This is a genomic window from Roseateles paludis (genome assembly GCF_039872745.1).
Taxonomy (GTDB): Bacteria; Pseudomonadota; Gammaproteobacteria; order Burkholderiales; family Burkholderiaceae_C; genus Pelomonas; species Pelomonas paludis.
In genome coordinates, this window is the sequence record NZ_JBDPZD010000005.1 from 1 (window position 1) to 114,841 (window position 114,841).

At 67.4% G+C, this 114,841-nt stretch carries 92 protein-coding genes, 4 tRNA genes and 1 pseudogene (1 of these 97 cut by a window edge); 74 read left to right on the forward strand and 23 right to left on the reverse strand.

The annotated features are described in order from the left end of the window. Positions 1-209: 209 nt before the first annotated feature. The 4 genes from ettA to ABDJ85_RS15625 all read left to right on the forward strand — a co-directional run bounded on the left by ettA (position 210) and on the right by ABDJ85_RS15625 (position 4,574). Positions 210-1,874: an energy-dependent translational throttle protein EttA gene (ettA, locus tag ABDJ85_RS15610; RefSeq protein ID WP_347705724.1), complete on the forward strand. Its 1,665-nt coding sequence runs from the start codon at positions 210-212 to the stop codon at positions 1,872-1,874. Positions 1,875-1,969: 95 nt separating this feature from the next. Beyond that, entirely contained in the window at positions 1,970-2,485 is a 516-nt protein-coding gene (locus tag ABDJ85_RS15615) for a Spy/CpxP family protein refolding chaperone (protein WP_347705725.1), read from the forward strand. Between the two features lie 27 nt (positions 2,486-2,512). Next, positions 2,513-3,223, forward strand: a complete 711-nt coding sequence (locus tag ABDJ85_RS15620; protein ID WP_347705726.1) for a response regulator — start codon at positions 2,513-2,515, stop codon at positions 3,221-3,223. Positions 3,224-3,230: 7 nt separating this feature from the next. Continuing rightward, entirely contained in the window at positions 3,231-4,574 is a 1,344-nt protein-coding gene (locus ABDJ85_RS15625) for a HAMP domain-containing sensor histidine kinase (RefSeq protein WP_347705727.1), read from the forward strand. On the opposite strand, the gene ABDJ85_RS15630 is transcribed toward ABDJ85_RS15625, so the two are convergent. Both ABDJ85_RS15630 and ABDJ85_RS15635 read right to left on the reverse strand, forming a co-directional pair. Next, positions 4,549-5,892 carry an MATE family efflux transporter gene (locus ABDJ85_RS15630; RefSeq protein ID WP_347705728.1) on the reverse strand — a complete coding sequence of 448 codons (1,344 nt, stop codon included), beginning with the start codon at positions 5,890-5,892 and terminating at the stop codon, positions 4,549-4,551. The genes ABDJ85_RS15625 and ABDJ85_RS15630 overlap by 26 nt on opposite strands. Positions 5,893-5,897: 5 nt before the next feature. Beyond that, the gene (locus ABDJ85_RS15635; RefSeq protein ID WP_347705729.1) at positions 5,898-6,296 is read right to left on the reverse strand and encodes a DUF3717 domain-containing protein; all 399 of its coding nucleotides are present in this window, start codon (positions 6,294-6,296) and stop codon (positions 5,898-5,900) included. 85 nt (positions 6,297-6,381) lie between these two features. Here ABDJ85_RS15635 and purN point away from each other — a divergent pair, with 85 nt between their 5' ends. Further along, entirely contained in the window at positions 6,382-7,011 is a 630-nt protein-coding gene (gene purN, locus ABDJ85_RS15640) for a phosphoribosylglycinamide formyltransferase (protein WP_347705730.1), read from the forward strand. Positions 7,012-7,014: 3 nt separating this feature from the next. On the opposite strand, the gene ABDJ85_RS15645 is transcribed toward purN, so the two are convergent. Then, entirely contained in the window at positions 7,015-7,647 is a 633-nt protein-coding gene (locus tag ABDJ85_RS15645) for a DUF1345 domain-containing protein (RefSeq protein ID WP_347705731.1), read from the reverse strand. A gap of 37 nt (positions 7,648-7,684) precedes the next feature. On the opposite strand from ABDJ85_RS15645, the gene ABDJ85_RS15650 reads away from it, so the two are divergent. The 3 genes from ABDJ85_RS15650 to ABDJ85_RS15660 all read left to right on the forward strand — a co-directional run bounded on the left by ABDJ85_RS15650 (position 7,685) and on the right by ABDJ85_RS15660 (position 10,911). Continuing rightward, a complete protein-coding gene (locus tag ABDJ85_RS15650) occupies positions 7,685-8,929 on the forward strand; it encodes an RsmB/NOP family class I SAM-dependent RNA methyltransferase (RefSeq protein ID WP_347705732.1) in 1,245 nt (414 codons plus the stop codon). A gap of 120 nt (positions 8,930-9,049) precedes the next feature. Then, complete coding sequence (locus ABDJ85_RS15655) at positions 9,050-10,264, forward strand: DesA family fatty acid desaturase (RefSeq protein ID WP_347705733.1); 1,215 nt, start codon at positions 9,050-9,052, stop codon at positions 10,262-10,264. A 125-nt stretch (positions 10,265-10,389) separates the two neighbouring features. Continuing rightward, positions 10,390-10,911, forward strand: coding sequence for a DUF3016 domain-containing protein (locus tag ABDJ85_RS15660; protein WP_347705734.1), 522 nt, complete (start codon positions 10,390-10,392; stop codon positions 10,909-10,911). A gap of 87 nt (positions 10,912-10,998) precedes the next feature. Here ABDJ85_RS15660 and rpmG read toward each other — a convergent pair whose 3' ends face one another. The 3 genes from rpmG to trxB form a co-directional block, all read right to left on the reverse strand. Then, positions 10,999-11,169 carry a 50S ribosomal protein L33 gene (gene rpmG / locus ABDJ85_RS15665; protein ID WP_233390042.1) on the reverse strand — a complete coding sequence of 57 codons (171 nt, stop codon included), beginning with the start codon at positions 11,167-11,169 and terminating at the stop codon, positions 10,999-11,001. A gap of 29 nt (positions 11,170-11,198) precedes the next feature. Then, positions 11,199-11,432 carry a 50S ribosomal protein L28 gene (gene rpmB / locus ABDJ85_RS15670; protein WP_347705735.1) on the reverse strand — a complete coding sequence of 78 codons (234 nt, stop codon included), beginning with the start codon at positions 11,430-11,432 and terminating at the stop codon, positions 11,199-11,201. A 173-nt stretch (positions 11,433-11,605) separates the two neighbouring features. Continuing rightward, the gene (trxB, locus tag ABDJ85_RS15675) at positions 11,606-12,565 is read right to left on the reverse strand and encodes a thioredoxin-disulfide reductase (RefSeq protein WP_347705736.1); all 960 of its coding nucleotides are present in this window, start codon (positions 12,563-12,565) and stop codon (positions 11,606-11,608) included. Positions 12,566-12,718: 153 nt separating this feature from the next. On the opposite strand from trxB, the gene ABDJ85_RS15680 reads away from it, so the two are divergent. The 9 genes from ABDJ85_RS15680 to ABDJ85_RS15720 all read left to right on the forward strand — a co-directional run bounded on the left by ABDJ85_RS15680 (position 12,719) and on the right by ABDJ85_RS15720 (position 23,201). Continuing rightward, the gene (locus ABDJ85_RS15680; protein WP_347705737.1) at positions 12,719-13,387 is read left to right on the forward strand and encodes a Crp/Fnr family transcriptional regulator; all 669 of its coding nucleotides are present in this window, start codon (positions 12,719-12,721) and stop codon (positions 13,385-13,387) included. Positions 13,388-13,541: 154 nt separating this feature from the next. After that, complete coding sequence (locus ABDJ85_RS15685) at positions 13,542-15,788, forward strand: DNA translocase FtsK (RefSeq protein WP_347705959.1); 2,247 nt, start codon at positions 13,542-13,544, stop codon at positions 15,786-15,788. Then, positions 15,781-16,401 (forward strand): outer membrane lipoprotein periplasmic chaperone LolA, encoded by a 621-nt coding sequence (gene lolA / locus ABDJ85_RS15690; RefSeq protein ID WP_347705738.1) that lies wholly within the window; start codon positions 15,781-15,783, stop codon positions 16,399-16,401. The genes ABDJ85_RS15685 and lolA overlap by 8 nt, the downstream gene beginning before the upstream one ends. A 12-nt stretch (positions 16,402-16,413) precedes the next feature. Then, positions 16,414-18,120, forward strand: a complete 1,707-nt coding sequence (locus ABDJ85_RS15695; protein ID WP_347705739.1) for a cation:proton antiporter domain-containing protein — start codon at positions 16,414-16,416, stop codon at positions 18,118-18,120. Between the two features lie 22 nt (positions 18,121-18,142). Continuing rightward, positions 18,143-19,501 carry a replication-associated recombination protein A gene (locus ABDJ85_RS15700; RefSeq protein ID WP_347705740.1) on the forward strand — a complete coding sequence of 453 codons (1,359 nt, stop codon included), beginning with the start codon at positions 18,143-18,145 and terminating at the stop codon, positions 19,499-19,501. Positions 19,502-19,665: 164 nt separating this feature from the next. Continuing rightward, complete coding sequence (locus ABDJ85_RS15705; protein WP_347705741.1) at positions 19,666-20,589, forward strand: branched-chain amino acid ABC transporter permease; 924 nt, start codon at positions 19,666-19,668, stop codon at positions 20,587-20,589. A 10-nt stretch (positions 20,590-20,599) separates the two neighbouring features. Then, positions 20,600-21,682: a branched-chain amino acid ABC transporter permease gene (locus ABDJ85_RS15710; RefSeq protein ID WP_347705742.1), complete on the forward strand. Its 1,083-nt coding sequence runs from the start codon at positions 20,600-20,602 to the stop codon at positions 21,680-21,682. Positions 21,683-21,693: 11 nt separating this feature from the next. Continuing rightward, positions 21,694-22,473 (forward strand): ABC transporter ATP-binding protein, encoded by a 780-nt coding sequence (locus ABDJ85_RS15715; protein WP_347705743.1) that lies wholly within the window; start codon positions 21,694-21,696, stop codon positions 22,471-22,473. Positions 22,474-22,487: 14 nt separating this feature from the next. Then, positions 22,488-23,201, forward strand: a complete 714-nt coding sequence (locus ABDJ85_RS15720) for an ABC transporter ATP-binding protein (RefSeq protein ID WP_347705744.1) — start codon at positions 22,488-22,490, stop codon at positions 23,199-23,201. Here ABDJ85_RS15720 and ABDJ85_RS15725 read toward each other — a convergent pair. Both ABDJ85_RS15725 and ABDJ85_RS15730 read right to left on the reverse strand, forming a co-directional pair. Then, positions 23,186-23,935: a 2OG-Fe dioxygenase family protein gene (locus ABDJ85_RS15725; protein WP_347705745.1), complete on the reverse strand. Its 750-nt coding sequence runs from the start codon at positions 23,933-23,935 to the stop codon at positions 23,186-23,188. The genes ABDJ85_RS15720 and ABDJ85_RS15725 overlap by 16 nt on opposite strands. Next, positions 23,935-24,960 (reverse strand): CDP-6-deoxy-delta-3,4-glucoseen reductase, encoded by a 1,026-nt coding sequence (locus ABDJ85_RS15730; protein WP_347705746.1) that lies wholly within the window; start codon positions 24,958-24,960, stop codon positions 23,935-23,937. Before ABDJ85_RS15730 ends, ABDJ85_RS15725 begins: the two co-directional genes overlap by 1 nt. A gap of 77 nt (positions 24,961-25,037) precedes the next feature. Between ABDJ85_RS15730 and ABDJ85_RS15735 the strand changes: the two genes are divergently transcribed. Continuing rightward, positions 25,038-25,886 (forward strand): SDR family oxidoreductase, encoded by an 849-nt coding sequence (locus ABDJ85_RS15735; protein WP_347705747.1) that lies wholly within the window; start codon positions 25,038-25,040, stop codon positions 25,884-25,886. On the opposite strand, the gene ABDJ85_RS15740 is transcribed toward ABDJ85_RS15735, so the two are convergent. Together ABDJ85_RS15740 and ABDJ85_RS15745 are read right to left on the reverse strand one after the other, a co-directional pair. Next, positions 25,883-26,458: a rhomboid family intramembrane serine protease gene (locus ABDJ85_RS15740; protein WP_347705748.1), complete on the reverse strand. Its 576-nt coding sequence runs from the start codon at positions 26,456-26,458 to the stop codon at positions 25,883-25,885. The genes ABDJ85_RS15735 and ABDJ85_RS15740 overlap by 4 nt on opposite strands. Before the next feature lie 92 nt (positions 26,459-26,550). Next, positions 26,551-26,635: transfer RNA gene (locus tag ABDJ85_RS15745), tRNA-Leu, on the reverse strand. Positions 26,636-26,720: 85 nt separating this feature from the next. On the opposite strand from ABDJ85_RS15745, the gene cysM reads away from it, so the two are divergent. From cysM to ABDJ85_RS15760, 3 genes are read left to right on the forward strand one after another with little or no spacing between them, the layout of a single operon-like run. Further along, entirely contained in the window at positions 26,721-27,629 is a 909-nt protein-coding gene (gene cysM, locus ABDJ85_RS15750) for a cysteine synthase CysM (RefSeq protein ID WP_347705749.1), read from the forward strand. Continuing rightward, positions 27,626-28,162 carry an NUDIX domain-containing protein gene (locus tag ABDJ85_RS15755; RefSeq protein ID WP_347705750.1) on the forward strand — a complete coding sequence of 179 codons (537 nt, stop codon included), beginning with the start codon at positions 27,626-27,628 and terminating at the stop codon, positions 28,160-28,162. The genes cysM and ABDJ85_RS15755 overlap by 4 nt, the downstream gene beginning before the upstream one ends. Before the next feature lie 37 nt (positions 28,163-28,199). Then, positions 28,200-28,427: a sulfurtransferase TusA family protein gene (locus ABDJ85_RS15760; protein WP_347705751.1), complete on the forward strand. Its 228-nt coding sequence runs from the start codon at positions 28,200-28,202 to the stop codon at positions 28,425-28,427. Between the two features lie 111 nt (positions 28,428-28,538). On the opposite strand, the gene galU is transcribed toward ABDJ85_RS15760, so the two are convergent. Further along, the gene (gene galU / locus ABDJ85_RS15765; RefSeq protein WP_347705752.1) at positions 28,539-29,414 is read right to left on the reverse strand and encodes a UTP--glucose-1-phosphate uridylyltransferase GalU; all 876 of its coding nucleotides are present in this window, start codon (positions 29,412-29,414) and stop codon (positions 28,539-28,541) included. Between the two features lie 76 nt (positions 29,415-29,490). On the opposite strand from galU, the gene ABDJ85_RS15770 reads away from it, so the two are divergent. Then, on the forward strand, positions 29,491-30,408 hold the full coding sequence (locus ABDJ85_RS15770) for an NAD(P)-dependent oxidoreductase (protein WP_347705753.1): 918 nt from the start codon (positions 29,491-29,493) through the stop codon (positions 30,406-30,408). On the opposite strand, the gene ABDJ85_RS15775 is transcribed toward ABDJ85_RS15770, so the two are convergent. The 4 genes from ABDJ85_RS15775 to ABDJ85_RS15790 all read right to left on the reverse strand — a co-directional run bounded on the left by ABDJ85_RS15775 (position 30,359) and on the right by ABDJ85_RS15790 (position 36,787). Further along, on the reverse strand, positions 30,359-33,157 hold the full coding sequence (locus tag ABDJ85_RS15775; protein WP_347705754.1) for a valine--tRNA ligase: 2,799 nt from the start codon (positions 33,155-33,157) through the stop codon (positions 30,359-30,361). The genes ABDJ85_RS15770 and ABDJ85_RS15775 overlap by 50 nt on opposite strands. A gap of 74 nt (positions 33,158-33,231) precedes the next feature. After that, entirely contained in the window at positions 33,232-34,041 is an 810-nt protein-coding gene (locus tag ABDJ85_RS15780; protein WP_347705755.1) for a PEP-CTERM sorting domain-containing protein, read from the reverse strand. Positions 34,042-34,399: 358 nt separating this feature from the next. Then, positions 34,400-35,377: a GMP reductase gene (locus tag ABDJ85_RS15785; RefSeq protein WP_347705756.1), complete on the reverse strand. Its 978-nt coding sequence runs from the start codon at positions 35,375-35,377 to the stop codon at positions 34,400-34,402. A 39-nt stretch (positions 35,378-35,416) separates the two neighbouring features. Next, positions 35,417-36,787: a DUF3422 family protein gene (locus tag ABDJ85_RS15790; RefSeq protein ID WP_347705757.1), complete on the reverse strand. Its 1,371-nt coding sequence runs from the start codon at positions 36,785-36,787 to the stop codon at positions 35,417-35,419. Positions 36,788-36,848: 61 nt separating this feature from the next. Here ABDJ85_RS15790 and ABDJ85_RS15795 point away from each other — a divergent pair, with 61 nt between their 5' ends. Then, positions 36,849-37,982: a beta-ketoacyl-ACP synthase III gene (locus ABDJ85_RS15795; protein WP_347705758.1), complete on the forward strand. Its 1,134-nt coding sequence runs from the start codon at positions 36,849-36,851 to the stop codon at positions 37,980-37,982. Positions 37,983-38,004: 22 nt separating this feature from the next. On the opposite strand, the gene ABDJ85_RS15800 is transcribed toward ABDJ85_RS15795, so the two are convergent. Continuing rightward, positions 38,005-39,543, reverse strand: a complete 1,539-nt coding sequence (locus tag ABDJ85_RS15800; RefSeq protein ID WP_347705759.1) for a methyl-accepting chemotaxis protein — start codon at positions 39,541-39,543, stop codon at positions 38,005-38,007. Positions 39,544-39,719: 176 nt separating this feature from the next. Here ABDJ85_RS15800 and sbcB point away from each other — a divergent pair, with 176 nt between their 5' ends. Then, a complete protein-coding gene (gene sbcB / locus ABDJ85_RS15805; protein ID WP_347705760.1) occupies positions 39,720-41,153 on the forward strand; it encodes an exodeoxyribonuclease I in 1,434 nt (477 codons plus the stop codon). A gap of 7 nt (positions 41,154-41,160) precedes the next feature. Here sbcB and fabI read toward each other — a convergent pair whose 3' ends face one another. Then, a complete protein-coding gene (fabI, locus tag ABDJ85_RS15810) occupies positions 41,161-41,943 on the reverse strand; it encodes an enoyl-ACP reductase FabI (protein WP_347705761.1) in 783 nt (260 codons plus the stop codon). A 225-nt stretch (positions 41,944-42,168) separates the two neighbouring features. Between fabI and rimP the strand changes: the two are divergent. The 14 genes and pseudogenes from rimP to truD all read left to right on the forward strand — a co-directional run. After that, positions 42,169-42,660 (forward strand): annotated as a pseudogene (gene rimP / locus ABDJ85_RS15815) (ribosome maturation factor RimP); the annotation flags it as partial. Between the two features lie 128 nt (positions 42,661-42,788). Then, the gene (nusA, locus tag ABDJ85_RS15820) at positions 42,789-44,267 is read left to right on the forward strand and encodes a transcription termination factor NusA (RefSeq protein ID WP_347705763.1); all 1,479 of its coding nucleotides are present in this window, start codon (positions 42,789-42,791) and stop codon (positions 44,265-44,267) included. Positions 44,268-44,326: 59 nt separating this feature from the next. Continuing rightward, positions 44,327-47,323 (forward strand): translation initiation factor IF-2, encoded by a 2,997-nt coding sequence (gene infB, locus ABDJ85_RS15825; protein WP_347705764.1) that lies wholly within the window; start codon positions 44,327-44,329, stop codon positions 47,321-47,323. Positions 47,324-47,395: 72 nt separating this feature from the next. Next, positions 47,396-47,776, forward strand: a complete 381-nt coding sequence (gene rbfA / locus ABDJ85_RS15830) for a 30S ribosome-binding factor RbfA (RefSeq protein ID WP_347705765.1) — start codon at positions 47,396-47,398, stop codon at positions 47,774-47,776. After that, positions 47,769-48,761, forward strand: coding sequence for a tRNA pseudouridine(55) synthase TruB (truB, locus tag ABDJ85_RS15835; RefSeq protein ID WP_347705766.1), 993 nt, complete (start codon positions 47,769-47,771; stop codon positions 48,759-48,761). Before rbfA ends, truB begins: the two co-directional genes overlap by 8 nt. 14 nt (positions 48,762-48,775) lie before the next feature. Further along, complete coding sequence (gene typA, locus ABDJ85_RS15840) at positions 48,776-50,611, forward strand: translational GTPase TypA (protein WP_347705767.1); 1,836 nt, start codon at positions 48,776-48,778, stop codon at positions 50,609-50,611. A gap of 87 nt (positions 50,612-50,698) precedes the next feature. Next, positions 50,699-51,586 (forward strand): DMT family transporter, encoded by an 888-nt coding sequence (locus ABDJ85_RS15845; protein ID WP_347705768.1) that lies wholly within the window; start codon positions 50,699-50,701, stop codon positions 51,584-51,586. A gap of 11 nt (positions 51,587-51,597) precedes the next feature. Next, entirely contained in the window at positions 51,598-52,713 is a 1,116-nt protein-coding gene (locus tag ABDJ85_RS15850; RefSeq protein WP_347705769.1) for an enoyl-CoA hydratase/isomerase family protein, read from the forward strand. Between the two features lie 101 nt (positions 52,714-52,814). Next, a complete protein-coding gene (locus ABDJ85_RS15855) occupies positions 52,815-53,828 on the forward strand; it encodes a hypothetical protein (protein WP_347705770.1) in 1,014 nt (337 codons plus the stop codon). A 63-nt stretch (positions 53,829-53,891) separates the two neighbouring features. Then, complete coding sequence (dusA, locus tag ABDJ85_RS15860; protein WP_347705960.1) at positions 53,892-54,848, forward strand: tRNA dihydrouridine(20/20a) synthase DusA; 957 nt, start codon at positions 53,892-53,894, stop codon at positions 54,846-54,848. A gap of 11 nt (positions 54,849-54,859) precedes the next feature. Then, entirely contained in the window at positions 54,860-55,441 is a 582-nt protein-coding gene (locus ABDJ85_RS15865; RefSeq protein ID WP_347705771.1) for a methylated-DNA--[protein]-cysteine S-methyltransferase, read from the forward strand. A 14-nt stretch (positions 55,442-55,455) separates the two neighbouring features. Then, a complete protein-coding gene (locus ABDJ85_RS15870) occupies positions 55,456-56,697 on the forward strand; it encodes a DEAD/DEAH box helicase (RefSeq protein WP_347705772.1) in 1,242 nt (413 codons plus the stop codon). Then, positions 56,687-57,154, forward strand: a complete 468-nt coding sequence (locus ABDJ85_RS15875) for a CYTH domain-containing protein (RefSeq protein WP_347705773.1) — start codon at positions 56,687-56,689, stop codon at positions 57,152-57,154. The genes ABDJ85_RS15870 and ABDJ85_RS15875 overlap by 11 nt, the downstream gene beginning before the upstream one ends. 10 nt (positions 57,155-57,164) lie before the next feature. Further along, a complete protein-coding gene (truD, locus tag ABDJ85_RS15880; RefSeq protein ID WP_347705774.1) occupies positions 57,165-58,172 on the forward strand; it encodes a tRNA pseudouridine(13) synthase TruD in 1,008 nt (335 codons plus the stop codon). Positions 58,173-58,187: 15 nt separating this feature from the next. Here the strand turns inward: truD and ABDJ85_RS15885 are convergent, their stop codons facing one another. After that, positions 58,188-59,204 (reverse strand): recombination-associated protein RdgC, encoded by a 1,017-nt coding sequence (locus tag ABDJ85_RS15885; protein ID WP_347705775.1) that lies wholly within the window; start codon positions 59,202-59,204, stop codon positions 58,188-58,190. A 22-nt stretch (positions 59,205-59,226) separates the two neighbouring features. Next, positions 59,227-59,883, reverse strand: coding sequence for a DsbA family oxidoreductase (locus ABDJ85_RS15890; RefSeq protein ID WP_347705776.1), 657 nt, complete (start codon positions 59,881-59,883; stop codon positions 59,227-59,229). A gap of 206 nt (positions 59,884-60,089) precedes the next feature. Between ABDJ85_RS15890 and ABDJ85_RS15895 the strand changes: the two genes are divergently transcribed. Then, a complete protein-coding gene (locus ABDJ85_RS15895; protein WP_347705777.1) occupies positions 60,090-60,680 on the forward strand; it encodes an OmpA family protein in 591 nt (196 codons plus the stop codon). Here the strand turns inward: ABDJ85_RS15895 and ABDJ85_RS15900 are convergent. Next, complete coding sequence (locus tag ABDJ85_RS15900; protein WP_347705778.1) at positions 60,677-61,474, reverse strand: glycosyltransferase family 2 protein; 798 nt, start codon at positions 61,472-61,474, stop codon at positions 60,677-60,679. The two genes, ABDJ85_RS15895 and ABDJ85_RS15900, sit on opposite strands and share 4 nt — an antisense overlap. A gap of 131 nt (positions 61,475-61,605) precedes the next feature. Between ABDJ85_RS15900 and ABDJ85_RS15905 the strand changes: the two genes are divergently transcribed. The 3 genes from ABDJ85_RS15905 to ABDJ85_RS15915 are packed head-to-tail and all read left to right on the forward strand — an operon-like array spanning position 61,606 to position 63,848. Continuing rightward, complete coding sequence (locus ABDJ85_RS15905) at positions 61,606-62,328, forward strand: glycosyltransferase family 32 protein (protein ID WP_347705779.1); 723 nt, start codon at positions 61,606-61,608, stop codon at positions 62,326-62,328. A 7-nt stretch (positions 62,329-62,335) separates the two neighbouring features. Then, positions 62,336-63,067 carry a class I SAM-dependent methyltransferase gene (locus tag ABDJ85_RS15910; RefSeq protein ID WP_347705780.1) on the forward strand — a complete coding sequence of 244 codons (732 nt, stop codon included), beginning with the start codon at positions 62,336-62,338 and terminating at the stop codon, positions 63,065-63,067. Positions 63,068-63,074: 7 nt separating this feature from the next. Beyond that, positions 63,075-63,848: an FkbM family methyltransferase gene (locus ABDJ85_RS15915; RefSeq protein WP_347705781.1), complete on the forward strand. Its 774-nt coding sequence runs from the start codon at positions 63,075-63,077 to the stop codon at positions 63,846-63,848. A gap of 171 nt (positions 63,849-64,019) precedes the next feature. Here the strand turns inward: ABDJ85_RS15915 and ABDJ85_RS15920 are convergent, their stop codons facing one another. Next, a complete protein-coding gene (locus ABDJ85_RS15920; protein WP_347705782.1) occupies positions 64,020-78,974 on the reverse strand; it encodes a beta strand repeat-containing protein in 14,955 nt (4,984 codons plus the stop codon). A 473-nt stretch (positions 78,975-79,447) separates the two neighbouring features. Further along, positions 79,448-80,101, reverse strand: coding sequence for a GntR family transcriptional regulator (locus ABDJ85_RS15925; RefSeq protein ID WP_347705783.1), 654 nt, complete (start codon positions 80,099-80,101; stop codon positions 79,448-79,450). A 413-nt stretch (positions 80,102-80,514) separates the two neighbouring features. On the opposite strand from ABDJ85_RS15925, the gene ABDJ85_RS15930 reads away from it, so the two are divergent. From ABDJ85_RS15930 to ABDJ85_RS16085, 32 genes are all read left to right on the forward strand, one after another. Further along, positions 80,515-82,998 carry a chemotaxis protein CheW gene (locus tag ABDJ85_RS15930; protein ID WP_347705784.1) on the forward strand — a complete coding sequence of 828 codons (2,484 nt, stop codon included), beginning with the start codon at positions 80,515-80,517 and terminating at the stop codon, positions 82,996-82,998. 508 nt (positions 82,999-83,506) lie between these two features. Then, the gene (gene scpA / locus ABDJ85_RS15935) at positions 83,507-85,711 is read left to right on the forward strand and encodes a methylmalonyl-CoA mutase (RefSeq protein ID WP_347705785.1); all 2,205 of its coding nucleotides are present in this window, start codon (positions 83,507-83,509) and stop codon (positions 85,709-85,711) included. Continuing rightward, the gene (locus tag ABDJ85_RS15940) at positions 85,711-86,169 is read left to right on the forward strand and encodes a GNAT family N-acetyltransferase (RefSeq protein WP_347705786.1); all 459 of its coding nucleotides are present in this window, start codon (positions 85,711-85,713) and stop codon (positions 86,167-86,169) included. Before scpA ends, ABDJ85_RS15940 begins: the two co-directional genes overlap by 1 nt. Continuing rightward, positions 86,166-87,149 (forward strand): methylmalonyl Co-A mutase-associated GTPase MeaB, encoded by a 984-nt coding sequence (gene meaB / locus ABDJ85_RS15945; protein WP_347705787.1) that lies wholly within the window; start codon positions 86,166-86,168, stop codon positions 87,147-87,149. Before ABDJ85_RS15940 ends, meaB begins: the two co-directional genes overlap by 4 nt. Further along, positions 87,146-87,547 carry a VOC family protein gene (locus ABDJ85_RS15950; protein WP_347705788.1) on the forward strand — a complete coding sequence of 134 codons (402 nt, stop codon included), beginning with the start codon at positions 87,146-87,148 and terminating at the stop codon, positions 87,545-87,547. Before meaB ends, ABDJ85_RS15950 begins: the two co-directional genes overlap by 4 nt. After that, a complete protein-coding gene (locus ABDJ85_RS15955; protein ID WP_347705789.1) occupies positions 87,540-89,072 on the forward strand; it encodes an acyl-CoA carboxylase subunit beta in 1,533 nt (510 codons plus the stop codon). Before ABDJ85_RS15950 ends, ABDJ85_RS15955 begins: the two co-directional genes overlap by 8 nt. A gap of 5 nt (positions 89,073-89,077) precedes the next feature. Continuing rightward, complete coding sequence (locus ABDJ85_RS15960; RefSeq protein WP_347705790.1) at positions 89,078-89,368, forward strand: helix-hairpin-helix domain-containing protein; 291 nt, start codon at positions 89,078-89,080, stop codon at positions 89,366-89,368. Between the two features lie 20 nt (positions 89,369-89,388). After that, complete coding sequence (locus ABDJ85_RS15965; protein ID WP_347705791.1) at positions 89,389-89,520, forward strand: hypothetical protein; 132 nt, start codon at positions 89,389-89,391, stop codon at positions 89,518-89,520. After that, entirely contained in the window at positions 89,513-91,600 is a 2,088-nt protein-coding gene (locus ABDJ85_RS15970) for an acetyl-CoA carboxylase biotin carboxylase subunit (protein WP_347705792.1), read from the forward strand. Before ABDJ85_RS15965 ends, ABDJ85_RS15970 begins: the two co-directional genes overlap by 8 nt. After that, entirely contained in the window at positions 91,593-92,801 is a 1,209-nt protein-coding gene (locus ABDJ85_RS15975; protein ID WP_347705793.1) for an FAD-dependent oxidoreductase, read from the forward strand. The genes ABDJ85_RS15970 and ABDJ85_RS15975 overlap by 8 nt, the downstream gene beginning before the upstream one ends. Then, on the forward strand, positions 92,798-93,268 hold the full coding sequence (locus tag ABDJ85_RS15980; protein WP_347705794.1) for a VOC family protein: 471 nt from the start codon (positions 92,798-92,800) through the stop codon (positions 93,266-93,268). The genes ABDJ85_RS15975 and ABDJ85_RS15980 overlap by 4 nt, the downstream gene beginning before the upstream one ends. An 8-nt stretch (positions 93,269-93,276) precedes the next feature. Then, positions 93,277-94,617 carry a phospholipase C/P1 nuclease family protein gene (locus ABDJ85_RS15985; protein ID WP_347705795.1) on the forward strand — a complete coding sequence of 447 codons (1,341 nt, stop codon included), beginning with the start codon at positions 93,277-93,279 and terminating at the stop codon, positions 94,615-94,617. A 134-nt stretch (positions 94,618-94,751) separates the two neighbouring features. Beyond that, on the forward strand, positions 94,752-95,645 hold the full coding sequence (locus ABDJ85_RS15990; RefSeq protein ID WP_347705796.1) for a LysR substrate-binding domain-containing protein: 894 nt from the start codon (positions 94,752-94,754) through the stop codon (positions 95,643-95,645). Next, on the forward strand, positions 95,642-97,060 hold the full coding sequence (gene leuC, locus ABDJ85_RS15995; protein ID WP_347705797.1) for a 3-isopropylmalate dehydratase large subunit: 1,419 nt from the start codon (positions 95,642-95,644) through the stop codon (positions 97,058-97,060). Before ABDJ85_RS15990 ends, leuC begins: the two co-directional genes overlap by 4 nt. Beyond that, positions 97,060-97,707 carry a 3-isopropylmalate dehydratase small subunit gene (gene leuD, locus ABDJ85_RS16000; RefSeq protein WP_347705798.1) on the forward strand — a complete coding sequence of 216 codons (648 nt, stop codon included), beginning with the start codon at positions 97,060-97,062 and terminating at the stop codon, positions 97,705-97,707. The genes leuC and leuD overlap by 1 nt, the downstream gene beginning before the upstream one ends. A 5-nt stretch (positions 97,708-97,712) precedes the next feature. Further along, the gene (locus tag ABDJ85_RS16005; RefSeq protein WP_347705799.1) at positions 97,713-98,798 is read left to right on the forward strand and encodes an acyltransferase family protein; all 1,086 of its coding nucleotides are present in this window, start codon (positions 97,713-97,715) and stop codon (positions 98,796-98,798) included. A gap of 43 nt (positions 98,799-98,841) precedes the next feature. Further along, positions 98,842-99,933, forward strand: coding sequence for a 3-isopropylmalate dehydrogenase (gene leuB, locus ABDJ85_RS16010; protein ID WP_347705800.1), 1,092 nt, complete (start codon positions 98,842-98,844; stop codon positions 99,931-99,933). A gap of 97 nt (positions 99,934-100,030) precedes the next feature. After that, complete coding sequence (gene asd, locus ABDJ85_RS16015) at positions 100,031-101,143, forward strand: aspartate-semialdehyde dehydrogenase (protein WP_347705801.1); 1,113 nt, start codon at positions 100,031-100,033, stop codon at positions 101,141-101,143. A gap of 247 nt (positions 101,144-101,390) precedes the next feature. Beyond that, positions 101,391-103,892, forward strand: coding sequence for a FimV/HubP family polar landmark protein (locus ABDJ85_RS16020; RefSeq protein WP_347705802.1), 2,502 nt, complete (start codon positions 101,391-101,393; stop codon positions 103,890-103,892). A 57-nt stretch (positions 103,893-103,949) separates the two neighbouring features. After that, complete coding sequence (gene truA, locus ABDJ85_RS16025) at positions 103,950-104,738, forward strand: tRNA pseudouridine(38-40) synthase TruA (RefSeq protein ID WP_347705803.1); 789 nt, start codon at positions 103,950-103,952, stop codon at positions 104,736-104,738. Further along, positions 104,735-105,397 carry a phosphoribosylanthranilate isomerase gene (locus ABDJ85_RS16030; RefSeq protein WP_347705804.1) on the forward strand — a complete coding sequence of 221 codons (663 nt, stop codon included), beginning with the start codon at positions 104,735-104,737 and terminating at the stop codon, positions 105,395-105,397. The genes truA and ABDJ85_RS16030 overlap by 4 nt, the downstream gene beginning before the upstream one ends. Positions 105,398-105,399: 2 nt before the next feature. Beyond that, positions 105,400-106,659: a tryptophan synthase subunit beta gene (gene trpB / locus ABDJ85_RS16035; RefSeq protein ID WP_347705805.1), complete on the forward strand. Its 1,260-nt coding sequence runs from the start codon at positions 105,400-105,402 to the stop codon at positions 106,657-106,659. Then, positions 106,659-107,453, forward strand: a complete 795-nt coding sequence (gene trpA / locus ABDJ85_RS16040) for a tryptophan synthase subunit alpha (RefSeq protein WP_347705806.1) — start codon at positions 106,659-106,661, stop codon at positions 107,451-107,453. The genes trpB and trpA overlap by 1 nt, the downstream gene beginning before the upstream one ends. Positions 107,454-107,463: 10 nt before the next feature. Further along, positions 107,464-108,336, forward strand: a complete 873-nt coding sequence (gene accD / locus ABDJ85_RS16045) for an acetyl-CoA carboxylase, carboxyltransferase subunit beta (protein WP_347705807.1) — start codon at positions 107,464-107,466, stop codon at positions 108,334-108,336. A 55-nt stretch (positions 108,337-108,391) separates the two neighbouring features. Beyond that, complete coding sequence (folC, locus tag ABDJ85_RS16050; protein WP_347705808.1) at positions 108,392-109,744, forward strand: bifunctional tetrahydrofolate synthase/dihydrofolate synthase; 1,353 nt, start codon at positions 108,392-108,394, stop codon at positions 109,742-109,744. A gap of 9 nt (positions 109,745-109,753) precedes the next feature. Beyond that, positions 109,754-110,533, forward strand: a complete 780-nt coding sequence (locus ABDJ85_RS16055; RefSeq protein ID WP_347705809.1) for an SPOR domain-containing protein — start codon at positions 109,754-109,756, stop codon at positions 110,531-110,533. Continuing rightward, the gene (locus tag ABDJ85_RS16060) at positions 110,533-111,078 is read left to right on the forward strand and encodes a CvpA family protein (RefSeq protein ID WP_347705810.1); all 546 of its coding nucleotides are present in this window, start codon (positions 110,533-110,535) and stop codon (positions 111,076-111,078) included. Before ABDJ85_RS16055 ends, ABDJ85_RS16060 begins: the two co-directional genes overlap by 1 nt. 6 nt (positions 111,079-111,084) lie before the next feature. After that, positions 111,085-112,596 (forward strand): amidophosphoribosyltransferase, encoded by a 1,512-nt coding sequence (gene purF / locus ABDJ85_RS16065; protein ID WP_347705811.1) that lies wholly within the window; start codon positions 111,085-111,087, stop codon positions 112,594-112,596. 30 nt (positions 112,597-112,626) lie between these two features. Continuing rightward, a complete protein-coding gene (gene gltX / locus ABDJ85_RS16070; RefSeq protein ID WP_347705812.1) occupies positions 112,627-114,033 on the forward strand; it encodes a glutamate--tRNA ligase in 1,407 nt (468 codons plus the stop codon). Positions 114,034-114,110: 77 nt separating this feature from the next. Next, positions 114,111-114,186, forward strand: a tRNA-Ala gene (locus ABDJ85_RS16075). Between the two features lie 64 nt (positions 114,187-114,250). Further along, a tRNA-Glu gene (locus ABDJ85_RS16080) sits at positions 114,251-114,326 on the forward strand. A gap of 84 nt (positions 114,327-114,410) precedes the next feature. Continuing rightward, positions 114,411-114,487, forward strand: a tRNA-Asp gene (locus tag ABDJ85_RS16085). Positions 114,488-114,685: 198 nt separating this feature from the next. Here the strand turns inward: ABDJ85_RS16085 and ABDJ85_RS16090 are convergent. Next, on the reverse strand, positions 114,686-114,841 hold the 3' portion of the coding sequence (locus ABDJ85_RS16090; protein WP_347705813.1) for a hypothetical protein. Its footprint extends 105 nt past the window's final position; only the last 156 of its 261 coding nucleotides appear in the window; the start codon falls outside the window, past its right edge; its stop codon occupies positions 114,686-114,688.

Here is a 114,841-nt window from a genome sequence, read left to right on the forward strand (position 1 = left end):
GAATTGCCGGACGATTCGGCGTTGCCGACTCGTTGTGGGCGCCCATCCCACGCCTCGTCGGCGCCTTGCCTCGCCCAGCAATTCTCCCCGGCGCGCTCCCGTCCCAAAGCCCGACAGCCTCCCAGACAGCTTGGGCGACAATCCGGGCATCTGCAGGCCCCGGGATCGCTTCCGGGGCCTGCGTCAGTTTGAGCCCTCCAGGAAAGCCCATGGCCCAGTACGTTTTTTCGATGAATCGGGTGAACAAGACCGTTCCCCCGAAGCGCCACATCCTCAAGGACATCTCGCTCTCGTTCTTCCCGGGCGCCAAGATCGGCGTGCTGGGCCTGAACGGCTCGGGCAAGTCCACGCTGCTGAAGATCATGGCCGGTGTCGACAAGGAGATCGACGGCGAAGCCATCCCGATGCCGGGCATCAAGATCGGCTACCTGGAGCAGGAGCCCAAGCTGGACCCGGACCAGACCGTGCGCGAGGCCGTGGAAGAAGGCATTGGCGGCGTGCTGGCCGCCAAGAAGCGCCTCGATGAGGTCTATGCCGCCTACGCCGAGCCGGATGCTGACTTTGACAAGCTGGCTGCCGAGCAGGGCGAGCTGGAAGCCATCATTGCCGCCGCTGGCTCCGAGAACACCGACCTGCAGCTGGAGCTGGCCGCCGACGCGCTGAACCTGCCCCCGTGGGACGCGCAGATCGGCGTGCTCTCCGGCGGTGAGAAGCGCCGCGTGGCCCTGTGCCGCCTGCTGCTCTCCAAGCCCGACATGCTGCTGCTTGACGAACCCACCAACCACTTGGACGCTGAGAGCGTGGAGTGGCTGGAGCAGTTCCTGCAGCGCTTCCCCGGCACCGTGGTGGCCATCACCCACGATCGCTACTTCCTGGACAACGCGGCCGAGTGGATTCTTGAACTCGACCGCGGCCACGGCATCCCCTGGAAGGGCAACTACTCCGACTGGCTGGACCAGAAGGAACGCCGCCTGGAGCAGGAGCAAAAGAGCGAAGACGCCCGCGCCAAGGCCATGAAGGAAGAGCTGAAGTGGGTGCGCTCCAACGCCAAGGGCCGTCAGGCCAAGAGCAAGGCGCGCCTGGCCCGCTTTGAAGAGCTGAGCGACGTCGAATACCAGCAGCGCAACGAGACCAACGAGATCTTCATCCCCGTGGCCGAGCGTCTGGGCAATGAAGTCATCGAGTTCGAGAACGTCTCCAAGAGCTTTGGCGACCGCGTGCTGATCGACAACCTCAGCTTCAAGGTCCCGGCCGGCGCCATCGTCGGCATCATCGGCCCCAACGGCGCCGGTAAGTCGACGTTGTTCCGCATGATCCAGGGCGTCGAGCAGCCCGATTCAGGCACGGTCAAGATCGGCAAGACCGCCAAGCTGGCCTTCGTGGACCAGAGCCGCGCCAGCCTCGCGGCCGAAAAGACGGTCTGGGAAGACGTGTCCGGCGGCCTCGACAACATCGTCGTCGGCAAGTTCGTGATGCCGAGCCGGGCTTACCTGGGCCGCTTCAACTTCAAGGGCAATGACCAGCAAAAGCTGGTGGGCGCCCTCTCCGGCGGCGAGCGCGGCCGCCTGCATCTGGCCAAGACCCTGGCCCAGGGCGGCAATGTGCTGATGCTGGACGAACCGTCCAACGACCTCGACGTCGAAACCCTGCGCGCGCTTGAAGAAGCCTTGCTGGAGTTTGCCGGCTCGGCCATGGTCATCAGCCATGACCGCTGGTTCCTGGACCGCATCTGCACCCACATCCTGGCCTGCGAGGGTGACTCGCAGTGGTTCTTCTTCGACGGCAACTTCCATGAGTACGAGGCCGACAAGAAGAAGCGCCTGGGCGAGGAAGGCGCACGCCCGAAGCGCATGCGCTTCAAGCCCATCAAGTAAACGCGGGTTCACCAATCTTTACCGGCGGCCGGCGAATCGCTCACACTGGGGCGCGACCATCTCCTCACCCCAAACTCGTTTGATGGAGTGAAGCAATGACAACGTCCCGTACGCGTGCTTTCTTCCGTGCCGGCTCGCTGGCACTGGTGCTGGCCACCGCTGCCCTGGGTGCCCAGGCCCAAGGCCATGGCCCCGGCCCTGAGCGCATGGGCGGCCCTATGGGTGGCGCAATGGGCGGCCCCGGCATGGGTATGGGCATGATGGGCCACGGCTTCGGCGAGCACATGCTCGACGTCGTCAACGCCACCGATGCCCAGCGCAGCCAGATCGACGCCATCTTCAAGGCCGCCCGCGCGGACCTGAAGGCCCAGCACGATGCCAATGCCGCGCTGCACACGCAGATGCGCGACCTCTTCACCGCCACCGTGGTGGACGCCGCCGCCATCGAGGCCGTGCGTGCCAAGCTCTCGCTGGCGCATGACGCCGTCAGCAAGCGCATGACGCAAGCTGCTGTGGACGCCGCCCGCGTGCTGACGCCCGAGCAGCGCGCCAAGCTGGCCGACCTGGCCAAGAAGCGCGCTGCCCGCATGGCCAAGCGCACCCCGGGTTGATTGGCCAACAGCGAAAGGGCCCCGCACTTGCCAGCACGCCTGCTCCTCGTTGACGACGACACCCGCCTCACCAACATGGTGGGCGACTACCTGCACGCCGCCGGCTTCGAGGTCAGTGCGGCGGCCTCACTGGCTGCCGCCCGCAGTGCGCTGGCCGGTGGCCGCTTCGAGCTGCTGGTGCTCGACCTGATGCTGCCCGACGGCGACGGGCTCGACTTCTGCCGCCAGTTGCGGGGCGACCCGCGCTGGCGCCACCAGCCCATCCTGATGCTCTCCGCTCGCGGCGAGCCCATGGACCGCATCCTTGGCCTGGAGCTCGGCGCCGACGACTACCTGGCCAAGCCCTTCGAGGCCCGCGAGCTGCTGGCGCGCGTCAAGGCCCTGCTGCGCCGTGCCGACCCCAAGCTCGATGGCGACGAGGTGCTGCGCTTTGGCCGGCTGGAGATCGACCTGGCCGCGCGCTGCGCTCGGCTCGACGGCGCGCTGTGCGACCTGACCAGCCACCAGTTCGACCTGCTCGTCGTGCTGGCCCGCAGCCCCGGGCGCGTGCTCTCGCGCGACCAGATCATGGACGCCCTCAAGGGCCACCCGCTGGAGGCGTTTGACCGCTCCATCGACGTGCACATCTCGCGCATCCGTGCGCTGATCGAGGACGACCCCAAGAACCCCCGTCGCGTGCTGACCGTGCGCGGCGCTGGCTACGTGTTCGCCAAAAAGCAGGACGCCGACGGCGAATGAGCGCGGCATGAAGTCGCTCTACCTGCGCATCTACCTGACCCTCGTGGTCCTGCTGCTGGCCTTTGCCTTTGGCTCGGCCTGGCTGTTCCAGCGCCACATGGAGCAGGAGCGCGGCAACATCGAAACCGCGGCGGGCGAGCGCATGACGGCCATGGCCGAGCTGCTCAAGCTGGCGCTGCCCCCGGCCACGGCGCCCGAGGACGAGCAGGCCGAGGCCTTCAAGGACTGGGGCCAGCGGCTGCGCATGCCGGTGGCGCTGCGTGACGCGAGCGGCCGGCGCATCGCCATCACCCAGGCCTTTGAGCGCCGCAGCGACGACGCTGGTGTGATCGTGGTGACCGCCACCTTGGGCGATGGCCGCGTGATGGAAATGGTGCGGGGCCCGCGCCCGCCGCCCGGTGGCCGGCCCGGCGTCCGCCCTGACGATGCGCCGCCCTGGGTGCCCCTGTGGCTGAGCCGGCCCGGTGCTGGCTTTGGCGGCGGCGGTGGGGCGCTTGCTGCGGTGCTGGTGCTGCTGTTTGTGGGCGTGGCGCTGGGCGCCTTCCCCGTGGTGCGGCGGCTCACGCGCCGACTCGAAACCCTGAAGCGCGGCGTCGAGCAGTTTGGTGCCGGGCAGTTGGGCCACCGGGTCGACGAGTCCGGCAAGGACGAAGTGGCCGCCCTGGCCGGCAGCTTCAACCGCGCGGCCGCGCGCATCGAGGGCCTGGTGCGCTCCAACCAAAGCCTGCTGGCCAACGCCAGCCACGAGCTGCGCTCACCGCTGGCGCGCCTGAAGATGGCTTTTGAGATGCTGCAGGACGCGCCCGAGGCGGGCCGTGAGCGTCTGGTCCGCGAGATCCACACCGATGTGGCCGAGCTGGACGCCCTGGTCGAGGAAGTGCTGCTGGCCAGCCGCCTGGATGCCGGCAGCGAGCTGGGCTCGGCCGCCAAGATGGACCTGCTGGGCCTGCTGGCCGAGGAGGCCGCGCGCGCCGAAGTGCCGTTTGAGCCGGCTGCTGGCCTCGCCGATGCCGCCGTGCAAGGCCAAGAGCGCCTGGTGCGCCGCGCGGTGCGCAATCTGCTGGAGAACGCCCGCCGCTACGGAGGCCCCGAGGCCACGCTGGCCCTGCGTCGCACGGGCTCGCAGTGGGAGATCCTGGTGTCTGACCGTGGCCCCGGCGTGCCGGTGGACATGCGCTCGCGCATCTTCGAGCCATTCTTCCGCCTGCCCGGCCATGCCGAGGTGGCGGGCGGCGTGGGCCTGGGGCTCAGCCTGGTCAAACAGATCGCCGAGCGGCATGGCGGCAGCGTGCGCTGCGAAGACCGCGAGGGCGGCGGCAGCGTCTTTACGCTTCGCTTGCCGAGCGCCTGAAGACGTAGACGCACAGCGCCAGCAGCGCCGCGCCGGCCGCCATCAGGCCCGCCGTGGCGGCCTGCCAAAAGCCCACCGCGCCGGCCCCGACTGGCCCGAAGGCCAGCCAGTAGCCACCGCCGATCCCGAGGCCCCACAGCGCCAGCACGTAGATGACCATCGGCAGCGTGGCCACGTGATAGGCCCGCAGCACATAGGCCGCCACGGTCTGCAGCGCATCGCCCAGGTGGAAGAACCACACCCACAGCAGCAGCGGCACGGCGGCGGCGGCCGCTGCTTGGTCACGCGTGTAGAGCGCCACGATGGGCTGGCGCAGCAGCGCCGCCAGCGCGCCCACCACGCCGGCCACCAGCGTGGCCAGCACCAGGGCGTGGCGGCCCACGCGGCGTGCGGCCTCGGGCTCGCCGGCGCCCAGATGCTGGGCCACCAGGGTGCCCGCCGCCGTGGCCTGGGCCAGCGCCAGCATGAACATCATGGCCACCAGGTTGACAGCAATCTGATGCCCGGCCACGGCGGTGTCCCCCAGCCGCGCGATGAAGAAGGCCATGAAGGTGAAGCCCGTCACCTCGACGAGGATGGAGCCACCCATCGGCAGGCCCAGCTTGACGAGCGCACGCAGCGCCTTCAGCTCGGGCCGGCTGCGGTGCAGCGGCGCGATGGCAAAGGGCAGGTAGGCCGCGTCGCGGCGCAGCAGCACGATGGCGGCCACGGACTGCACCGTCATTGCCGCCGCCGTGGCCCAGCCGCAGCCCGCCACCCCCAGGGCCGGCACGGGGCCGGCGCCAAACACCAGCACGGCATTGAGCGGCACCTTGAGCGCCAGGCCCAGCACCTGCAGCGACATCACCGCCTTGGGCCGGCTCACCGACTGAGCAAAGCCCCGGAAGGCGGTGAACAGCAGGGCAAAGGGCAGCGCAAAGGCTTCGGGCCGCGTGTAGTCGCGCACCTTGGCGGCCTGGGTGGCATTCAGTTCAGCGAGCCAGATGAAGGGCTCGGGCCACCACAGCAGCAGGCAGCCGGGTACGCACAGCAGCAAGCCCAGCCACTGCGCCTGCACATAGCTGTGGCCGGCGGCCGTGTGCTCGCCCGCGCCAAAGTGTCGGCCGGCCAGCGGCGCCACCGCCAGCACAACGCCCATCAGCCCGACAAAGACCGTGACATAGGCCGCCGAGCCCACGGCCAGCGCCGCCAGGTCCTGGGCGCTGACCTGGCCCAGCATCAGCGTGTCCACGGTGCTGAACAGCATCACGGCGATCTGGCCCACGAACACCGGCCAGGCCAGCGGCACCAGGCGCCGCACGTCGTCTGCGAAGCGCATACCGGTCAGCCGCGCTCGGCATAGCGGTTGAACCGCCAGGCCGAGGCCTCCAAGCTGATGCGGCGCCAGACGGCGCGCTTCTCAAAGGGGTCCAGCGCCGGCCAGTGCTGTACCTCGTCGAAGCTGCGGCCGCAGCCTTTGCACAGCGGGTCGCCCTGGGCGGTGGAGCAGATGGCGATGCAGGGCGAGTCCGGCGTGGTGGCGTACCAGGCCAGCCAGGCGTCCAGGGCGGCCGAGGGCAAGGCGCCGGGGTCGACGCTGCTGAGGCGCTCGAAGACCATGCGGCCATAGACCTCGGCCAGCGCCTGCAGGGGCGCGTCCAGCGCGTCACCCGGCTGGGCGGTGCTGCGGTCGCGCCACCAGTTGATGGCGGCTTCGAGGTCGAGGATGTGGAGCTGCGGCATGGGTGGGCCGGGGTGCGCGCCAGGCCCGGCCTTGTGCGCCGGGGCGGGCATCGAAAAGGGGTCGGATTGTTACACTGCGCGCCCCATGAAAAAGCTCGTCATCCTCATCTCCGGCAGGGGCTCCAACATGGAGGCTATCGTCAAGGCCTGCCGAGCCGAGGGCTGGCCGGCCGAGGTTGCCGCCGTGCTCAGCAACCGGCCCGATGCGGCGGGGCTGAAGTTCGCGGCCGAGCATGGTGTGCCCACCGGCGTGGTGGACCACAAGGCCTACCCCAGCCGCGAGGCCTTCGACGCCGCCCTGCAGGCCGCCATCGACGCCTTTGCGCCCGACCTGGTGGTGCTGGCGGGCTTCATGCGTATCCTCACGCCGGGCTTCACCGCGCACTATGCAGGGCGGCTGCTCAATATCCACCCCTCGCTGCTGCCGGCCTTCCCGGGGCTGCACACGCATGAGCGCGCCATCGATGCGGGTTGCCATGCGTCTGGGGCCACCGTGCATTTCGTGACCGCAGAGCTGGACCACGGGCCCATGGTGGCGCAGGCGGTGGTGCCCATCCTGCCGGGCGACGATGCCGACGCCGTGGCCGCGCGGGTGCTGAAGCTTGAGCACCGCATGTATCCGCAGGCCGTGCGCTGGTTCGTGGAAGGCCAGCTCAGCATCGACGGCAGCCGCGTGTGTGTGGCCAGCGGCGCGTCTCAGCTCTTCACGGCCTGATCGTCACGGCTTGACCATCCCGGCCAGGATGTTGATCAGCAGCGCCAGCACGCTGGTGTTGAAGACAAAGGCCACCACGGCGTGCAGCAGCACCAGGCGCCGCATCGGCCGGCTGCTGACGGTGACGTCCGAGGTCTGCGAGGTGGTGGCCAGGGTCACCGCGAAGTAGAGAAAGTCGCTGAAGTCGGGTGGCTGACCGTCGGCGCCCGGGAACTCCAGGCCATGTGGGCCGTGCGGGCCACGGTGGTAGAGGCTGGCGTAGCTGACGGCAAACTCCAAGGGCAGCAGCAGCCAGGAGCCAATGACGGTGCCGATGGTCAGTGCGATGCCGAGCTCGGCCGCCTGACGCAGCTCCAGCGTGATGGCGCCGACGCTGCAGGCCGCTCCAAGGATTGCGACGAGCAGGATCACGCCGCCGCCTTCGGCCTGCTCGCGGGCGCGCTGCTGCACGGCAGCGCCATCGGCGCGCAGCAGGTAGGGCAGCATCAGCGCGATGTAGGCCCACACGCCTACGTTCCAGCCCAGCAGGCCGCGCACCGACCAAGGCGTCGGCTGCGGCCAGGCCAGCGCCACCACACCCAGCGCGAGCGCGATCAGCAGGCGAGGGCGGTGGCGAAGATGGCGGAGCAGTTGCATAGGGCGCATCCAGGGTGTGCCCTCGATAATGCCAGCTATGCATCCCAACGCCCTGCTGGAGCTGGTGGCCGAACTGGTCGCCAACGTCCTCAAGCTCGACGCGCCGGCCGACGCCACCGTCTCGGCCTTCTTCCGCCAACACCGCAACCTGGGCCCTCGCGAGCGTGCCAGCCTGGCCGAGACCGTCTACGCGGTGCTGCGCGAGCGCCTGCTGTGGCAGCACCTGGCGCAGTCAGGGGCCGGGCCCTTGCCACGCCGGCTGGCTATCCTGGCCTGGCGGGGCAGCGAGAGCTTTCTGCGCAGCGCCTTGTCGCCGGGCGAGACGGCCTGGCTTGATGCGTCCCGCGCCATCGACCGCAGCACCCTTGCCCCCAAGCTGCGCCACAACCTGCCCGACTGGCTGGCCACGCCGCTGCTGGCGCGCTTGGGCGAGGAAGAGTTCTGGCGTCTGGCGGCAGCGCTCAACGAGGCCGCGCCGCTGGACCTGCGCGTCAACACCCTGAAGGCCAAGCGCGAGGCCGTGCAGGCCGATCTGGCGGCCGCCGGCATCAAGGCCGAGCCCACGCCCTACTCGCCCTGGGGCCTGCGGGTGGATGGCAAGCCGGCGCTCAACAAGCTGGAGGTGTTCACCTCCGGTGCGGTCGAGGTGCAGGACGAGGGCAGCCAGTTGCTCGTGCAACTGCTGGCGCCCAAGCGTGGCGAGATGGTGGCCGACTTCTGCGCCGGCGCGGGCGGCAAGACCCTGGCCATTGGCGCCGCCATGCGCAACACGGGGCGGCTGTATGCGTTTGACGTGTCCGGCCACCGGCTTGACGCCCTCAAGCCGCGTCTGGCCCGCAGCGGCCTGTCCAACGTCTATCCGGCCCAGATCGCCCATGAGCGTGACGAGCGCATCAAGCGCCTGTCCGGCAAGCTCGACCGGGTGCTGGTGGATGCGCCATGCTCTGGCCTCGGGACCCTGCGCCGCAACCCTGACCTGAAATGGCGCCAGTCGCCCGAGTCGGTGGCCGAGCTGCAAGCCAAGCAGCGCGCCATCCTGGCCAGCGCAGCGCGCCTGGTGAAGCCGGGCGGGCGCCTGGTCTACGCGACCTGCAGCTTGCTCGACGCCGAGAACGAGGTGATTGCCCACGAGTTCAGTGCCGCGAACCCGAGCTTCACGCCGATGCCGGCTGAGAGCCTGATCGAGCCGGCGATGCTCTGCGAGGGCGGCTTCCTGCGCCTGTGGCCGCACCGGCACCAGATGGACGGGTTTTTCGCGGCCGTCTGGCAGCGCCAGGATTGACTTGGGGCAAATCCCGCCAGGAATCCTCGGCAAGGCTGCGTGCGGGGGCGATAGCTTAGGGGGTCGCCTTTACAATCGCCCGACATTCAATGGGGCCTTCCTGGGCCCGATCAGGACCGCATGAACGAGTTCTTCAACGCCCTTCTGGACTGGCTGGAATCCGGCCTGCTGCACGCCACCGGCTGGCAGTTGGTCGTTTACACGCTGGTGGTGACGCACATCACCATCGCTGGCGTGACCATCTTCTTGCACCGTTGCCAGGCGCACCGTGCGCTGGACCTGGGCCCCATCCCTTCGCATTTCTTCCGCTTCTGGCTGTGGATGACCACGGGCATGGTGACCAAGCAGTGGGTGGCCATCCACCGCAAGCACCACGCCAAGTGCGAGACCGAAGAAGACCCGCACAGCCCGCAGACGCGGGGCCTGAAGAAGGTGGTGGCTGAGGGCGCTGAGCTCTACCGCTTTGAAGCCAAGAACCAGGAGACCCTGGCCAAGTACGGCCACGGCACCCCGGACGACTGGATGGAGCGCAATGTTTACAGCGGTCGCCGTTCCGTCTGGGGCGTGTCGCTGATGTTGATCATCAACGTGCTGCTGTTCGGCGCCATCGGCGCCACGATCTGGGCCATCCAGATGGTCTGGATCCCGTTCTGGGCGGCCGGCATCATCAATGGCGTGGGCCACTACTGGGGCTATCGCAACTTTGAAGCGCCGGATGCCTCGACCAATCTCGTGCCCTGGACGCTGATCATTGGCGGCGAAGAGCTGCACAACAACCACCACACCTACCCGACCTCGGCCAAGTTCTCGGTCAAGCCCTACGAGTTCGACATCGGCTGGCTCTACATCCGCATCCTGAGTGCGCTGGGCTGGGCCAAGGTCCGCAAGACGCCGCCCAAGCTGGCGCTGGGCGAGATCAAGCCCGCCGACGCGAAGACGCTGGAGGCCTTGATTGCCAACCGCTACGAGGTGATGGCTGCCTATGCCCGTGACCTGAAGGCGGCTTGTGGTGCTGAACTGGCCCGCATCAAGGCCGAAGGCGGCAAGCACAGCGCGCGCTGGGGCCAGTTCAAGCTGGCCCAGCACTGGCTGCACCGCGACGCCGAGAAGATCCCCGCCACCGCGCAGGCCAGCATTGAGGTGGCTCGCGCTGCCAGCCCCAATCTCGACAAGCTGATCAGCATGCGCGAAGAGCTGCGCCAGTTCTGGACGCGCACCAATGTGTCGGCCGAGCAATTGGTGGCCGACCTGCAAGCCTGGTGCCGCCGGGCCGAGGAGAGCGGCGTCAGCGAACTGCGCGCCTTCTCGATGCGCCTGCGCATGGCGCACGCCTGACATCGAAATTGGCCGCGCTGTTTTGCGGCCGAGTAAAGACTGCGGCTCGCTCATGGCGAGCCGTTTTCTTTTGGCGGGCAGACTCCTAGACTCAGCCCTGCCAACAACCCTTTGAGGAGGTTCTCATGGCTCGCAAACTGACCCGTGTCGGAGTGCTTGGCGCCGTCAGTGCCGCGTTGATGCTGGCAATGGCGGGGCCCGCCGCAGCGGCGGAGGTGAAGGTCAATTTCCTGGATGTCGAGCACTACTCGGACATCAAGGACAACGACGGCTTCCCGCGCCCCGAAGTGCTCAAAGATCTGGAAGCGCATCTCGTCAAGCTGGCGCAGAGCCATCTGCCCGGGCGTGATGTGTTGATCGAAGTGACCGACGTGGACTTGGCCGGCTTCGTCGAGCCCTTCGGCCGCGACGGGCGCTGGATCCGGGTGATGCGCACGGTGACGCCGCCCGCGCTCGAGTTGCGCTACGAGGTTCGCGAGGCGGGCAAGGTGGTGCGCAGCGGCTCTGCCAAGCTGCGCGACCTCGACTACCAGAACGGCCTCAGCCGCTATTTCGGCACTGAGCCGCTGCGCTACGAGTTCCAGATGCTGGACCGCTGGTTCGACGAGGAATTCGGCGCCACGCCCGGCAAGTCGCGCACCAAATAACCGTCGCCCCATGAAAAAACCCGCCGGGCGCAGCGCGCGACGGCGGGTTTTTGCTGTGGGAGCGCGGTAGCCAGGGCTACCCAGCGATCACTTCAGCTTCACTTCCTTGTAGAGCACGTGCTTGCGTGCCTTGGGGTCGAACTTCATGAATTCCAGCTTTTCGGGCGTGGTCTTCTTGTTCTTGTTCGTGGTGTAGAAGTGGCCGGTGCCCGCAGAGGACTCCAGCTTGATTTTTTCGCGGCCGCCTTTGGATGCCATGGTGCTTCTCCTTGAGTCTTATGCGGGGATCAGAGCTCGCCCTTGGCGCGCAGATCGGCGACGACTTGCTCGATGCCGACCTTGTCGATCAAACGCAGAGCGGCGTTGCTGATGCGCAGGCGGATGAAGCGGTTTTCGCTCTCCAGCCAGAAGCGGCGGTACTGCAGATTGGGCAGGAAACGACGCTTGGTTTTGTTGTTGGCGTGGGAGACATTGTTCCCAACCATGGGCTTCTTGCCCGTGACTTGACAGACGCGTGCCATGACGCTTCTCCGGTTTGACGACTGACCAGTTGATCGCCCTGCTTGATTCCTTTGAATTCAGGGGCGGCAACCCATTGACCGCATATGCCTGCTAGCGCGCTGTCAGTAACAGCAGCGGCGGTCTATCCGGCAGGCAAGCCCGCGAGTATAGCGGGAAACCCCGCCTCTGCCCATCAGGCTTCAGCTTGCTCCAGGAAGCGCTGGGCATCAAGGGCCGCCATGCAGCCCGTGCCGGCGCTGGTGATGGCCTGGCGATAGACGTGGTCCTGCACGTCGCCGGCCGCGAAGACGCCGGGGACGCTGGTCATGGTGGCGAAGCCTTCCAGGCCGCTGCGGGTGACGATGTAGCCGTCCTTCAGGGTCAGGTGGCCTTGGAAGATCTCGGTATTGGGCGAGTGGCCGATGGCGATGAAGCAGCCGTGGAGCAGCACATCGGTGGTGACGCCAGTCTGGGTGTGCTTGACGCGCACGCCGGTCACGCCCGAGGCGTCGCCCAGCACTTCGTCAAGCTGGTGCCACAGGTGCAGCACGACCTTGCCCTCGGCAGCCTTCGCCATCAGCTTGTCGATCAGGATGGGCTCGGCGCGGAACTTGTCGCGGCGATGGATCACGTGCACGCGCTTGGCGATGTTGGACAGGTAGAGCGCCTCCTCAACGGCCGTGTTGCCCCCACCCACCACGCAGACTTCCTGGTCGCGGTAGAAGAAGCCGTCGCAGGTGGCGCAGGCACTGACGCCGCGCCCCATGAAGGCCGATTCGGAGTCCAGCCCCAGGTACTTGGCCGAGGCGCCGGTGGCGATGATCAGTGCGTCACAGGTGTAGGTGCCCGAGTCGCCCTTGAGCGTGAATGGCCGCTTGGAGAAATCGACCGCATTGATGTGGTCGAACACGATCTGGGTGTTGAAGCGCTCGGCATGCTCCAGGAAGCGCTGCATCAGCTCCGGGCCTTGCACGCCCATCACGTCGGCCGGCCAGTTGTCGACTTCGGTGGTGGTCATCAGCTGGCCGCCCTGGGCCATCCCGGTGATCAAGGTGGGCTTGAGGTTGGCGCGGGCGGCGTAGATGGCGGCCGTGTAGCCGGCAGGGCCAGAGCCAAGAATGATCAAACCATGATGCTGGGTGGGGGAGGTCATGCTGGATGTCTCAAAGTGGCGGGCGTGGGGATCTTGCAAAAACCCGGCCAATACCCTATGGGCGGTGCGCTCAAGCTGGGCACAATAGCGCCGCATTCTAGGCAGCGACCCTTGGGGTTCGCCCGTAGCAGACAAGAAACCTGGAGAGATCGCATGGCGATGATTTCGAATCTGGACCTGATCCGTCGCGTCCCGTTGTTTTCGATGTTGACGACCGACCAGGCCCAGTCGATTGCAGATAGTGTTGTCAAGCGCCGTTTCAAGCGCGGTGAGCTGGTGGTCGAGCAAGGCACCAAGTCCAACGCGCTCTTCATCCTGCTCAATGGCCGGGCCCGCGTCCTGACGGCTGACAGCCGGGGCCGTGAGGTCATCCTCGCCGTACTGCAGTCGGGCGACTACGTCGGTGAGATGAGCCTGATCGACAACGAACCCCACTCGGCCACCGTGCGCGCCGAGGTGCAGACCGACATGCTGGTGCTGGGGCGCGCCGAGTTTGCCCGCTGCCTGCCCGAGAGCAGCAGCCTGGCCTACGGCATCCTGCGCGGCCTGGTGCTGCGCCTGCGCAATGCCGACCGCCAGATCGAATCCCTGGCTCTGCTCGACGTCTATGGCCGTGTGGCGCGTGCGCTGCTGGACATGGCCGAGGACGAAAAGGGCATCAAGCTGATCCGCGGCAAGGTCTCGCGCCAGGACATGGCCAAGGTCGTGGGCGCCTCGCGCGAGATGGTCAGCCGCGTGATGAAGGACCTCGAAGAGCGCGGCGTCATCGAGACGCTGGAAAACGGCTCGGTCGTCATCAAGGAACGACTGGGCCACAACTGATTCAGGACACCGAGGCCTCGGTGAGAATCGGGGCATGAGTTTTCCAGGATCCTTGATCGGCGGCGACGGCGATGCGCCGGCCCTGCAGCGTGATGCGGGTGCCCGGCGTGGTACCCGCCGTGCGGCCCAGGCCGCCGAGCCGGCCCCCAAGCAGATGTTGCGTGCCCCGCTGTGGTTGGGGCTGTGGGCCTTGGTCTGGCTGGCCGTCGTCGTGGCCTTGACCTCGCACAGCCTGCGCGACGCGGCTTTCACCGTCAGCGGCGACGGGGCGCCCACCGCAAACCGGCTCGGGGCCTTTGGGGCCTGGCTGTCGGACGGCCTGCTCTTCAGCTTTGGCTTCTCGGCCTGGTGGCTGCCGCTGGTGGGCCTGCGGGCCTGGCTGTCGCGGCTGGCGCAATTGCTGCGGGGCGAGTCGGCCAGCGCTGGCGGCGCCTGGCGCGTCGGCCTTGGTCTGCTGGTTCTCATCGTGGCCAGCAGCGCGCTGGAGTGGAGCCGGCTCTATGCCGTGGAAGCGCGTCTGCCCGGCCATGCCGGCGGCGTGCTGGGCTACACCCTCGGGCCGCTGGGCATGAAGTGGCTGGGCTTTGCGGGCTCGGGTGTGCTCTGGATCGTCCTGCTGCTGGCGGGCCTGGCCCTGGCCTTCCGCTTCAGCTGGGGGCATGTTGCCGAGCGCCTGGGTGAGCGCGTCGAAGGCCTGCGCGAGCGACGCCAGGAGCGCCGCGAAATGCGTGCCGACCAGCGCGCGGGCGAGCAGGCGGCGCTGGAGCGCGAGCAGGTGGTCGAGGTGGAGCGCCAGATCGAGCGCGAGGCCGAGATCGAGCACGCGCCGCTGGTGATCGAGCCGCCGGTCATCGAGGTGCCGCAGTCCACCCGCGTGGCCAAGGAGCGCCAGGCCACGTTGTTTGTCGAGGCGGGCGACGCCAAGCTGCCGCAGGTGGACCTGCTCGATGCCGCGCCAGGCCGGCAAGAGACGGTGACGCCCGAGTCGCTGGAAATGACCAGCCGGCTGATCGAGAAAAAGCTGCGCGACTTCGGCGTCGAGGTGCACGTCGTCGCGGCCTATCCGGGCCCCGTGATCACCCGCTACGAGATCGAGCCGGCCACCGGCGTCAAAGGCTCGCAGATCGTCAACCTGGCCAAGGACCTGGCGCGCAGTTTGAGCCTTGTCTCCATCCGCGTGGTCGAGACCATCCCCGGCAAGAACTTCATGGCGCTGGAGCTGCCCAATGCGCGGCGCCAGACCATCCGCCTGTCCGAGATCCTGGGCTCCCAGGTCTATGCCGATGCGGCCTCGATGCTGACCATGGGCCTGGGCAAGGACATCGTCGGCAGCCCCGTGGTGGCCGACCTGGCCAAGATGCCGCACTGCCTGGTGGCCGGCACCACCGGCTCGGGCAAGTCGGTCGGCATCAACGCCATGATCCTCAGCCTGCTCTACAAGGCCGAGGCGCGCGATGTGCGGCTGATCCTCATCGACCCCAAGATGCTGGAAATGAGCGTCTACGAGGGCATCCCGCATCTGCTCGCTCCCGTCGTGACCGACATGAAGCAGGCCGCCAACGCGCTCAACTGGTGTGTGGGCGAGATGGAGCGGCGCTACAAGCTCATGTCCAAGATGGGCGTGCGCAACCTGGCCGGCTTCAACAAGAAGATCGACGAAGCCAAGGCCGCCGGCAACAGCATCGCCAACCCCTTCAGCCTCACGCCCGAGGCGCCGGAGCCGCTGGAGCGCCTCCCCTTCGTCGTCGTCGTCATCGACGAGCTGGCCGACCTGATGATGGTCGTGGGCAAGAAGATTGAAGAGCTGATCGCGCGCCTGGCGCAAAAGGCCCGGGCTGCCGGCATCCACCTGATCCTGGCCACGCAGCGCCCCAGCGTCGACGTGATCACCGGCCTCATCAAGGCCAATATCCCGACGCGCCTGTCCTTCCAGGTCAGCAGCAAGATCGACTCCCGCACCATCCTCGACCAGATGGGCGCCGAGTCCCTGCTGGGCATGGGCGACATGCTCTACATGCCCTCGGGCACCGGTCTGCCGGTGCGTGTGCACGGCGCCTTTGTGTCCGATGACGAAGTGCACCGCGTGGTCGAGTACCTGAAGAGCCAGGGCGAGCCCAATTACATCGAAGGCATCCTCGAAGGCGGCGTGCTGGACGGCGAGGGCGGCGATGCCTTGATGCCCGGCAGTGGGGGCGATGGCGAAGGCGATGCGCTCTACGACCAGGCCGTGGCCATCGTTCTGCAGCACCGCAAGGCGTCCATCTCGCTGGTGCAGCGCCATCTGCGCATCGGCTACAACCGCGCGGCGCGGCTGCTGGAGCAGATGGAGAACTCTGGCCTCGTGGGCAGCCTGCAGGCCAATGGCAGCCGTGAACTGATCGTGCCCAAGCGAGATGAATGAGATCTTGAAACCCCTGGCCCTGGGCGCTGCGATGGTGGTGTCTGGCCTGGCGCATGCCGACGCCGTGGAGGCCCTGCGCGACTTTGCCAAGGACGTGCGCAGCGGCCGGGCCGAGTTCACCCAGACCGTCACCGCCCCCGATGGCAAGCGCAAGAAGACCTCGTCCGGCAGCTTTGAGTTCCAGCGCCCCAACCAGTTCCGCTTCGTCTACAGCAAGCCCTTTGAGCAGTTGATCGTGGGCGATGGCAAAAAGGTCTGGATGTACGACCCCGACCTGCAGCAAGCCAGCAGCCGCAAGCTGGATCAGGCGCTGGGTGCCTCACCCGCTGCCCTGCTGGCGGGGACCAACATCGAGCGAGACTTTGAGCTCAAGCCCCAGCCCGATTCGCAAGGCATGAGCTGGGTGCAAGCCGTGCCGCGCCAGCCGGACGCCGTGGTGCAGAGCCTGCGCATCGGCTTCAAGGGGCGCGAGCTGGCCGCCATCGAGCTGCAGGATGGCTTTGGCCAACGCTCTCTGATCCAGTTCAGCGCCCTGGTGCCCAATGCCAGCGTGGCGCCCGAACGCTTCCGCTTTGTCGCGCCGCCCGGCACCGACGTCATCGACTCACCCTGAGGATCCGCCCCTATGCCCCACGACATCTCCCTGATTGCGACCTTGGCGGCCGGTTTCGGGTTGGCGATGGTGCTGGGCTACGGAGCAGCGCGTTTGCGCCTGCCGCCCTTGGTGGGCTATCTGCTGGCGGGCGTGGCCATCGGGCCGTTCACGCCCGGCTTTGTGGGCGACCTGTCCTTGGCCGGCCAATTGGCCGAGGTGGGCGTGATGCTGCTGATGTTCGGCGTCGGCCTGCATTTTTCGATGGCTGACCTGATGGCCGTCAAGCGCATTGCCGTGCCGGGCGCCGTGGTGCAGATCGGGGTGGCCACGCTGCTTGGCTTTGCGCTCGCCCAGGCCTGGGGCTGGAGCGTGGGCGGGGCGTTGGTGTTCGGCCTGGCGCTGTCGGTGGCCAGCACGGTGGTGCTGCTGCGGGCGCTGGAGGACCGGGGCCAGTTGGCCACGCCGAATGGCTCGATCGCCGTGGGCTGGCTGGTTGTCGAGGACCTGGTCATGGTCCTGGTGCTCGTGCTGCTGCCGCCGCTGGCCGGGCTGCTGGACCCTGCCAGCCATGCCGCCTCGGCCGGGGCCTCCAGCGGCTTGCTGCTGGCCGTGGGCCTGACGTTGGCCAAGGTGGGCGCTTTCATCGCCAGCATGCTGCTGGTGGGCCGCTGGCTGTTCCCGCGCGTGCTCTATGCGGTGGCGCGCACCGGCTCGCGCGAGCTGTTCACGCTGTGCGTGATTGCGGTGGCCATCAGCGTGGCGGTGGGCGCGGCCAAGCTCTTCGACGTGTCGTTCGCGCTCGGTGCCTTCTTCGCCGGGATGATGATGCGCGAGTCGCAGTACAGCCACCGTGCGGCCGACGAATCGTTGCCGCTGCGGGACGCGTTTGCGGTGCTGTTCTTTGTCTCGGTGGGCATGCTGTTCGACCCGCATGTGCTGGTGCAGGAGCCGCTGCGCGTGGCGGCGGTGGTGGCGGTGATCCTGGTGGGCAAGACGCTGGCGGCCGTGGGCCTGGTGCTGCTGCTGCGCTACCCGCTCAGCACCGCGCTGACCGTGGGTGTCAGCCTGGCGCAGATTGGCGAGTTCAGCTTCATCCTGGCTAGCCTGGGCGTCGGGCTCAAGCTGCTGCCGGCTGAAGGGCAAAGCCTGATCCTGGCTGGCGCCTTGATCTCCATCGCCCTCAACACCGCGCTCTTTGCGCTGCTGGAGCCGCTGCACCGCTGGCTGCTCGCCCGCTCCGCTTGGGCGCGGCGCATGGAGGAGCGTGACGACCCCCTGGCCGTGCTGCCCATGGACACCACGGCGCAGCATCTGAAAGACCAGGTGGTGCTGGTGGGACACGGCCGTGTTGGCACACACGTGCTGCGCAGCTTGCGCGCCGCCGGCCGGCCCGTCGTGGTGGCTGAGCAGTTGCGTGAGGCCGTCGAGGCGCTGCGGGCGCAAGGCCAGGCGGCCGTGCTGGGTGACGCCAGCGACCCCGCCGTGCTGGTGCAAGCCCACATCGCGCAAGCGGCGTTGCTGATCGTGGCGGGCGGCGACAGTCTTCAAGCCCGCCGCATGGTCGAGACCGCCCGCACGCTCAACCCGGGCATCCGCGTGCTGCTGCGCGCCGCCAGCGAGGACGAGGCCGCGCTGCTGCGGCAAGACGGCCTGGGCGAGGTCTTCGTGCCCGAGCAGAGCCTGGCTGACCAGCTCAGCGCCGCCGCACTGGCGGGCAACGCCACCCACTCGGCCTGAGCACCGCACCGACAATGCGCACATGAGCGCCGAGTCCGCATCGCTGTTCCCTGACCTGCTGGCCGCCGCTGCCGGACCCGCCGCTGAACCTGCGGCCAGGGCCGCCGACGCCGACACGCAGCGCCCCTTGGCCGAGCGCCTGCGCCCGCGCCAACTGGACGAGGTCATCGGCCAGCGCCATCTGCTCGGCCCCGGCATGCCGCTGCGGGTGGCCTTTGAGGCCGGGCGGCTGCAGTCCATGATCCTCTGGGGCCCGCCGGGCGTGGGCAAGACCACGTTGGCCCGCCTGGTGGCGGGCGCCTTTGACGCGCAGTTCATCGCCATCTCGGCCGTGCTGGGCGGCGTCAAGGAGATCCGCGAGGCCGTTGAGCGCGCACAGCTAGCCGCAACCCAAGGGCGCCGCACCGTGGTCTTCGTGGACGAGGTGCACCGCTTCAACAAGAGCCAGCAGGACGCCTTCCTGCCGCACGTCGAGGCGGGGCTGTTCACCTTCATCGGCGCCACGACTGAGAACCCAAGCTTCGAGGTCAACTCGGCCTTGCTCTCGCGCGCCCAGGTGCAGGTGCTCAAGAGCCTGGAGGCGGCCGACCTGCAGCAGCTCATCGAGCGCGGCTGCCAGCTGCTGGGTGTGGCGCCGCCCACCGCCGCCGCCGCTGAGCGCCTGACCGGCTATGCCGATGGCGACGCCCGCCGCCTGCTCAATGCGCTGGAGAGCGCCGTCAACCTGGCCCAGGGCGGGCCCATCGACGAGGCGCTGCTGGAGCGCGCGCTGGGCGAGCAGCTGCGCCGCTACGACAAGGGCGGCGAGCAGTTCTACGACGTCATCTCCGCGCTGCACAAGTCCATCCGCGGCAGCGATCCCGACGCGGCGCTTTATTGGCTGGTCCGCATGCTGGATGGTGGCGTGGATGCCCGCTACATCTCGCGCCGCCTGATCCGCATGGCCAGCGAGGACATCGGCCTGGCCGACCCGCGCGCGCTGCGCATGACGCTCGACGCCGCCGAGGCCTTCGAGCGCCTGGGCAGCCCCGAGGGCGAGCTGGCCCTGGCCCAGGCGGCGGTCTTCCTGGCCGTCGCGCCCAAGTCCAATGCCGTCTACAAGGCCCTCGGTGCCGTCAAGGCCCTGGTGGCCCAGGACGGCACCCGCGCGGTGCCCATGCACCTGCGCAATGCACCTACGCGCCTCATGAAGGACCTGGGCTACGGCGAGGCCTACCGCTACGCGCACGACGAACCCGGCGCCTTTGCGGCCGGCGCCACCTATTTGCCCGAGGGCGTCGAGGGCGCACCCTGGTACGAGCCCGTGCCGCGCGGGCTGGAGATACGCATCGGCGAGAAGCTGGCCGAGCTGCGTCGGCTGAATGAGGCGGCCGGCGACTGAGCCGCGCCAGCACCTACGGGGCGCCCTGGCGATGCGGGATTCCACGCACCAAGGCCTGGCAGACCCGGCTCCTAGAATTTCCTTCGGGCCTGCCTGCTAGGGCAGGCATTTTTGTTGCTGGATAGCGATGCATGGCCGCCCCTGGTGGCCGAGGAGTGAGTCGGATGGAGACCTTCTTCCAGCAAGTCATCAATGGCCTGGTGCTGGGCAGCATGTATGCCCTGGTGGCCCTGGGCTACACCATGGTCTACGGGATCATCAACCTCATCAATTTCGCCCATGGCGAGATCCTGATGGTGGGTGCGCTGACTGCCTGGACCGTGATCACCGCGCTGCAGGGCTCGGGCTTGCCGGGCTGGGTGCTGATGCTGATCGGCCTGGTGTGCGCGGTGCTGGTGTGCTGCGTGCTCAACTTCGTGGTCGAGAAGGTGGCCTACCGGCCGCTGCGCAATGCGCCGCGCCTGGCGCCGCTGATCACGGCCATGGGCATGTCCCTGCTGCTGCAGGTGCTGGCCATGATCATCTGGAAGCCCAACCCCAAGCCCTTCCCGCGCCTGCTGCCGTCCGACCCCATCAGCCTGGGCGGGCCGGTCATCACGGTCACGCAGTGCCTGATTCTCGGGCTCACGGTCGTGATCCTGGCCAGCTTGGTTTACCTCGTCAGCGCCACGCGCCTGGGCCGGGCCATGCGCGCCACGGCTGAGAACCCGCGCGTGGCTGGCCTGATGGGCGTGAAGCCCGACTTCATCATCTCCACCACCTTCGTCATCGGCGCCGCACTGGCCGCCGTGGCCGGGCTGATGTGGGCGGCCAACTACGGCATTGCCCAGCATTCCATGGGCTTCCTGCCCGGGCTCAAGGCCTTCACGGCGGCCGTGCTGGGGGGCATTGGCAACCTGGCCGGTGCGGTGCTGGGTGGCGTGCTGCTCGGCTTGCTGGAGTCCATCGGCGCTGGCTACCTGGGCGAGCTGACGGGCGGCGTGCTGGGCAGCCATTACGTGGACATCTTTGCCTTTGTCGCCTTGATCCTGGTGCTCACGCTGCGGCCCTCGGGCCTGCTGGGCGAGCGCGTGGCAGACCGAGCCTGAGGGAGCTGCGATGACCATCAAGAAGACGCCTGCCTTCATCGCCGCCGCCGTGGCCCTGGTGGCGCTGCCCCTGCTGGCCCAGCAACTGGGCAATGGCCCGGTGCGCATCATGGACCTGGCCCTGCTCTACGTGATGCTGGCCCTGGGCCTCAACATCGTGGTGGGCTACGCCGGGCTGCTGGACCTGGGCTATGTGGCCTTCTACGCCGTGGGCTCCTACATGTTCGCGCTGCTCGCCAGCCCGCACCTGGCTGAGAACTTCGCCTGGATGCACAGCGTCTTCCCGAACGGCCTGCACATGCCGATCTGGCTGGTGATCCCGCTCGGGGCCGGGTTGGCGGCCTTCTTTGGTGTGCTGCTCGGGGCGCCCACGCTCAAGCTGCGCGGCGACTACCTGGCCATCGTGACCCTGGGCTTTGGCGAAATCATCCGTGTGTTCCTGAACAACATGGAGCAGCCGCTCAACATCACCAATGGCCCGCGCGGCATTGGCCAGATCGACAGCCTGCAAGTGCTCGGCATCAACCTCGGCCGGCCGCTGGACGTGCTGGGCTTCCGCGTCTCGTCGGTGACGCTGTACTACTACCTCTTCTTGGCGCTGGTGGTGCTGTTCGTCGTCATCTGCCACCGGCTGGAGAAGTCGCGCATCGGCCGGGCCTGGATGGCCATCCGCGAGGACGAGATCGCCGCCAAGGCCATGGGCATCAACACCCGCAACCTCAAGCTGCTGGCCTTCGGCATGGGGGCCACCTTCGGCGGCGTGGCGGGCGTGCTGTTTGCCAGCTTCCAGGGCTTCGTCTCGCCCGAGTCCTACAGCCTGCAGGAGAGCGTGATGATCGTAGCCATGGTGGTGCTGGGCGGCCTCGGGCACCTGCCGGGCGTCATCCTCGGCGCCCTGATGCTGGCGGCCTTGCCCGAGGTGCTGCGCTATGTGGCGGGCGACATCCAGAGCATGACCGGCGGGCGCATTGATGCGTCCATCCTGCGGCAGCTGCTGATCGCGCTGGCCATGATCATCATCATGCTGGTGCGGCCGCGCGGGCTGTGGCCCTCGCCCGAGCATGGCAAGGCGGCTCCGGCCGCCGTGAAGTGAGGGCCGCCGCGATGACATCCCAGATCGTTCTCAAGGTCAGCGGTGCCAGCAAGCGCTTTGGCGGCGTGCAGGCGCTGTCCGAGGTGGGGCTCAGCATCGAGCGCGGCCAGGTCTATGGCCTGATCGGGCCCAATGGCGCGGGAAAGACCACCTTCTTCAACGTCATCACCGGGCTCTACACGCCCGATGGCGGCAGCTTCGAGCTCGGGGGCCAGGCCTACCGGCCCGAGGCCGTGCACCAGGTGGCACGGGCCGGCATTGCGCGCACCTTCCAGAACATCCGCCTCTTTGCCGAGATGACGGCGCTGGAGAACGTGATGGTGGGCCGGCATGTGCGCACGCAGGCCGGCCTGCTGGGGGCGGTGCTGCGCACCAAGGCCTGCCGGGCCGAGGAGGCCGCCATTGCCGCCCGCGCGCAGGAGCTGCTCGACTACGTGGGCATCGGCCGCTATGCCGAGTTCAAGGCACGCACGCTCAGCTATGGCGACCAGCGCCGCCTGGAGATCGCCCGCGCACTGGCCACCGACCCGCAGCTGATCGCCCTGGACGAGCCCGCCGCCGGCATGAACGCGAGCGAGAAGGTCGTGCTGCGCGAGCTGATCGACCGCATCCGCAAGGACGGCCGCACCATCCTCCTGATCGAGCACGACGTGAAGCTGGTGATGGGCCTGTGTGACCGCGTGACCGTGCTCGACTACGGCAAGCAGATTGCCGAGGGCACGCCTTATGACGTGCAGCGCAACGAAAAAGTGATCGAGGCCTATCTGGGCGCCGGTCACAAGAATCACTGAGCAGGACGGACGACATGGCAACAACCCTGCTCAAGGTCAGCGGCCTCAAGGTGGCCTACGGCGGCATCCAGGCCGTCAAGGGCGTGAGCTTCGAGGTGCGCGAGGGCGAGCTGGTCTCGCTGATCGGTGCCAACGGCGCCGGCAAGACCACCACGCTCAAGGCCATCACCGGCCTGCAGCCGCCGGCCGATGGCGACATCGAGTACCTCGGCCAGTCCATCAAGGGCCGCGGTGCCTGGGACCTGGCGCGGCTGGGCCTGGTGATGGTGCCCGAGGGGCGCGGCACCTTCACGCGCATGACCATCGTCGAGAACCTGCTGATGGGCGCCTACACCCGCAAGGACGGCGAGGTGCAGGCTGACATGGACAAGGTCTTCGGTCTCTTCCCCCGCCTCAAGGAGCGCGCCACGCAGCTGGCCGGCACCATGAGCGGCGGTGAGCAGCAAATGCTGGCCATGGGCCGCGCGCTGATGGCCCGGCCCAAGGTGCTGCTGCTGGATGAGCCGTCCATGGGCCTGTCGCCCATCATGGTGGACAAGATCTTTGAGGTGGTGGCCGACATCCACAAGCAGGGCGTGACCGTGCTGCTCGTCGAGCAGAACGCCAGCCGCGCGCTGCAACTGGCCAACCGCGGCTACGTGATGGAGTCCGGCGAGGTCACGATGGACGGCGAGGGTCAGGCCCTCTTGAACGACCCGCGCGTGCGGGCCGCTTACCTGGGCGAGTAGGCCAACGCGTCCTGGAAGCCGCCGCGCCTGAGCGTCACCACCAAGGTGTCGCGCCAGGCGGGCTCACCCGCTTGCAGCGGCTGGATGGGCGTGGTCTCGTGGATCACGCGGGCGTCGTCCAGCAGCACCACGGTCCAGGGCAAGGTCAGCGTGAAGCGCTGGCCTTGCGGCCCTGCTGCCTCGAACACGCGCGACTCGCCGCCCTTGACGCCGCGCCGCTCGACGAGGAACACAGCCACCAGGTCCACGCCGTCGCGGTGGGCGCCTTCGGGCGTCGGGCGGCCAATGCCTTCGCTCGCGTCGATGCGGAACTGATGCGCCTCGATGAACCAGGGCCGCTCGCCATGCAGTTGGCTCGTCACGCGGGCCAGGCCGAGCAGCAGGCGGCGCCACACGTCGGTGGCCGTGATCTCGGGCAGCAGGGGCACGAACCAGCGCTCGATGCCGCCGTGCAGGGCGTTGTAGTCCACCGGCTGCCAGTGCGCGCGGTGCGGGGCCTGGGTCAGCTGATCGCCTTCAGCCACAAAGCTGCCGTGGCGCCGGAAGCGGTAGCGCCCGCCGTCGCGCAGATAGCCGTCCGGGGCCAGCGAGCCCCAGCTGGGCTGCAGCGCGGCCAGTTCGCTGGCCTGGCAGCCCAAGGCCACGCTAAGGTCATCGGGATGCAACACGGCGTGGCCGCTGCTGCGCAGTGAGTCAGCCAGCGTGGCGGCGGGGGTCCAGGGCGGCTCAAACATCAAGCGGCGTGTTTGTCGGCTTCCGACGTGAACGCGTCGGCAAAGAACTCGTCCTCCGGCAAGCCACAGCGTTCGACGAAGTCTCGCCGTGCCGCGTCCACCATCAGCGGCGCACCGCAAGCGTAGACCTGATGGCCCGAGAGGTCGGGCAGGTCGGCCATCACCGCCTGGTGGACGAAGCCAGTACGGCCGGCCCAGCCCGCATCGGCCTCGGACAGCACGGGCACAAAGCGCAGTAGCGGCCATTCCTTGGCCACCTGCTCGGCCCAACTGCTCAGGTACAGGTCCTTGGCCTTGCGACCACCCCAGTACAGCACCATGGGGCGCTGGCTGCCGGTGTGGCGGGCGTGTTCGATCAAGGCCTTGATCGGCGCAAAGCCGGTGCCGCTGGCCAGGAGCACGATGGGTTTGGCTGAGTCCTCGCGCAGGAAGAAGCTGCCGAAGGGGCCTTCCATGCGCAGGATGTCCTTCTCCTTCATGGCGGAGAACACATGGTCAGTGAACTTGCCGCCCGGCATGTGGCGGATGTGCAGTTCGATCTGGCCGGTCAGGCTGTGGGGGGCGTTGGCCATCGAATAGCTGCGCCGCGCGCCATCGCGCAGGATGAACTCGACGTACTGTCCGGCGCGGAACTGGAAGTTGATGTTGGCCGCCAGCTGCATGCGCAGCAGGGCCACATCGTCGGCCGGGCGCTCGATGCTGATCACGCGTGTGGGCAGCTTGACGATGGGGAACTCGCCCGCACCCGGCACGCTGCGGGCCTCGACCTGGCAATCGGTCTCGGGGCGGGCGCAGCAGGTGAGGATGAAGCCGGCGGCTTCTTCTTCGGCCGACAGCGCCTTGGCCTGGTGGTTGCCGAGGCTGACGCGGCCTTCCAGCAGCTTGCTTTTGCAGGAGCCGCAGGCGCCGTCCTTGCAGCCATAGGGCAGGCCCACACCTTGGCGGATGGCGGCGGAAAGCAGGGTTTCGTCGGCCTCGACGCTGAACTGGCGGCCGGCGGGTTGGACGGTGATCTGGTAGCTCATGTCACGGGACAAATGGAGATGGCCCAGCAGCCTCCAACAGGGCCGTAGACTGCCTCGCATTGTCCTCCATGCTCTCCATGCCCCTGCGCCTTCTCATCATTGGTTGCGGCGATGTCGGCCTGCGTGTGCTGCGTCTCTTGGCAGGGCGCTGCCAGGTCTACGCGCTGACCTCGTCACCCGAGCGTTGCGAGGCACTGCGCGCTGCCGGCGCCACGCCGCTGCTCGGCAATCTCGACGATCCGGCGTCCCTGCGCCGTCTGGCGGGCCTCGCCGACGCCGTGCTCCATCTCGCACCACCGCAAGGTCACGGCCAGCAGGACACGCGCACCCGGCAGCTGCTGCGCAGCCTGGCGCGCTCGGCGCCGCAGCGCCTGGTCTACGTCAGCACCACTGGCGTGTATGGCGATGCGGGCGGGGCGCGTTTTGATGAGACCCGTCCGGTGGCGCCCGCCACCGACCGGGCGCGGCGGCGGGTGGACGCCGAGCAGCAACTGCGCCGGTTCGGCCGCGAGACTGGCGCCCGTGTTTCCGTCCTGCGTGCCCCCGGCATCTATGCGGCAGACCGCCCGGGCGGCGACCCGCGCGAGCGCGTCCGTGCCGGCAAGCCGGTGCTGGTCGCCAGTGAGGACGTCTGCACCAACCACATCCACGCCGACGACTTGGCCCGCGCCTGCCTGCGGGCCCTCTTTGCCGGCTGGAGCCAGCGGGTCTGGCATGTCTGCGACGACAGCGAGCTGTTGATGGGCGACTACTTTGACCACGTCGCCGACCAGGCGGGCCTGCCGCGGCCACGGCGTATCACCCGGGTCGAGGCCGCGCGGGAGCTGACGCCCTTGAGCCTGAGTTTCTGGAGCGAATCACGCCGGCTGGACAACCGCCGCGTCAAGCGCGAGCTGCGCCTGCGGCTACGCCACCCGCTGCCTTAACGCCGCGCCGAGCGCCAGTGGCGGATCAGCAGCCAGGCGCCCAGCATGCCCCCGAGGTGGGCGAAGTGGGCCACGCTGCTGCGTGTCTCAAGGCCCAGCAGCAGTTCAATGCCGCCGAAGATGGCCACGAAGTACTTGGCCTTCATGGGGATGGGCGGGATCAGCGGCACGATGATGCGGTTCGGGAACAGCATCCCGAAGGACAGCAGCAGACCGAACAGGGCACCCGAGGCCCCCACCGTCGGTGCCTGCGAGTGCATCAGGTAGGTGACGAGCAGTTGCACGCCGGCCGCGGTCAAGGTGCTGGCGATGAGGATCTGGATGTAGCGCTTGGTGCCCCACACACGCTCCAGCTCGCTGCCAAACATCCACAGCCCCAGCATGTTCATCAGCAGGTGGGTGAAGCTGCCGTGCAGGAAGGCGTATGTGAGCAACTGCCAGGGCAGAAACAGCCCGGTCTGCAGCGGCCACAGCGCGAACCAGGGCTCCAGCCAGGGCAGCAGCTCGAACAGGCAGAACAGCCCCACGCAACTGAGCAGGAAGGCCTTGGTGACGGGAGGAAGCGAGGGCATGGGCGGCCGCAGTGTAAGCCAGCGATTTGTGCCGCATGAGTGTCGCCAGCCCCGGTTTGCGCGGGGGGCAGACACTGAGGTTTGAAGACGGTTGGTGCCCGAGGCCGGACTCGAACCGGCACACCTTTCGGCGGCGGATTTTGAGTCCGCTGCGTCTACCGATTCCGCCACTCGGGCCCGTCTTCGGTGTCACTCGCCATCACGGCGAGAAGGCGCGCATTATGCAGCAGGGTGAATCGGGCGGCTGCCACAATCCGCCCCCATGACTGCACGCCCCGCCTACCTGACCCTGGAAGACGCCATCGGGCGCACGCCGCTTGTCCGCTTGCAGCGGGTGTTGGGGCCCGATGCGCGCGGCAATGTGCTGCTGGCCAAGCTGGAGGGCAACAACCCCGCTGGGTCGGTCAAGGACCGTCCGGCCATCAGCATGATCCGGCGGGCCGAGGAGCGTGGCGAGATCAAGCCGGGCGACACCCTGATCGAGGCCACCTCGGGCAACACCGGCATTGCACTGGCCATGGCTGCCGCCATGCGCGGCTACCGCATGGTCTTGATCATGCCGGAGGACCTCTCCATCGAGCGTGCGCAGACCATGAAGGCTTTCGGCGCCGAGCTGATCCTGACGCCCAAGACCGGCGGCATGGAGTACGCACGCGACCTGGCCGAGCAGATGGCGCACGACGGCAAGGGCCGTGTGCTCGACCAGTTCGCCAACCCCGACAACCCGCGCGTCCACTACGAAACCACCGGCCCCGAGATCTGGCAGGACACAGCCGGGCAGATCACGCACTTCGTCAGCGCGATGGGCACCACGGGCACCATCACCGGCACCTCGCGCTTCCTGAAGGAGCAGAACCCGGCGGTCCGCATCGTCGGCGCGCAGCCGCAGGAGGGTTCGCGCATCCCCGGCATCCGCAAATGGCCCGAGGCCTATTTGCCCAAGATCTATGACCCGAGCCACGTGGACGAGATGGTCTACGTGAGCCAGGGCGATGCCGAGGACATGGCCCGGCGGCTGGCGCGTGAGGAAGGTTTGTTCTGCGGCATTTCGGCGGCCGGCGCCTGCTGGGTGGCGCTGCAGCTGGCCCGCCAACTCACGAACGCTACCTTGGTCTTCATCGTCTGCGACCGGGGCGACCGCTACCTCTCGACCGGGGTCTTCCCCGCATGAGCGCCTTTCGGTTCTGCCCGCAATGCCGGGCCGAGCTGGCGCCGCGCGCGGCGACGGAGGACGGTGGTGAGCGGGTGCGCCTGCGCTGCCCCAACTGCGACTTCACGCACTGGAACAACCCGACGCCGGTGCTGGCGGCCGTCATCGAATGCACAGACCGCGAGGGCCGGGTGCTGCTGGCCCGCAACAGCGCCTGGCCTGGCCGCTTCTTTGGCCTGGTGACGGGCTTCCTGGAGGCCGGCGAGTCGCCCGAAGAAGGCATCCGCCGCGAGATTGCCGAAGAGACGCAGCTGCAGGTGGATGCGCTCAGCCTGCTCGGCGTCTGGGACTTCAAGCGCCTCAACCAGATCATCATTGCCTATGCGGCGCAAGCGCATGGCGAGATTCAGCTCTCCCCCGAGCTGGCCGAGGTCAAGCTGCTGTTGCCGACTGAGGTGAAATGCTGGCCTCAAGGCACGGGCCAGGCCATGGCCACCTGGTTGCGCCAGCGCGGCATCGAGCCGCAGTGGCTCGACCTTGCTTCCACCGATTGACCGAATGACCGAACAAACGACGGACGGACGCACCACCATGGAAGTGCATCGCGAACTCGACACCCGGGGCCTCAACTGCCCGCTGCCCATCCTCAAGGCCAAGAAGGCGCTGTCAGAGATGGCCAGCGGCGAGCTGCTGCGCGTCGTGGCCACCGACCCCGGCTCCACGCGTGACTTTCAGGCCTTCTGCCGCCAGACGGGCCATGAACTCCTCGACCAGACGCATCTGGACGAGGAATACATCCACGTCCTCAAGCGACGCTGAAATCGGCCCACCCCCTACGCGCTACGCGCGCCCCCTCAAGGGGGCACTACCAGTGGCCCGGCGGAGCCGGTTCCACGGTAGTCGCTGGGTAGTCGCCAGTGCGGTGTCGAGTCAGAGATCGAGGGTCTTGAGGAAGTCGCGGAAGCCTGGGCCTAGTTGGGGGTGGGCGAGGGCCAGCTCGACATTGGCCTGCAGGAAGCCTTCCTTGCTGCCGCAGTCGTAGCGCTTGCCCTCGTAGCGGTAGGCAAACACCTTTTCCCGGCGCAGCAGGCCGGCAATGCCGTCGGTGAGCTGGATCTCGCCGCCCACGCCGCGTGGCTGGTTGGCGATTTCGTGGAAGACGCCGGGCGTCAGGATGTAGCGGCCCGCCACGCCCAGGCGAGACGGGGCCACTTCTGGCGCCGGCTTCTCAACGATGCGGGTCACGTCCACCAGGTGGTCATTGACCGGCGTGCCAGCCACGATGCCGTAGCGGCGCGTGTGCTCGGCGGGCACTTCCTGCACGGCCAGGATGGAGGCCCGCCATTCGCCGTATTGCTCGACCATCTGCTTGAGGATGGGCTTCTCACCCACCATCAAGTCATCGGCCAGCAGCACGGCAAAGGGGTGGTTGCCGACGAGGCGTTGGCCGCACAGCACGGCATGGCCGAGGCCCAGGGCCTGGGCCTGGCGCACATAGATGCATTCCATGTCGTCGGGCTTGACGCTGCGCACGACCTCCAGCAACTCCTGCTTGTTGGACTGCTCGAGCGCGACCTCGAGCTCGAAGGTCATGTCGAAGTGGTCCTCGATCGGGCGCTTGTGACGGCCGGTGACGAAGATCATTTCGCGTACGCCGGCCGCATAGGCCTCCTCGACGGCGTACTGGATCAAAGGCTTGTCGACAACGGGCAGCATTTCCTTGGGCTGCGCCTTGGTAGCCGGCAAAAAGCGGGTGCCAAGACCTGCTACTGGGAAGATCGCTTTGGTGACGCTGGAGATGGGCATGAATACACTCTTCGAAGCTTGAGTCCGCGGCGATTGTTGCATCGCGGTATGACGGAGAGCCCGATTGACGGTACTGATGTTGGAAGCGCTCGACGCCGAAGTTGTGCAGTGGTTGGCAGAACGGCACGACGCGCGCTTCGCCCCTGAACTGGTTGCTGACCCACTGGCGCTGCGTGCGGCGGTGGCGGGTGCGCGCGCGCTGATCGCGCCGCCCGACCTGCCTATTGACGCCCGGTTGCTGGAATCGGCCGACGATCTCTGCATCGTGGCGCGCCTGCAGGGCGACATGGTCAATGTGGACCAGGACCTGTGCCGCGCCCGAGGTGTCGAGGTGGCGCGGGTGGTGTGGTCGAGCGCCAACGCCGAGGCCGAGTTTGCCGTTGGCGCGCTGCTGGACATGTTCCGAAACCCGTCCGACGGCGGGCCCAAGCTGGGCCGCGAGCTCGGCTGCGCGACGGTCGGGCTGATCGGCATGACACCCGTGGCCCAGGTGCTGGCACCGCTGCTGGCGAGCTTTGGCACGCGGGTGATGGGCTATGACCCTTCGCTGCACGCCAGTGACGACGAGTGGTCGCGCTGGGGCGTGGAGCCGCTCAGCCTGATGGACCTGCTGCAGACTGTGGATGCCGTGGTGGTGCTGCTACCCAGCTACGAGCGCTTTCGTGGCGTGCTGAGCGCGCGGGTGCTGTCGCACACACGCATGGACCAGGTCTGGGTCGCTCTCAGCCCCTCGATGCTGTTTGACGAGCTGGCGCTGACCGACGCCTTGAATCGCGGCGCCATCCGCAGCATCTGGTTCGATGCCTTGGATCCGTCCTGGCTGGAAGCAGGGCGCCCGCTGGCGCGCCGCCGTGGCGTGCGCGTCACCGAGCGCCTGGCCAACCAGACCCGCGAGGCCGCCACGCGGGCAGCCTGGGCGATTGCCCGACGGGTGGACGAAGTCCTCAGCCGAGACGTGCCCGCTGTTCGCGCAGCCGGACAACGGTCGCGCTGAAGTCGGCCACGCGGGCCCGTTCCTGCTCAACCACGGCCGCCGGGGCGCGGGCCACAAAGCTTTCGTTGCCCAGCTTGGCATTGGCCTTGACGATCTCGCCTTCCAGGCGGGTGATCTCCTTGTCGAGGCGTGCACGTTCGGCTTCGACGTCGATCTCCACCTTGAGCGCCAGCTTGGCTGCGCCTTGCACCAGCACGGGCGAGCTGGCGCTTTGCTTGGCGAACTCGGCTTCGTCCTCGATCAGCTCGACGCTTGAGAGCTTGGCCAGCACCTTGAGCACCGGCGCCGCCTCGCGCAGGAAGCTCAGGTCACCGCCCACCAGCAGGGGCACGCGCTCGGCCGGGCTGAGGCTCATCTCGCTGCGCAGGCTGCGCGTCACGCCCACCACCTCTTTGAGGCGCGCCATCCAGGCGTCGCTGGCAGGGTCGATGCGCTCGGGCTGTGCCTGAGGGTAGGGCGCGCCGGCCAGGAACTCGCTCGTCTTGCGCGCGGCCACGGTGGCGACGGTCTGCCACAGCTCTTCTGTGATGAAGGGGGCGATGGGGTGCAGCAGGCGCAGGGTGGTCTCCAGCACGCGGATCAGGGTGCGGCGCGTGGCGCGCTGCTGGGCTTCGTTGCCCGTCTGGATCTGGACCTTGGCGATCTCCAGGTACCAATCGCAGTACTCGTCCCAGACGAAGCTGTAGAGGCTGTTGGCGACGTTGTCGAGCCGGTACTCGGCAAAGCCCTGGGCCACGGCGGCTTCCACGCGCTGCAACTCGGACACGATCCAGCGGTCGGCCTGGCTGAACTCGTTGTAGCCCTTGGGGCAGTGGCCGCCTTCATGGGCGAAGCCGCAGTCCTGGCCCTCGGTGTTCATCAAGACGAAGCGCGTGGCGTTCCAGAGCTTGTTGCAGAAGTTGCGGTAGCCCTCGCAGCGCTTGGTGTCGAAGTTGACGTTCCGGCCCAAGCTCGCATAGCTGGCCATGGTGAAGCGCAGTGCATCGGCGCCGTAGGCCGGCATGCCTTCGGGGAACTCCTTCTTCACCCGCGCAGCCACCTTGGGCGCGGTCTCGGGCTTGCGCAGGCCGGTGGTGGACTTCTGCGTGAGCAGCTCCAGGTCGCAGCCCTGGATCAGGTCCACGGGGTCGAGCACATTGCCTTCGCTCTTGCTCATCTTCTGGCCCTGCGAGTCGCGCACCAGGCCGTGGATGTAGACATGCTTGAACGGCACCTGCCCCGTGAAGTGCTTGGTCATCATGATCATCCGGGCGACCCAGAAGAAGATGATGTCGTAGCCGGTGACCAGCACCGAGGACGGCAGGAAGAGGTCCTGCTCCAGGGTCTTCTCGGGCCAGCCTAGGGTGGAGAAGGGCACCAGGGCCGACGAGTACCAGGTGTCCAGCACATCGGGGTCGCGGCTGAGGGTCTTGCCTGGGGCCTTGGCCTGCGCTTCGGCCTCGTTGCGCGCCACGTAGACCTTGCCGTCCTCGTCGTACCAGGCCGGGATCTGGTGGCCCCACCACAGCTGGCGCGAGATGCACCAGTCCTGCAGGTTGTTCATCCAGTGGTTGTAGGTGTTGACCCACTGGTCGGGGAAGAACTTGACGTCGCCCGAGGCCACGGCCTCGATGGCGCCGTCGGCAATGCTCTTGCCCTGAGCACCCGGCTTGGTCATGGCCACGAACCACTGGTCGGTCAGCATGGGCTCGATCACCTGGCCCGTGCGCTCGCAGCGCGGCACCATCAGCTTGTGCTTCTTGACCTCGACCAGAAGGCCCTGGGCGTCCAGGTCGGCCACGATCTTCTTGCGGGCGACAAAGCGGTCCAGGCCACGGTAGGCCTCGGGCGCGTTGTCATTGATGCGGGCTTGCAGGTCCAGCACCGAGATCATCGCCAGGCCATGACGCTGGCCGACGGCGTAGTCATTGGTGTCGTGCGCGGGCGTGACCTTGACGACGCCGGTGCCGAATTCCTTGTCCACATAGCTGTCGGCGATCACCGGGATCTGGCGATCCGTCAGCGGCAGTTGCACCAGCTTGCCGATCAAGCCGGCATAGCGCTCGTCCTCAGGGTGGACCATCACGGCCACGTCGCCCAGCATGGTCTCAGGCCGCGTGGTGGCCACGACGACCGAGCCCGAACCATCCACCAGCGGGTAGCGGATGTGCCAGAGCGAGCCGTCTTCCTCTTCGCTGCTCACTTCAAGGTCTGACACGGCGGACTGCAGCACCGGGTCCCAGCTCACCAGGCGCTTGCCGCGGTAGATCAGGCCTTCTTCATAGAGCCGCACAAAGGTCTCGACCACCACGGTGGACAGCTTCTCGTCCATGGTGAAGTACTCGTGCGCCCATGACACTGAGTCACCCAGGCGGCGCATCTGGCTGGTGATGGTGTTGCCCGACTGCTGCTTCCACTCCCACACCCGCGCTACAAAGTTCTTGCGCCCCAGGTCATGCCGGCTCTGCCCGGCGGCCTGCAACTGGCGCTCCACCACGATCTGCGTGGCAATGCCCGCGTGGTCGGTGCCGGGCACCCACAGGGTGTTGTGCCCCAGCATGCGGTGGTAACGCGTCAGCGAGTCCATCACCGTCTGGTTGAAGGCATGGCCCATGTGCAGCGTGCCCGTCACATTGGGCGGCGGCAGCTGGATGCTGAACGAGGGCTTGCTGGCGTCGAGCGTCGGGGCGTAGAGGCTACTCTCCTCCCACGTCGGGCCCCAATGGGCTTCCAGGGCGGCGGGCTCAAAAGACTTGGCGAGTTCGGTCATGGTGGGGTGTGAAAGGCAACGGGGCGACTCCTTGCGGAATCGCCCCGTGCTTGGGCGGCAATGCCCGGATTTTGCTATAGCGAGCGCGCAGTTCTGCGGCGGTGGCAGCCGAGAGCGATCACGCCGATGCCAAGACTGAATAGCAGTGCCGACGCGGGTTCAGGGACAACCTGCACGCCGGTGGCGTAGCTGGTTGCCGTGACTTCCAGAAGGATGCGTTTGGCGGAAAGCGAATAGTTTGTGTAGGTCGTGCCGAAGCTCCACGCCGTCGTCGAATCGTGTTTGCCGTTGAAATAGTCTTCGCTCGCAACGACGGTGTTCCCAAGGGACCAGTCTAGTGGAATCAGGGTGAGACTGACCGAGCCGCCAAGACTCTCTGCCGCGTCTTCGATATCAAGGGTCGCTTTCAGACTGTCCGCCCATACTGATACCGACGAATCCGGGGCGAGGTCGAACTCAATTCGGCCAATCAGCATCGACTCCACCCTGGCATGGGCTGAGGTTGAGTGCGCAGACACAGAGCCTGACCAGCCAGCTTGGGTGAGGTCAAAAGCGTGGCCCGCCCACGATTGAGCTGTCGCAACTGCCCCTGCTGTCACGACTGAGATTGGCCCGATGGACGCCTCAAACGTCGGGATTGAGTTGAACGTCTCACCCAGGGGGACGTAGCCGCTTCGTGGGACGTCAGAGTATCGAGAAACCGCGAATGTTTCAGCCCGTCCAAAAACCAAGCTGGCGGTAATGTCCTCATGGGTAAACGTGGTCGACGCCTTGACATGCACGTTCCCGAAACTCGCCGTTGCTGTGCCAGCAAAGGCCAGTGAGCCTTGAATGGCCGTCGCCGCAATGATGGGCAGCGCGAATCGCCTCGCCAATGATTTCATCCATCTCTCCCATTTGTATTCGTTCCGAAGCGACGCGGATGCTAATTGCGGTGGAACGGGCTTCGTCACCCCCAAGAACGCATCCCCCCCGCATTGAGGGGGAGCATCAATGCCGAAGCAACCGAAAGGCGACGAGCAAAGACTGGTGGCGTTACGAGCCGTGGCGCAATCGCTGTTGTCGTAGTGGGGCTTCGGTGCATCGCCCGTTTGCCGCTCACCGACTGCAGGACGTTGCTTGCCAACGGGTTACCTGTGTGCCGGAACTCATTGCTGCGCTGCGCGCAGGCGATCTTCGATCACATGAACAAACGTTCTCCGGTACCTTTGGCTTTGCCGAATCGCCGTGCCCCCTCAGCCCCTACATAAAGAGATGTTCGCCAGCGTTCTCTCCGCCAAGAATCACGTAGTTCACCTTCTTCAAGTCGGCCAACTGCGTGCCACCGGCATAGGAGATGGAACTCTGCAAGTCCTCCTCCATCTCCCGCAGCGTGTCTGACAGCCGCCCCTTGATGGGCTCCAGGATGCGCTTGCCCTCGACGTGGCGGTACTCGCCCTTGTTGAAGTCGCTGGCGGAGCCGTAGTACTCCTTGTAGCGCTTGCCGTCGACCTCGACCGATTGGCCGGGCGATTCCTCGTGGCCGGCGAAGAGGGAGCCGATCATCACCATGCTGGCGCCGAAGCGCATGCTCTTGGCGATGTCGCCGTGGTGGCGGATGCCGCCGTCGGCCACGATGGGCTTGGTGGCGACGCGGGCGCACCACTTGAGCGCCGAGAGCTGCCAGCCGCCCGTGCCAAAGCCGGTCTTGAGCCGGGTGATGCAGACCTTGCCGGGGCCGACGCCGACCTTGGTGGCGTCGGCGCCCCAGTTCTCCAGGTCGATCACGGCCTCGGGGGTGCCGACGTTGCCGGCGATGACGAAGGTGCTGGGCAGTTGCTCCTTGATGTGGGCAATCATGCGTTGCACGCTCTCGGCATGGCCGTGGGCGATGTCGATGGTCAGGTAGTCGGCGCCAACGCCTTCGGCGGCCAGGCGGGAGACGAGCTCATGGTCGGCCGGCTTGACGCCCACGCTCAGCGACACCAGCAGGCCTTTGTCTCGCATGGCGCGGGCGTAGGCCAGGCTGTCGAGGTCGAAGCGGTGCATCACGTAGAAGTAGCCCTCGCGCGCCAGCAGCTCGGTGATGGACTCGTCCACCACGGTCTTCATATTGGCGGGCACCACGGGCAGGCGGAAGCGGTGGGGGCCGAACTGGACCGAGGTGTCGCATTGCGCGCGGCTCTCGACGCGGCATTTGCGCGGCAGCAGCAGGATGTTGTCGTAGTCAAAGATTTCCATGGCGCGAGGAAGGCAAACAGCTAGAAGGACTGTGGGTGACTATGCCGCAGGCCCATGCCCGAAGAAGCGGCGATGAATACGGCGAGTTGTCCACCAAACGCCGGCCAGCACCAGCGGGATGGCGATGCCGGCGCTGAGCTCGGGGCTCAGCGGCCACCAGCCCTGCAGCTTGAGCGCCTTGAACACGTAGAGCAGCAGGCTGACCACGTAATAGGTGATGGCGGCGATGGAGAGCCCCTCCACCGTGGCCTGCATGCGCAACTGGGTGCTCTGGCCTTCGGAGAGCTGGGTCAGCAGCGCCTGGCTGCGCAGGTCGGTGGCGATGTCGACGCGGGTGCGGAGCAAGGCGCTGGCGCGTTCGATGCGGCGGGACAGGTCGGTCAGTCGCTGGGCCGTGAGTGCCACGGTGGCCATTGCGGGTGACAGCCGGCGCTGCATGAATTCGCCCAGGGTCTGCGCGGCGCCCGACTTGCCCTCGTGCAGCTCGGCGATGCGGTTCTGGACGAGGGCGTGGTAGGCCTCGGTGGCGTTGAAGCGATATTGGTGCTCGGCGGTCAGGTGCTCGACCCGGGCGGCCAGCGCGATGAGCTCGTCCAGCAAGGCGTCGGCCGAGGTGTCACGCTGGTGCAGGCGCTCGGTGATGCTGGCCAGGCCCGCTTCCACGCGGCCCAGCAGGGGGCCCAGCGCCTTGGCCACGGGCAGGGCGCGCAGGGCCATCAGGCGGTAGGTCTCGATTTCCAGCAAGCGCTGCGCGATGCGGCCGGCGCGGGTCTCGGAGGTGGCGTGTTCGGCGATGACGACCATGTGCTCCCAGCCGGTGGGGCGCAGCTGGAAGTCCGTCACCACGACGGAGTGCCCCTGACCCTGCACGGCCCCCATCACCGAAGCCACGATGGGGCTGTCGTCGAACCAGGTGCGCGCGTCGGCCACCACCTTGCCCGGCGAGCCCAGGTGCTGCTCCAGCAGCACCAGCTTGAGGGCGGCAAAGGTGCGCCCCGGCACGTCGCGCAGCCAGTCTGCCGTCACGGCTGGGGGCAGGGCGTCGAGGCTCTCGGGCGTGGCGTCCAGACCCTCGGGCAGGGCCTGCACGACCGAGTAGCGGGTGAACTCCGTGTGGCGCTCCCACTTGACCGAAAAGCCCTCGAAGTTGAGCCGCAGGAAATTGGCCCCCAGGGCCTCGGGGGGCAGCGCCTCCTGGCCGGGCAGGCGGCACAGGTGGGCGTGCTCGTCGGCGCGGGCAACGCCCTCGTTGAGCACGGCCACATAGTGGACGACGACGGGCAGCTTCAGGCTGGCCGAGGGCCGGGCGTGGACCTCGTTGTGCAGGGTCTGGCGCAGCGGGTCGTCGGGAGGGAGTAGGGAATCCTGGCGCATGGAAAACACGGGGGCAGCTTCGAATACGGCCGACATGGTGCCTCGATAAACTGAAAACTCATGCCAGGCGCGGCCCTTGTGGGGCTTGAAAGGATGTATGCAAGCTTCATTCCCAGGTGTGGTGATCAGCGGCTCCGGCTTGTTCCGGCCGGCCGACGTCATCACCAATGACGAGTTGGTGACGGCCTTCAACGCGTATGCAGACCGCCAGAACGCGCTGCACGCGGACGCGATTGCGGCCGGCACGCACCAGGCGCTGACGCATTCCAGCGTCGAGTTCATCGAGAAAGCCTCGGGCATCCGCCAGCGCTTCGTGCTGGAGAAATCCGGCGTGCTGGATCCGACCCGGATGTACCCGCGCTTTGAACCCCGGGGTGATGATCAGCTCTCGCTGATGGCCGAGATTGCCGTCGATGCCGCCCGGCAGGCGCTGGCCGACGCCGGCGTGGCGGGCGAGCAGGTGGACGCGGTTATCTGTGCCTCGGCCAATATGCAGCGGGCCTACCCGGCCATGGCCATCGAGATCCAGCAGGCCCTGGGCGCACGTGGCTTTGGTTTCGACATGAATGTGGCCTGCTCGTCGGCCACCTTCGCCATCGAGCAGGCGACCAATGCCTTGCGCTGCGGCACGGCGCGCTGCGTGGTGGTGGTCAACCCCGAGATCACCTCGGCCCACCTGGAGTGGCGCGACCGGGACTGCCATTTCATCTTTGGCGACGTGTGCACCGCGCTCGTGCTGCAGCGGGCTGACGACGTGCCGGCCGGCCGCGGCTTCGAGGTGCTGGGCACGCAGTTGGTGACCCAGTTCAGCAACAACATCCGCAACAACTTCGGCTTCATGAACCGCGCCGAAGACCGCGACCCGGCGGACCGGGACCTGACTTTCTACCAAGAGGGCCGCAAGGTCTTCAAGGAAGTGGTGCCCATGGCAGCGGCCCACATCGAGGCGCACCTGGCGGCGCTCGGCCAGGCACCGGCCCAGGTGCGGCGCTTCTGGCTGCACCAGGCCAACCAGGGCATGAATCAGCTCGTGATCAAGAAACTGGTCGGGGCCGATGCCGGCAGCGACGTGGCGCCGCTGATCCTTGACCGCTACGCCAACACAGCCTCGGCGGGCTCGGTGATCGCTTTCCACGAGCACCGCAGCGACCTGCAGGCCGGCGACCTGGGTGTGATCTGCTCGTTTGGCGCCGGCTATTCGATCGGCAGCGTGGTGGTGCGCAAGCGCTGAGGCCCTCGGGCGGCCCTCAGGCTCAAAGGCGGAAGCGGGCCACCAGCTCGGTCAGCCGCTTCGCCTGGTGCTTGAGGCTCTCGGCTGCCGCCGCGTTCTCCTCCACCAGCGCAGCGTTTTGCTGGGTCATGCGGTCCAGGCTGGACACGGCCGAGCTGATCTGCCCGATGCCATTGCTTTGCTCCTGGCTTGCGGCGTTGATCTCGCTGATCAGCTCGCTGACGCGCTCGACCTCGGTGACGATGCCCGACACCGTGTTGCCGGCGTCCGTCACCTGGGCGGAGCCGGCCTCCACCTTGCCCATGCTGTCGCCGATCAGGGCCTTGATCTCGCGTGCGGCGTCGGCGCTGCGCTGTGCCAGCGCACGCACCTCGCTGGCCACCACCGCGAAGCCGCGCCCTTGCTCGCCGGCCCGGGCTGCCTCCACCGCAGCATTCAGCGCCAGGATGTTGGTCTGGAAGGCAATGCTGTCGATGACACCGATGATGCTGGCGATCTTGCTGGCGCTGGTCGAGATCTCGCCCATGGTGCCCACCACGCGCGCCACGGCCTCGCCACCGCGCGCCGCCACATGGGCCGCATGCTGCGCCAGGTCGGCCGCGCGCCCGGCGGTGTCGGCATTGCCCCGCACATTGGCCGTCATCTCTTCCAGCGCCGAGCTGGTCTGCTCCAGGCTGCTGGCCTGCTCTTCGGTGCGCTGACTCAGGTGAAGGCCGCCGCCGGCAATCTCGGTTGACCCCTGGGCGATGGAGTCTGCGCTGGCGCGCACCTCGCTGACGATGCCCGACAACTCCTCGCTCATGCGCTGCAGCGACTGCAGCAGCTTGGCCGTTTCGTCGCTGCCGCGGGTGTCGAGGCTCAGCGTCAGGTCGCCGTCGGCCACGGTCTCGGCAGCCTGCATGGCCGCCGCCAGCGGGCGGGTGATGCTGCGCCCCACCCAGAAATTGATGCTCAGCAGCAGGCTTGCGCCCAGCACGGCTGCGGCTACCAGGGTCAGTCGCGCACGCTCGGCGCGGGCGTCGCTTTGCTGCTGCGTTTGCTTTTCATGGCGCTCGATCAGGTCACTGAGGGCCGCCATGTCCTCTTCCAAGGTCTTGAAGTCCTTGACGAAGCCTGGCAGCCGGGCCTCGGCGGCGGGGCGGTCGCTCCTGGCCAGGTTCACCACCTCGTTGGCGCTGGCGATATAGGCATTCAATTTCACCTGCGTCTGGCGCACGCCTTCGGTGACCTCGGTGCTCAGCTGTGCCGCACGCAGAGACTCCATGTGCTGCTGGAACTCGGCCGAGTGCTCCTGTATCTCCTTGCGCATGGCCTCGACCTCGTCGGCCTGGCCCTTGCTGGCCGCGTAAAGGGCGCCCATCACATCGCTGCGCAGGGTGTCGTGCATCATGTCCGCTTCCATCTGGTGCCGCAGGGCAGAGCTGGCTTGGGACTGCTGCTCCGACGACTGCGTCATCTGCGACAGCGCGAAATACCCCACCGCGCTGACCGCCACCACCAGTGCCAGCCCCAGCAGGCTGAGCCCCAGCAGCCGCCGCCGGACATCCCACCCGGCGATCACGGCAGGCCCCCGTCACGGCAGGCGGTCGCGCCAGAGCTTGCAAGCGCATACGGTGCACGCCTCATCGTCGTCCTCCAGAGCAGGCGGTTAGGGCAACCATAGCGGCCCCGCGTCCATCTGCCAAGCCAGCGGCCCCCAAGCCGGTGGCGGCCGGGCCGGTGATATCGTGGCCGACCATGCGGGACATGAGCTTCTTCTGGCACGACTACGAAACCTTCGGCCGTGTGCCGCGTCGGGACCGTCCCGCCCAGTTCGCCGGCCTACGCACCGACGCGGACCTGAACCCGATCGGCGAGCCGGTGATGCTGTTCTGCCAGCCCGCGCCCGACTTCCTGCCTGACCCCGAGGCTTGTTTGCTCACCGGCATCCTGCCGCAGCACTGCCTGGCCCAGGGCGTGCCGGAGCATGAATTCGCCGCGCGCATCGAGGCTGAGCTGGCTGCACCGGGCACCGTGGGGGTGGGCTACAACTCCATCCGCTTTGACGACGAGGTCACGCGCTTCCTGTTCTGGCGCAACCTCATCGACCCCTATGCCCGCGAGTGGCAGAACGACTGCGGCCGCTGGGATTTGCTCGACGTCATGCGTTGCGCCTTTGCGCTGCGCCCTGATGGTCTGGAGTGGCCCACGCACGAGGATGGCCGCCCGAGCTTCAAGCTGGAGCACCTCACCGCCGCCAACGGCCTGATGCACGAGGACGCCCACGACGCCCTGGCCGACGTGCGCGCCACGGTCGATCTGGCCCGCAAGCTGAAAAGCGCCCAGCCCAAGCTGTGGGAGTTCTGCCTGCGTCTGCGCAAGAAGGAGGCGGTGTGGGCCGAGATCGGCGTGGGTCGGCCCTTCCTGCACGTGTCTGGCATGTACCCGGCCGAGCGCGGCGGGCTGGCCCTGGTCTGGCCGCTGGCGCCGCACCCCACCAACAAGAACGAGCTGATCGTCTGGGACTGCGCGGCGGATCCGGCCGCGCTGCTGGACCTGAAGGCGGCCGACATCCGCCAGCGCATGTTCACGCGTCAGGAGGATCTGCCCGAAGGCGTCTCACGGCTGCCCATCAAGACCATCCACGTCAACAAGTCGCCCATCGTGCTGGGCAAGTTGCCCAGCCCCGAGATCACCGAGCGCTGGGGGCTGGACCGTGCCCAGGGGCTGCGCCATGCCGAGTTGCTGGCGCAGAAAGGGCGGCTGCTCGACGGGCTGTGGCCCGAGGTGTTCGAGCGCGAGCCCTTGCCGCCGCAGGACGTCGATGAGGACCTCTACGGCGGCTTTGTCGGCAACGACGACCGCCGGGGCCTGCAGCGCGTGCGTGCGCTGTCGCCGCAGGAACTGGCCGACCGCGCCGCCCAGGGCAAGCTGGCCTTCCAGGACGAGCGGCTGGACGAGATCGTGTTCCGCTACCGGGCGCGCAACTTCCCCGGCACGCTCTCAAGCACCGAGCGGGCGCGCTGGCAGGCGCATTGCACGGCACGGCTGCACGACGGTGTCGGCGGCGCGCAGACCTTGACGGCCTATATGGACAAGCTAGACCAGCTTGGCGAGGCTGCCGACGACCGGGGGCAGGAGATCCTCGGTGCGCTCTACGACTACGCGGAGCAGATCGCGCCCGAGGCTTGAGGCACGTTTACGGCGCGTCGGCCAGCGCGGTGTGGCTGAAGCCGCCGTCCACATAGACGATTTCGGCGCTGACACCACTGGCCAGGTCCGACAGTAGGAAGGCGGCCGTGTTGCCGACGTCCTCGATCGTCACGTTGCGGCGGATGGGCGCCTGGTTGGCGAACTGGGACAGCAGCTTGCCGAAGTCCTTGATGCCCGAGGCCGCCAGGGTCTTGATCGGGCCGGCCGAGATGCCGTTGACCCGCACGCCCTTGTCGCCCAGCGCCACCGCCAGGTAGCGCACGCTGGCTTCCAGGCTGGCCTTGGCCAGGCCCATGGTGTTGTAGTTGGGCACTGTGCGCAGGGCGCCCAGGTAGGACAGGGTCAGCAGCGAGGCGCCCTGGCGCAGGCGCGGCGCTGCCAGCTTGGCCATGGCCGGGAAGCTGTAGGCCGAGATGTCGTGCGCGATGCGGAAGTTCTCGCGCGTCATCCCATCCAGGAAGTTGCCGGCGATGGCGTCGCGCGGCGCAAAGCCGATGGAGTGGACAAAACCGTCGAACTCCGGCCACACCTCGCCCAGTTGGCCGAACAAGGCTTCGAGCTGCTCGTCGGTGGTCACGTCGCAGTCGAACACCAGCTTGGAGCCGAACTCGGCTGCAAACTCGGAGATCCGATCCTTGAAGCGTTCGCCCTGGTAGCTGAAGGCCAGCTCAGCGCCCTCGCGGTGGCAAGCCTGGGCGATGCCGTAGGCGATAGAGCGGTTGGACAGCAGGCCAGTGATCAGCAGCCGCTTGCCGGCGAGAAAGCCCATCGAAGTCTCCTTGGGAAATCAGTGGGCGGCGATTCTGTCATGCCAAGCGACAAACGCTGGCGCGACCTTGCCGGCATGGCACTTGCATAGTACAATCCGAGCTTCGCTGGACGCCGGGTTTCCCTTGCAAACCTTGGTGGGCGCAGTGAAACGTTGCGATTTGAAGCGATGGGCGGAATCTTCCAGCCCATTTTTTTTGCTTGAACTTTTTTAGACCTGCCCTGGATGACCTGGTCAACCGCCGTTGAAACCACTGTGACCGGCCTCGGTTACGAGCTCGTGGACTGCGAACGCAGCGCGGGTGGTTTGCTGCGCGTCACGATCGACAAATTGCCTGAACAAGCCCTGGCGGGCGAGCTGATCACGGTAGACGACTGCGAGCGCGTCACGCGCCAATTGCAGTACGTGCTTGAGGTCGAGGCCTACGAGTATGCGCGCCTGGAGGTGTCGTCGCCGGGTTTGGACCGTCCGCTGCGAAATGGCGGGCATTACGCACGTTTTGTCGGCCAAACCATTGATGTGACGCTGAAGGCGCCCTTCCAGGGACGCAAGCGCTATCGCGGCGTGCTGGTGCAGCAGCCTGGCGTCGAGAGCGACCAGGCCTGGCGCCTGGAGTTCGACGACCAGGGGCTCGATTTCACGCTCGACGAAGTGCGTGACGCCAAGCTGGTGCCGGTCATCAGTTTCCAGGGTCGGGGCGGCGCGCCGGCCCCCGACCGCAAGCCGGGCCAGCGTGGCCCGATCAAGCCCGCAGGTGCTGCTGCGGCCAAGAAGAAATCCAAGGCTTCGACTTCCAACGCGAAGTCGAAGCAAAGCCTCGAGAAGACTGACGGAGATCCTGACCAATGAACCGCGAAATGTTGATGCTGGTGGATGCCATCTCGCGCGAAAAGAGCGTGGAGCGCGACGTCGTGTTCGGCGCGGTGGAAGCGGCACTGGCCTCCGCTACCAAGAAGTTCTACGGCGGCGAAGCCGACATTCGCGTCAGCGTGGATCGTGAGTCCGGCGACTACGAGACCTTCCGCCGCTGGCATGTGGTGCCCAACGAGGCCGGCCTGCAGAACCCCGACTCCGAAATCCTGCTTTTCGAAGCCCAGGAGCAGATTGCCGACATCGAGGTCGATGACCACATCGAGGAACCTGTCGAGTCCGTGCCCATCGGCCGCATCGGCGCCCAGGCTGCCAAGCAGGTCATCCTGCAGAAGATCCGTGATGCCGAGCGCGAGCAACTGCTCAACGACTTCATGTCGCGCGGCGAGCGCATCATGGTGGGCACCGTCAAACGCCTCGACAAGGGCGACATCATTGTGGAGTCGGGCCGCGTTGAAGGCCGCCTGCGCCGCAACGAGATGATCGCCAAGGAAAACCTGCGCAGCGGTGACCGCGTGCGCGCCGTGATCCTGGGCGTGGACCCGACCCAGCGCGGCCCGCAGATCATGCTGTCGCGCTCCAGCCCCGAGTTCATGAAGGAACTCTTCGCCCAGGAAGTGCCCGAGATCGAGCAAGGCCTGCTGGAGATCAAGAGCTGCGCCCGGGACTCCGGCAGCCGCGCCAAGATCGCCGTGCTGAGCCACGATCGCCGCGTCGACCCCATCGGCACCTGCGTCGGTGTGCGCGGTGCGCGTGTCAATGCCGTCACCACCGAACTGGCCGGTGAGCGCGTCGACATCGTGCTCTGGAGCGAAGACCCGGCCCAGTTCGTGATCGGCGCGCTGGCGCCTGCCAATGTGCAGTCCATCGTGGTTGACGAGGAGCGCCACGCCATGGACGTGGTGGTGGACGAGGAAAACCTCGCCATCGCCATTGGCCGCGGCGGCCAGAACGTGCGGCTCGCGTCCGAGCTGACCGGCTGGCGCATCAACATCATGTCGGCGGAAGAATCGGCCGCCAAGCAGGAGCAGGAAACCGTTGGCACCCGCACGCTCTTCATCGAGAAGCTCGATGTGGACGCCGAAGTGGCTGACATCCTGATCGCCGAAGGCTTCACCAGCCTCGAAGAGGTGGCCTATGTCCCGATGCAGGAAATGCTCGAGATCGAGGCCTTCGACGAAGAGACCGTCACCGAGCTGCGCACCCGCGCCAAGGACGCGCTGCTGACGCTGGAAATCGCCCGCGAAGAGAAGGTCGAGGAAGTCTCCCAGGACCTGCGTGACCTCGAAGGCGTGACGCCGGAGCTGATCGCCAAGCTGGCGGACGGCGGCATCCACACCCGTGACGACCTGGCTGACCTCGCGGTTGACGAGCTCGTCGAGATCGCCGCCATGGACGAGTCGGCCGCCAAGGCTCTCATCATGAAGGCGCGCGAACACTGGTTCAACGCTTGATCCAGACGAGCCCCGCAAGCCACACGCCGCCGCACCGACGCATAAACAAGGATTCCACAATGGCTGTGACAACCGTCGCCCAATTCGCTGCCGAGCTGAACAAGCCGGTCAGCACGCTGCTGGAGCAGCTGCAAGCCGCGGGCGTCAAGAAGTCCTCCGTCGACGACGCGCTCAGCGAGGTCGACAAGGAGCGCTTGCTCGATCACCTGCGCAGTGCCCACGGCACCGCCGGCACCGAGCGCAAGAAGATCACCCTGGTCAAGAAGTCGACGACCGAGATCAAGCAGGCCGATGCCTCCGGCAAGGCACGCACCATCCAGGTTGAGGTTCGCAAAAAGCGCACCTTCGTCAAGCGTGACGATGCGCCGGCCGTGGAAGAGGTTGCCGCCGGCCCCGACGAGGCCGAACTGCGCCGCCAGGAAGAGGAAGCTCAAGCCCAAGCCGCTGCACTGCGCGCCCAGGAAGAAGAGCTGGCCGCCAAGGTGCGTGCTCGTGAAGACGCCGAGCGCGCCGCCCGCGAAGCGGCCGAGGCCGCCGCCAAGGCTGCGGCTGAAGCGGCCGCCCAGGCAGCTGCCGAGGCCGCTGCTGCATCCGCTGCCGAGCCGGCTGAAACCCAGCCCAGTGCTGACGACGCCGCGCAAACGCGCAGCCGCGCCGCTGCTGCCGCAGCCGCAGAAGCCGCTGCACTTAACAAGGCCTCCTCGCGCCGCAAGACCGCAGCTGCTGCTGCGGACGAGCCGGCGGCAGCGCCCGCGCCGGTGGCTGAGCCCGAGGCTGCAGCGGCGCCCGCCGCCGTGGCGCCCGTGCCTGTTGAGCCGCCCAAGCCGCAACTGCGCGTGGTCAAGGCCGTGGACGCTGCGGCCGAGGAAAAGCAAAAGGCTGCCGACCTGGTGCGCCGCCGCAAGGCCGCCGAGGACGAGGCCGCCCGCATCCGCGCCATGATGAACGCGCCCAAGAAGGTGCTCGTCGCGGCCAAGAAGGAAGAACCCAAGCCGGCCGAGGCCGCACCGGGCATCAAGGGCACCATCCACAAGAAGGCGGGCGCTCCGGCCCCCGCTGGTGCTGCGGGTGCCGGCAAGCCCGGCGACAAGAAGTCCGTCAAGTCGGAAAAGCTGTCGTCCAGCTGGGCCGACGATGCCGCCAAGAAGCGCGGCCTCAAGACCATCGGTGCCGGCCCGGGCGCCGGCCGTCCGGGTGGCGGAGCCAACTGGCGCGCCCCCGCACGCGGCGGCCGCGGTGGCCGTGGCGGCCGCGAGGATGGCCAGTCCAACTTCACGCCGCCGGCCGAGCAGCAGATCATCGAAGTCCATGTGCCCGAGACCATCTCGGTCGCTGACCTCGCGCACAAGATGTCGGTCAAGGCCGCAGAGGTCATCAAGAAGCTGATGCAGCTGGGCCAGATGGTCACCATCAACCAGCAGCTGGACCAGGAAACGGCCATGATCGTGGTCGAGGAAATGGGCCACAAGGCCACGCCGGCCAAGTTGGACGACCCCGATGCCTTCCTCGAAGAAGAGGGCACGGCGGCCGAGCAGCAGCACGAGGCACTGCCGCGTGCACCGGTCGTCACCGTCATGGGTCACGTCGACCACGGCAAGACCTCGCTGCTGGACTACATCCGCCGCAGCCGCGTGGCCGCAGGCGAAGCCGGCGGCATCACCCAGCACATCGGCGCCTACCACGTGGACACCCCGCGCGGCATGGTCACCTTCCTCGACACCCCGGGTCACGAGGCCTTCACGGCCATGCGTGCACGCGGTGCCAAGGCCACCGACATCGTCATCCTCGTCTGCGCCGCTGACGACGGTGTGATGCCGCAAACCAAGGAAGCCATCCACCACGCCAAGGCGGCGGGCGTGCCCATCGTGGTCGCCATGACCAAGATCGACAAGCCCGAAGCCAATGTGGACCGCGTCAAGAGCGAGCTGGTCGCTGAAGAGGTCGTGCCTGAAGACTTCGGTGGTGATTCGCCCTTCGTCGGCGTGTCGTCCAAGACCGGCCAGGGTGTGGACGAACTGCTGGAGCAAGTGCTGCTGCAGGCCGAAGTGCTGGAGCTGACGTCGCCGGTCGCCTCGCTGGCCAAGGGCCTCGTGATCGAAGCCCAGCTCGACAAGGGCCGCGGCCCCGTGGCCACCGTGCTGGTGCAGTCGGGCACGCTCAAGCGTGGTGACGTGGTGCTGGCCGGTTCCACCTACGGCCGCGTGCGCGCCATGCTGGACGAGAACGGCAAGCCCACCACCGAGGCTGGCCCGTCCATCCCGGTTGAGATCCAGGGCCTCTCGGACGTGCCGCTGGCTGGCGACGAATTCATGGTGCTGGCCGACGAGCGCCGTGCCCGTGAGGTTGCCACCTTCCGTCAAGGCAAGTACCGCGACGTCAAGCTGGCCAAGCAGCAGGCCGCCAAGCTGGAGAACATGTTCGACAACATGGGCGAAGGCCAGGCGCAGACCCTGCCGCTCATCATCAAGGCCGACGTGCAAGGCTCGCAGGAAGCGCTCGCCGCCTCGCTTCTCAAGCTCAGCAATGCCGAGGTCAAGGTGCAGATCGTCCACGCGGCGGTCGGTGGCATCAGTGAGAGCGACGTCAACCTGGCGCTGGCCTCCAAGGCCGTCATCATCGGCTTCAATGTGCGGGCCGATGCTGGTGCGCGCAAGCTGGCCGAAGGCAATGCCGTGGACCTGCGCTACTACAACATCATCTACGACGCCGTGGACGATGTGACCAAGGCCATGTCCGGCATGCTGGCGCCCGAGCAGCGCGAAGAGGCACTCGGCACCGCCGAGATCCGCCTGGTCTTCGTGGCTTCCAAGATCGGCACGGTCGCCGGCTCGATGGTCACCTCGGGCTTGGTGCGCCGCAACGCGCGCTTCCGCCTGCTGCGCGACAACATCGTCATCTACACCGGCGAGGTCGAATCCGTCCGCCGCGAGAAGGACGACGTGCGCGAGGTCAAGGAAGGCTTCGAGTGCGGTATCAAGCTCAAGAACGTCACCGACATCGCCGAGGGCGATCAGCTCGAGTTCTTCGAAATCAAGGAAGTCGCGCGCACGCTCTGACGCCGCCCACCCTCAACACAACCCCGCCCTCATCAAGAGGGGGCGGGGTTTGTTCTTTGAGACCCACGCCCCATGAGACACAAGCGCTCCACCCCCAACCGCAGCTTCCGCGTGGCCGACCAGATCCAGCGTGATCTGGCCGAGCTGATCCGCGAGCTCAAGGACCCGCGCATTGGCATGGTCACGCTCTCCAGCGTGGAGGTGACGCCCGACTACGCGCACGCCAAGGTGTTCTTCTCGGTGCTGGTGGGCGACACCGCCGCCACGCAGACGGCGCTGAACGAAGCGGCCGGCTTCCTGCGCAATGGCCTCTTCAAGCGGCTGCAGATCCACACCGTGCCCAGCCTGCACTTCCAGTTCGACCGCACCACCGAGCGGGCGGCCGAAATGAGCAGCCTCATCAGCCAGGCCAATGCCAGCCGCGCGCTGGACGCCGAGGAGCCCAATGACTGAGGTGCTGGCACCCGCCACGCCGCCCGTCGCCTTGACGCGCAGCGGTCGCCCGCGCATCCAGCGCCGGGCGCTGCATGGCGTGCTGCTGCTGGACAAGCCGCTGGGCCTGTCCAGCAACGACGCGCTGCAAAAGGCCAAGTGGCTGCTGCGCGCCGAAAAGGCCGGCCACACCGGCACGCTCGACCCGCTCGCCACCGGCCTGCTGCCGCTGTGCTTTGGGGCGGCCACCAAGTTCAGCCAGCTCAGCCTGGAAGCTGACAAGCGCTACCTCGCCACCCTGGCGCTGGGCGTGCGCACCAGCACCGGCGATGCTGAAGGCGAGGTGCTGGAGCGCCGCGACGCCGATGGCATCAGCCGTGAGCAGATCGCCGCCGCCTGCCAGGCCTTCACCGGCGAGATCGAGCAGGTTCCGCCCATGCACTCGGCCCTCAAGCACGAGGGCAAGGCGCTGTACGAATACGCCCGCCAGGGTGTCGAGATCGAACGCCAGCCGCGCCGCGTGACGATTCACGAGATCGCCATCGTCGAGATGCATGCTGGCACCGTGACGCTGGACGTTCGCTGCAGCAAAGGCACCTACATCCGCACCCTGGCCGAAGACATCGGCACGCGGCTGGGTTGCGGTGCCTCGCTCGCGGCCTTGCGCCGCACCGGCAGTGGCGCCTTGAGCCTGCAAGGCGCCATCACCCTGGCGCAGATCGAGGCCTTGCCCGATGCGGCGCGCGCCGGCCTGCTGCAGTCGCCCGACTGCCTGCTGGCCAGCGCCCCCGAGCTGCGCCTGAGCGCCTTGGACGCCGCACGCTTTCTGTCCGGCCAGCGCCGCCGTGTCTCTGCACCGGACGCTGCCAGCGTGCGCGTCTATGGCCCCGAGCCCCGCGCCTTCCTGGGCAGCGCCCACATCACCGCCGGCGAGCTGATCGCCGACCGCCTGCTCACGCCGCCCGAAGTGGCAGCCCTGCTGGCTACCCCCGAATCTGAATCCTGACGAGAAGTTCTCCCATGAGCACCCCGATCCGCAACATCGCCATCATTGCCCACGTTGACCATGGCAAGACCACCATGGTTGACCAACTGCTCCGCCAGAGCGGCACCTTCGCCGACCATGAAAAGGTCGTCGACACCGTGATGGACAGCAATGCCATCGAGCGCGAGCGCGGCATCACCATCCTGGCCAAGAACTGCGCCGTCTCCTGGGGCGGCACCCACATCAACATCGTCGACACCCCCGGGCACGCGGACTTCGGTGGCGAGGTGGAGCGCGCGCTCTCGATGGTCGACGGCGTGGTGCTGCTGATCGATGCGCAAGAAGGCCCGATGCCCCAGACCCGCTTCGTCACCAAGAAGGCCCTGGCCCTCGGCCTGCGCCCCATCGTGGTGGTGAACAAGGTGGACAAGCCCGGTGCCAAGTGCGATGCCGTCGTCAATGCCGCCTTTGACCTCTTTGACAAGCTCGGCGCCACCGACGAGCAGCTCGACTTCCCCGTCGTCTATGCCTCCGGCATCAATGGCTGGACCTCGCTGACCGAGGGCGCGCCGGGCGAGCAGTGGGGCCCCGACATGTCGGCCCTGTTCGAGACCATCCTCAAGCACGTCCCGGCTCAGTCCGGCGACCCGGCCGCGCCGCTGCAACTGCAGATCTCGGCGCTCGATTTCTCCACCTTCGTCGGCCGCATTGGCGTGGGCCGCATCAGCCAGGGCACCATCAAGCCGGGCATGCAGGTCACCGTCATGGAAGGCCCGGACGGCAAGTCCGTCAATGGCCGCATCAACCAGGTGCTGACCTTCCACGGCCTGGACCGCGTGCAGGTCACTGAAGCCGGCCCCGGCAACATCGTGCTGATCAACGGCATCGAGGACATCGGCATCGGCGTGACCGTGACCGACCCGGCCAACCCCCAGCCGCTGCCCATGCTCAAGGTGGACGAGCCCACGCTGACCATGAACTTCTGCGTCAACACCAGCCCGCTGGCCGGCCGCGAAGGCAAGTACGTCACCAGCCGCCAGATCTGGGACCGCCTGCAAAAGGAACTGCAGCACAACGTGGCCCTGCGCGTCTCCGAGACCGGCGAGGACGGCGTCTTCGAGGTCTGCGGCCGGGGCGAACTGCACCTGACCATCCTGCTGGAAAACATGCGCCGTGAGGGCTACGAGCTGGCTGTCTCCAAGCCGCGCGTGATGTTCAAGGACATCGACGGCGTCAAGAGCGAGCCCATGGAGCTGGTGACCGCTGACGTCGAAGAAATCCACCAAGGCGGCGTGATGCAGGCGCTGGGCCTGCGCAAGGGCGACTTGATCAACATGGAACCCGATGGCCACGGCCGCGTGCGCCTGGAGTACCGCATCCCGGCGCGTGGCCTGATCGGCTTTGCCAATGAGTTCATGAACCTGACGCGTGGCTCGGGCCTGATCTCCTCCATCTTCGACGGCTACGAAGCCCACAAGGGCGAGATCGGCGGCCGCAAGAACGGCGTGTTGATTTCCATGGACGCGGGCGAAATCTTCACCTACGCGCTGGGCAAGCTCGACGACCGTGGCCGCATGTTCGTCAAGCCCAATGACCCCGTCTACGAAGGCATGATCGTCGGCATCCACAGCCGCGACAACGACCTCGTCGTCAACGCCACGCGCACCAAGCAGCTGACCAACTTCCGTGTGTCGGGCAAGGAAGACGCCATCAAGATCACGCCCCCCATCGAGCTGACGCTCGAGTACGGCGTGGACTTCATCGACGACGATGAACTCGTCGAGATCACGCCCAAGAGCGTGCGGGTGCGCAAGCGCCACCTGAGCGAGAACGACCGCAAGCGCGCTGCGCGCGAGAACTCGGGCAGCTGATTCCTGCTGGCTCATGAGCCCCGCTCGGCCGCCCGAAGGGGCTCATTCCCGCACGGCGGGACAGTGCGAAGCACGAAGGGTGCACCCGTGACCCATCGCGCAGCGGTTGGGCTGATGCTGCTCGTCACGCTGCTCTGGAGCAGCGCGGGCGTCGTCAGCCGGCAGTTGCAGCAGGCGCAGGGCTTTGAGGTGACCTTCTGGCGCAGTGCCTTCACGGCGCTGGCGCTGGTGCCGCTGCTGCTGTGGCTGCGCGGGCGCGCGCTGCTGGTGGCCTTGCGTACTGGCGGTTGGCCGCTCTGGGCCTCGGGCGTGTTCTGGGCGCTGCAGTTCAGCGCCTTCATGCTGGCCTTGACGATGACGACCGTGGCCAATGTGCTGGTCACCATGTCGCTCGGCCCCTTGCTCACGGCGCTGTTTGCGCGCAGCTTCCTGCACCAGAGGCTGGCCGCTCGCACTTGGTTCGCCATCCTGCTGGCCAGCGTTGGCATTGGCTGGATGTTTGCGCAGCAGGCGCAGCTGGGGCAGGGCTGGCAAGGCATGCTGGTGGCGCTCTTGGTGCCGCTGGGCGCGGCCGCCAACTGGTGTTTGCTGCAGGCCGTGGCCGCGCGTAGCCACGGGCAGCCCGGCACGGACATGCTGCCCGCCGTGCTGCTGGGCGCCTTGATCAGCGCCGTGTGCCTGCTGCCGCTGGCCTGGCCCCTGCGCGCCAACGCACAGGACCTGGCCTGGCTCAGCAGCCTGGGCCTCTTTCAGCTCGCCGTGCCCTGCCTGCTGGTGGTGCACCTGATGCGCGTGCTGCCCGCCCACGAGGTGGCGCTGCTCGGGCAGATGGAGACCCTGCTCGGCGTGCTGTGGGCTTGGGCTTTTGCCGGCGAAACTCCGGGCCCTGCAGCGCTGGGCGGCGCGGCGCTTGTGCTGCTCGCCCTGGCGCTGAATGAACTGCTGGCCCCCCGCACGCCGCCCCTTCAAGCCTGAAGCCCTTCGCCATGAACGACCTGATCCCGCCCCTCAGCTCGCAAGGCCAGATCCTGGCCCACGTCAACGGCTGCCTCGGCGTCATCACCCTGAACCGGCCCGAGGCGCTCAATGCCCTGAGCCTGGCCATGGTGCGCGACATGACCGTGCTGCTGCGCCACTGGGCCAGCGACCCGCGCGTGCAGGCCGTGGTGATGCTGGGCGCGCCGCGCCCGGGCAAGGGCCCGGTGTTCTGCGCCGGGGGTGACATCCGCTTCATGCACGGCGCCGTGCTGCGCGGCGACCCCGATCTCGACGCCTTCTTCACCGAGGAATACCGCCTCGACCACCTGATCCACAGCTACGCCAAGCCCACGCTCGCGCTGATGGAAGGCTTTGTGATGGGCGGCGGCATGGGCATCAGCCAAGGCGCCAAGCTGCGCGTGCTGACCGAGCACTCGCGCCTGGCCATGCCCGAGACGCGCATCGGCCTCTTCCCCGACGTCGGGGCGGGCTGGTTCCTCGGCCAATGCCCCGGCCATATCGGCGAGTGGCTGGCCCTCACTGGCACCGCCATCGCCTGCGACGACGCCATCGAGTGGGGCCTGGGCGATGTCTACGTGCAAAGCCAGCACATGCCCGGCCTCATCGAGGCCCTGTGCCACGGCGCCCAGCCCAGCGCCGAGCACGTGGTGGCCACCGTGATGGAGCGGGCCGACCTGGCCCCCCCGTCCAACCCGGACACCGCGCTCGAGCGCATCGACCGCCACTTTGGCCAGCCCAGCGTGGCGGCCATCCTGGACTCGCTGCAAAGCGACCCCAACGACTGGGCCCAGGCTACGCTCCAGCAGCTGCGGACCCTGTGCCCCACGCTGCTTTCTGTCAGCCTGGCGCGCCTGCGCCGTGCGCGGGGCCTGACCCTGGCCCAGCAGCTGCGCGCCGAGCGCGACACCATGCACCACTGCTTCCACGCCCGCCCGCCCGAGCGCTGCGACGCCGTTGAGGGCATCCGCGCCCTGGCCATCGACAAGGACCACCAACCCCGCTGGCAGCCCGCCCGCCTGGCCGAGGTGGACAGCGCCGAGGTCGAGGCCTTCCTCACCAGCCCCTGGGCGCCGGACGCCCACCCCCTGGCCGACCTGGGCTGATCACCGCCGATCCCTGACTCACGGGGCGCTGCTGTTGCCCTGTCCGGGCGCCGCCCGTTTTCGCGTTGGTGTGTTCACCACCCCACCGAAAGCGCCCCGCCATGCCACCCCTGCGCCCTGCGTCACTCGCCCTTGCGCTCCTGCTGACCCTGCTCGCCAGCCCCGCCCAGGCTGGCCGCGCGCAGGCCGGCGCCAACATCGGCACCTGGTCCACCTGGAACCTCGACGCCGCCCGCGCTGAAGGCCAAAGCTGGCGTGACGGCGCCCCGCTCGGCAGCGTGCTCAGCGTTGGCACCCCGCTGGATGACGTGGCCCACGGCAGCCTGCGGGTTGATGACGGCGCCCACAGCGCCGCCATCACGCTCGATGCCAGCGGCCTGCTCCAGCCGCTGCCGGGTGCCGCCGCCCAGCCCTTTGGTGGTCGCATCGCGGTGCAGAGCGACCTGGACGCCGGCCGGCTCACGCTCCAGTCCAGCAGCCAGCGCGCGGCCTATGCCGCCGGCCTCGGCACGCGCGAGGCCTATGGGTCCAACTACGGCTGGGCCGAGCTGTTTGAGACCTTCGAAGTCGTCTACGCCATTGACCGTGCCGAGCCCATCAACGTCCAGCTCCAGATGCGCGTGAACGGCACGGTGCTGGCCGACGGCAGCGACAGCGGCCGCGTCGGCGGTGCCCAGGCCTACCTGCACCTGGCCGGTGTCGATACCGGCGAGTCCCACCTCTACCTCGACCCCGTCTGGCGCAGCGAGACCTCGGTGGCCGGTGAGACCCTCAGCTTCAGCGGCGCCCTGCAGCCCGGCGGCTGCAGCGTCGCCCGGGGCCTGTGCAGCGGCTTCATCAGCCTCTACGCCGCGCTGGATGTGCGCTCCCGGCAGCCGAGCGACGGCGTCATCAGCGCCCAAAACGGCGGCACCCTGGACCTGGACTTCGCCGGCCAGCTCGGCCTCAGCGTCAGCCCCGGCGTCACCTTGCTGCGGATGCAGGGCGATGCCGTGCTGCCCGCCGTCGCCTGGGCCAACGTGGCGGCCGTGCCCGAGCCGGCGTCTGCCGCGCTGTGGGCGCTGGGCCTGGTGTTGATCCCGGCCTACCGCACAGCGCGCCGCAGGGCTCCATAAGACAATCGCGGGGTGAGCCTCAGCCCCCCGACGTTTTCCCCCTGGCGCCTGTCCGTCGCGCCCATGATGGACTGGACCGACCGGCATTGCCGCTACTTCCACCGCCTCATCACCCGCCACGCGCTGCTCTACACCGAGATGGTGACGACCGGCGCCTTGATCCATGGCGACCAGCCGCGCCACCTCGACTTCAACTCCGAGGAGCACCCAGTGGCGCTGCAACTGGGCGGCAGCGAGCCCGAGGACTTGGCCACCTGCGCGCGTCTGGCCGAGCGCTGGGGCTATGACGAGGTCAACCTCAACTGCGGCTGCCCCAGCGAGCGCGTGCAGCGCGGCGCCTTTGGGGCCTGCCTGATGGCCGAGCCGCAGCTGGTGGCCGATTGCGTCAAGGCCATGCGCGACGCCACGCGCCTGCCCGTCACCGTCAAGCACCGCATTGGCATCGACAAGATCGAGCGCTACGAGTTTGTGCGCGACTTTGTCGGCACCGTGGCCGCAGCGGGCTGCGAGGTCTTCATCGTCCACGCTCGCAATGCCTGGCTGCAGGGCCTCAGCCCCAAGGAGAACCGCGAGATCCCGCCGCTGCGCTACGAGCTGGTGGCCCAGCTCAAGCGCGACTTCCCGCAGCTCACCATCGCCCTCAATGGCGGCATCAAGACGCCCGATCAGATCGCCGAGCAACTGGCCCTAGTGGACGGCGTGATGGTCGGCCGCGAGGCCTATCACGAGCCCTGGTCCATGGCGCAGTGGGACTCGCGCTTCTTCGGCGCGCCCGACCCGGCCACGTCGCGCGAGCAGGTCGAGGACGCCTGGCTGGCTTACCTGGACCGGCTGCATGCGGCGGGCACGCCCTGGTCCCACGCCATGCGCCACGCGCTGGGCCTCTGGAATGGCACGCCCGGCAGCCGCCGCTGGCGCCAGATCTGGAGCGACCATCGCTTGAAGACCCTGGCCCCGCGCGAGGTGGCCCGCCAGGCCACCGAGGCCCGGCTCGGCGCCGTGGTGCGCCAGGCGGCCTGAGACGCTGCGCCGTGGCACTTGCCTTTGCCTTGTTCCCCACCGCGCTGGGGCACTGCGCCTTGGCGTGGCAAGGGCAGGGCGAGGCGGGGGTGCGCGCCTGCCTGCTGCCCGGCATTGACGAGGCGGCGTTGCGCGCCACCATCGCCCGCCGTTTCGCAGGGGCTGAAGAAGCCGCTATGCCTTCAACCATCTCAGACGCCGCCGCCCGCATCACCCGCCTGCTCGCCGGTGAGGCCACCGACCACCGCGAGCTGCTGGCCGTGCCGCTCGACCCCGCCGGCTGGGCCCAGCTCGGCGCCTTCGAGCGCGAGGTGCTGGCGCTGACCCGCGAGATCCCCATCGGCCAGACGCGCACCTACGGCGAGTTGGCGAGAGCACTCGGCCAGCCCGGAGCCGCCCGCGCCGTGGGGGCGGCTGAATCGCGCAACCCCTTTGCACCCATCGTCCCTTGCCACCGCGTGATGGGCGAGGGCGGTGCCGCCACCGGCTTCTCAGCTCCCGGTGGCATCGAGACCAAACGCCGCCTGCTGCTCATCGAGGCGCGCGCCGCCGGCCAGCTTGCGGGTGACCAACAGCCCCTCTTCGAGTCCTGAGAGCCTGACCCTCCATGCCATTCGCCTCCCTGGGCCTCACCCCCGCGCTCGTGCGCACCGCGCGCGACGAGGGCTATGACGCCCCCACCGCTGTGCAAGCCGCCGCGCTGCCGCCCATCCTGGCCGGCCGCGACGTGCTCGCCCTGGCCCAGACCGGCTCCGGCAAGACGGCCGCCTTCGCGCTGCCGCTGCTGCAACTGCTGGTGCAAGGCACGGCCCGGCGCGACCCTCGTGTGCTGGTATTGGCGCCCACGCGCGAGCTGGCAGCGCAAACGGCCGAGCTGTTTCGCAACCTCGCCGCCCGCCTGCTGGACCGCCCGCGGTGCGCGCTGGCCTTTGGCGGCGTCTCCATCAACCCGCAGCTGATGGCCCTGCGCGGCGGCTGCGATGTGATGGTGGCCACCCCCGGCCGCCTGCTCGACCTGCTGGACCACAACGGCCTGACGCTTGCGGGCGTCGAATGCCTGGTGCTGGACGAAGCCGACAGGCTGCTGAACCAAGGCTTTGCGGACGAGCTGCAGCGTGTGCTGACCCTGCTGCCCAAGCGTCACCAAACCCTGCTGTTCTCGGCCACTTGCCCGCCCGCCGTGCAAGCCCTGGCCGAGCAACTGCTGCACGAGCCCGTGCGCATCACCATCGAGGAAGCGCCGCCCCAGATCACCCAGCGCGCCCTGCAGCTCGACCGCGCCCAGCGCCTGCCCGCCCTGCGCCAGTTGCTCACCGACGAGGCCTGGCCGCGCACGCTGGTGTTTGTGGCCAGCCGCTACACCGCCGAGCTGGTGGCCGAGAAGCTGCACGCCCACGGCTTCAAGGCCGCCGCGCTGCATGGCGAGCTGAGCCAGGGTGCGCGCCGCGAGGTGCTGGAGGCGCTCAAAAGCGGCACCGTCGCCGTGCTCGTCGCCACCGACGTGGCCGCGCGCGGCCTGCACATCGAGGCGCTCGACGCCGTCATCAACTACGAGCTGCCGCGCTCCGCCGCCGACTACACCCACCGCATCGGCCGCACTGGCCGGGCGGGGGCCAGCGGCGTGGCCATCAGCTTCATCTGCGCCGACAGCCCCGAGAACGCCGAGAGCCACTTCCGCCTCATCGAAAAGCGCCAAGGCCAGCGCGTGCCGCGCGAGCAATTGGCCGGCTTCGAGCCCCAGGCCGTGGCCACCGAGGCGCAGGCCACCGGCGGCGTCAAGAGCACCACCCGCAAGAGCAAGAAAGACAAGCTGCGTGAAGCCGCAGCACGGAGCAGAGATGGGCATTGAGATCGAACGCAAATTCCTGGTCCAGAGCGAGGCCTGGCGCGCCGCCACCACCAGCCGCCAACGCCTGACCCAGGGCTACCTCTGCCGCGAGCCCAGCCGCGTGGTGCGCGTGCGCGTGGCCGGCGAGCAAGGCTTTCTCACCATCAAGGGCGCCCCTCAAGGGCTAGCGCGCCTGGAGTTTGAGTACCCCATCCCCGTCGCCGAGGCCCACCAGCTCCTGCAACTCGCCGACGGCCCCGTCATCGACAAATGGCGTCACCTCTGCCCAGCGGGTGGGGGCCTGGTCTGGGAGATCGACGAGTTCCTCGGCGACAACGCCGGCCTCATCGTGGCCGAGATCGAACTGCAGGATGAGGCGCAGGCGTTTGACCGGCCGGAGTGGCTGGGGGCCGAGGTGACGGAGGACAAGCGCTACCTCAATGCCAACCTCGCTGTGCAGCCGTTCAAGACTTGGTAGTCCGCCCTCAATGACCATCTACACCACGCTACCGACCTGGCCCAACGCCTACCCGCTCACCGGTGCCAGCGCCACCCTGAAGCTCCTCAACGAAGACTTCCAGGTGACCGAGCTGCCCTTGCAACTCCCCTCGGGCGAGGGCGAGCACATCTGGCTCGACGTTGAGAAGAACGGCGCCAACACGGCCTTTGTGGCCCAGCAGTTGGCCGAGGCTGCAGGCGTGCAGGAGCGAGACGTGGGCTATGCCGGCCTCAAGGACCGCTACGCCATCACGCGGCAGTGGTTCAGCATTTATTTGCCCAAGGGAGAGACGCCGGACCTGACCCAGCTTCAGCACCCGGAGTTCAAGGTGCTGAGCCAGACTCGCCACGTGAAGAAGCTGCGCCCGGGGGACTTGCAGGGCAACCACTTCCGCATCGTGTTGCGTGAAGTGGAGGGTGACCGTGCGGCCATCGAGGCCAATCTGCAAGCCGTGGCGTCACGCGGTGTGCCCAACTACTTTGGCGCGCAGCGCTTTGGGCATGACGGCGGCAATGTGGAGCAGGGCCGCGCGATGCTGGCGCGCGAGATTCGGGTGCGCAACCCGAAGAAGAAGGGCATCTATCTGTCGGCGGTGCGCTCGTTTGTCTTCAACGAGGTGCTGGCGCTACGCATCCAGCAAGGCTTGTGGGGCCAGACCCTGCCCGGCGACGTGATGGACGAGGCCGGCCTGCCCACGGGGCCGCTCTGGGGGCGAGGCCGGGTGAGCAGCAGCGACCAAGCGCAGGCGCTTGAGAACGGCGTGGCCGCGCAGCATGCCGCCTTGTGCGACGGCATGGAGCATGCCGGGCTGGACCAGGAGCGCCGCTCACTGGTGGCGCGCCCGGTGGACATGGCCTGGGAATGGCCGCAGGCCGATCAACTGGTGATCACGTTCGCCCTGCCAGCGGGCAACTACGCGACGTCGGTGCTGAACGAGATCCTGCGCACCGCCGAGCCTGAGCGGCACACCGACGCTGAGCCGGCGGCTGCCGAGTGACCGTGACTTAGCTTCTTACCAGGGCGCTTCGCCCTCGACCGCTTCGGCAGCCGGCGCCAGCGCAGGCGCTGGAGCAGCGGCTGCCGCCTCCCCAAACGCCTGCTCCCCACCCAGCCCGTCGATCAAGGCCGGGATCATCTTGGACAGCAGGCCGGTGGCCAGCGCGGCGTCGGCATCAAAGGCGTCGTCACCCTCACCAGCGGTTTGGCCTTCCAGCGCGAGGTCGAGGAAGTTGATCTTCTTGATCGCCATCGTGTCGGTCAGCGTGAAGCCCACGCGCTCGCGCCAGGAGAGGGCCAGGCGCGTCGGCAGCTTGCCGGCGGTGAGGTGCTGGCGCACCTCGTCGGTGTCGAGCGGGTGGCGGGCGTAGCGGACGACGGGCTTCTCGTCGTCGTGGCCCTTGAGCTCGCACTCGCGTTCGATCTGGAAACCCTCGGGCGCCGTGCCGTCCGCCAGCCAGGCGGCCATGCAGGCAGCGGGGCTCTCGGCGGTGTTGATCAGGCTCAGGGGCAGGTCGCTGCTGGCGCGCACGAGCATGGTGGTGACCTCGTCGGCACGGCCAGCCGAGCCCGCGTCCACCATCAGCAGGCGCTGGGTTGGGTCGATCCACACCCGGGTGGCCGAGCGCTTGGTGAAGGCCTGGGGCAGCAGGTCCAGCAGGGCCTGGTCCTTGAGGTCGCGGCGCAGCTTCTTGCCCGGCTTGCGGCCGGTCTCGGCCTCGACGCGCTGGGCCAGGGTGTCCACGTGGTCGTTGACCACCGAGCTGGGCAGCAGGCGCTGCTCGCGCGCGAGCTTGAGCAGCCATTGGCCGCCGACGATTTCAATCAGGGCGCCGTGCTCATCGCCGCGCGGCGGGGCCCAGCCAAAGGCCAGGGCCTGGGTGGGCGAGCAGGGGGCAAACAGGTCGTTGGCGAGGGCGTCTTCCAACTGCTGGGCATCAGGCTGCCAGGCCTCGCCGATGCGAAAGACGATCAGGTTCTTGAACAAACTCAGCTCCACAAACACGCAGCCCGCCGAAGGGCGGGCTGGCACGGGGCCGATTGTCTCAGGCCGCTCAGCTTGGTCGCGCGGCCAACTGCCGCAAGACCTGCTCAAAGGTCTCCACCGGCTGACCACCCTGCACCAGGTGCTGCTGCTCAAACACGATAGCCGGCACGGAGTTGATGCCCTGCGCCTGGATCTGCCGCTCGGCCGCCGCAACCTCGTCGCCAAACTGGCCGCTCTCCAGCACCTCGGCCGTCGCGGCGGCGTCCAGGCCGCAGGCGGTGGCCACCTCCAGCAGCACGCTGCGGCTAGAGACATCGCGGCCCTCGCTGAAGTAGGCGTGCAGCAGGGCGGTCTTGAGGCGCTGCTGGCTGCCGTCTTCCTTCAGGCCCGCCCAGTGCAGCAGCCGGTGCGCGTCGCGCGTGTTGACGATGCGAGTGCGGGCCGGCGAGAAGGCAAAGCCCAGCGCCGCGCCACGCTGACGCAGCATCTCGTGCACTTGATCGAACTGCGCGGGGCCACCGCCGTACTTGCGCTGCAGGTGCTCGCGCAGGTCCTCGCCCTCAGGGCCCATCTGCGGGTTCAGCTCGAAGGGGTGGAAGTGCAGGTCCAGTTGCACCTCAGGCACCCGCTCGGCGGCGGCCAGCAGACTGTGCAGGCCCACGGCGCACCAGGGGCAGACGATGTCGGACACAAAGTCGACGCGGAGGGTGTGAGGTGTAGTCATGCGTGGATTGTCCAGCCCCTAATTTCTCTTGCGGCGATAGCGTGCGAAGTCGTAAATCTTGCGACCAGGTCGTGACAGGACAGCGCTGATCGAAACGTCTTGCAGCAAAGGGCTTGTGGTGCTTCCTAGAGTCAACCATGCCACGGCATGACGTGGCCCCCTCAACTTCGGAAGCTCACATGCTCAGACTGACAAGCTTGACCCTGATGATTGCCACGCTGACCCTGGCGGGTTGTGCGACTCAAGACTACGTGCGCGAACAGATCGTGCCGGTGCAAACGCAGGTGGGGGAGCTGAGAGACCGCACGGCGGGGAACGAGAGCGGGCTCAAGGCCCTGGACGGCCGCGTCAAGACCAGCGAAGAACGCATCGCCGCCTTGCAACAAGAAGCGCTGGCCCGCGCGCAAGCGGCCGCCAAGGCCACGCCCGCGCCCGTGCCGACCTTTGCGATGAGCACGCTGCTGAGTGATGACCGCGTCAAGTTCCGCAACGGCCACGCCGAGCTGAGTGCCCAGGCCGTCGGCGAGCTTGACCAACTCATCGCCAAACTCAAGACCGACAACCAGCCCGTCTTCCTGGAGATCCAGGGTCACACCGACGCGAACGGGCCGGAGGACTTCAACCAACGCTTGGGCCTGCAGCGCGCCGAAGCGGTGCGGCTCTACCTGGCCCGAGCCGGTGTGCCCCTGGCGCGCATGGCCACCATTTCCTACGGGGAAAGCGCCCCGATGGCCGACAACCGCAGCGCCGATGGGCGCAGCCAGAACCGGCGGGTGCAGCTCGTCGTGATGCGCTAGAACCACTCCCCCGGCAACGCCAGCCCCACGCTCTTCATCAGCCCGGCCCGGGCGGCTTGCAGCTCGGGCGTGGGGGCGGGCCAGCGGCGGTAGGCGTGCAGGAAGTCGAGGATGACGGTGGAGTTGTTGGAGGCTTCTTGTTGGCCGCGGCGTTGGCCGGGGTTGACGTAGTCCTTGTGCATCACGGCGGCGCCGCCAGGGATGTGGCGGGGCAGGGCGCGGCTGCAGACGCCGAGCAGGAAGTCCCAGTCTTCTTGCGATGCCATGTGGGCGTCGAACGTGAGCCCCTGCAGCAGGCTGCGGCGGTAGGCCAGGCAGTGCAGGGGGATGAAGTTCTTGACCCACAGCAGGTTCACGTCGTTGGCGCCCAGGGGCGAGACCTGACGGCTGAGCTCGGGCATGCCGGGCTGTTGGCGGTCTTCGGTGACGACGGTGACGTCGGTGAACAGCACCTGGCTGCCCGGCTGCTGGCAGTGGGGCAGCAATGTAGCGAGGTGGTCGGGGCCCAGGGTGTCGTCGTCGTCCAGGAAGATGACCCACTCGCCGCGCGCGGTGGCCAGGCCGAGGTTGCGGCTGGCAGCGGGGCCGTTGCGGCCGGTGCGCTTGATGAAGGTGTCGTTGGGGCCGAGGTCGCGCGCGATGACGGCGGCGGTGTCCACGTCCAGCGCGTCGGCCACGACCACGAGTTCCAGGTCTTGCACGGTTTGCGCGCGCACGGAGGCGAGGGCGCGTGCCAGCGTCAGCGGCCGCAGGTGGCTGGCCATCACGATGGAGAAGAACGGTGCTGCAGCCATGGCGGGACGTGGGTAGGGACTTTGAGCGGAGGATGCTACCGAGTCAGCAGTGGGCTTCGCGCCAGAACTAGCCGGCCAGCCGCAGGGAATTCCTGCAATCCAGCCCGCAACCCGGCGCCTAGGATGCCCGGATGAATCCAGTGGACGATCTACGCGCGTTTGACGGCCTACGCACCGGGGTGATCTTCTGCGCCTGGACGGGCATGAACCCGATGTCGGCCCAGCGTGTGCAGGCGCTGCTGTCCATCCAGCTGCAAACGGGCTGCCCGGTGATGCTGCTGACGGCGGCCAATATCCCGCACTGGCAGCACCCTGAGCACCCTTTCCACCCGGCCTTCCCTTTGCTGAGCGCCACGCACCAGGCGGACTACCTGCGCGTCTACCTGATGCACCACTACGGCGGCGGCTACACCGACATCAAGCACACCCACCGGGCCTGGGCGCCGTTCTTTGCGCGGCTGCGGGCGGCGCCGGGGCACGATGCCCTGGGCTACACCGAGATCGGCCCGCATGGCGTGGCCCCGCTGCCCCCACCGGTGGGCGATTTGCTGCGCCAGCACTACGACAAGCTCATCGGCCTATGCGCCTTCATCTGCCGGCGCTATTCGCCCTTCACCCAGGCCTGGATGGAGCGCACGCACGCCGTGCTGGACGACAAGCTGGAGCAGCTGCGCCAGCACCCGGCCCGCCACCCGCAAGACCGCCACGGCGCGCTCTTTGAGGACGGCAGCCACAGCCCCTACCCACTGGCCTGGACCGAGCTGCTGGGCAATGTCTTCCATCCGCTCGTGCTGCAACTGGCTGACCGCGTGCTGCACGACGAGATCGCCCCGCAATTCACCAACTACCGCTAGGACCGCCATGCTGCTCACCTCCATGCCCCGGCTCGATCTCGTCAAGCTGCTGCCCAAGGGCGGCGAGGCGGCCGAGATCGGGGTGGCCGAAGGCGTCTTTGCCCGGCACATCCTGCGCACCGTGGCGCCAGAGCGCTACCACCTGATCGACCCCTGGGAGCACCAGGCCCGCGAGGACTACAAGACCGACGCCTACGGCAATGTCGGGGCCGACGAGCAGGAGAGCCGCTTCAAGGCGGTGTCTGCCGCCTTTGCGGCCGAGGTGCAGTCGGGCCAAGTGGCCCTGCACCGCGCCTACAGCAGCGATGCCGCGCCCTTGATCGACGACGGCTCGCTGGACTGGGTCTACCTCGACGGCCTGCACAGCGAGGCCGGCGTGGCCGCCGACCTGCGCGACTACGCGCCTAAGGTCAAGCAAGACGGTTTCCTGCTCGGGCACGACTACACCAACCACGGCCCGGCCCAGCAGTCAGGCTTTGGCGTGGTGGAGGCCGTCAATGCCTTTTGCGCCCGCGAGGGCTGGCACTTCCTGGTGCTGACGATGGAGAACTTCCCGACCTATGTGCTGGTGCGGGACCCGGCCGCGCCGGCCGCGCAGATCCTGCTCGCCAGCGTGCTCTACCACTCGGCGGGCGCCGTGGAGCTGAGCGGCTACCCGCGCGGCTTTGGCTACCAGCACAAGGCCATCGTGGTGGGGGACAAGACCCTGTCCTACCCCACCTTCACGGCCCAAGTCTGAGGACACCATGCGCCACCTCCCCGACGTCGAACTCGTCCAGACCCCCGAGGGCCTGCGCTACCTGCTGCTGCAGGGCCCGGACACGCACGGCGTGTCGCAGAGCCTGCGTGCCCGTGGCGTCTATGAGCCCAATCTGCAAGTGCTGGCGGGTGCGCTGCTGCAGGCCAACCCGGTGGCTGAGGGCGTGGTGCTGGACATCGGCGCCAACCTCGGCAGCTTCATGGTGCCCATGGCCAAGCGCTTTGCCAGCCTGCAGTTCCATTGCTTCGAGGTGCAGCCGCCCATCTACTACCAGCTCTGCGCCAATGTGATGCTGAACCGGCTGGGCAATGTCACCGCCCACCCCTTTGGCCTGGGGCGTGCCGAGACCGAGATCGAGGTGACCCTGCCGGTCTACTCGGAGGAGATCAACATCGGCTCCTTCAGCCTCAGTGCCGACATGCGGCGCGAGGTGCGGGGGGGCGAGTTCAAGGGCGACCAAGTCAAGGTCAAGATCGTCAACCTGGACTCGCTCTTCATCGAGCGGGTGCGCCTGGTCAAGATCGACGTCGAGGGCCTGGAGCTGGAGGTGCTGCAAGGCGCTGCCGGCACGCTCTTGCGCAGTGGCTTCCCGCCCATCATCTACGAGGCCTGGGCCTTTGACTGGTACGCCGAGCAAAAGCGCGCGCTGGAGGCCTTCCTGATCGGCCTCGGTTACCGGCTGATGAACTTTGACGGCAGCGAGAACTTCATTGCCCAGCACCCGGGCTTTGGCAATGTGATCGGGCTGACCGCCGAGTAAGCCCAAAAGGCTTCAAGCCTCCAACGGCCGCCTGCTTGCGCAGGGCGGCCGTTTTGCTTTGCGTGGCGGCGTGCGCGGCCCCAAGAAGAAAAGCCCACTGGCGTGAGCCAGCGGGCTTTCCGGGGAGCCGGCTCCGCCGAGCCGGGAAAACTTGCCTTGCGGTCCGGGGCTTTAGATCCCGCCGCCCAGGGCGTTGCGGCGTTGCTCTTCTTCTTCCTGCAGCTTGCGATCCAGGGCTGCCAGATGCACGTCGGGCATGTGGTGGACTGGCGGCGCCTTGCTGAGGTCAAGGTGCTCGTGGCCTGGCATCTGCGTGTGGGCGTCGGCCAGCAGGTCGCCAAGCTTCGGCGGCGGGGCCTCGTGCTCGGACTTCTGCGGCTGCACGTCCTTGGCAAACCAGACGTCGGCCATCTGATGCTGCTTGCCGTCGGTCGTCGTGAAGCTCGACACCAGGCCCACCAGGTTGCCGTTGTCGATAGCCCCGGACTTGGCCGCATGCAGGTCGAGCGAGGCGACGCCCGCTTCGTCGAGCGACTTCAGCTCGCCGGCGTCGGTCTTGCCGTCGTGGTTGGCGTCCACCCAGACCTTGAGCTCCTTCCAGTTCGTGTCGTTGGCGTCCAGCTTGCCGTCGAGGTTGGTGTCCTCGCCCAGCATGGCCTGGTAGCCGTCGGCCGCATGCTTGCCGTTGGCCAAGATGGTGCCCATGCCGAACAGCTCGCTGCCGTTGTTGATGATGCCGTCGTGGTTGCGGTCCATGACGAGCAGGCCGTCATTGCCGCCCACCCAGCCGACCTTGTGGGTCTGGCCGGCGCCGATCAGGTCGAAGTTCACGCCCTGGCTGGCGGCCACGGTGTTCACGCCACCGCCGTCGAGGTCCAGCATGATCGGCGTGGCCGCGAAGAAGGCGTTCAGCTGGGCTGAACTCATCTCCGAGATCGCCGCCGTGTGCAGCGCGTTGAGCTGATCCATGGTCATGGCCGCGATGTCCTGGGTGGACAGGCTGTGCACCTGCACCGAGGTGATGGCGTGGATCTGGTCCGTCGTCATCGAGGCAGCCTGGGCCGTGGTCATCGCGCCGATCTGGGTCTCCTTCAAGGCGCCGATCTGTGCGGTGGTCAGGGCGTTCCACTGCTCGGTACCCAGCGAGGTGATGGCCGCCGTGGTCAGGGCGCGCAGGTCGTCCGTCTCCAGGCTGCGGGCCTGGTCGGACGTGAAGGCCGAGACCTGGGCGGTGGACATCACGCCGAACTGGCTGCTGGTGAAGGCATTGAGCTGGCCGGTCGAGAGGTCCTGCAGCTGCGTCGCCGTCAGCACCGAGACCTTGGCCGCGAGGCCGGCGATCTGCGTGCTGCTCAGGGCTTCGAGCTGTGCGTCGGTCAGGGACTGCAGCGAGCTGTTGGTCATCGCACGCAGGTCGTCGGACTCGATCGCACGGATCTGATCGGTGTTCAGCGCGATGACTTCAGCCGAGGTCAGCGCCGCCACCTGGGCCGAGCTGAGCGCCACCATGTCGGCGGTCTCCAAGCCCTTCAACTGGTCGGTCGAGAAGGCCTGGATCTGGCTGGTCGTCAGCGAGGCCACCTCGGCGGTTGTCAGGGCCTTGACCTGGTCGGAGTTGAAGCCTGCCATCGCCACCGTGGTGATGGCCCGCAGGTCGGCCGTTTCCAGCGCGCTCATCTGGGCCGTGGTCAGCGCACCCACCTGGTCGGAGGCCAGGGTGGCGAACTGGGCGGTGCCAAGCGCGTTGAGGTTGGCCGTGCTCAGGTTGTTGAGCTGCTCGGTCGTCAGCACCTGGACCTGGGCGGTCGTGAAGCGCGACAGCTCGTCGGTCGTCAGGGCATTCAGGTTGGCCGTGGTCAGGCTCTTGACCTGGTCGGTCGTGAGCGCGGCCACCTGGCTGCTGGACAGCGACTGCAGCTGGTTGGAGGTCAGCGCGTTGAGCTGGTCCGTACCCAGGGCACGCAGGGCAGCCGTGGTGATGGCCTTGATGTCGCCCGTTTCGAGAGCACGGAGTTGATCCGTGTTCAGCGAGCTGAGCTGGTCAGACTTGAGGGCCGCGACCTGGCTGCTCGTCAGGGCCACCACGCCGGCCGTGGAGAGGCCGTCGAGCTGGTCAGACGAGATCGCCTGGACTTGGGCGGTGGTCAGTGCGCCGACTTCGTCCGTGCTCAGGGCCTTGACGTGGTCGGAGTTCAGACCCGCCAGGGCACTGGAGCTGAGAGCGCGCAGATCGGCCGTTTCCAGCTTGCTCACCTGCGCCGTGGTCAGGGCGCCGGCCTGGTCAGAGGTCAGTGCCGCAAACTGGGCGGTGCCGAGCGCGTTGAGGTTGGCCGTGGTCAGGTTGTTGATCTGCTCCGTCGTCAGCACCTGGACCTGGGCGGTCGAGAACTTGCTCAGTTCGTCGGTCGTCAGGGCGTTCAGGTTGGCCGTGGTCAGGCTCTTGACCTGGTCGGTCGTCAGCGCGGTGACCTGGGCACTCGTCAGCGATTGCAGCTGGTTGGAGGTCAGCGCGTTCAGCTGGTCGGTACCCAAGGCGCGCAGTGCGGCCGTGGACATGGCCTTGATGTCGCCGGTCTCGATGGCACGGAGTTGGTCCGTGTTCAGCGAGGTGACCTGCTCAGACTTCATCGCGGCAACCTGGCTGCTCGTCAGCGCCACCACGCCGGCCGTGGAGAGGCCGTCGAGCTGGTCAGACGAGATCGCCTGGACTTGCGCCGTCGTCAGGGCGCCCACCTCGTCGGTGGACAGGGCCTTGACGTGGTCGGAGTTGAGACCGGCCAGGGCACCGGTGGTCAGCGAGCGCAGGTCGGCCGTTTCCAGCTTGCTGAACTGAGCGGTCGTCAACGCGCCCACCTGGTCGGAGGCCAGCGCGGCGAACTGCGCGGTCCCGAGGGCATTGAGGTTGCCCGTGGTCAGGTTGTTGATCTGCTCGGTCGTCAGCGCCTGGACCTGGGCGGTCGTCAGCTTGCTGATCTGGTCGGTCGTCAGCGCGTTCAGGTTGGACGTGCTCAGTGCCGCCATCTGCGGGGCGCTGGACAGCGCGGCAATCTGGCCACTGGTCAGCGACTGCAGCTGGTTGGACGTCAGGCTGTTGAGCTGGTCGGTGCCCAGGGCACGCAGCGCGGCGGTCGAGAGCGACTTGATGTCGCCGGTCTCGATGGCGCGCAGCTGGTCGCTGTTGAGCGAGGTCAACTGGTCGGACTTCAGTGCCGCCACCTGGCTGCTCGTCAGCGCCACCACGCCGGCCGTCGTCAGGCCGTCGAGCTGGTCGGACGACAAGGCTTGGACCTGGGCGGTGGTCAGCGCACCAACCTCGTCCGTGGACAGGGCCTTGACGTGATCCGAGTTCAGGCCCGCCAGGGCGCCGGTGGTCAGCGAGCGCAGGTCGGCCGTTTCCAGCTTGTTCAACTGGGCGGTCGTCAGCGCTGCTGCCTGGTCGGAGGTGAGCGAGGCGAACTGGGCGGTCCCGAGCGCGTTCAGGTTGGCCGTGGTCAGGTTGTTGATCTGCTCGGTGGTCAGCACCTTGACCTGGGCCGAGCTGAACTTGCTCAGTTCATCTGTCGTCAGCGCGTTCAGGTTGGCCGTGGTCAGCGCAGCCACCTGGTCGGTGGTCAGGGCCGTGATCTGGCCGCTGGTCAGCGATTGCAGCTGGTTGGACGTGAGGCTGTTGAGCTGGTCAGTGCCCAGGGCGCGCAGTGCGGTGGTCGAGAGGGCCTTGATGTCGCCGGTCTCGATGGCACGCAGCTGGTCGCTGTTGAGCGAGGTGACCTGCTCGGACTTCATCACCGCCACCTGGCTGCTCGTCAGGGCCACCACGCCGGCCGTGGAGAGGCCGTCGAGCTGGTCAGAGCTGATGGCCGCCACCTGGGCCGTGGTCAGGGCACCCACCTCGTCGGTGGACAGGGCCTTGACGTGGTCGGAGTTGAGGCCGGCCAGGGCACCGGTGGTGATGGCACGCAGGTCAGCCGTTTCCAGCTTGTTCAGCTGGGCGGTCGTCAGGGCTGCCGCCTGGTCAGAGTTCAGTGCGGCGAACTGCGCGGTACCCAGGGCGTTCAGGTTGCCGGTGGTCAGGTTGTGCACCTGGTCGGTCGTCAGGGCCTGGACTTGGGCGGTCGTCAGCTTGCTGATCTGGTCGGTGGTCAGCACGTTCAGGTTGGCCGTCGTCAGCGCACTGACTTGCGGCGCACTGGTCAGTGCGGAGATCTGGCCACTGGTCAGCGATTGCAGCTGGTTGGACGTCAGCGCATTGACCTGGTCGGTGTCGAGTGCACGCAGGGCCACCGTCGTCAGCGACTTGATGTCGCCGGTCTCGATGGCACGGAGTTGGTCCGTGTTCAGCGAGGTGACCTGGTCGGACTTGAGCGCGGCGACTTGGGCTGAGGTCAGGGCGACGACGCCGGCCGTGGTCAGACCATCAAGTTGGTCAGACGAGATCGCCTGGACTTGCGCCGTCGTCAGGGCGCCCACCTCGTCGGTGGACAGGGCCTTGATGTGGTCGGAGTTCAGGCCAGCCAGGGCACCGGTGGTCAGCGAGCGCAGGTCGGCCGTTTCCAGCTTGTTCAGCTGGGCGGTCGTCAGCGCCGCCACCTGGTCAGAGGTGAGCGAGGCGAACTGGGCGGTTCCGAGCGCGTTCAGGTTGGCCGTCGTCAGGTTGTGGATCTGATCGGTCGTCAGCACCTTGACCTGGGCCGAGCTGAACTTGCTCAGCTCATCCGTGGTCAGCGCGTTCAGGTTGGCCGTGGTCAGGCCTTGCACCTGGTCGGTGGTCAGGGCCGTGATCTGGCCGCTGGTCAGCGATTGCAGCTGGTTGGACGTGAGGCTGTTGAGCTGGTCGGTGCCCAGGGCGCGCAGCGCGGTCGTCGAGAGCGACTTGATGTCGCCGGTCTCGATGGCACGCAGCTGGTCGCTGGTCAGCGAGGTGACCTGGTCAGACTTCAGGGCTGCAACTTGCGCCGAGGTCAGGGCCACCACACCAGCCGTTGTCAGGCCGTCGAGCTGGTCGGAGTTGATGGCCTGGACTTGCGCCGTGGTCAGGGCACCGACCTCGTCGGTCGTGAGCGCCTTGACGTGGTCGGAGTTGAGGCCGGCCAGCGCGGTGGTGGTGATGGACCGCAGGTCAGCGGTTTCGAGCTTGCCGAGCTGGGCGGTCGTCAGAGCGCCCACCTGGTCGGAGTTCAGCGCCGCGAACTGGGCCGTGCCCAAGGCGTTCAGGTTGCCGGTGGTCAGGTTGTGCACCTGGTCGGTCGTCAGGGCCTGGACTTGGGCGGTCGTCAGCTTGCTGATCTGGTCGGTGGTCAGCACGTTCAGGTTGCTGGTCGTCAGTGCGCTCACTTGCGGCGCGCTGGTCAGCGACGCGATCTGGCTGCTGGACAGCGACTGCAGCTGGTTGGACGTCAGCGCATTGACCTGGTCGGTGTCGAGTGCACGCAGGGCCACCGTCGTGAGCGACTTGATGTCGCCGGTCTCGATGGCACGGAGTTGGTCCGTGTTCAGCGAGGTGACCTGGTCGGACTTGAGCGCGGCGACTTGAGCCGAGGTCAGGGCGACGACACCGGCCGTGGTCAGACCATCAAGCTGGTCAGACGAGATCGCCTGGACTTGCGCCGTCGTCAGTGCGCCCACCTCGTCGGTGGACAGGGCCTTGATGTGGTCGGAGTTCAGGCCGGCCAGGGCGCCGGTGGTCAGCGAGCGCAGGTCGGCCGTTTCCAGCTTGCTCAGCTGGGCGGTCGTCAGCGCCGCCACCTGGTCGGAGGTGAGCGAGGCGAACTGGGCCGTGCCGAGCGCGTTCAGGTTGGCCGTGGTCAGGTTGTGGATCTGATCGGTCGTCAGCGCCTTGACCTGGGTCGAGGTGAACTTGCTCAGCTCGTCCGTCGTCAGGGCATTGAGGTTGGCCGTCGTCAGACCTTGGATCTGGTCCGTCGTCAGCGAGGTCACCTGGCCGCTGGACAGGGACTGCAGCTGGTTGGACGTGAGGCTGTTCAGCTGGTCAGTGCTCAGCGCACGCAGGGCGGTCGTGGAGATGGACTTGATGTCACCCGTCTCGATGGCACGCAGTTGGTCACTGGTCAGCGAGGTGAGCTGGTCGGACTTGAGCACGCCGACTTGGGCCGTGCCCAGGGCCACGACGCCGGCCGTCGTCAGGCCGTCGAGCTGGTCGGAGCTGATGGCGGCCACTTGGGCGGTGGTCAGCGCACCGACTTCATCGGTGGACAGGGCCTTGATGTGGTCGGAGTTCAGGCCAGCCAGGGCGCCGGTGGTCAGCGAGCGCAGGTCGGCCGTCTCCAGCTTGCTCAGCTGGGCGGTCGTCAGCGCCGCCACCTGGTCGGAGGTGAGCGAGGCGAACTGGGCCGTGCCGAGCGCGTTCAGGTTGGCCGTGGTCAGGTTGTGGATCTGATCGGTCGTCAGCGCCTTGACCTGGGTCGAGGTGAACTTGCTCAGCTCGTCCGTCGTCAGGGCATTGAGGTTGGCCGTGGTCAGACCTTGGATCTGATCCGTGGTCAGCGAGGTCACCTGGCCGCTGGACAGGGACTGCAGCTGGTTGGATGTGAGGCTGTTCAGCTGATCGGTGCTCAGGGCACGCAGCGCGGTCGTGGAGATGGACTTGATATCGCCCGTCTCGATGGCACGCAACTGGTCGCTGGTCAGCGAGGTGAGCTGGTCGGACTTGAGCACACCAACCTGCGCTGTGCCCAGGGCCACGACGCCGGCCGTGGTCAGGCCGTCGAGTTGGTCGGAGCTGATGGCGGCCACTTGGGCGGTGGTCAGCGCGCCGACCTCATCGGTGCTGAGGGCCTTGACGTGGTCGGAGTTGAGGCCGGCCAAGGCACCTGTGGTGATGGCGCGCAGGTCGGCCGTCTCCAGCTTGCTGGCTTGGGCCGTGGTCAGGGCGCCGATCTGGTCGGAGTTCAGCGCCGCGAACTGGGCGGTACCCAGGGCGTTCAGGTTGCCCGTGGTCAGGTTGTTGATCTGCTCGGTCGTCAGGGCCTTGACCTGGGCGGTCGTGAACTTGCTGAGCTGGTCGGTGGTCAGCACGTTCAGGTTGCCGGTAGACAGAGCGCTGACTTGCGGCGCGCTGGTCAGCGACGAGATCTGGGCACTGGTCAGCGACTGCAGCTGGTTGGAGGTGAGGGCGTTGACCTGGTCGGTGTCGAGTGCACGCAGGGCCACCGTCGTCAGCGACTTGATGTCACCGGTCTCGATGGCACGGAGTTGGTCCGTGTTCAGCGAGGTGACCTGGTCAGACTTCATCGCCGCGACCTGGGCCGAGGTCAGGGCCACCACGCCAGCGGTGGTCAAACCATCGAGCTGGTCGGAGCTGATCGCCTGGACCTGGGTCGTCGTCAGGGCACCGACTTCATCGGTCGTCAGGGCCTTGATGTGGTCGGAGTTGAGGCCAGCCAAGGCGCCGGTGGTGATGGCGCGCAGGTCGGCCGTCTCCAGCTTGCTCAGCTGGGCGGTGGTGAGTGCCGCGACCTGGTCGGACGTGAGCGCCGCGAATTGGGCCGTGCCCAGGGCATTCAGGTTCGCGGTGGTGAGGTTGTTGATCTGCTCGGTCGTCAGGGCCTTGACTTGGGTCGAGGTGAACTTGCTCAGCTCGTCCGTCGTCAGGGCATTGAGGTTGGCCGTCGTCAGACCTTGGATCTGATCCGTCGTCAGCGAGGTGACTTGGCCACTGCTCAGCGATTGCAGTTGGTTGGAGGTCAGGCTGTTCAGCTGATCGGTGCTCAGGGCACGCAGGGCGGTCGTGGAGATGGACTTGATGTCGCCCGTCTCGATGGCACGCAACTGGTCGCTGGTCAGCGAGGTGAGCTGATCGGACTTGAGCACACCGACCTGGGCCGTGCCCAGGGCCACGACGCCGGCCGTCGTCAGGCCGTCGAGCTGGTCAGAGCTGATGGCGGCCACTTGGGCGGTGGTCAGCGCGCCGACCTCATCGGTGCTGAGGGCCTTGACGTGGTCGGAGTTGAGGCCGGCCAAGGCACCTGTGGTGATGGCGCGCAGGTCGGCCGTCTCCAGCTTGCTGGCTTGGGCCGTGGTCAACGCTGCGATCTGGTCAGAGTTCAGTGCCGCGAATTGGGCGGTACCGAGCGCGTTCAGGTTGCCCGTGGTCAGGTTGTTGATCTGCTCGGTGGTCAGTGCCTTGACCTGGGCAGTCGTGAACTTGCTGAGCTGGTCGGTGGTCAGCACGTTCAGGTTGCCCGTGGTCAGGGCGCTCACCTGCGGCGCACTGGTCAGCGACGAGATCTGGCTGCTGGTCAGCGACTGCAGCTGGTTGGACGTCAGCGCGTTGACCTGGTCGGTATCCAAGGCACGCAGCGCCACTGTCGTCATCGACTTGATGTCGCCGGTCTCGATGGCACGGAGTTGGTCCGTGTTCAGCGAAGTGACCTGGTCGGACTTCAGTGCAGCCACCTGGGCGGTGGTCAGGGCCACGACACCGGCCGTGGTCAGGCCGTCGAGCTGGTCGGAGTTGATGGCCTGGACCTGCGAGGTCGTCAGGGCACCGACTTCATCGGTCGTCAGGGCCTTGATGTGGTCGGAGTTCAGGCCAGCCAGGGCGCCCGTCGTGATGGCGCGCAGGTCGGCCGTCTCCAGCTTGCTCAGCTGGGCGGTGGTCAGCGCCGCGATCTGGTCGGACGTCATGGCCGCGAACTGGGCGGTGCCGAGCGCGTTGAGGTTGGCCGTCGTCAGGTTGTGGATCTGGTCGGTCGTCAGCGCCTTGACTTGGGCTGAGGTGAACTTGCTCAGCTCATCGGTGGTCAGCGCATTCAGGTTGGCCGTCGTCAGGCCCTGGATCTGATCCGTGGTCAGCGAGGTCACCTGGCCGCTGGACAGCGACTGCAACTGGTTGGAGGTCAGGCTGTTGAGCTGGTCGGTGCCCAGGGCACGCAGCGCGGTCGTCGAGATGGCCTTGATATCGCCGGTCTCGATGGCGCGCAGCTGGTCGCTGGTCAGCGAGGTGAGCTGGTCAGACTTGAGCACGCCGACCTGGGCGGTGGTCAGGGCCACCACGCCGGCGGTCGTCAGGCCGTCGAGCTGGTCGGAGTTGATGGCGGCCACCTGGGCGGTGGTCAGCGAGCCGACCTCATCGGTCGAGAGCGCCTTCACATGGTCGGAATTCAGGCCGGCCAGGGCGCCGGTGGTGATCGACCGCAGGTCGGCCGTCTCCAGCTTGCTGGCTTGCGCGGTGGTCAGGGCTGCGATCTGGTCGGAGTTCAGCGCCGCGAATTGGGCGGTACCGAGCGCGTTCAGGTTGCCCGTGGTCAGGTTGTTGATCTGCTCGGTCGTCAGCGCCTTGACCTGGGCGGTCGTGAACTTGCTGAGCTGGTCGGTGGTCAGCACGTTCAGGTTGCCCGTGGTCAGCGCGGCCACTTGCGGCGCGCTGGTCATGGACGAGATCTGGGCGCTGGTCAGCGACTGCAACTGGTTGGACGTCAGCGCGTTGACCTGGTCGGTGTCGAGCGCACGCAGGGCGGTCGTCGTCATCGACTTGATGTCGCCGGTCTCGATGGCGCGCAGCTGGTCGGTGTTCAGGGACACGACCTGGTCGGACTTCAGTGCAGCCACCTGGGCGGTGGTCAGGGCGACGACGCCGGCGGTGCTCAGGCCGTCGAGCTGGTCGGAGTTGATGGCCTGGACTTGCGCGGTCGTCAGGGCACCGACTTCATCGGTCGTCAGGGCCTTGACGTGGTCGGAGTTGAGACCGGCCAGGGCGCCGGTGGTGATGGCGCGCAGGTCGGCCGTCTCCAGCTTGCTCAGCTGGGCGGTCGTCAGCGCCGCAATCTGGTCGGACGTCATCGCCGCGAACTGGGCCGTGCCCAGGGCGTTGAGGTTGGCCGTCGTCAGGTTGTGGATCTGCTCGGTCGTCAGCGCCTTGACCTGGGTCGAGGTGAACTTGCTCAGTTCGTCCGTCGTCAGGGCGTTGAGGTTGGCGGTGGTCAGACCCTGGATCTGGTCAGTCGTCAGCGAGGTGATCTGGCCGCTGCTCAGCGATTGCAGCTGGTTGGAGGTCAGGCTGTTGAGCTGATCCGTGGCCAGGGCACGCAGGGCGGTGGTCGTGATCGACTTGATGTCGCCGGTCTCGATGGCGCGCAGCTGATCGCTGGTCAGCGAGGTGAGCTGGTCGGACTTGAGCACGCCGACCTGGGCGGTGGTCAGGGCCACGACGCCGGCGGTGGTCAGGCCGTCGAGCTGGTCGGACGAGATCGCCTGGACTTGCGCCGTGGTCAGGGCGCCGACTTCATCGGTGCTGAGCGCCTTGACGTGGTCGGAGTTGAGGCCAGCCAGGGCGCCGGTGGTGATGGAGCGCAGGTCGGCGGTTTCGAGCTTGCTGACCTGGGCGGTCGTCAGGGCCGCGGTCTGGTCAGAGGTCAGCGACGCGAACTGGGCGGTGCCCAGCGCGTTGAGGTTGGCCGTGGTGAGGTTGTTGATCTGCTCGGTGGTCAGCGCCTTGACCTGGGTCGAGGTGAACTTGCTCAGTTCATCGGTGGTCAGGGCGTTGAGGTTGGCCGTGGTCAGACCCTGGATCTGGTCCGTGGTCAGCGCGGTGATCTGGCCGCTGGTCAGGGACTGGAGCTGGTTGGACGTGAGGCTGTTGAGCTGATCGGTCGCCAGGGCGCGCAGAGCGGTGGTCGTGATCGACTTGATGTCGCCGGTCTCGATGGCACGCAGCTGGTCGCTGGTCAGCGAGGTCAGTTGATCGGACTTGAGCACACCCACTTGGGCCGAGCTCAGGGCCACGACGCCGGCGGTGGAGAGACCGTCGAGCTGGTCGGAGCTGATGGCCTGGACTTGTGCGGTGGTCAGCGCGCCGACTTCATCGGTCGAGAGCGCCTTGACGTGGTCGGAGTTCAGGCCAGCCAGGGCGCCGGTGGTGATCGAGCGCAGGTCGGCGGTTTCGAGCTTGCTGACCTGGGCGGTCGTCAGGGCGGCGGCCTGGTCGGAGTTCAGGGCCGCGAACTGGGCGGTGCCCAGCGCATTGAGGTTGCCGGTGCTGAGGTTGTTGATCTGCTCGGTCGTCAGCGCCTGGACCTGGGCCGTCGTCAGGCGGGCCATCTGGTCGGTGGTCAGGGCGTTGAGGTTGGCCGTGGTCAGGCCGCTGGCTTGCGGCACGCTGGTCAGCGACGCGATCTGGCCGCTGGTCAGCGACTGCAGCTGGGTGGACTTGAGGCTGTTGAGCTGGTCGCTGTCGAGGGCGCGCAACGCGGTGGTCGACACGGCCTTGATGTCGCCGGTCTCGATGGCGCGCAGTTGGTCGCTGTTCAGCGAGACCAGTTGGTCAGACTTGAGGGCCGCAACCTGCGTGGAGGTCAGGGCCACCACGCCGGCGGTGGAGAGGCCGTCGAGCTGGTCGGAGTTGATCGCGGCCACCTGGGCGGTGGTCAGGGCGCCGACCTCGTCGGTGGACAGGGCCTTGACGTGGTCGGAGTTGAGGCCAGCCAGGGCGCCGGTCGTGATGGCACGCAGGTCGGCCGTCTCCAGCTTGCTCAGCTGAGCGGTGGTCAGCGCCGCAACCTGGTCGGACGTGAGCGATGCGAACTGGGCAGTGCCCAGGGCGTTGAGGTTGGCCGTGGTGAGGTTGTTGATCTGCTCGGTCGTCAGCGCCTTGACCTGGGTCGAGGTGAACTTGCTCAGTTCATCGGTGGTCAGGGCGTTGAGGTTGGCCGTGGTCAGGCCCTGGATCTGGTCCGTGGTCAGCGAGGTGACTTGACCGCTGCTCAGCGATTGCAGCTGGTTGGAGGTCAGGCTGTTGAGCTGGTCGGTGGCCAGGGCGCGCAGGGCTGCGGTCGAGAGCGACTTGATGTCGCCGGTCTCGATGGCGCGCAGCTGGTCGCTGGTCAGCGAGGTCAGTTGGTCGGACTTGAGGGCCGCAACCTGCGTGGAGGTCAGGGCCACGACGCCGGCGGTGGACAGGCCGTCGAGCTGGTCGGAACTGATGGCCTGGACTTGCGCGGTGGTCAGCGCGCCGACTTCATCGGTGCTGAGGGCCTTGACGTGGTCGGAGTTGAGGCCAGCCAGCGCGCCGGTGGTGATGGAGCGCAGGTCGGCCGTTTCCAGCTTGCTGACCTGGGCGGTCGTCAAGGCGGCGGTCTGATCGGACGTCAACGATGCGAACTGGGCGGTGCCCAGCGCATTGAGGTTGGCGGTGGTGAGGTTGTTGAGCTGTTCGGTCGTCAGCGCCTTGACCTGGGTCGAGGTGAACTTGCTCAGTTCATCGGTGGTCAGGGCGTTGAGGTTGGCCGTGGTGAGGCTCTGCACCTGGTCCGTCGTCAGGGCCGTGATCTGGCCGCTGCTCAGCGACTGGAGCTGGTTGGAGGTCAGGTTGTTGAGCTGGTCGGTGGCCATGCCGCGCAGCGCGGCCGTGGACAGGCTCTTGACGTCGCCGGTCTCAATGGCACGCAGCTGGTCGCTGTTCAGCGACAGGATCTGGTCAGACTTGAGGGCCGCAACCTGCGTGGAGGTCAGGGCGACCACACCGGCTGTGGAGAGGCCATCAAGCTGGTCGGAGTTCAGCGCCTGGATCTGGGCAGTGGTCAGGGCGCCGACCTCATCAGTGGACAGGGCCTTGACGTGATCGGAGTTGAGGCCAGCGAGCGCCGCCGTGGTGATGGAGCGCAGGTCGGCGCTCTCCAGCTTGCTGAGCTGTGCGGTCGTGAGGGCGCCCACTTGGTCAGACGTCAACGACGCGAACTGGGCGGTGCCCAGGGCGTTGAGGTTGGCCGTGGTGAGGTTGTTGATCTGCTCGGTCGTCAGCGCCTTGACCTGGCCGGAGCTGAATTTGCTCAGCTCATCCGTGGTCAGTGCATTGAGGTTGGCCGTGGTCAGGCCCTTCACCTGGTCGGTCGAGAGCGCGGCGATCTGACCGCTGGTCAGCGACTGCAGCTGGGTGGACTTGAGGTTGTTGAGCTGGTCGGTGTCGAGGGCGCGCAGCGCGGTGGTGGACAGGGACTTGATGTCGCCGGTCTCGATGGCGCGCAACTGGTCGCTGTTGAGTGACAGCACCTGGTCGGACTTGAGCGCACCCACCTGGCTGCTGGTCAGCGCGACGACGCCGGCGGTGGTCAGGCCGTCGAGCTGGTCAGAGTTGATGGCTTGAACTTGCGCCGTGGTCAGGGCGCCGACCTCGTCGGTCGAGAGCGACTTGACATGGTCGGAGTTGAGGCCGGCCAGGGCGCCGGTGGTGATGGAGCGCAGGTCGGCCGTCTCCAGCTTGCTGAGCTGGGCGGTGGTCAGCGCGGCAACCTGGTCAGATGTGAGGGCCGCGAACTGGGCAGTGCCCAGGGCATTGAGGCTGGCGGTGGTGAGGTTGTTGATCTGCTCGGTGGTCAGCGCCTTGACCTGTGCGGACGAGAAGCGGCCCAGGGCATCGGAACCCATGGCGTTCAGGTTGGCCGTGGTCAGGCTCTGGACCTGGTCGGTCGAGAGCGCGGTGATCTGGCCGCTGGTCAGCGACTGCAGCTGGGTGGACTTGAGGCTGTTGAGCTGGTCGGAGTCCAGGGCACGCAGGGCGGTGGTGGACAGGGCCTTGATGTCGCCGGTCTCAATGGCGCGCAGCTGGTCGCTGTTGAGCGACAGCACCTGGTCGGACTTGAGGGCAGCGACCTGGGCGGTGCCCAGGGCCACCACGTTGGCGGTGGTCAGGCCGTCGAGCTGGTCGGAGTTGAGGACCTGGACCTGCGCTGTGGAAAGCGCGCCGACTTCGTCGCTGGACAGCGCCTTGATGTGGTCGGAGTTCAGGCCCGCCAGGGCGCCGGTGGTGATGGCGCGCAGGTCGGCGGTTTCAAGCTTGCCGACCTGGGCGGTCGTCAAGGCGCCCAGCTGGTCGGACGAAAGGGCCGCGAACTGGGCGGTGCCCAGCGCATTGAGGCTGGCGGTGGTGAGGTTGTTGAGCTGCTCGGTGGTCAGCGCCTTGACCTGGCCGGAGGAGAAGCGGCCGAGCTGGTCGCTGGTCATGGCGTTGAGGTTGGCCGTGGTCAGGCTCTGGACCTGGTCGGTCGAGAGCGCGGCGACCTGGCTGCTGGTCAGCGACTGCAGCTGGGTGGACTTGAGGCTGTTGAGCTGGTCGGTGTCCAGCGCGCGCAGGGCGGTGGTGGACAAGGCCTTGATGTCGCCGGTCTCGATGGCGCGCAGCTGATCGCTGTTGAGCGACACGACCTGGTCGGACTTGAGGGCTGCCACTTGGGCGGTGCCCAGGGCCACCACGTTGGCGGTGGTCAGGCCGTCGAGCTGGTCGGAGTTCAGGACCTGGACCTGGCCGGTCGAGAGGGCGCCCACCTCGTCGGTGGACAGGGCCTTGATGTGGTCGGAGTTCAGGCCCGCCATCGCGCCCGTGGTGATGGAGCGCAGGTCAGCGGTTTCCAGCTTGCCCACCTGGGCGGTGGTCAGGGCGCCGACCTGGTCGGACCCCAGCGCCGCGAACTGGGCGGTGCCGAGGGCGTTGAGGTTGGACGTGGAGAGGTTGTTGATCTGCTCGGTGGTCAGCGCCTTGACCTGGCCAGAGGAGAAGCGGCCGAGCTGGTCGCTCGTCAGCGCATTGAGGTTGGCGGTGGTCAGGCTCTGGACTTGGTCGGTCGAGAGCGCGCTGACCTGGCTGCTGGTCAGCGACTGCAGCTGGGTGGACTTGAGGGCATTGAGCTGGTCGGTGCCCAGCGCGCGCAGCGCTGTGGTGGACAGGGCCTTGAGGTCGGCGGTTTCAATGGCGCGCAATTGGTCGCTGTTGAGCGACACGACCTGGTCGGACTTCATCGCGCCCACTTGGGCCGACGACAACGCAACAAGGCCTGACGTGGTCAGGCCTTGGAGTTCGTCAGTGGTCAGGACGGAGACCTGGCCGGTGGAGAGTGCCGCCAGCTGGTCCGTCTTGAGGTTGCCTAGCTGGTCTGAGTTCAACGCTCGGATCGCCAGCGTGGAGACGGATCGCAAGTCCTCCGTCTGGAAGGCGCGGAGCTGTGCGGTGCTGAGCGCCGCAAAGCCGTCTGACGCGATGACCGCCGCCTGGGCGGTGGTCAGCGCAACCAGTTGGTCGGTGCTGAGAGCGGCCCAGTCCTCCGTCGTCCAATCTCGAATCGTTGTGGTGGACAGCGTCGGGATCTTGGAGACGGGGATCAGCGTGACGATGGTTGACATGGTCTGCTCACTCTCTGCATGTTCCTGACTTCAAATTCGATGCGTTGTCAGTCAGGTTGCTACCGGGTTGGACCCGGCAGCTTCTTGTTGTCGTGTGTCGTTTTAGGTGCCCTTGATCGCCGCAATTGCGGGGTTCAAAGAGCCCTTTCACGCCACCCTGGGTAAAGAAGAGGCATAGCGGTCCCCCTCCGAAAAGGACGGAGTCCACCTGTACTCTTCAATGGTCATTCGGTTATCGGGCACCTGCGTTTTGACTTGAGGCCTAATCCGTGAACTGTTGACGGATTGATGCCCGCCAGCCGGTCCAAGGGCGTCCCTCCGCCCACCACGAGCCCTGTAGGGCCAATGGAAAACGGATGAAGCCTTGCGCTTTGATGCTAGGGGTGGGGGTTGCCGCGAAGTGGGCCGAAAAGCGGCGCTTTCCCTGGCTCTTTCAGGCCAGGAGATGTCCGCTTGGCGAGCTCAGACCGAGCTCAGGCTTCTGTGCTGGCCAGGCTGTTGGCGAAGTGCTGTGCCACCAGAGCGCGGCAGCCAGCCGCGTCACGCGCCAGCAAGGCCTGCACGATCGCACGGTGCTCTTGCAGCGACTCCTGGATGCGACCCCTGCGGAACAGCGAGTGGTGGCGGTTGAGCTTCATCACGCGGCGCAGTTCCAGCACCATCTGCTGCCGCCAGCGGTTGTTCTCGATCTCGAGCACGCGCCAGTGGAAGCGCTCGTTGGCGTCGAAGAAGGCTTCGTGGTCGGCCTCGGCGGCTTCCAGCGCGCGGTGCAGGGCTTCCAACTCGGCGAGTTCGGCGGCACTGGCGCGTTCGGCCACCCGGGCGGTGGCGTCGCTTTCCAGCAAGGCCAGCAGTTCATAGGCCTCGATCACGTCCCGCCGGTTCATCTCGGTCACGTAGGCGCCGCGCCGCAGCTTCATGGTCACCAGGCCCTCGGCGGCCAGCACCTTGATGGCCTCGCGCATGGGCGTGCGGCTGATGCCCCAGTCGCCGCAAAGCTTGAGCTCATCGATCCAGCTGCCGGGCTCCAACTGGCGCGCAAAGATCAACTGGCGCAGGCGCTCAGCCACCTCCTGGTAGAGCGCGCGGGGGGCTAGCGGGCTGTCGTCGGGGGCCGAGGCGGGCATGGGTTGAGCGGGCGAGGGGCTTTGAAAATTCATAATTATTCTCGCACGAGCGAGGTTTCAGGCGGGCATGCCCGGGTGCTCGTTGGTGTCGCACTTGATGTGCCCGTTGATGTGCTCATTCATGGGGCAGGCCGTTCGTGAACAAATGCCGGCTGCGGGCCCAAGCCGAGGCAACGACCGCCGGCCACTGCACCGCCGTGAGGCCCGGTGCCCGCGTGAAGCCGCCTGAGGCACTCCAGTCGTGACAAGCCGCACAGCGGCGGGGATGGAATGCATCGTGCTTGTGCATTGGGGTTTCAGGCCTCGCGCGCCGGTCGCAGCCACAGGGCTGCCGACCGGTTCATGCCGACGATGTTTTCACCGCCCACGCGCGCGAGGTCCAGGCGTGGGCGGCTTTGTTGTGAAAGTGACGGATGGCCCTCGTAGATGACCTCTTGCCCCATATGCGCCGCGTGCTGGCGGTGGACCGGGACCTGCATGACCTGAGCCTGCTGTGGCAGATGATCGAGGCAAGCAGTGCCATCGCCTGCCCCGAGCAGGCCGACACCATCCTGCCCACGCTGAGCCAGACGCGCGAGAACTTCACCGGCCTGCAGACGCGCTTGGTGCAGCAACTGGCCGAGGAGCACATTGCCGAGGTGGGCGACGAGCTGGCCTCCATCGCACAGTGCACGATCGACATCCTGGTGCGCAACCTGTTCGAGCGTACGGCGGACGTGGGCTTCCTGGCCACCGACGACGTGCTGCGTGCCTTTTGCGAGGCGGACCCGGCCCGCCAGGCCGCGCTGATGCCGGCCCTGCGCCAGCACCTCTACGAGTACCGCGAGAAGTACACCGTCTACGACGACATCGTGCTGCTGGCGCCGGGTGGCCAGGTGCTGGCACGCCTGGTGGCCGACGACGGCCTGGCCAGCTCGGCCGATGCCATCGTGGCGCAGGCGCTGAAGACGGCTGGCTATGTCGAGCGCTACGCCGCCAGCGACCTGGCGCCCGCGCAGCGCGCCGCCCTGCTGTATGCCCACCGCATCTGCAATGACGACGGCCAGGCCGTGGGGGTGCTGGTGCTGCGTTTCCGCTGCGAGGACGAGCTGCAGCGCATCTTCCAGAGCGTGTCAGACCAGCGCACCCACCTGGCCATCTCGCTGATGGACGTCCAGCAGCGCGTGATCATCAGCAGCGACGAGGCGCACCTGCCGCTGGGCGCGCGGCTGGAGTGCGGCGAGCCTGGCAAGGTGGCGGTAACGGTGTTTGGCGGGCGCGAGTACCTGTCCGTCACCTGCTCGACGCGCGGCTACCAGGGCTATGGCGGGCCGGGCTGGAGCGCGCAGGCCATGGTGTCCCTGCTGACCGCCTTTCGCGGTGGGCACGAAAGCGGCGGCACGCGCGACAACGTCGCGCTGGACAACGCCCACCTGCAGCGCATCCAGTCGGACGTCGACGCCATCAACCGCAACCTGCGCCGCGTGGTCTGGAACGGCCGGCTCACCGCTGGCGCGCGGGCGGGCAGCCAGGCCCAGCTCAAGGCGGTGCTGGCCCAGGTCAACATTGCCGGCGCGCGCACCCGTGACCGCGTGGCCATGGCGATTGGCGACCTCTACAGCACGGCCCTGGCGCGCGCCTCGCATCAGGCCCGCGAGCTGGCGCGCCTGGCGGCCGACATCATGGACCGCAACCTGTACGAGCGCGCCAACGACTGCCGCTGGTGGGCCCTGTCGCCGGTGCTGCAGCGCACGCTGGCCGAACCCGCCACCCCGGCGGCCGACGAAGCGCTGGCCGGCGTGCTGCGGCATATCAATGGGCTCTACACGGTCTACAGCCGCCTCGTCGCCTTTGATGCCGAAGGCCGGGTGCGCGCCGTGTCTGCCGAGAGCAGCGGCGCGCCGCTCACCGGCACGACGGTGGACGCCGCCCTGTGCCAGCTGGCCCTGGGCCTGCCGGACTCGCAGCGCTATGGCGTGCTGCCCTTTGGGCCGAGCAGCCTGAGTGACGGGCAGCCGACCTACATCTATGTGGCCGGCGTGCGCGCGCCGGGCAGCCAGATGCCGGTGGGCGGGATCGCCATCGTCTTCAATGCCGCGCGTGAGTTCCACGCCATGCTGACCGACGTGCTGGGCGACCGGGTTGGCGTGGCCGCCTTTGTGGACGCCGACGGCCGGGTGGTGGCCGCCAGCGACGAGCGCTACGCCGTGGGCGCCGCACTGCCGCTGGACCTGCGCCAGGCCATCGTCGAGCACGACGGCGCCCACCTGACGCTGGCGGCCGTCGGGGCTGGCGGCTACCGCGAGTTCAAGCACAGCGACGGCTATGACAACGGCATCCGCGCCGTTGTGGCGCTGAGGCTGGGCACGCTGGAGCGTCGCCAGGTTTCGATGACCGATGCGGTGCTGAGGGCGCTGCCGCCTGCCAACCGGGAGCGCGTGCGTGACCTGGCCCTGTTCCAGATTGGGCCCTCGCGCTACGCCTTGCCGCTCGAGACGGTGCTTGACGCCCGGCCACCGCTGGGCCTGGTGCGTGGCCCAGGCGCAGGCGGCAGCATGCTCGGCCTGCTGGAGGTGCCGCACGAGGGCGGCTCGCTCATCGTGCCGGTGCTGTGCGGGCGGCAGCTCACGCATATCCATTACCCGGCGCGCGAGACCGACGGCGTCATCCTCGTCCTGCCCGCCGCGCCAGGGCTGCGGCGCCCGGCCTTTGCGCTGCGGGTGGACGACGTCAACACCGTGCTGGAAGTGGGCGAGGAGCACATCCAGCCCATGGCCGCCGACTGGCGCGGCGCGGCCGGCCGCTTGGTCTCCGGCATCGTGCGCATCGACAGCACGGGCCCGGGCGCGACGGCCCTGGTGCAGCTGATGGAGTTTGCGGCCCTGGGGCAGGTGGCCGGGTTGCCAGCGCCGGATTGAGGGTCACGGCTGCCGGCTGCCGCCTGGTTTGGCCCTGCGGCGCCGGCCTCCCGGGGCTGTAGAGCCTAGAAACGGCAGTCGGCCGCTCGCTACTCATCGAAAGTTTCGCCCGTTCAATACCTTACGGCTGCCGCCTCGTTCACCACGCAGGTGAACAGCGCTGCGCGCCCACTGGTCTGCCGCTTCGAGCCGCTGGCAGCGTTGCTCGCCTTGCAGGCCGCGCCAAGCCAGGGGCCTGGCCCTTCGGCAGGCACAAGCGGCGCGCCGTTTGTGTCCGGCCTCAGCCTCGTGGGCAGTAGCCCACTTCGTCGTCGCGCCTTGCCAACGGCACGCCTCGGCAGTTGGGCGCGCCCAACTGCCGTTTCTAGGCTGAGTCGGACGATCCTGTGGGATACTGAATTCATAATTATTGATTTCGATGCGCACACTGCGGCTCGCGGTGCCTGCGTCGGCTTGCCTGGGCGTCACCGCGTCCGGCACAGTGCCCCATCAGTTCAGGAGTCTCCGCATGAGTGGTGTTCCCTCAGGCTCGCCAGAGTCCAGCCCCCAGGCATCTGCAGCCCCCATCACGCCGGCCGCGCCGGCCACGCTGGCGCAATGGACCAAGGCGGCGGCTAAGTCCGCCCCGGGCGGTGACCCGGCCGCGCTGAACTGGGTCACCCCCGAGGGCATCACCGTCAAGCCGCTCTACACGGCCGACGACCTGGACGGCCTGCACAACACCAACACCTTGCCGGGCTTCGCTCCCTTTGTGCGCGGCCCCCAGGCCACCATGTACGCCGCCCGGCCCTGGACGATCCGGCAGTACGCCGGCTTCTCGACCGCCGAGGAGAGCAATGCCTTCTATCGCAAGGCACTCGCCGCCGGCGCGCAGGGCGTGTCGGTCGCCTTCGACCTGGCCACCCACCGCGGCTACGACAGCGACCACCCCCGGGTGACGGGCGACGTCGGCAAGGCCGGCGTGGCGGTGGACTCGGTGGAGGACATGAAGATCCTGTTCGACGGCATCCCGCTCGAGAAGGTGTCCGTCTCCATGACCATGAACGGCGCTGTGCTGCCCATCCTGGCGGGCTACATCGTGGCGGGCGAGGAGCAGGGCGTGCCGCGCGCCCAGTTGGCCGGGACCATCCAGAACGACATCCTCAAGGAGTTCATGGTCCGCAACACCTATATCTACCCGCCCGAGGCGAGCATGCGGATCGTGGGCGACATCATCGAGTTCACCGCTCGGGAGATGCCCAAGTTCAACTCCATCAGCATCTCCGGCTATCACATGCAGGAGGCTGGCGCCAACCAGGCGCTGGAGTTGGCCTTCACCCTGGCCGATGGGCAGGAGTACGTGCGCACCGCCATGGCCAAGGGCCTGAAGGTGGACGACTTTGCGCCGCGCCTCTCGTTCTTCTGGGCCATCGGGATGAACTTCTATCTCGAGATCGCCAAGATGCGCGCCGCGCGCCTGCTGTGGTGCCGGATCATGAAGGACTTCGGGGCCGAGAACCCCAAGAGCCTGATGCTGCGCACCCACTGCCAGACCTCGGGCTGGAGCCTGACCGAGCAGGACCCGTACAACAACGTCGTCCGTACCACCATCGAGGCCATGGCCGCCGTGTTTGGCGGCACCCAGAGCCTGCACACCAACTCGCTGGATGAGGCGATTGCCCTGCCCACCGAGTTCAGCGCCCGCATTGCGCGCAACACCCAGCTCATCATCCAGGAAGAGACCCACATCACCAGCGTCATCGACCCCTGGGCCGGCAGCTACATGATGGAGAAGCTGACCCAGGACATGGCCGACAAGGCCTGGTCCATCATCCAGGAGGTCAACGCCCAGGGCGGCATGATCAAGGCGGTGGACTCCGGCTGGGCCAAGCTCAAGATCGAGGCCAGCGCGGCGCAGAAGCAGGCCCGCATCGACTCGGGTGCCGACGTGATCGTCGGTGTCAACAAATACAAGCTGGCCAAGGAAGACCCGGTCGAGATCCTGGAGGTGGACAACGTCAAGGTCCGCGACGCCCAGATCGAGCGCCTGCGCCAGGTCAAGGCCACGCGCGACACGGCGGCCGTCCAGGCCGCGCTGCAGGCGCTGACCGACTGCGCCCGGAGCGGCCAAGGCAATCTGCTGGCGCTTTCGGTCGAGGCCATCCGCCTGCGCGCCACGGTGGGCGAGGTGTCCGACGCACTTGAAGCCGTCTTTGGCCGCCACCGTGCCGACACGCATAAAGTCAGTGGCGTGTACGCCGCCGCCTACGATTCCGCCGAGGGCTGGGCCCAGCTCCAGCAAGAGATCCGCGCCTTTGGCGAGGCCCAGGGCCGCCGCCCGCGCGTCATGATCGCCAAGCTCGGCCAGGACGGCCACGACCGTGGCGCCAAGGTCGTCGCCACCGCCTTTGCCGATCTCGGCTTCGACGTCGACATCGGCCCGCTCTTCCAAACCCCCGAAGAAGCCGCCCGCCAGGCCATCGAGAACGACGTGCACGCCATCGGCGTCTCCACCCTCGCCGCCGGCCACAAGACCTTGGTGCCGGCCATCGTTGCCGAGCTCAAGAAGCAAGGCGCCGACGACATCATCGTCTTCGTTGGCGGCGTCATCCCGCAGCAGGACTACGACTTCCTCTACGCCGCAGGCGTCAAGGGCATCTATGGTCCTGGCACGCCCATCCCCGTCAGCGCCAAGAGCGTGCTGGAAGCCATCAAGGCCCAGGTGGGCGCCTGATGCTGCAGACGCAGCCGGTGATCGAGTCCGACTTCGAAGCCATGCTGGCCCTCCGCATCGAAGCCCTGCGCGAAAGCCTGGAGCGCCTCGGGCGCTTCAATCCCGACGTGGCGCGGGCGCGGCTGCGTGCGCAGTTCCGGCCCGAGTGGATGCTGCATCTGGTGCAGGGCGCCGAGCGTGTGGGCTACTTCACCGTCGAGCCCCAGGCCGACGCGCTGCACCTGCACCATCTCTATCTGCGGCCCGCCGCACAAGGGCAGGGCATCGGCAGCTGGGTGATCGAGCAGGTCAAGGCGCGTGCGCGCCAGGCCCAGTTGCCCATCACCCTGGGCGCCCTGCGCGAGAGCCGGGCCAACGACTTCTACCGCCGACACGGTTTTGAACTCGTCGAGGTGCGGGACTTCGACAACCAGTACCGCTGGCTGCCAGAACGGCTCGCAGCAGGGGCGGCCGCATGAACCTCGTAGGACTCGCGCAAGGCGTGCTGGCCGGCGAGCGCCGCTCGCTCGCCAAGGCCATCACCCTCGTCGAATCGAGCCGGCCCGAGCACCGCGAGCAGGCCGACGCGCTGCTGACCGAGCTGCTGCCCCACACCGGGCGCAGCCTGCGCTTGGGGCTGTCGGGCGTGCCGGGCGTGGGCAAGAGCAGCTTCATCGAGGCGCTGGGCATGCGCTTGCTGGCGCGCGGGCACAAGGTGGCCGTGCTGGCCATCGACCCTTCAAGCGCCGTCTCGGGCGGCGCCATCCTCGGCGACAAGACGCGCATGGAGCGGCTCTCGATGGACGAGCGCGCCTTCATCCGCCCCAGCCCCAGTGGCGGCACCCTGGGCGGCGTGGCCGACCACACGCGTGAGGCCTTGTTGCTGTGCGAGGCGGCGGGTTTTGACATCGTCATCGTCGAGACCGTGGGCGTGGGCCAGAGCGAAACCGCCGTGGCCAGCATGACCGACTGCTACCTGCTGCTGCAACTGCCCAATGCCGGCGACGACCTGCAGGCCATCAAGCGCGGCGTGATGGAGCTGGCCCATCTCGTCGTCGTCAACAAGGCCGACATCGATGCGGCCGCCGCCACCCGCGCGCAGGCCCAGCTCACCTCATCGCTGCGCCTGATGGGCATGAGCCACCACGACTCCGAGGCCTGGCAGCCGCAGGCCCTGCGCTGCAGCAGCCTCAGCGGCGAAGGGCTGGACGAGGTCTGGCAGGCAGTGCGCGACTTTGAAGCCCAGCAGCGCCGCAGCGGCCACTTCGAGGCCCGCCGCCGCCAGCAGGCCGAGCGCTGGATGTGGGAGCGCATCGAGCAGGGCCTGCGCCAGCGCTTTGCTCGGCACCCTGCCGTGCAGGCCGCGCTGCCACTGCTGTCAAGCGACGTGCTGGCCGGCCGCGTGGCGGCCTCCACCGCCGCGCGGCGCCTCATCCAATTGCTGGACACCCCCGCATGATCCTCAGCCTCAATCACATCAACCTGCGCGCGCCCAAGCCGCTGCTGGACGTGCTGCGCGACTTCTACCGCGACGTGCTGGGCCTGCAGCCAGGCCCGCGCCCGCCGTTCGACACCCCGGGCTACTGGCTCTATGCGGGTGGCCAGCCCGTGCTGCACCTGGCCGAGCAGCGCGCGGACGAGACGCCCCGCGTGCCTGCCACGGCGCCCGGCGTGTTCGACCACACGGCGTTCACCGCCAGCGACCCCGATGCCACGGCCGCCGTGCTGCGTCAGCACGGTGTGTCCTTCGAGGTCAGCCTCTCCGAGCTGACGCGGCAGCACCAGTTCTTCTTTGCTGACCCGGCCGGCAACCTGATCGAACTCAACTTTCCTATCGAGAGTCAGTCCCATGCATGACATCCAACGTGAACTCGATGCCAAGCGCAATCGCGCCCGGCAAGGCGGCGGCGAGAAGCGCATCGCTGCGCAGCACGCCAAGGGCAAGCTCACCGCGCGCGAGCGCCTGGAGCTGCTGTTTGACGAGGGCAGCTTCGAAGAGTGGGACATGTTCGTCGAACACCGCTGCACCGACTTCGGCATGGAAGCCAACAAGATCCCCGGCGACGGTGTCGTCATCGGCTACGGGATGATCAATGGCCGCCTGGCCTTTGCCTTCAGCCAGGACTTCACGGTCTTCGGCGGCGCGCTGTCGGAGGCCCATGCCGAGAAGATCTGCAAGGTGATGGACCAGGCCATGAAGGTTGGCGCCCCGGTCATCGGGCTCAACGACTCGGGCGGCGCGCGCATCCAGGAAGGCGTGGCCTCCCTGGGTGGCTATGCCGAGGTCTTCCAGCGCAATGTGATGGCCAGCGGCGTGATCCCGCAGATCAGCCTCATCATGGGTCCGTGTGCCGGCGGCGCCGTCTACTCGCCCGCCATGACGGACTTCATCTTCATGGTGCGTGACAGCTCCTACATGTTCGTCACCGGCCCCGAGGTCGTGAAGACCGTGACCCACGAGGAAGTGACCGCCGAAGAGCTGGGCGGCGCCACCACCCACAACACCAAGAGCGGCGTGGCTGACCTCTCGTTCGAGAACGACGTCGAGGCGCTGATGATGCTGCGCCGTTTCTTCAACTACCTGCCGCTGTCCAACCGCGAGAAGGCCCCGTGCCGCCCCAGCGGTGACCCGGCCGCGCGGCTCGACCACTCGCTCGACACCCTGGTCCCCGACAACCCCAACAAGCCCTATGACATCAAGGAGCTGATCACCAAGGTGGTCGACGACGGCGACTTCTTCGAGCTGCAGCCCGACTACGCCAAGAACATCGTCATCGGCTTTGCGCGCATGGAAGGGCAGTCGGTCGGCATCGTCGCCAACCAGCCCCTCGTCCTGGCCGGCTGCCTGGACATCAAGAGCTCCATCAAGGCCGCGCGCTTCGTGCGCTTTTGCGACGCCTTCCACATCCCCGTCATCACCTTCGTGGACGTGCCCGGCTTCATGCCCGGCACCAGCCAGGAGTACGGCGGCATCATCAAGCACGGCGCCAAGCTGCTCTACGCCTACGCCGAGGCCACGGTCCCGAAGATCACCGTCATCACCCGCAAGGCCTATGGCGGCGCCTATGACGTGATGGCCTCCAAGCACCTGCGCGGCGACGTCAACTTCGCCTGGCCCAATGCCGAGATCGCCGTGATGGGCGCCAAGGGCGCGGTGGAGATCATCTTCCGCGAGGACAAGGGCGACCCCGAGAAGCTCGCCGCCAAGGAGGCTGAATACAAGGCCCGCTTCGCCAACCCCTTCGTCGCGGCCGAGCGCGGCTTCATCGACGACGTCATCCAGCCGCACGAGACGCGCAGGCGCATCTGCCGCTCGCTGGTGATGCTCAAGGACAAGAAGCTCGACAACCCGTGGCGCAAGCACGGGAACATCCCGCTCTAGACGCCATGGCCAAGGCAACCTGCGCCGCCGACGCGAAGCGGCTGACCGACATCCCCAACATCGGCACCGCCATCGCGGCCGATCTGGTGGGGCTGGGCATCACCACCCCAGCCGATGTGAAGCGCATGGACCCCATCGGCACCTACAACCGCCTGCGCGACCCCATGGGCCACCGCCACGACCCCTGCGTGCTCGACACCTTCATGGCGGCGCATGACTTCATGAACGGCGGGCCAGCCCGGCCCTGGTGGCACTTCACCGCGCAACGCAAGCAGTTGCTCGGGACATCGAACTAAGACACTGAGAGAGGCGACGTATGTTCAAGAAAATCCTCATCGCCAACCGGGGTGTTCGCGCCATTGGCGCGGTCGCTTCAGCGACAAATGGCCTGCGGCCCGGCGTAGCCGGGCAGGCGGGCGAGTTCACCCCGGGAGACCAGCATGTTTAAGAAGATCCTGATCGCCAACCGGGGTGAAATCGCCTGCCGGGTCATTGCGACGGCCCGCAAGATGGGCATCAAAACCGTGGCCGTCTACTCCGAGGCCGACAAGGACGCCCGCCACGTTGAGCTGGCCGACGAGGCCGTGCTCCTCGGCCCCGCGCCCAGCCGCGAGAGCTACCTGGTGGCCGACAAGATCATTGCCGCCTGCAAGCAGACCGGCGCGCAGGCCCTGCACCCAGGCTACGGCTTCCTGTCCGAGAACGAAGACTTTGCGCGCCGCTGCGAGGAAGAGGGCATCGTCTTCATCGGCCCCAAGCACTACAGCATCGCGGCCATGGGCGACAAGATCGCCTCCAAGAAGCTGGCCAATGAAGCCAAGGTCAACACCATCCCCGGCTACAACGACGCCATCGCCAGCCCGGAGCAGGCGGTCGACATCGCCAAGGGCATCGGCTACCCGGTGATGATCAAGGCCAGCGCCGGCGGCGGCGGCAAGGGCCTGCGCGTGGCCTTCAATGACAAGGAAGCCTTCGAGGGCTTCAGCTCCTGCCGCAACGAGGCACGCAACAGCTTCGGCGACGACCGCGTCTTCATCGAGAAGTTCGTCGAGGAGCCGCGCCACATCGAGATCCAGGTGCTGGGCGATAGCCACGGCAATGTCGTCTACCTGCACGAGCGCGAGTGCTCCATCCAGCGCCGCCACCAGAAGGTGATCGAGGAGGCGCCATCGCCCTTCATCAGCGACGCCACCCGCAAGGCCATGGGCGAGCAGGCCGTGCAGTTGGCCAAGGCCGTCAAGTACCAGAGCGCCGGCACGGTGGAGTTCGTCGTCGGCAAGGACGAGAGCTTCTACTTCCTGGAGATGAACACCCGGCTGCAGGTGGAGCACCCGGTGACCGAGTGCATCACCGGGCTCGACCTGGTCGAGCAGATGATCCGCGTCGCGGCGGGCGAGAAGCTGGGCTTTGCACAGTCTGACATCCCGCGCAACGGCTGGGCCATCGAGTGCCGGATCAACGCGGAAGACCCCTTCCGCAACTTCCTGCCCTCCACCGGCCGCTTGGTGCGCTACCAGCCGCCCGAGGCCAACCTCGTCCAGGGCCGCGAGACCCTGCAGGGCGAGGCCTACACGGGCAGCAACTTCGGCGGCGTGCGTGTCGACACCGGCGTCTACGAGGGCGGCGAGATCCCGATGTTCTACGACTCGATGATTGCCAAGCTCATCGTGCACGGGCGCGACCGCGCGGACGCCATCGCCAAGATGCGCGAGGCGCTCAATGGATTCGTGATCCGGGGCGTCTCCAGCAACATTCCCTTCCAGGCTGCGCTGCTCGGCCACCCCGACTTTGCGGCTGGCAAGTTCAACACCGGCTTCATTGCCCAGCACTATGCGGCCGGCTTCCGCGCCGAGCATGTGCCGCATGACGACCCGCGCTTCCTCGTCGCGCTGGCCGGCTTCATCCGCCGCAAGGCGCGCGAGCGCGAGGCCGGCATCAGCGGCCAGTTGCCCGGGCACGAGGTGCGTGTCGAGCACGACTACGTGGCGGTGGTCAACCTCGGCGGCGGCAACAGCGCACGCTATGCGGTGCATGTGTCCGAGTACGCGGGGCAGACGGGCCAGGCCACCGTCAAGGTCGATGGCGCCGAGTACCGCATCACCTGCCTCTCGCGCCTCAACGATGTGCGCCTGACCGGCACCGTGGACGCCGGCAAGGGCCCGCAGCCCTTCACCGCCCAGGCCGAGCGCGGCACCGGCAAGAACCCGCTGGCCTACCGCATCCAGCACGGCGGCCTCGGGATGGAGGTCACCGTCCTCAGCCCCCGCGCCGCCGAGCTGCAGACCCTGATGCCCTACAAGGCGCCGCCTGATACGTCGAAGCTGCTGCTCTCGCCCATGCCGGGCCTGCTGGTGCACCTGGCGGCCGCCCCGGGCCAAACCGTCCAGGCCGGCGAGCGGCTTGCGGTGATCGAGGCCATGAAGATGGAAAACATCCTCACCGCGCCGCAGGACGTGCAGGTCGCCGAGGTGATGGCCAAGCCGGGCGAGAGCCTGGCAGTGGACCAGCCCATCCTTCGCTTTGCCTGAGCCGTCGGTCGCCATCGTCGGCTCCGGCGTGGCCGGGGCGGCGGCCGCGATCCGGCTGGCCGAGCTGGGCGTGCCAGTCGATCTGTATGAGGCCGTGCCCGAGCCCCAGCCGATCGGCGCCGGCTTGCTGCTGCAGCCCACGGGCCAGCAGGTGCTGCAGGCCATGGGTCTTCTCGACGGTGCTTTGGCTCTGGGCCAGCGGCTGGGGCGCCTTTATGGCGACACGCCCCAGGGCCGGACGGTGCTGGACATGAGCTACGAACGGCTGGATGCCAGCTACTTCGGGCTGGGCATCCAGCGCGGCGCGCTGATGGGCTTGCTGTGGCAACGCTTGCAGCAACTGGGCGTGCCTTGGCATCGTGGTGCGGCGGTGGATGGCTTTGAGCAGGACGACGCTGGCGTCACCCTGCGCTTTGCCCGGCCCCGGCCTGTGCCGGCCCGCCATGCGGCTTTGATCCTCGCCAACGGCAGCTTCTCGCGCCTGCGCTCAGGCATGAAAGTGCGGCAGCACGCCCGCACCTTCCCCTGGGGCGCCGTCTGGACGGTGCTGCCCGTGCCACCCGGCTTTGAGCTGAACGAACTGCGCCAACGCTTCCGTGCCGCCCGCCAGATGCTGGGCTTGATGCCCGTGGGCTGCGCACAGCCGCAGGGTGAGTGGGGCATCAACCTCTTCTGGAGCCTGCCGCTCACCGAGCTGAGCCACTGGCGCGACACGCCCGGCCTGGATGGCCTGAAGCGCCAAATGGCCGAACTCTTCCCCGCCGCTGCCCCGGTCGTCGATGGCCTGCACGACGCCAGCCAACTGCGCGAGGCCCGCTACGCCGATGTCTGGATGGAGTGCTGGCACGACGGCCGCGTGCTTGCCATCGGCGACTGCGCCCACGGCATGAGCCCGCAGCTGGGGCAGGGCGCCAACCTCGCCCTCATCGATGCCCACGTGCTGGCCCAGCAAGCGCAGACCGGCGCGGACTGGCCCACCGTCTTTGCCCGCTACACCCACCACCGCAGCGCCCACCTGCGCTTCTACAGCCAAGCCAGCCGCGGCCTCACGCCCATGTTCCAGTCTGACGCCGTGGTGGCCCCCTGGCTGCGCGACCAGTTCTTTGGCTGGGGCGGGCGTCTCCCCTTCATCCACAAGCAATCCATTGCGACACTCGCCGGCACCAAGACGGGCTGGCTCTTTGGGCGCCTCAAGCTATGAAACCTCCCTACCGCATCCTCGGCCTCCAGCAAATCGCCATCGGCGGCCCCGACAAGCAGGCGCTGCGCAAGCTGTGGGTCGATGTGCTCGGCCTGCGCGTGGCCAGTACGTTTGTCTCCGAGCGCGAGAACGTGGACGAGGACATCTGCGAGCTGGGGCAGGGCGCCCACCGGGTGGAGGTGGACCTGATGCAGCCGCTGGACCCGGACAAGAAGCCGGCCGTGCACACCACCCCGCTCAACCATGTGGGCCTGTGGGTGGACGACCTGCCGGCCGCCGTGGCGGCCATGACGGCGCAGGGCGTGCGCTTTGCGCCGGGCGGCATCCGCAAGGGCGCGGCGGGGCACGACATCTGTTTCATCCACCCCAAGGCGAATGACGAGTTCCCGATTGGCGGGGAGGGCGTGCTGATCGAGCTGGTGCAGGCGCCGGCTGAGGTGATTGCGGCGTTGGGCGGGGGCGCGTGAGTTTGGGCATGAGCTTGCGCTGCGCCTTGGCTGCCACGCTGCTGGGGCTGGCGGCCTCGGCCGCCCAGGCCTGGAGCCAGCATGCGGCCATGGCGTATCGGGCCTTCGAGGTGATGCCCGAGGTGGCGCGCGCCGCACCGGTTGTGGCCGAGCCCTTGGAGGCCTTTCTGCGCTCGCAGCCGGCGGCCATTGCGCAAACAGTCGAGGCGCAGGAGGCTTGGGCCCGTAGCCACCTGAAGCACTACCCGGCGCGGCCGGACGCGTTGCGTTGGCAGCCGACCCGTGGGCAAACGGATGCCGACCTGCGCAAGGGCTTCCTCGCGGCGTTGCGGCTGTCGCCCCAGAGCCGCTTTGCGCTCTTTGTTCAGCTGGACCCCTGGGCGGCGGCGCCAGCCGAGCCTCTGCTGAACTGGGCCGAGGTGGCCAGCGCGCCGCCCTCTGCGGGCGCGGTGCATCGGCTGCGGGCGCTGCGCCAGGGCGAGCCGGTGCCTGCGCTGGCCGTGCTGGCCTCGGCCAGCGACGAGCCGGACTACGGCCTTGACCTCCAGCTCTTTGACGACAACCCCGGCAGCCCGGCCGGCTATGGCTTTGGCAAGCAGCCCTTCGGCAACCCGGCTGTGGCCATTGGCTCGCAGGCGCCGTTCCACATGGGTTTCTTCCACCAGGGCAGGGTGTTCAACACCCTGGCGCCGAGCTTGACGCGCAGCCTCGTTGAGCTGCGCGTGGCGCAGTTCAGCGCGCTGGCGCGGCTGGCGTTTGGCACTGGGCATGGGTACTGGGGTTGGCGTTTTGCCGGCCTTGCCGCGCACTATGTGCAAGACCTGACCCAGCCCTATCACGCCAGCGCGGCCCCGGGCGAGAGCCTGCCCGGCATGCTCTGGGCCAACACGGCGGCGGCCCTGGGCATGCCGGCCGCCAAGCAGGCGCTGGTGATCCTGCAAGGCAACCGTCACTTCGCGCTGGAGCAACTGCAGGCGCGCTGGATCCTGGACAACGCCGAGCGGCGGCGCGAGTCCGAGGCCGAGCGTGCGCTGCATGACACGAGCCTCGACGCGCGCTATCCCGCTTGGACGGCCCTCGCTCCCCGCGAGGTCGTGGCTGCCGAGGCCTACGCGGCCGGACCGCAGACCGACGCCGCCGTGGTGACGGGCCTGCCTGCCCGCTATGTGAATGACCCTGGCTACGACTTCGCCGCCTCCGGCGCGCAGATGGAGCTGGGCCCTGAGCTGGCCGAGCACCTGGCCGCCCAGCGCCGGGCGCTGCAAACCATGGTCAGCCGCCTGCTGGGGCACTTTGGCGCGCACAGCCGCAACCTGGTCCGGGCTCTGAGGGCGGCGCCCGAGCGCTGAGACGCCGCTCACCCCCGCGAGCCGGTGGTTTTGGGCTTGAAAGCCCTTGCAGCTTCGTCACGGTCGAAGCCTCAATCAGTAATTGGTGCAGAATTGCGAGTTCCGCGAAGACTTATTCTTGCTGGAGACCCGCCATGCGCCACGACCTCACCACGCTCAACCTCGTGCTCGCCATCGAGCAGACGCGCTCGATCACGCGCGGCGCTGCCCAGGAGCATCTGGCCCTGGCGGCGGCGAGCAAGCGCCTGTCTGACCTTGAGAGCCGCCTCGGCGTGCAGCTCTTCGAGCGCCGTGCCCGTGGCGTCGAGCCCACCGAGGCCGGCCGCGCACTGGTGCGCCACATCCGCTCGCTGCATGCCTCGCTGTATGCACTCGAGACCGAGGTCATGGAGTTCTCGCGCGGCATCAAGGGCCATCTGCGCATCGCGGCCAACACCAGTGCCATTGCAGAGTGCCTGCCGCCGCATCTGGTGAGCTTCTCGCAGGCGCACTCGCAGATTCGCATCAGCCTTGAAGACCTGACCAGTGCCGAGGTGCAGGCGGCGGTGGCCGAAGGCCGCGCCGATGTGGGCGTGTTCACCGCGCCGCTGCTGGACAACCGGCTGCAGACCTGGATCTTTGCGCGCGGCCGCCTCTCGGCCCTGGTGCCCCTGCGCCACCCGCTGGCCAGCCGCGACACCGTGACTTACGACGACCTGCTGACCTATGACCTGATCGGCCTGCATGCCGGCGCAGCGGCCCAGGAGCTGCTGCGTGAGCAGGCCGCCGCGCGCGGCAAGACGCTCAACGCACGCCTGCAGGTGCGTGGCTTTGATGGCATTGCGCAACTGGTCGAGGCCGGCATGGGCGTGGCCGTGTTGCCGCAGGAGCCTGCTGAGCGCTTCACCCGCGTCTTCGGCGTGCGCTGCATCCGCCTTGAAGAACCTTGGGCGGAGCGCGACTATTACCTGGGTGTGCTGCGTCAGCAGCGCCTGCCCACCGTCGTCCAACGCTTTGTGGACACCCTGATTCCTCGTGAGAAGCAATGAGTACCAGCTCTCGAACCCTTTACGACAAGCTCTGGGACGAACACGTCGTTCGCACCGAGCCCGATGGCACGGCCATCCTCTACATTGACCGCCACCTGGTGCACGAAGTGACCAGCCCCCAGGCCTTTGAAGGCCTGGACCTGGCGGCGCGCAAGGTCTGGCGCCTCTCGGCCAACCTGGCCGTGAGCGACCACAACGTCCCCACGACGGACCGCCGCGAAGGCATTGCCGACCCGGTCTCGCGCCTGCAGGTGGACACGCTGGACGCCAACTGCGACCGCTTCGGCATCACGCAGTTCAAGATGAGCGACCGCCGCCAAGGCATCGTCCACGTGATCGGCCCCGAGCAAGGCGCCACGCTGCCCGGCATGACCGTGGTCTGCGGTGACAGCCACACCTCGACGCACGGCGCCTTTGGCGCGCTGGCGCATGGCATCGGCACCAGCGAAGTCGAGCACGTGCTCGCCACGCAGACCCTGCTGGCCAAGAAGGCCAAGAACATGCTGATCAAGGTTGAGGGTCAGGTCGCCCGCGGCGTGACGGCCAAGGACATCGTGCTGGCCATCATCGGCAAGATTGGCACGGCAGGCGGCACCGGCTACACCATCGAGTTCGCCGGCTCGGCCATCCGCAGCCTCACCATGGAAGGCCGCATGACGGTCTGCAACATGGCCATCGAAGCCGGCGCCCGCGCGGGCCTGGTGGCTGTGGACGACACGACCATCAACTACGTCAAGGGCCGTCCCTTCACACCCTCGGGCGTGGAGTGGGACCAAGCCGTGGCCTACTGGCGCAGCCTGCACTCAGACGCTGGCGCGCACTTCGACAAGGTGGTCGAACTCGACGCCGCGCAGATCCTGCCGCAGGTCACCTGGGGCACCTCGCCCGAGATGGTGCTGTCCGTGGCCGACCGCGTGCCCGACCCCGACAAGGAAAAGGACGCCGTCAAGCGTGGAGCCATCGAGCGCGCGCTGACCTATATGGCCCTGGAGCCCAACAAGGCCATCAGCGACATCCACGTCGACAAGGTCTTCATCGGCTCCTGCACCAACAGCCGTATCGAAGACATGCGCGAGGCTGCTGCGGTGGTCAAGCGCGTGGGTGGCCGCATCGCCAAGAACATCAAGCTGGCCCTGGTCGTGCCGGGTTCGGGCCTCGTCAAGGCGCAGGCCGAGGCCGAAGGCCTGGACCAGGTCTTCAAGGCGGCTGGCTTCGAGTGGCGAGAGCCCGGTTGCTCGATGTGCCTGGCCATGAACGCCGACCGCCTGGAGCCCGGCGAGCGCTGCGCCTCGACCAGCAATCGCAATTTCGAAGGCCGCCAGGGTGCCGGTGGCCGCACCCACCTCGTCAGCCCCGCCATGGCCGCAGCGGCCGCCATGGCCGGTCATTTCGTTGATGTTCGGAGCCTGAGCTGATGGACAAGTTTGTCGTTCACCAGGGCCTCGTCGCCCCGATGGATCGTGAGAACGTCGATACCGACGCGATCATCCCCAAGCAATTCCTCAAGTCGATCAAGCGCACGGGCTTTGGCCCCAACCTGTTCGACGAATGGCGCTACCTGGACCACGGCGAGCCCGGCCAGGACCCCGCCAGCCGCAAGCCCAACCCGGACTTCGTGCTCAACCAGCCGCGCTACACAGGCGCCAGCGTCCTGCTGGCCCGCAACAACTTCGGCTGCGGCTCCAGCCGCGAGCACGCGCCCTGGGCGCTGCAGCAGTACGGCTTCCGCGCGCTGATCGCGCCGAGCTTTGCCGACATCTTTTTCAACAACTGCTTCAAGAACGGCGTGCTGCCCATCGTCCAGCCCGAGGCCGTCGTGGCGCGCCTGTTTGACGAAGTGGCGGCCTTCCCTGGCTACCAGCTGACCATCGACCTGCCGCGCCAGGTCATCGTCAAGCCCGACGGCAGCGAGCTGCCCTTCGACGTCGAGCCCTTCCGCAAGGACTGCCTGGTTGGCGGGCTCGACGACATCGGCCTGACCCTGCGGCACGCCGACACCATCCGCAGCTTTGAAGCCGCGCGCATCGCCGCCAAGCCGTGGCTGAATCACCGGATCGTCTGACGGCGATGCAATGGCTCGCGCAGCGCCTGGAACTCGGGCGCAGCGGCTCCACGCCCAATCTGCTGGCGATGGAGGGCCTGCGCGGCCTGGCGGTGTTCTTGGTCTTCCTGGTGCACTGCATGACCTTGACGATGCCCTGGTGGGCGGACCATGCCGGCTTGTCGGCCCTGGCGTCCGAGCTGCATGCGCTGGGCAATGTCGGGGTTGACCTGTTCTTCGTGCTCAGCGGCTTCCTGATCTACGGCGCCTTGATCAACAAGGCGCAGCCCTTTGGCCGCTACTTCGGCCGCCGCGTGCGCCGCATCTACCCGGTCTTTCTGGTGATGCTGGCGCTGTATCTGGCCTTGTCGGTGCTGTTCCCGTCCGAGAGCAAGCTGCCGGCAGGCGCGGGTGCGGCGGCGCTCTATGTGCTGCAGAACCTGCTGCTGCTGCCGGGCATGCTGCCCATTGCGCCCATCATCACGGTGGCCTGGTCGCTGAGCTACGAGTTCTTCTTCTATCTGGTTGTCCCGGTGCTGATCGCCGCCCTGGGCCTGCGCGGGCGCACTCCAGCGTTCAGGATCTGGGCCCTGGTTGTGCTTGGGCTGGCTGGCGCGGCTTACCTGGCGGTGCAGGGCGGGCATGTGCGCTTGCTGATGTTCCTGGCCGGCATGCTGGTGTACGAGCTGCATCACGAGCGCGTCCGCCTGCCCGGCGCCGGAGCGCTTGGTGCGCTCGGGCTCTGCCTGGGGTTGGGGCTCGCCTTGCTGCCACTGGGTGGCCTCTTGAGCCAGACCCTGAAATACCTGGGCCTGGGCCTGGTCTTCGGGCTGCTGTGCCTTGATGCCTTTGCGCCCACCTGGCTGTCCCGCGCTTTGTCCTGGACGCCACTGCGCTGGCTGGGGAACATCTCCTACTCGTACTACCTGATGCACGGTCTGGCCTTGAAGTTTGCCGTGCTGGTGCTGGGCAAGGTCCTGCCGCTGTCAGCCGGCGGTGTGGGCCTCTTTCTGGTCTTGCCCTGCCTGCTGTTTGTGGCGACCTTGCCGGCCTCGCTGATCCTGTTCCTGGCTGTCGAGCGCCCCTTCTCATTGGCACCCAAGGCGGCCTGAGCGCCGCCACCCCGAATCAACGAACTACTGAAGAGGTACTGGATTGAAGATCGCAGTTTTGCCGGGCGATGGCATCGGCATCGAAATCATCACCGAGGCCGTCAAGGTCCTCAATGTGCTGGACCTGCCGCTGGAGCTGGAGTGGGCTGATGTTGGCGGCAAGGCCTATGACAACCATGGCCACCCGCTGCCCGAGGCGACGCTGAACCTCGCCAAGGCGGCCGATGCGGTGCTCTTCGGCGCCGTGGGCGACTGGAAGTACGACAAGCTCGAGCGCCAATTCCGCCCAGAGCAGGCCATCCTCGGCCTGCGCAAGGGGCTGGGCCTCTTCGCCAACTTCCGCCCGGCGCTCTGCTACCCCGAGCTGACCCACGCCTCCAGCCTCAAGCCCGAACTGGTCGCGGGGCTCGACATCCTCATCATCCGGGAGCTGACCGGCGACATCTACTTCGGCCAGCCCCGTGGCCGCCGCACGGCTGTCGATGGTCACTTCCCCGGCAGCGAGGAAGCCTTCGACACCATGCGCTACTCGCGCCCCGAGATCGAGCGCATTGCCCACGTCGCCTTCCAGGCGGCCATGAAGCGCGGCAAGAAGCTCACCAGCGTCGACAAGGCCAATGTGCTGGAGACCTCGCAACTCTGGAAGGACGTGATGACCGAGATCCACGCCCAGTACCCTGAGGTGGCGCTCGATCACATGTACGTCGACAACGCAGCCATGCAGCTCGTCAAGGCGCCCAAGAAGCTCGACGTCGTCGTGACCGGCAATATGTTCGGCGACATCCTGTCCGACGAAGCCGCGATGCTGACCGGCTCGATCGGCATGCTGCCCTCGGCCTCGCTCGACAAGAACAACAAGGGCCTCTACGAGCCCAGCCATGGCAGCGCCCCCGACATTGCGGGGAAGGGCATTGCCAATCCGCTGGCTACAATCTTGTCTGCCGCCATGATGCTCAAGTTCTCCCTCCAGCAACCTGACGCCGCCGCCCGTATCGAGGCTGCGGTGCAATCGGTGCTGGCGCAGGGGCTGCGCACGGCCGACATCTGGAGTGAAGGCACCACGAAGGTCTCGACCCGCGAAATGGGCGACGCCGTGGCCACGGCCATCACCACCATTAAAACCATCAAGAGCTAACCGCTCCGTCTCGTCTCGCCCCCTCCAGACCCGGCGAACGAGCCGGGGCCCAAAGTGAGCGGGTTTGGTGAACGATGTACGACGAAAGGAAATGACGATGACGACCCTGGTTGGCCTGGTTGGCTGGCGTGGCATGGTGGGCTCTGTGCTCATGGACCGCATGACCGCCGAGCGCGATTTCGACCTGATCGAGCCCCTGTTCTTCTCGACCTCCAATGCCGGTGGCGCCGCCCCCGCGCAAGCCAAGAACGAGAAGACCCTGCAAAACGCCTATGACATCGAGCAGCTCAAGCGCTGCGCGATCATCATCACGGCGCAAGGCGGCGACTACACGACCGAAGTCTTCCCCAAGCTGCGCGCTGCGGGCTGGAACGGGCACTGGATCGACGCGGCCTCCACGCTGCGCATGAAGGACGACGCGGTCATCATCCTCGACCCCGTCAACCGCCCGGTCATCGACAAGGCCCTGGCAGCCGGTGGCAACAACTGGGTCGGTGGCAACTGCACGGTCTCCTGCATGCTGATGGGCGTGGGCGCGCTGTACAAGGCCGGCCTCGTGGAGTGGATGTCCACACAGACCTACCAGGCAGCCTCAGGCGGCGGCGCGCAGCACATGCGTGAACTGCTGACCCAGTACGGCACCCTCAATGCCGAGGTCAAGTCCCTGCTGGATGACCCCAAGAGCGCCATCCTCGAGATCGACCGCAAAGTCATCGCCAAGCAGCGTTCGCTGACCGAGGCCGAGACGGCCAACTTCGGCGTGCCCCTGGGTGGCTCGCTGATCCCCTGGATCGACAAGGACCTGGGCAACGGCCAAAGCCGCGAAGAGTGGAAGGGCATGGCCGAGACCAACAAGATCCTCGGCTCGGCAGACATCCCGGTCGATGGCTTCTGCGTGCGCGTCGGCGCCATGCGCTGCCACAGCCAGGCCCTGACCTTCAAGCTCAAGAAGGACGTGCCCGTGGCCGAGATCGAGGCCATGATCGCCGCCGACAACGAGTGGGTGAAGGTTGTGCCCAACACGCGCGAGGCCACCATCCGTGACCTGACGCCCGTGGCCGTCACCGGCACCATGACCATCCCGGTCGGCCGCATCCGCAAGCTGGCGATGGGCCCCGAGTACGTGGGCGCCTTCACCATCGGCGACCAACTGCTGTGGGGCGCCGCCGAGCCGCTGCGCCGCATGCTGCGCATCCTGCTCGAGCGCTGATCGGGCGCCAATCCGGCGGGTAGGGCGTTGTTGCCGGCCGACGTCGGCTCGGCAACAACCCTGAGTTTCCACTTGAAACACTCGTGCAATTCAGGCACTACGTGAGCAATTCAGCGTATATGCTTGATGCTGTTGCAGTTTTAAAGCGAAACTCGACGCCCGCTTGAGCTACGGTCCAGCCGGGCACAGCCGAAAACAAGTCGAGGGAGGCGGAGCAGTGCTCCGCCTTGTTGCATTGGGGAAAGCCTTGAAAGTACATACCAGCGACGCTCCTTCCTCCTCCGGATTCGTGTTGCGCCAGGTTGCCTTGGCGGCATTGCTCGCGGTCAGCGTCGATGCGCATGCGCTGGGCCTGGGTCGCATGAGCGTGCAGTCCGCCCTGGGCGAGACCATGCGGGCCGAGATCGACATCACCAGCCTGTCGTCCGAGGAAGCGTCCACGCTGAAGGCGCGCATCGCGCCCGCTGACACCTTCCGCACCACCGGTGTTGAATTCAATCCGGTCCTGACCTCGACCCAGGTCAACGTCGTGCGCTTGGGCGGCAAGCCCGTGCTGCGCCTGACCAGCGACCGCGCCGTCCAAGAGCCCTTCGTGGACGTGATCCTGGAGCTGACGTGGTCGGGTGGCCGCCTGGTGCGCGAGTACACCCTGCTGTTTGATCCCCCAAGCCTGGCCAAGCCGGCTCCGGCGCCCGTCGCTGCGGCACCTGTGGCGGCCGAGCCCGTTGCCCCGCCGCCGCCAGCCGCGCCGGTGGCGCTGGCCCGTCCGCCCGTGGCTGCACCAGCATCGGCGCCTGTGGCTGCGCCAGCACCGCGTGCTGCGGCCCCTGCGCCAGCGCCGGCCCCGGTGGCCGCCGCGCCCGCCCCGGCGCCGTCGCCACGTCCGGCGTCGAGCGCCGGCTCCGAGTACACCGTCCAACCCGGCGACTCGCTGTCCAAGGTTGCTGCCAAGACCCAGGTGTCCGGCATCTCGCTGGACCAGATGCTTGTCGGTCTGTTCCGCCAGAACCCGTCAGCCTTCATCGAAAGCAACATGAACCGGCTGCGCGCCGGTGCCGTGCTGCAGGTGCCCGACAGCGAGACGCTGAATTCGCTGTCGCCGAGCGAAGCGCGCCAGGTCATCCTGGCCCAGAGCGCTGACTTCTCGGCCTATCGCCAGCGTTTGGCGAGCGTGGCGCCCCTGATCCCGGCCAGCGGCAATGAACGCCAGGCCAGCGGTCAGGTGCAGGCTGCGGTGGAAGACCGCAAGCCCGCAGCGGCGCCCAAGCCCGACAAGCTCATGCTGAGCAAGCCGTCCGGCCCCGGCTCGGCCCCGGCGGAGGCCACGGCCTCCAAGGCCACTGAGAAGAAGGACGTCGCCGCCCGCGTTGCCGAGCTGACGCGCAATGTCGAGGAGCTCAAGCAGCTCTCCGCCGCCGTCAAGCCCGCGCCGGGTGCGCAGCCTGGCCCAGCGGCTGCGCCCGCATCGTCGGCATTGCCAGCGGTCACAGCCCCGGTGGTGACCCCTGCCGCATCGGCCGCCCCGGTGGCCGCCAGCGCCGCCTCGCGTCCGGCCTCCCGCCCCGTGGCCCCGGCTGTGGCGCCGCCTCCGGTGCAGGAGTCGCCGAGCTTCCTGGACTCGCTGCTCGATAGCCCCTTCGTGCTGCCCGTGGTTGGCGTTTTGGTTGCCGTCCTCGGCGGCATCGGCCTCGTCCGCATGCGCTCGCGCCGGCCCTCGTTCTCGGCTGAAACCGGCTTCCACGAAAGCCGTCTGCAGCCTGATTCGTTCTTTGGTGGCACGGGCGGTCAGCGCGTGGACACCCGCGATGCCCAGCACAGCGGCCAGTCGTCGATGAGCTATTCGCTCAGCCAGCTCGACGCCATTGGTGACGTGGATCCGGTGGCCGAAGCCGACGTCTATCTGGCCTATGGCCGCGACCTGCAGGCCGAAGAAATCCTCAAGGAAGCGCTGCGCGCCAATCCTTCGCGCCTGGCCATCCGCCTCAAGCTGCTCGAGGTCTACGCCAAGCGGCGCGACACCAAGGGCTTCGAGCAACTGGCCATCCAGCTCTACGCTGAAACCAAGGGCACGGGCGAGGACTGGGCCAAGGCGCAGGAAATGGGCCGTGGCCTCGACCCCGAGAACCCGCTCTACCAGCCCGGCGGCGCACCGCTGCCGCTCGACGACGGCTCCAACATCCGCCCCGAGCCGATGAACGCGACCACGCTGCCACAGACGGCTCTGCCGCCCGTGCCCAAGAGCAGCTTCGCCGCGACCGACGCGCTGTCGCGCTCGGGTCCGGACACCGGCCCCGTCAGCGGCTTCGACCTCGGCCTCGACCTCGACCTCAGCGCACCCGAGCCAGTCTCCACGAGCGCCATGGCCTCCACCCAGGCGATGCCGGCTTCCGTCGAGCAGGCCCCGATGCCGATGGACCTTGACGTCTCTCGCCCTGGCGGCCGCGGCGTGCCGCCGGCACCTGACCTGGAGTTCGAGCCCAAGGCCAAGAGCATGGACATCGAGTTCGACCTGGGTACCGACACCCGGCCGGGCCAAGTCGATGAGGCAAGCCCCGACCACCTGGCCAATGCCATCGACGCCTTGGGCGACGACGACGGTGACCCGCTGGTGCGCCAACTGGAGCTGGCTGAAGAGTTCCGCCAGATCGGCGATACCGAAGGTGCGCGGGAAGTGCTGCAGGAACTGGTGCAGCAGGCCACGGGCTCCATCAAGACGCGTGCCATGGCCATGCTCGAAGAGCTGCGCTGATCGCGTCCAACCATCACAGGCGCTCGGCCCCGGTCGAGCGCCTTTTTCTTTGTCCTCATGCCTCGCATCGCACTCGGCGTTTGCTACCGCGGTTCCGTCTACCAGGGCTGGCAGAGCCAGCCCGGCGGCCGCACGGTGCAGGACGTGCTTGAAAAGGCGCTCCGCCAGTTTGCCGACCAGCCAGTGCGCACACTGTGCGCCGGGCGCACCGACACGGGCGTCCACGCGCTCAACCAGGTCGTGCACTTCGACATCGAGATCGAGCGCGAGCTGTTCTCCTGGGTGCGCGGCGTCAACCGCTACCTGCCGCCCGATGTCGCCGTTCAGTGGAGCCGTGTGGTGTCGTCCGATTTCCATGCCCGCAACAGCGCGCGGGCGCGGCGCTATGCCTACTTGCTGCTCGCATCACCCGTGCGCCCAGCCATCGAGTCCGGCCAAGCGGGCTGGGTCTTCCGGCACCTGGACGAAGCCGCGATGCGGGAGGCCGCCGGCCTGTTGATTGGTGAGCATGACTTCAGCTCCTTCCGTGCGGCCGAGTGCCAGGCGGCGAGCCCGGTCAAGCAACTGCGCGAGATCGCCATCCGCCGCCATGGCGCCTACTGGCGTTTCGAGTTCGAGGCCAACGCCTTCCTGCACCACATGGTGCGCAACCTGATGGGCTGCCTGCTGGCCGTTGGTACGGGCACGCGGCCGGCCGCCTGGGTGGCTGAGGTGTTGGCCGCCCGCAAGCGCGAGGCTGCGGCGCCCACGTTTGCGCCGGACGGGCTCTACTTCCTCGGGCCTCGCTACGATCAAGACCTGCAAATTCCCGAGCGCACTGCTGCTTTCGACTGGCTTCCTGGATGACCCACCGCACTCGCATCAAAGTTTGTGGCCTGCGCCGCGAGGCCGACGTGGCGGCCGCCGTTGAGGCCGGCGCCGACGCCATCGGCTTTGTGTTCTATGCCAAGAGCCCCCGCGCCATCACGCCGCCCGATGCGGCCCGCCTGGCGCGCGTGCTGCCGCCCTTTGTGATGCCGGTGGGGCTGTTCGTCAACGCCAGTGACGCCGAACTGGGCGCTGCGCTGGACGCTGTGCCGAACATGCTGATCCAGTTCCACGGCGATGAGACGGCGGCGCAGTGCGAGCGCGTGCAACGCCCGTACATCCGTGCCGCCCGCATGGCGCCGGGCTTTGACTTGCTAAACTTCGCAGCCTCTTTCACCAGCGCCCAGGCCATCCTGCTCGACGCCCATGTCGACGGCTATGGCGGCGGCGGCAAGGTCTTCGATTGGTCACTCGTTCCTCAAGGCGTTCGCTCTCCGCTCGTTTTGTCTGGTGGGTTGAGTGCAGCCAACGTTGCCGATGGCATTGCCCACGTCCGGCCTTGGGCCGTTGATGTGAGCTCCGGGGTCGAGTCCAGCAAGGGCGTCAAAGATCCCGGTCTGATTCACGAGTTCTGCCGCGCTGTTCGTCAGGCCGACGAACGCCTCGCCGCCGCAGGACTCGATCGCGAAAGACCCTGACCATGTTTGAGTACCAGCAGCCCGATGCCACCGGGCACTTCCGGGCCCCCAGCGGCCCGGTCTACGGCGGCAGCTTTGTCTCCGAGACCCTTGTCCATGCGCTTGACCAGCTCAAGGACGCCTACGCCCACTACCGCAACGACCCCGACTTCGTCGCCGAGTTCAAGAAAGAGCTGGCGCACTTTGTCGGTCGCCCCAGCCCGATCTATCACGCCGAACGATTGAGCCGCGAACTGGGCGGCGCCCAGATCTACCTAAAGCGTGAAGACCTCAACCACACCGGCGCCCACAAGATCAACAACGTGATCGGCCAGGCCCTGCTCGCCAAGCGCATGGGCAAGCCGCGCGTGATCGCCGAAACCGGTGCCGGGCAGCACGGCGTGGCCACGGCCACCATCTGTGCCCGCTACGGGCTGGAGTGCGTGGTCTACATGGGCTCGGAGGACGTCAAGCGCCAGTCGCCCAATGTCTACCGCATGGGCCTGCTGGGCGCGCGCGTGGTACCGGTCGAGTCCGGCAGCAAGACTCTGAAGGACGCCCTCAACGAGGCCATGCGCGACTGGGTCACCCACGTCGACAACACTTTCTACATCATCGGCACTGTGGCGGGCCCGCACCCCTATCCGATGATGGTGCGCGACTTCCAGCGCATCATTGGCGACGAATGCTTGGTGCAGATGCCCGAGATGGTGGGCCGCCAGCCCGACGCCGTCATCGCCTGCGTGGGCGGCGGCTCCAACGCCATCGGCATCTTCTACCCCTACATCCCGCACGAACAGGTGCGCCTGATCGGCGTCGAGGCCGCAGGGCAGGGCGTTGACTCCGGCAAGCACGCCGCCACGCTGTCGGCCGGCAGCCCCGGCGTGCTGCATGGCAACCGCACCTACCTGCTGCAGGATGCTGACGGCCAGATCATCGAGACGCATTCGATCTCCGCCGGGCTCGACTACCCCGGCGTTGGCCCCGAGCACGCCCACCTCAAGGACATCGGCCGTGCCGAGTACGTGGGTGCGACGGACGATGAAGCGCTGACCGCCTTCCACCGCCTGTGCCGCACCGAGGGCATCATCCCGGCGCTCGAATCGAGCCATGCCGTGGCCTACGCCATGAAGCTGGCCCCGACCTTGCCCAAGGACCAGATCCTGCTGGTCAACCTCTCGGGCCGGGGCGACAAGGACATCGGCACGGTGGCTGACCTCGGCAAGGCCGAGTTCTACTGCCGGCCCTCCTGCCGGGGCCAGACCGTGAAGGGAGGCCTGTGATGTCCCGCATCGAAGCCACCTTCAAGCAGTTGAACGGCCGCAAGGCCTTGATTCCCTTTGTCACCGCCGGGGACCCGCACCCCAGCGCAACCGTCGACCTGTTGCTCGCCATGGCCGAGGCCGGGGCCGACGTCATCGAGCTGGGCGTGCCCTTCTCGGATCCCATGGCCGACGGCCCGGTGATCCAGCGTGCCGGTGAGCGCGCGCTCAAGCACGGCATTGGCCTGCGCCAGGTGCTGGACTACGTGCGTGCCTTCCGTGCCCGCAATGCCACCACGCCGCTGGTCCTGATGGGCTACGCCAACCCGGTCGAGCGCTATGGGCAGGACGCCTTCGTGCGCGATGCCGCCGCTGCCGGCGTGGACGGTGTGCTGATCGTGGACTACCCGCCCGAGGAGTGCGAGGGCTTTGCCCAGGCGCTGCGCGGCGTGGGAATGGACGCGATCTTCCTGCTGGCCCCCACCTCCACCGAGGCGCGCATGGCCCAGGTGGGGCGCCTGGCCAGCGGCTACGTCTACTACGTGTCGCTGCGCGGCGTGACCGGTGCCGGCCACCTGGATACCGGGGCCGTGGCCGACATGGTGCCGCGCATCCGCCGGCACGTCAGCGTGCCCGTGGGCGTGGGCTTTGGCATCCGCGACGCTGCCACTGCCAAGGCCGTGGGCGCGGTGTCGGATGCGGTCGTGATCGGCTCCAAGTTGGTAGAACTCCTAGAGCGCCAGCCCGCCGATAATGTGGCCCGCACCGGCGCGGCCTTCATCGCCGAAATCCGCGCCGCGCTCGACACTCTCTGAGGAACGACACATGAGTTGGCTCGACAAACTCCTGCCCCCGAAGATCCAGCAAGGCGACCCGGCGGACCGCCGCAGCGTGCCCGAAGGCCTGTGGATCAAGTGCCCGAGCTGCGAGACGGTGCTCTACAAGACCGACCTGGAGCAGAACGTCAACGTCTGCCCCAAGTGCTCGCACCACCACCGCATTGGCGCGCGGGCGCGGCTCGATGCCTTCCTCGACGGGGAAGGGCGCTACGAGATCGGCCAGGAAGTGCTGCCCGTGGACGCGCTCAAGTTCAAGGACAGCAAGAAGTACCCCGACCGGCTCAAGGAAGCGCTGGAGTCCACCGGCGAGACCGACGCGCTGATCGTGATGGGCGGCGCGGTGATGAGCGTGCCGGTGGTCGTGGCCTGCTTCGAGTTCGACTTCATGGGCGGCTCCATGGGCTCCGTGGTGGGCGAGCGTTTTGTGCGTGGCGTCGAGACCGCCATCGAGCAAAAGACGCCCTTCATCTGCTTCACCGCCACCGGCGGCGCGCGGATGCAGGAAGGCCTGCTCAGCCTGATGCAGATGGCCAAGTCCAATGCCTCGCTCACGCGCCTGGCCAAGGCCAAGTTGCCCTATGTCAGCGTGCTGACCGACCCCACCATGGGCGGCGTGTCGGCCAGCTTCGCCTTCGTGGGTGACATCGTCATTGCCGAGCCCAAGGCCCTGATTGGCTTTGCCGGCCCGCGCGTGATCGAGAACACCGTGCGCGAGAAGCTGCCCGCAGGCTTCCAGCGTGCCGAGTTCCTGATGGAGAAGGGCGCCGTGGACATGATCGTGGACCGTCGCCAACTGCGCGAGACCATCGCACGTAGCCTCGCCATCCTCCAGCGCCAAAGCGCCGACGCTGTGGCTTGATCCTCGTTCCTACTTTCTCGGCCAGACCCCATCAAGGTCTGGCCGTTTTGTTTTCATGAACAGCCTCGACGAATGGCTGGCGCACTGCGAGCGCCTGCATCCCAAGACCATCGACATGACCCTGGATCGCGTGCGCGTGGTCAAGGAGCGCTTGGGGCTTGTGTTCGATGCGCCCGTCGTGGTGGTGGCGGGGACCAATGGCAAGGGTTCGACCTGCGCGATGCTGGAGTCCATCGCGCTCCACGCCGGGTACCGCGTCGGGCTTTACATCAAGCCGCACCTCGTCCACTTCGAAGAGCGTTGCCGCGTCGGTGGTGCACCGGTGGGCGCGGACAGCCTGCTGCCGCATTTCGAGGCTGTCGAGGCTGCTCGTCAAGGCGTCACGCTGACCTACTTCGAGTTCACCACCCTGGCCATCCTGCGACGCCTGCAGCATGAGCCGCTGGACCTGGTGATCCTTGAGGTGGGCCTGGGAGGCCGGCTCGATGCGGTGAACGTCATCGACGCCGACTGCGCCGTCATCACCAGCATCGACCTCGACCACACCGAGTTCCTGGGGCCGGACCGCGAGTCGGTCGGGCGGGAGAAGGCGGGCATCCTGCGCGCCGGCCGTCCGGCGGTGTGCAGCGACCCCATGCCGCCAGCGTCCATCGCGTCGCGTGCGGCCGAGCTGGGCGCAGACCTGCGCCAACTGGGCCGCGACTTTCACTTCAGCGGTGATCGGCAGCAATGGCAGTGGGCGGGCCGCGAGCGTCGTTTCTCTGGCCTGGCCTACCCGGCGCTGCGTGGCGTCAACCAGCTGCTGAACGCGTCGGGCGTGTTGGCCGTCTTTGAGGCGCTGCATGAGCGCTTGCCGGTGGGGGCCCAGGCCATCCGCACGGGGCTCAGCCTCGTTGAGCTGCCCGGCCGCTTCCAGGTCTTGGCTGGCCAGCCCGTGGTGGTGCTGGACGTGGCGCACAACCCGCATGCGGTGGCTGCGCTGGCCCAGAACCTGGACCAGATGGGGTTTTTCCCCCGCACGCTGGCCGTCTTTGGCGCCATGGCAGACAAGGATCTTGCCGGCATCCTCGGCAAGATCGCGCCGCTGGTGGACGCCTGGTACTTCACCGGCCTGCCCTTGCCCCGGGCGGCAACGGCTGCAGGCCTGCAGGCGGGCTTTGAGGCGGCGAGGGCAGGGGGGCAGCTGCGTACGCCGACTTCCCTGCATCTCTCGACGCACGCAACACCACGAGAGGCCTTGGCCGCAGCGGCGGCCGACGCGACCCCCGCCGATAGAATCCTGGTGTTCGGCTCCTTCTATACGGTGGGCGGCGTGCTGGCGGATGGGCCGCCTCGTGTGGTGGCAGGTCGAGACGCTGCGGCAGCCCCGCAAGCAGCCACCGCACTGCCGGGTGCCCCGAACGCATAGGCCAGATCCATGGGTTTGTTTTCCTTCCTTCGTCCCTCGACAGAACCGACCCCCTCCAAGCGCCGCAACGGGCGCGCCGGAGGCGCCACCGAAGCGGACGATGTGCAGCAGCTGCGTCTGCGGGCCAAGCGCCGCTTGATTGGCGCGGCGCTGCTGGTGCTGGTCGGCGTGGTGGTCTTCCCGCTGGTCTTCGAGACCCAGCCTCGGCCGATTCCCGTGGACTTGCCGATCAGCATTCCCAGGAAGGACAGCGTGGCGACCTTGGTCGTGCCGGCGCCAGCACCACAGGCGTCTGAGCCTGCAGCCATGGCCGCGGTTGAGCCGGCCGCCGAGCCGGCATCCAGCGCCAAAGTGGCTGAGAAGGCGACGGACAAGCCGGCAGAAAAAGCAGCAGACAAGGCCGCCAGCACCCCCCGCGCCGCTGACAAATCCGTCGCCAAACCCGCCGAAAAGGCCGCATCCAAGCCGGTCGCCAAGGCGGCAGAGGCCGATGCGGCTCGCATCCAGGCCATGCTTGATGGCAAGGACGCGCCTCGCAAGGCCGAGGCGGCCCCGGGCGGCCAGCGCTTTATCGTGCAGGTGGGCGCGTTCGGTGACGCCAAGGCGGCGCAGGAGATGCGCCACAAGGTGGAGAAGCTGGGACTCAAGACCTACGCGCAGTCCGTGGAGACGCCGGATGGCACCCGGGTGCGCGTGCGTGTGGGTACCTTCGCAACCCGTGATGACGCCGCCAAGGCCGCAGCCAAGCTCCATGCGGCGGGGCTCGCCGGGACGGTGCTGACGCTTTGATGGACAGCGCCACCACGCTCAGCTGGGTCGACCTGGGTCTGATCGTCGTTGTGGCGGCATCGATGGCCGTCGGCCTGTGGCGCGGCCTGGTGTTCGAGGTGCTTTCGCTGGCGGGCTGGGTGGTGGCCTACCTGGGGGCGTCCGCGCTGGCGCCCTGGATGGCACAGCTGCTTCCCGCTGAGCGCCTGGGGGCGCCGCTGACCCATCTGCTGAGCGTGCTGCTGGGCTTTGTCGTCATCCTGATCGTCTGGGGTCTGGCGGCCCGGCTGCTGAAGACCTTGATCCAGGCCTCGCCGCTCTCGCCACTGGACCGCCTGGGTGGCGGTTGCTTCGGCGTGCTGCGCGCGGTGCTGATCGGGATGATCGTGGTTCTGGTGGTCAGCCACACGCGCCTGGCCGAAACCCCAACCTGGCGTGCTTCGCGCGCGGTGCCGGCGCTTGCCGCACTGCTGCAAAGCCTGCAACCCCTGCTGCCGGAGGCCATGGGGCGTCTGGTGAAACTGCCCGCGTCGGCTTCTGCGGCCGACCTGAAACTGAAGGATTGATCTGCCATGTGCGGCATCGTTGGCACGCTCGCTGCCACCCCAGTCAACCAACTCATCTATGACGCCTTGCTGCTGCTCCAGCACCGGGGGCAGGATGCAGCCGGGATCGTCACCATGCAGGGCCACAAGTGCTTCATGCACAAGGCGCGCGGCATGGTGCGCGACGTCTTCCGCACCCGCAATATGCGGGCGCTGCCTGGCCACATCGGCTTGGGGCAGGTGCGTTACCCCACGGCCGGCAACGCCTACAACGAGGAAGAGGCCCAGCCCTTCTACGTGAACGCGCCGTTCGGCATCGTGCTCGTGCACAACGGCAACCTGACCAATGCGCTCAGCCTCAAGTCTGAGCTGTTCGATATCGATCGCCGCCACATCAACACCGAGAGCGATACCGAGGTGCTGATCAATGTGCTGGCGCACGAACTGGAGCTGGCAGCGCGCAATCTGCCGCTAACGCCCAAGGAGATCTTCACCGCGGTGCGTGCGGTGCAGCGCCGCATCAAGGGCTCCTATGCGGTGATCGCCTTGATTGCCGGCTATGGCCTGCTGGCCTTCCGCGACCCGTTCGGCATCCGCCCGCTGTGCTTTGGCCGCGCTGCCAATGGTGACTTCATGGTGGCGAGCGAAAGCGTCGCCCTGGAAGGCACCGGCCATGTGCTGGAACGCGATGTGGCCCCCGGTGAGGCGCTGTTCCTGGACATGAACGGCAAGCTGTTCACCGAGCAGTGCAATGACCGCCCGGTGCTCAACCCCTGCATGTTCGAGTACGTCTACCTGGCCCGCCCCGACTCGGTGATGGACGGCATCTCGGTCTACCAGGCTCGTCTGAACATGGGCGAGACCTTGGCACAGCGCGTGATCTCGACCATGCCGCCCAGCGAGATCGACGTCGTGATCCCGATCCCTGAGTCAAGCCGGCCATCGGCCATGCAACTGGCCCACCGGATCGGCAAGCCCTACCGCGAGGGCTTCGTCAAGAACCGCTACGTGGGGCGTACCTTCATCATGCCGGGCCAGTCGGCCCGCAAGAAGTCCGTGCGCCAGAAGCTCAACGCCATCGGCCTGGAGTTCAAGAACCGCAACGTGCTGCTGGTGGACGACTCCATCGTGCGTGGCACCACCTCCAAGGAAATCGTCCAGATGGCCCGCGAGGCTGGTGCGCGCAAGGTGTACCTGGCGTCGGCCGCTCCGCCGGTGCGCTTCCCCAACGTCTACGGCATCGACATGCCAACGCAGGAGGAGCTGATCGCGCACGGACGCAGCATCGAAGAGGTGCGGGCCTACATCGGGGCCGACGCGCTGATCTACCAGGATGTAGACGCGATGAAGCGCGTCGTTGCAGCCTTGCGGCCCGGCCTGGCCGGCTTTGAGGCCAGTTGCTTTGATGGGCACTACATCACCGGCGACGTCTCGCTCGAAGACTTTGCCGCCATGCGTGAGCAGCGCACGTCACAGGTCGACGAAGAACTCGCAGAGGCGCGCAGCCGTCTCGCCCTGCAAAACCGCAGTGACGCCTGATCGCTGCCGCATTTCCTGAACCATTTCCTGATGTCCGCTTCTGCTTTCAACAAAGTGCGCACGCGCATCGCGCCGTCGCCAACTGGCTTCCTCCACCTGGGTACCGCGCGGACAGCGCTCTACTCCTGGGCCTTTGCGCGCCACCATGGTGGCGAGTTTGTGCTGCGCATCGAAGACACCGATGTCGCTCGTTCGACCCAGGACTCGGTGGACCAGATCCTGGCCGCCATGCACTGGCTGGGGCTCGACTACGACGATGGCCCGATCTACCAACTGCAACGTCTCGACCGCTACCGTGAGGTGGTGGACGGCATGCTGGCTGCGGGTACGGCCTACCGCTGCTACACCACGCCCGATGAGCTCAACGCCATGAAAGCCGCGCAGGAAGCGCGTGGCGAGAAGCGTCGGTACGACGGCACTTGGCGCCCCGAGCCCGGCAAGGTGCTGCCACCGGTGCCAACCGGCGTGACGCCCGTGATCCGGTTCAAGAACCCCTTGGACGGCGACGTGCAGTGGGATGACCTCGTCAAGGGTTCGATCAACATCTCCAATCGCGAGATCGATGACCTGATCATCGTCCGCGCCGATGGCATCCCCACCTACAACTTCGCCGTCGTGGTGGACGACTGGGACATGCAGATCAGCCACGTCTTCCGCGGCGATGAGCATGTCAACAACACGCCCTGGCAGATCAACATCTTCCGGGCCCTGGGGGCGCCGCTGCCGCAGTTCGGGCACCTGCCCATCATCCTTGGCGACGATGGGCTCAAGCTGTCCAAACGCCGCGGAGCCGTGAGCGTCACTGCCTACGCCGACAACGGCTATCTGCCCGAGGCGATGCTGAACTACCTGTCTCGCCTGGGCTGGAGCCATGGCGACGACGAGCTGTTCACCGCTGAACAGATGGTGGCCTGGTTCGACGGCAGCCACCTTTCCAAGAGTCCCGCCCAGTGGGACCCAGCCAAGCTCGATTGGGTCAATGCCCAGTACATCAAGCAGGCTGACGACGGCCGCCTCGCCGCGTGGCTGGTCGAGCGCCTTGGGCAGGAGGGGCTGGACGTCAGTACCGAGCGCCTGGTGCCGATGGTTCGTCTCTACAAGGACCGCTGCGCCACACAGCTTCAACTCGCCGAATGGGTCCGGCTGCACTTTGTGCGCCCGGAGATCAGCGACGCTGACCGCGCCCAGCACTTGACCGACGCGGTCCGCCCTGCCGTCCAAGCGCTGGCGCAGCGTCTTGATGCGCTGCAGGACTGGGACGCCCCCAGCATCTCCGCCGTCTTCAAGGCCTGCCTGGCGGAGTTCGGTCTCAAAATGCCTCAACTCGCGATACCCGTCCGCGTGCTGGCCTGCGGACGCAGCCAGACGCCGTCGGTGGACGCCGTCCTCGCACTGTTCGATAAAAAAGTTCTGGTCGAACGCTTGCAGGCCTACTGAAATCTGGTCTATACTCTTGGTCTCGCTTGAACGGCGCGCTTCACAAGGTAATTGACAAATTACCCTGTGACCCGAAAGGGGGTATAGCTCAGCTGGGAGAGCGCTTGCATGGCATGCAAGAGGTCAGCGGTTCGATCCCGCTTACCTCCACCAAATATCTGGCAGCAGTTTGCTGCAAACGATATGGGTGGCGCGCAGTTCAGGTGCCGAAGAATTTGTCCCCTTCGTCTAGAGGCCTAGGACACCACCCTTTCACGGTGGCTACAGGGGTTCGAATCCCCTAGGGGACGCCAACCTGTTTGGCAATCCCGTCGCAAGACGGGCGAGTTTGATGAGCTTGGATGTCGTCGCAAGACGGTATCGAAATCATCCCACGCGGAGTGGTAGTTCAGTTGGTTAGAATACCGGCCTGTCACGCCGGGGGTCGCGGGTTCGAGCCCCGTCCACTCCGCCAAATGGTTTAAAAGAATGCGCTGAATTCGAAAGAATTCAGCGCATTTTCTTTTGCGCAATCAACAGGTGGCATATTGCCGTAGATATCGCCGATGGATTTGGCGAATATCGGGCCGGTAGTAACTCTTCGAAGCGTGAAGGCTGGCCGAGCGGTAGCTGGGTAGACGGTCGCGGATGAACGGGCTAAGCCTGTTGAACGTCAGGAAACGCCGCGCTGGGGATTGGGTGCTGTGCCGTGCTCATCCGTCGAACCGCCGCCATGGCCCTGATCTTCGGCGCCGGTGCGGTTTTCGGTAGCGGGGCGCTGCGGCTCAGGAGCCGGATTGCTGCGCTTGCCGGTCACGATCAGCCGCGC

Coding starts and splice junctions, on each gene's coding strand:
- ettA (WP_347705724.1), top strand. CDS start 210: ATGGCCCAGTACGTTTTTTCGATGAATCGGGTGAACAAGACCGTTCCC.
- ABDJ85_RS15615 (WP_347705725.1), top strand. CDS start 1,970: ATGACAACGTCCCGTACGCGTGCTTTCTTCCGTGCCGGCTCGCTGGCA.
- ABDJ85_RS15625 (WP_347705727.1), top strand. CDS start 3,231: ATGAAGTCGCTCTACCTGCGCATCTACCTGACCCTCGTGGTCCTGCTG.
- ABDJ85_RS15630 (WP_347705728.1), bottom strand. CDS start 5,892: ATGCGCTTCGCAGACGACGTGCGGCGCCTGGTGCCGCTGGCCTGGCCG.
- ABDJ85_RS15635 (WP_347705729.1), bottom strand. CDS start 6,296: ATGCCGCAGCTCCACATCCTCGACCTCGAAGCCGCCATCAACTGGTGG.
- purN (WP_347705730.1), top strand. CDS start 6,382: ATGAAAAAGCTCGTCATCCTCATCTCCGGCAGGGGCTCCAACATGGAG.
- ABDJ85_RS15645 (WP_347705731.1), bottom strand. CDS start 7,647: ATGCAACTGCTCCGCCATCTTCGCCACCGCCCTCGCCTGCTGATCGCG.
- ABDJ85_RS15650 (WP_347705732.1), top strand. CDS start 7,685: ATGCATCCCAACGCCCTGCTGGAGCTGGTGGCCGAACTGGTCGCCAAC.
- ABDJ85_RS15655 (WP_347705733.1), top strand. CDS start 9,050: ATGAACGAGTTCTTCAACGCCCTTCTGGACTGGCTGGAATCCGGCCTG.
- ABDJ85_RS15660 (WP_347705734.1), top strand. CDS start 10,390: ATGGCTCGCAAACTGACCCGTGTCGGAGTGCTTGGCGCCGTCAGTGCC.
- rpmG (WP_233390042.1), bottom strand. CDS start 11,169: ATGGCATCCAAAGGCGGCCGCGAAAAAATCAAGCTGGAGTCCTCTGCG.
- rpmB (WP_347705735.1), bottom strand. CDS start 11,432: ATGGCACGCGTCTGTCAAGTCACGGGCAAGAAGCCCATGGTTGGGAAC.
- trxB (WP_347705736.1), bottom strand. CDS start 12,565: ATGACCTCCCCCACCCAGCATCATGGTTTGATCATTCTTGGCTCTGGC.
- ABDJ85_RS15680 (WP_347705737.1), top strand. CDS start 12,719: ATGGCGATGATTTCGAATCTGGACCTGATCCGTCGCGTCCCGTTGTTT.
- ABDJ85_RS15685 (WP_347705959.1), top strand. CDS start 13,542: ATGTTGCGTGCCCCGCTGTGGTTGGGGCTGTGGGCCTTGGTCTGGCTG.
- lolA (WP_347705738.1), top strand. CDS start 15,781: ATGAATGAGATCTTGAAACCCCTGGCCCTGGGCGCTGCGATGGTGGTG.
- ABDJ85_RS15695 (WP_347705739.1), top strand. CDS start 16,414: ATGCCCCACGACATCTCCCTGATTGCGACCTTGGCGGCCGGTTTCGGG.
- ABDJ85_RS15700 (WP_347705740.1), top strand. CDS start 18,143: ATGAGCGCCGAGTCCGCATCGCTGTTCCCTGACCTGCTGGCCGCCGCT.
- ABDJ85_RS15705 (WP_347705741.1), top strand. CDS start 19,666: ATGGAGACCTTCTTCCAGCAAGTCATCAATGGCCTGGTGCTGGGCAGC.
- ABDJ85_RS15710 (WP_347705742.1), top strand. CDS start 20,600: ATGACCATCAAGAAGACGCCTGCCTTCATCGCCGCCGCCGTGGCCCTG.
- ABDJ85_RS15715 (WP_347705743.1), top strand. CDS start 21,694: ATGACATCCCAGATCGTTCTCAAGGTCAGCGGTGCCAGCAAGCGCTTT.
- ABDJ85_RS15720 (WP_347705744.1), top strand. CDS start 22,488: ATGGCAACAACCCTGCTCAAGGTCAGCGGCCTCAAGGTGGCCTACGGC.
- ABDJ85_RS15725 (WP_347705745.1), bottom strand. CDS start 23,935: ATGTTTGAGCCGCCCTGGACCCCCGCCGCCACGCTGGCTGACTCACTG.
- ABDJ85_RS15730 (WP_347705746.1), bottom strand. CDS start 24,960: ATGAGCTACCAGATCACCGTCCAACCCGCCGGCCGCCAGTTCAGCGTC.
- ABDJ85_RS15735 (WP_347705747.1), top strand. CDS start 25,038: ATGCCCCTGCGCCTTCTCATCATTGGTTGCGGCGATGTCGGCCTGCGT.
- ABDJ85_RS15740 (WP_347705748.1), bottom strand. CDS start 26,458: ATGCCCTCGCTTCCTCCCGTCACCAAGGCCTTCCTGCTCAGTTGCGTG.
- cysM (WP_347705749.1), top strand. CDS start 26,721: ATGACTGCACGCCCCGCCTACCTGACCCTGGAAGACGCCATCGGGCGC.
- ABDJ85_RS15755 (WP_347705750.1), top strand. CDS start 27,626: ATGAGCGCCTTTCGGTTCTGCCCGCAATGCCGGGCCGAGCTGGCGCCG.
- ABDJ85_RS15760 (WP_347705751.1), top strand. CDS start 28,200: ATGGAAGTGCATCGCGAACTCGACACCCGGGGCCTCAACTGCCCGCTG.
- galU (WP_347705752.1), bottom strand. CDS start 29,414: ATGCCCATCTCCAGCGTCACCAAAGCGATCTTCCCAGTAGCAGGTCTT.
- ABDJ85_RS15770 (WP_347705753.1), top strand. CDS start 29,491: ATGTTGGAAGCGCTCGACGCCGAAGTTGTGCAGTGGTTGGCAGAACGG.
- ABDJ85_RS15775 (WP_347705754.1), bottom strand. CDS start 33,157: ATGACCGAACTCGCCAAGTCTTTTGAGCCCGCCGCCCTGGAAGCCCAT.
- ABDJ85_RS15780 (WP_347705755.1), bottom strand. CDS start 34,041: ATGAAATCATTGGCGAGGCGATTCGCGCTGCCCATCATTGCGGCGACG.
- ABDJ85_RS15785 (WP_347705756.1), bottom strand. CDS start 35,377: ATGGAAATCTTTGACTACGACAACATCCTGCTGCTGCCGCGCAAATGC.
- ABDJ85_RS15790 (WP_347705757.1), bottom strand. CDS start 36,787: ATGTCGGCCGTATTCGAAGCTGCCCCCGTGTTTTCCATGCGCCAGGAT.
- ABDJ85_RS15795 (WP_347705758.1), top strand. CDS start 36,849: ATGCAAGCTTCATTCCCAGGTGTGGTGATCAGCGGCTCCGGCTTGTTC.
- sbcB (WP_347705760.1), top strand. CDS start 39,720: ATGCGGGACATGAGCTTCTTCTGGCACGACTACGAAACCTTCGGCCGT.
- fabI (WP_347705761.1), bottom strand. CDS start 41,943: ATGGGCTTTCTCGCCGGCAAGCGGCTGCTGATCACTGGCCTGCTGTCC.
- nusA (WP_347705763.1), top strand. CDS start 42,789: ATGAACCGCGAAATGTTGATGCTGGTGGATGCCATCTCGCGCGAAAAG.
- infB (WP_347705764.1), top strand. CDS start 44,327: ATGGCTGTGACAACCGTCGCCCAATTCGCTGCCGAGCTGAACAAGCCG.
- rbfA (WP_347705765.1), top strand. CDS start 47,396: ATGAGACACAAGCGCTCCACCCCCAACCGCAGCTTCCGCGTGGCCGAC.
- truB (WP_347705766.1), top strand. CDS start 47,769: ATGACTGAGGTGCTGGCACCCGCCACGCCGCCCGTCGCCTTGACGCGC.
- typA (WP_347705767.1), top strand. CDS start 48,776: ATGAGCACCCCGATCCGCAACATCGCCATCATTGCCCACGTTGACCAT.
- ABDJ85_RS15850 (WP_347705769.1), top strand. CDS start 51,598: ATGAACGACCTGATCCCGCCCCTCAGCTCGCAAGGCCAGATCCTGGCC.
- ABDJ85_RS15855 (WP_347705770.1), top strand. CDS start 52,815: ATGCCACCCCTGCGCCCTGCGTCACTCGCCCTTGCGCTCCTGCTGACC.
- dusA (WP_347705960.1), top strand. CDS start 53,892: ATGATGGACTGGACCGACCGGCATTGCCGCTACTTCCACCGCCTCATC.
- ABDJ85_RS15870 (WP_347705772.1), top strand. CDS start 55,456: ATGCCATTCGCCTCCCTGGGCCTCACCCCCGCGCTCGTGCGCACCGCG.
- ABDJ85_RS15875 (WP_347705773.1), top strand. CDS start 56,687: ATGGGCATTGAGATCGAACGCAAATTCCTGGTCCAGAGCGAGGCCTGG.
- truD (WP_347705774.1), top strand. CDS start 57,165: ATGACCATCTACACCACGCTACCGACCTGGCCCAACGCCTACCCGCTC.
- ABDJ85_RS15890 (WP_347705776.1), bottom strand. CDS start 59,883: ATGACTACACCTCACACCCTCCGCGTCGACTTTGTGTCCGACATCGTC.
- ABDJ85_RS15895 (WP_347705777.1), top strand. CDS start 60,090: ATGATTGCCACGCTGACCCTGGCGGGTTGTGCGACTCAAGACTACGTG.
- ABDJ85_RS15900 (WP_347705778.1), bottom strand. CDS start 61,474: ATGGCTGCAGCACCGTTCTTCTCCATCGTGATGGCCAGCCACCTGCGG.
- ABDJ85_RS15905 (WP_347705779.1), top strand. CDS start 61,606: ATGAATCCAGTGGACGATCTACGCGCGTTTGACGGCCTACGCACCGGG.
- ABDJ85_RS15910 (WP_347705780.1), top strand. CDS start 62,336: ATGCTGCTCACCTCCATGCCCCGGCTCGATCTCGTCAAGCTGCTGCCC.
- ABDJ85_RS15915 (WP_347705781.1), top strand. CDS start 63,075: ATGCGCCACCTCCCCGACGTCGAACTCGTCCAGACCCCCGAGGGCCTG.
- ABDJ85_RS15920 (WP_347705782.1), bottom strand. CDS start 78,974: ATGTCAACCATCGTCACGCTGATCCCCGTCTCCAAGATCCCGACGCTG.
- ABDJ85_RS15925 (WP_347705783.1), bottom strand. CDS start 80,101: ATGCCCGCCTCGGCCCCCGACGACAGCCCGCTAGCCCCCCGCGCGCTC.
- ABDJ85_RS15930 (WP_347705784.1), top strand. CDS start 80,515: ATGGCCCTCGTAGATGACCTCTTGCCCCATATGCGCCGCGTGCTGGCG.
- scpA (WP_347705785.1), top strand. CDS start 83,507: ATGAGTGGTGTTCCCTCAGGCTCGCCAGAGTCCAGCCCCCAGGCATCT.
- ABDJ85_RS15940 (WP_347705786.1), top strand. CDS start 85,711: ATGCTGCAGACGCAGCCGGTGATCGAGTCCGACTTCGAAGCCATGCTG.
- meaB (WP_347705787.1), top strand. CDS start 86,166: ATGAACCTCGTAGGACTCGCGCAAGGCGTGCTGGCCGGCGAGCGCCGC.
- ABDJ85_RS15950 (WP_347705788.1), top strand. CDS start 87,146: ATGATCCTCAGCCTCAATCACATCAACCTGCGCGCGCCCAAGCCGCTG.
- ABDJ85_RS15955 (WP_347705789.1), top strand. CDS start 87,540: ATGCATGACATCCAACGTGAACTCGATGCCAAGCGCAATCGCGCCCGG.
- ABDJ85_RS15960 (WP_347705790.1), top strand. CDS start 89,078: ATGGCCAAGGCAACCTGCGCCGCCGACGCGAAGCGGCTGACCGACATC.
- ABDJ85_RS15965 (WP_347705791.1), top strand. CDS start 89,389: ATGTTCAAGAAAATCCTCATCGCCAACCGGGGTGTTCGCGCCATTGGC.
- ABDJ85_RS15970 (WP_347705792.1), top strand. CDS start 89,513: ATGTTTAAGAAGATCCTGATCGCCAACCGGGGTGAAATCGCCTGCCGG.
- ABDJ85_RS15980 (WP_347705794.1), top strand. CDS start 92,798: ATGAAACCTCCCTACCGCATCCTCGGCCTCCAGCAAATCGCCATCGGC.
- ABDJ85_RS15985 (WP_347705795.1), top strand. CDS start 93,277: ATGAGCTTGCGCTGCGCCTTGGCTGCCACGCTGCTGGGGCTGGCGGCC.
- ABDJ85_RS15990 (WP_347705796.1), top strand. CDS start 94,752: ATGCGCCACGACCTCACCACGCTCAACCTCGTGCTCGCCATCGAGCAG.
- leuC (WP_347705797.1), top strand. CDS start 95,642: ATGAGTACCAGCTCTCGAACCCTTTACGACAAGCTCTGGGACGAACAC.
- leuD (WP_347705798.1), top strand. CDS start 97,060: ATGGACAAGTTTGTCGTTCACCAGGGCCTCGTCGCCCCGATGGATCGT.
- ABDJ85_RS16005 (WP_347705799.1), top strand. CDS start 97,713: ATGCAATGGCTCGCGCAGCGCCTGGAACTCGGGCGCAGCGGCTCCACG.
- asd (WP_347705801.1), top strand. CDS start 100,031: ATGACGACCCTGGTTGGCCTGGTTGGCTGGCGTGGCATGGTGGGCTCT.
- truA (WP_347705803.1), top strand. CDS start 103,950: ATGCCTCGCATCGCACTCGGCGTTTGCTACCGCGGTTCCGTCTACCAG.
- ABDJ85_RS16030 (WP_347705804.1), top strand. CDS start 104,735: ATGACCCACCGCACTCGCATCAAAGTTTGTGGCCTGCGCCGCGAGGCC.
- trpB (WP_347705805.1), top strand. CDS start 105,400: ATGTTTGAGTACCAGCAGCCCGATGCCACCGGGCACTTCCGGGCCCCC.
- trpA (WP_347705806.1), top strand. CDS start 106,659: ATGTCCCGCATCGAAGCCACCTTCAAGCAGTTGAACGGCCGCAAGGCC.
- accD (WP_347705807.1), top strand. CDS start 107,464: ATGAGTTGGCTCGACAAACTCCTGCCCCCGAAGATCCAGCAAGGCGAC.
- folC (WP_347705808.1), top strand. CDS start 108,392: ATGAACAGCCTCGACGAATGGCTGGCGCACTGCGAGCGCCTGCATCCC.
- ABDJ85_RS16055 (WP_347705809.1), top strand. CDS start 109,754: ATGGGTTTGTTTTCCTTCCTTCGTCCCTCGACAGAACCGACCCCCTCC.
- ABDJ85_RS16060 (WP_347705810.1), top strand. CDS start 110,533: ATGGACAGCGCCACCACGCTCAGCTGGGTCGACCTGGGTCTGATCGTC.
- purF (WP_347705811.1), top strand. CDS start 111,085: ATGTGCGGCATCGTTGGCACGCTCGCTGCCACCCCAGTCAACCAACTC.
- gltX (WP_347705812.1), top strand. CDS start 112,627: ATGTCCGCTTCTGCTTTCAACAAAGTGCGCACGCGCATCGCGCCGTCG.